The sequence below is a fragment of the Candidatus Amarolinea dominans genome, from assembly GCA_016719785.1.
Lineage (GTDB): Bacteria > Chloroflexota > Anaerolineae > SSC4 > Amarolineaceae > Amarolinea > Amarolinea dominans.
In genome coordinates this window covers 57,672-169,666 of record JADJYJ010000034.1, presented here as the reverse complement: position 1 = coordinate 169,666, position 111,995 = coordinate 57,672, and the positions used below count along the sequence as shown (strand labels likewise).

Genomic DNA, 111,995 nt, shown 5'->3' with positions numbered 1-111,995 from the left:
GACTTGCGCGGTTTGGGATGCCCTGAAAGGAGATCGCGCTCAATCTCCGATGCCATATGTTCGATCAGGCGGATCTTGTCGCGTGGCGACAGCCTTCTCGCCAGGTCGAACACCTCATTCAAAGTTGCTGTGCTTTGCATGGATCACCTTCTTCGCTGGAAAATGGTTCAAGTCTGGGTTCGACTACCTGATTTTACCCTAAGGTTCGTTTTCTGACAACCTCAGTGTTCTTGACGCTATGCTGCAAGCGGGAATAGACTTCATTCTTCCGCCTACGGAAACAGGCGCAATTCGTGACCGCTTGCAGTATAGGATGAGGATTGCCGAGGCCGGATTGCAGAGGTCAACGTGCAGACCGCGCATTGTTATACGTTCGTCATGACAAACTGCTTGACGAGGTCGCTGCCTTCCTGTATACTCTCGCTCGTAAGGTGCTTCGGTACTTTACGAGATCAGGGCAGAGGAGCGGGGGACTTCTGCCCTGGTTTTTTATTTCCAGGGTCCGCCTCTGACGCTTCACTCCACCGGCGACAACAGCCGCTGACTGCCGCTGCTCTCCGCGGCCCAGCCGTCGTACTTCTCATTCTTCACGTGCCACCAGCGCAGTCCGTCCACATCCACCGGCGCCTCGAGCAGGGCGAGCTTGGTTCCGCGCGGCATTTCGCGTAGCAACGTCGTATTCTTGCCGGGAAAGGACCGCAAAGCCACCCCATCGTGCGTGATCACCATGTGTCGCTAGCCTGCCGGCCGGGTCCACGGGAGCGGATCGCCGATCTGCGCGGTTGGCCAGACGGACGTGCTGTCCCTCGCCGCGACCCGCCGGCCTTGCCGCCCGCTGTCCGACACCCCACATTTCAACGGCAGCTTCCGTGTCCACCGGCCCTTCCTGCACCGTCACCTTGACGCCGGCGCCAAAGCGGCCCACGCGTGGGCCGCGCGTCGTCGCGGCATTGCGGATATTGACTCCCTGCGGCGCCACGACCACGCCGGCTGTCCCACGCGGGGTTGCCTCCTGGGTGGGGGTGGCGGCCGGCGTGGCTGTGGCGGTTGGCGCCCGCGTGGGTTGAGGGGTCGCGGTGGCGGTGGGCGGGGCGGGGGTGGGCGTCGGCCGCGGCTCGAAGCGGCCGCAGGCTAACAGCGGCCAGAGCAAAAAAAGAAACCAGGCGAGCAGCCGCCAACGCCGGCTCACAGGTTCGGCAGCATGGCGAAAGCAAGATATGCTGCCAGCGGGAATAGACTTCACCCTTCCGCCTACGGCAACAGGCGCAATTCGTGCCCGTTTGCAGTATAGAGACCGGGTCCCTGCGCGCAACCCGGTCTCCTGGAGCCTGGCATTATCCACCACTGACCTTCACCTTGTACCCCAGCTCGATCAACAGCGCGCCCGCGCGCTCGCGGTGATCGCCCTGAATTTCGATCTCCGGGCCTTTCTCGCCATCCTTGATCGTGCCGCCAGTGCCCAGGTGCCTCTGCAGGTTCTTGAGCAGCTCGCGCAAGGTGTCCGGGTTGTGCTGCAAGCCGCTGATGACGGTCACGGTCTTGCCCTTGCGCCGTTTGCGGTCACGCGCCACCGTGGCCGTCTGCTGCTTGAGCGGCTTTTCCGCCGCCTGCGGCGCGGGCGGCAGCGGCGCTGGCTCGGGATCTGTCGAATAGACGAGTTTACCCATCAGAGTGCAATGGCCTGGACCCAATACGTATGGCTGACGTCCTTGACCAGGTCGTACAGCGCCTCGGGGATCGGCTCATCGGTGCCCAGCACCATGATCGCTTCGCCGCGCGGGGTTTGGCGGCCGACGTGCATGAACGAGATGTTGACATCGGCGTCGCCCAGCATGGTGCCGATGCGGCCGATGATGCCGGGCCGGTCATGGTGACGCGTCAGCAGCAGGTGCCCCTGCGCGGGAAAATCTACCCAAATGTCATCCAGGCCCACAATGTGCGGCTCGTCCTGCACCAGCGCGCCGCTGACCTTGCGCGCGCCGCCGCCGTTCATCACCTGCACGCTAATCAGGTTGTCGTACTGTGACGTGCGCAGCGTCTTCTGTTCGCTGACGGCCAGCCCGCGCTGGCCGGCCAGCCGCATCGCGTTGATGATGTTCACGCGCACATCCACCACTGATTGCAGCATGCCCTTGATGACCGCGGCCGTCACCGAAGAGAGATCATATTCGGCCAGGGCGCCGCTGTAGGTGATCGCGCACGATTTCAGGTTCTTGCCGCCCAACTGCACCGCCACCCGTCCCAGGCGTTCGGCCAGGTTCAGATAGGGCGCCAGGAAGGGCAGATCGCGCGGGGCCATCAACGGCGCGTTGACCGCGTAGCGCGCCGCGCGGCCGGAGAGCACATCAATCACCTGCTCGGCCACATCCACCGCCACCTGATCCTGCGCCTCGACCGTGGAACCGGCGATGTGCGGCGTGATGACGACTTTCGGATGGCGCAGCAGCGGACTGTCTGGCGGCAGCGGCTCCTTTTCGAACACGTCGAGCGCCGCGCCGGCCACGTGACCGCTGTCCAGCGCGGCCAGCAGCGCGGCCTGGTCAATGATGCCGCCGCGCGCACAGTTGATCAGGCGCACGCCCGGCTTCATGCGCGCCAGCGCGTCCGCGTTGATCATCCTGCTGGTTTCCTCGGTCAACGGTAAGTGTACGGTGATGAAGTCGGCGCTGGCGACCAGGGTCTCCAGCGACACCAATGTGACGTTGAGATGGGCCGCCATTTCGGCCGAAATGTACGGGTCGTACGCGATCACGTCCATGGCCAGGCCCTGCGCCCGCCGCGCCACCTCCGCGCCGATGCGGCCCAGACCCAGGCAGCCCAGGGTTTTGCCGCGCACCTCGGTGCCCATGAAGCGGCTGCGTTTCCACTCGCCGGCGCGCAGCGAGGCATCGGCCTGCGCAATGTTGCGCGCCAACGCCAGCAGCAGCCCCACGGTGTGTTCGGCCACTGAGATGGTGTTGCCGCCGGGCGCGTTCGCCACCAGCACACCCAGGTTGGTGGCCGCGTCCAGGTCAATGTTATCCACGCCCACGCCCGCGCGCGCCACCACTTTGAGCTGCTTGCCCGCGCCAAGCACGGCCGCGCTGACTTTGGTCTCGCTGCGCACCAACAGGGCATCGTACGCGGGGATGATTTCGATCAACTCGGCCGGCTTGAGACCGGTGCGTACGTCAACCGTCAACCCGTGTTTCAACAGCAACTCAAGCCCGACCGCCGCCAGCGGATCCGAGACCAGGACCCGACCAGGGCCATTCGTTTTCAGCGTTTGCATGTGCGTTCAACAACCTCGTTGCAATGTTTTACATCGTTTTACATCTGCTCTGGCGCGCTCATGCCCATCAGGTGCAGCGTGCGCGCCAGCATCAGGCGGCAGGCGTCCACCAACTTGAGGCGCGCCTGACCGATCTCCGCATCGGCCGGATCGCTGGACATGACCCGACAATCGCGGTAGAAGATGTGAAAGGCGTTGGCCAGGTCTTGCGCATAGTAAGTCAGGTGATGGGGCGCCAGGTGCTTGGCCGCCAGCGCGATGATCTCCGGCAACTCCAGCATCTTGCGCAGCAGCGCCATTTCCGAGGCATGGTGCAGCAGGGTCACGTCCGCGGTCTCGTCAAGGACCACCTGCGCCTCGTGCGCGCGGCGCAGGATGCTGCAAATACGGGCATGGGCGTACTGCACATAATACACCGGATTCTCGCTGCTCTGCTCCGCGGCCAGCTTGAGATCGAACTCCATCTCACTCTCGGCCGCGCGCGTCAGCAGCAAGAAACGGACCGCATCCGCGCCCACCTCATCCACCACCTCGGTCAGGGTCACGATGTCGCCTGCACGCTTGGAGAGCTTGACCTCTTCGCCGCCGCGCTTCAGCTTGACCAGGGCATAGAGCGGAATCGTCAAGCGCGCCGGGTCCAGGCCCAGCGCCGCCATCACCGCTGCCATGCGCGGCACGTGCCCCTGGTGGTCAATGGCCCAGACATCAATCACCCGCTCGAAGCCACGGCGCACGAACTTGTCATAATGATAGGCAATGTCCGAAGCGAGATAGGTCGGCTCACCGTTGCGACGGATGATCACCTCGTCCTTTTCGTTGCCGGGAAATTGGCTGGCAGCAAACCAGAGCGCGTCATCCTTGTGATAGAGCAGGCCTTTGGCCTCGAGCAGCGCCAGGACGGTCTGGTAGGCGCCGTCACGGAAGAGGGAGCGCTCGGAGAACCAGCGGTCGAAGTGGACATCGAGGCGCGCCATGTCCGTGCGCAGACCGTCCAGGGCCATCTGCAGCGCCAGGTCGGTCAACTCAGTGATGGCCCGCTCTTCGGGCATGTCCAGGAACTGGCGACCGTGCGCCGCGGCCAATTGGGCGCCCCATTCCGCCAGGTAGGCGCCCTGGTAGCCGTCCTCTGGCAGCGGCCGGGCAATGCCCAACGCCTGCGCGTAGCGCGCCAGCAGGGAGGCGCCGAACTTGCGAATCTGATTGCCGGCGTCGTTGATGTAGAACTCGCGCTGCACGTCATAGCCCGCGCCGGTCATCACCCGCGCCAGGGTGTCGCCAAAAACGGCATTGCGCGCGCCGCCAAAGTGGAGCGGGCCGGTGGGGTTGGCGCTGACAAATTCCACCTGGATGCGGCGATTCTGGCCCTCCGTCAGCGTGGCCCAGGCCTCGCCCTGGCCGCGGATGTCATCCACCTGGCCGGTCAGCCAGTCGTGCGCCAGGTGAAAGTTGACGAAGCCGGGCGGCAGCGCACTAACGCTGGACAGGGCCGGATGCGCCATCTGCTGCACCTGCTGCGCGATGACCTGCGCAATCTGCAAGGGCGTCAGTTTGCCTGCGCCCTGCGCCAGGCGCGCCTCATTGACCGGCCGCACGATCTGCAGCGGCAGCGCCGTGGCCCAATCCCCCTGGTCCTTGCGCTTGGGCCGCTCGATCGGAATTTCAGGCAGGGCCAGCGTGGGCAGTTGACCCGCCGCCTGCGCCGCCTGCACCGCCGCGGCCACGACATCGGCGAGTTGTTCAGCGATTAGTTTCATTTAGTATCCTTCAGTGTCCTTCAGTGTCCTTCAGTATCCTTCAGTACGCTTCAGTCTCCAGCCAATTTGGCCCCACTTCGACATCCACCTTGAGCGGGATGCAGAGGGTAAAGGCATTGCTCATCACCTCGCGCACGAGGGCGACGGCGCGGTCAATCTCAGCCTCGGGCGCTTCCAGCACCAACTCATCGTGGACCTGCAAGATCATGCGCGCGCGCAGCCCGGATTCCTGCAGGCGCTGCGCCAGGCGAATCATCGCCAGTTTGATGATGTCGGCCGAGGTGCCCTGGATGGGCGCGTTGATCGCGGCTCGTTCCAACCCCTGGCGCACGTTGAACGGCGTCTTGGCGCTGGGCGCCAGTTCGGGAAAGTAGCGCCGCCGCCCCAGCAGCGTCTCCACATAGCCAACCTGGCTGGCCTGCACGCGCAGGCTGTCCAGATAGGTCTTCACCTGGGCATAGATCGTGAAGTAGCGGCTGATGAACTCCGTCGCCTCACTGGTCGTCATGCCGGTCTGCTGCGCCAGGCCATAGGCGCCCTGCCCGTACACCAGCCCAAAGTTGACCGTCTTGGCTCGCGCGCGCATCGCTTTGGTCACCTCAGCCAACGGCACGCCGTAGACCGCGGCGGCCGTGCTGGCATGAACGTCTTCGCCGCGCTCGAACGCGCCGAGCAGATTGGGGTCGCGGCTGGCGTGGGCCACGATGCGCAGCTCTACCTGCGAATAGTCGGCTGCGATGAGCTGCCAGCCCGTTGGCGCAATGAACGCGCGGCGCACCTGGCGCCCGATCTCGGTGCGAATGGGGATATTCTGCAGATTTGGGTTGGAGCTGGAGAGGCGCCCGGTCTCCGCGCCGGCCTGGTTGAAGCTGGTATGCACGCGGCCCGTGCGCGGGTTGATCAGGTTGGGCAGCGCCAGCACGTAGGTGGACTGCAGCTTGCCCAACTGCCGATATTCCAGGATCTTGTCAATGATCGGATGCTTGCCCGCCATCCCCTCCAACACCCCGGCCGTCAGGCTGATCTTGCCGGTGGGGGTGCGCGCCAGGCTGGTGGCGGGAATCGCCAGCTTGCCAAACAGCACGTCGGCCAACTGCTGCGTCGAGTTGATGTTGAACGCCAGGCCGGCCAGCGCGTGAATTTCCTGGATCAGCAATGTCAGCCGCTGCGCCAGATCGAGCTCCATCCGCTTGAGGAAGGGAACATCCAGCAGCACACCGGCCCGTTCGATGGCGCAGATGACCGGCACCAGCGGCATCTCCACCGTGTCGAACAGTTCGGTCTGGCGTTTCTGCGCCATCTCGGTCTGCAGCAAAGGCACCAGGCGCAGCGTCATGTCCACATCGGCGCTGGCGTAGCGCGCCACCCTGGCCGGCTCTACCTGGTCCATGGTGATCTGCGCCTTGCCCTTGCCGATCAAGGCTTGGATCTCTGTCATCGCGATGCCCAAGCGCGCCAGCGCCTGATCTTTCAGGCCCAGGTTGTGCGAGCTGGGTTCGCATAGCCAGGCGGCCAGCATGGTGTCCCAGGCCAGCCCGTTGACCGGCATCCCCGCTTCGTTCAGCACGGTCATGTCATAGGACGCGTTGTGCGCGGCTTTGGCGACGCTGGGATCAGCCAGCAGCGGCCCCAGCACCCGGCGCAAGGTCCCGATCGGCAGGCCCACGGCTTGGGTTTCGGCCACGCTGGCGCCTGACCGCGTCATCTCCGCGTCTGGCATCACGGCAAACAGCGGCAGATCAGACGTTTCACGTAGGACGGTGCTGGGCGGCGGATTGTCGAGCGCGACCGCGGCATAGGCGCCGTGCCCTTCGGCCCACGAGAGCGCCACGCCCACCAACTGCGCCTGCATCGGATCGGTGCTGGTGCTTTCCACATCGAAGGCCACCAGCGGCGCGGCCCGGCACAGGGCCACGACCTCCGCCAGTTCGCTCTCCGTCGTGAGCAGCCGATACGCCACGCCGGCCTGCGCTTGGTCGTCAGTGACTGCGGCCGGCTCGGCCTCCGCGGGCGCCGTCTCGCTCTGCGGCAGGCGCTCGATCAGGCTCTTGAATTCCAACTCGCGGAACAGGGCCACCACGCGGCTGTGATCGAAATCACGCGTGCGGCACGCGTTCAGGTCCAGTGTGACCGGCAGTTCGGTGATGATCGTGGCAAGCTGCCGCGCCAGCGCGATCTGCTCGAGGTGGCCGGCAATGGCCTCCCGCGCCCGCGGCGGCTTGGCCTCAGCCAGGCGGGCCAGCAGATTGTCCAGCGTGCCAAAGGTTTGCAGCAGGGTGGTGGCCGTCTTCTCGCCGATGCCTGGCACGCCCGGAATGTTGTCGGAGGTGTCGCCGACCAACGCCTTGTAGTCAATCACCTGCGACGGCGTCAGGCCATAGCGTTCCGTGACCGCGGCCACGTCGTAGATCGAGGTTTTTGGTTTCGGCCCGCCGGCCGTGTAGCGCACGCGCACATGCTCGTTGACCAACTGAAACAGGTCGCGGTCGCCGCTGACCAAGATGGAGTCTACGCCCTGCGCGCTGGCCTGGCGCGACAACGCACCGATCAGGTCGTCTGCCTCGTACCCTTCGATCTCGAAGATGGGAATGTTGAGCGCCTCGACCACCTGGCGGATGCGCGGCACCTGTCTGGCCATGTCATCGGGCATCTTCGCCCGCGTGCTCTTGTAGCCCTCGAACTGCTCATGGCGGAAGGTGCGCCCCACGTCGAAGGCTACCGCAATGTAATCGGGCTTTTCATCCGCGATGACGTTGAGCAACATCGAGGTGAAGCCATACACGGCATTCGTCTGCTCGCCGTGGCTGGTTGCAATCTGCAGCGGCACGCCGTAATAGGCGCGAAAAGCCTGCGAGTAGCCGTCAATCAATACTAGCGTGGGCAATTTTTGCTGGGTCATGCTCACTTTATTTTTTCCCACGCCACAGCGCCGCTGCTCAGCAGTTCCTTGACCTGGGCACTTTCCAGGATCGAGGCCGTGAACTTCATGCTGCGGTGGGCGTCGAGGCGAAATTCGCCGGTGTTCAGATGAAGGTGAACGTTGTCGCTGGTCTTGTTGATCAGGCGAATCATGTCGGCCGGTTTCCAGGTCGGGCCGGTGGTTTTTGGTGCCATTCTATCCTCACTTGGTGTCGAACGGTTGTGAGCAGCGCAGGGGAGCGCGGGTTCTGGGGGCCAGAGAATACGCATGACGCACTGGGTCAGCACGGTGCATTGTACCATGTAATGCCGGATGGTCAAACGATGGCCCACACAGTGACGCAGGCCGGCCTTGAAGGAAAAGCACCACCTGTGGTAAACTGTTGATCGTCGCCGCCGCTACCTGGCGGGTTCTTGACGATGATGAGATTTGGATGATAGGGGAGGCAGGAGATTTATGATCGTGGATTCGATCGTTGTCGGCGCGTTGCAGGTTAACTGCTATTTCCTGGGCTGTGAGGAGACACGTGAGGCTGTTGTGATTGATCCGGGCGACCAGGCGAACGATGTGCTGCGTGTGTTGACCAAACATCAGTGGCGCCTGACGCAGATCGTCAACACCCACGCCCATTTCGACCACATCATGGGCGTACGCGACCTGAAGGCCGCGACCGGCATGCCCTTCTACCTGCATCAGGCCGATCTGCCCTACGTGGCCGACATGCGCCAGCGGGTCATGCTTTGGCTTGGCTTCGACCCCGGTGAGCCGCCCACCGTGGATGGCTTCCTGATTCCGGGCACTACCGTGACCTGGGGACGCCAGGCCCTGGAAATGCGTTGGACGCCCGGACATTCGCCGGGCAGCATCACCTTTGTGGACCACGCCGGGCGCCGGGCCTTCGTAGGCGATGCGCTTTTCGCCGGCTCGATTGGGCGCACCGACTTGCCCGGGCGGCAACCACCGCCAGCTCCTGGACGGCATCCGCCAGCAGATCTTCACCTTGCCGGATGATTACGCTGTTCTGCCTGGGCACGGGCCGGCCACCACCGTGGGCCGTGAGAAGCGCACCAACCCCTTCTTCTCCGACCTTGCGGATGACTCCGGGGCCGATTGACGATGTCCAACCACGGTGGTCAACTCATCGTACCCGCGGCGATGCAGGCGGAGATCATCGCCCACGCGCGCGCGGGCTGGCCTGAGGAGGTGTGCGGCATCCTGCGCGGCCGCGACGGGATCGTCACCGGCCTGCTGCCAGCAACCAACGTGGCCGCGGACCGCCGCTTCAACTACACCGTGGATCCAACCATCCTCCTGCGCCAGTTCGATTTCGAGGAGGCGGGCGAGGAGATGATCGCCATCTATCATTCGCACCCGTCGTCGCCGGCCTACCCGTCGGCCACCGATGCGCGCCAGGCCACCTATCCCGACGCGGTCTACCTCATCTGCTCGCTGCAACAGACGCAGGCGCCAGTGCTGCGCGGCTTTCGCCTGCACACGCTCCCCTACGACGGCGCCGCCAGCGACTTTCCGCTGCACCCCGTGCGTGGACGTGACGATTTCTGGGCCTATCAACATCCCGAACCAGATGCTTTCTACCTTCTGCGTCTGAACCTGCCAGAGGCTGGGTTCCGTTGGCTCCAGGTACGCATCGCCGAGGTCACGCTGCGTTCCTCGTAGACTCGTCCGCTACGGCTTTTCCCAACCTAACGTGCGCAGAAAGACCAGGTCCTTCTTGCCCAGAACCGCCCGCGCCAGCAGATCAGGGCGGCGGGCCAGCGTGCGGCGCAGACTTTCGTGGCGACGCCACTGCGCCACGCGGCCATGATGACCCGAAAGCAGGATTTCCGGCACATGGTAGCCCCGAAACGACGGCGGCCGGGTGAAGTGCGGATATTCCAGCAGGCCCGTGGCGTGCGAATCCTGCGCCGGCGCAGCTTCGAAGCCGAGCGCGCCTGGCAGCAGGCGCGTGACCGCATCCACGATGACCATCGCCGCCAACTCGCCGCCCGACAAGACATAATCTCCAATGGAGATTTCATCTGTCGCCAGGTGCAGGCGCACGCGTTCATCCACGCCCTCATAGCGACCACAGATCAGGGCCAGGCGCTCATGGCCCGCCAGCTCGGCCGCCACGCGCTGATCGAACGGCCGGCCCTGCGGCGAAAGCAGGATGATGGGGCAGGGCGCGGGTGTGCTGATGAACAGCGGCTCCTCCTCAGTCGCTTGCGCCGCGTCCCCCCTGGTCCGCGCCCGCCTGCCGCGCGGACATCTCCAGCGCCGCTTCCACCGCGCGAAAGATCGGGTCAGGCTTCATCACCATGCCGCCGCCGCCGCCATACGGATAATCATCGGTAACTTGGTGCTTGCCCTCGGCAAAATCGCGGACATTGTGCGTCTGCACCTGGATGATGCCCGCGCTCAGCGCCCGCGCGATGATACTGTCACTAAACGGCCCCTCGAACATGGCCGGAAACAGGGTAAAAATATCAAAACGCATGGACGCCTTCCTTTATCACTTATGGGTAACTGCTCAGTCAGGCAGCCCGGAGTGCCCCCCTGCCCCCCAATCCTGGGGGGAAAAGCATTCGGCTCCCCCAGGATTGGGGGCAGGGGGGGCCGCCTTGCGCCTGCCCGCGTGGGCGACCGCAAGGGTGCGCCCCTACAAATTGACAAGATACGGAGAAGCCCTCAGGGTCCGAGCAGACCCGCGAACCATTGCTCTTCCAGGCCGGCCAGGGTGCCGTCGGCTTGCAGGTCGTTCAGCGCCTGGTTGACCTCGACCAGCAGCCGCCGCGCCTTGACCGGCAGCGCAATGACATACGGTGCGCTGGTCAGCGCCGGGCCGACGATGCGCGCCGTGGCCTGCTGACCGACGAATTGACGCGCGGTCACGCCATCCACCACAGCCGCGTCCGCGGCGCCATCCACCAGCGCTTGCAGCGCCTCCGCGGGCGTGGCAAAAGTGACGAGGGTCAGCCCGGGGATGCGCTGGCGCAGGCGCCGCGCCTCAGCGTCAGCGTCCGAACCGAGTTCCACCGCCAGTTTGCGGCCGGCCAGGTCCGTGGTGGCTGCGATGGGCGTCGCGGTGATCGTCACCAGGCGCAGCCCGGCCTCGAAGTACGGCTGCGAGTAGGCAATATCCTTGGTGTAGCGCGGTTCCAGCGGCAGCGCGGAGATGATCGCGTCCACACGCCCGGCCCAGATGGCGTCCAGCAGGCCATCGAAGCCGATGGACTCGAACTGCACGCGCACGCCCCAGCGTCGCGCCAGGCCGGCCGCCAGATCCGCATCGAAACCAACGATCTGCCCGCTGGCGTCCAGGCTCTCGAACGGCGGAAAACTCGGATCAACCCCCACCCGCAGCACCCCCAGGTCACGGATGCGCTGCATAGAACGATCCTCGTCCGGCCGCAAAATCAACACCGCCGCAATTCCCACCACCAGGAGAATGATGAATGCTGAATTAGGAATTCTGTCCTTCATGCCTTCATGCCTTCATGCCTTCGTGCCTTCGCGCTTCGTGCCTTCGCGTCACTTCGCGCCTTTGTGCTCCACGCCTTCGTGATACGCCTGCAGCTCCAAATAGATCGGCTTGGGCACAAAGTCGGACGCGACGAAGGTGAAATAGTCCTGGTACGAGCGCGTGGGGGCCGGGTAGCGAAACGCCCACAGGCACAGGGCCTGCAGCCAATCCCACTGGCCGACCAGATCGAACGCCTCGAGGGTGTTCTGAATGCGCTGCGCCGGGCGCACGGCCTTCGTCCACCGCGGGTGATCGTTCCAACCGGCTTCGGTGATGATGATCTTCTTGGCGCCGTCGCCGTTACGCACCATCACCGCGCGCAGCAGCTCCACACGACGGAAGTTGACCACGTCGCTCGCCGGCGGATCATTCGCGTCGAAGACCCAACCGTAGGCATGGGCGGCCAGGATGTCGAAAAAGGGCGCCGCGCCGGCATCGTACATCTGCTGCAGGTAGACCAGGTCATCCAGGCCGTAGGCCGAGCCGGCGGGGGCCAGCGTGGGCGCCAGCGCGCCGCCCAGTACCTGCACATCAGGGTCGGCCGCTTTGGCCTGCGCGTAGCTGACCTTGAGCAGCTCGGTGTACGCGGCCGCATCCACCGGGCGGTAGCCCCATTCCAGCGCCAGGTTCGGCTCATTCCAGATGATGAGATAATGCACGCGGCCCTTGAAATGACGCACGAACTCGTAGACGTAGCGCCCAAAGTCAGCGTAGTGTGCCTCGCCCAGGTACAGAAAAGTCGTATCGAGCGGCCGCGCCCAGGTGGGCACAAAGCCCAGGCGGGCGATAACGGTCAGCCCTTGCGTGACCGCATGATCCACCACCAGGTCCGCGTGCGCCCAGTCGAAGCGTCCCGGCGCCGGCTCATGATAGGCCCAGGGGAAGTATTCGACCACCCAGGGAGCGCCCATCTCGCGCACCATCTGCAGCGTGCGCTTGATCTTCCACGGCTCCACCTCGTCCGTCAGGCGGGTGTGCATGCCCATCTTCGGGGCGACGGTATGCACAGTCTGCGGTGGGCCAAGCACAACCAGCGGCTGTGGCGGCGCGGCCAGGACAAGAATGACCAGACACAAGAGTATGCCGCGCAGGAGTGCGCGCGGCTTGAGTGGGTATCTTCTCACGCCGCGCATTATACCCGGCGCGGCTATCTTTTCAATAATCCGGGGTAGGGGCATGGCCTTGCGCCTGCCCGCGTGGGCGACCGCAAGGGTGCGCCCCTACAAATGCCCGCGTGGGCGACTCTCGACCGCTTCTTTAGGGCAAGCCGCTGACTTGTGCTATACTAGGCGTTACCCTACCCGGAAGGAGGAGATGAACAGCCTTCATGCGAGTGTTGATTACCGGCGGCGCCGGTTTCTTGGGGACAGCGTTGGCGAACCGATTGGTCGAGTTGGGGCACCATGTGCGCGTGTTGGATGACCTCAGCGCCGGAGATCCGGCACGGCTGTCGCCCCGGGTGCTCTTTACACGCGGTGATGTGCGTGATGTGCCCAAGCTGTGGTCGCTGCTGCAGAGCGTGCAGTGCGTTTTTCACCTGGCGGCCCGCGTCTCTGTGCCCGAATCGGTACTTTATGCCCGCGACTACAACGACGTCAACGTCGGCGGCACGGTGGCGGTCATGGAGGCGATGCGCGATGTGGGTGTCGCGCGGGTCGTGCTGGCCTCGTCGGCCACGATTTACGGCGTGCAGGCCAGCCTGCCCCTGCACGAAGCCATGCGTCCGAACCCGCAGGTGCCCTACGCGGTCGCCAAGTTGGCCGCCGAGCACTATGTGTTCACCCTGGGCGCGTTGCACCACATCGAGACAGTAGCCCTGCGTATTTTCAACGCCTATGGCCCCGGTCAACGCATTCCACCGGTGCATGCACCGGTGGTGCCGCAGTTGCTCAAACAGACGCTCGCCGGCGGCTCCCTGGTGGTTTTTGGCAACGGCCAGCAGACGCGTGATTTTGTCTATGTGGATGATGTCGTCTCCGCGCTGGTGGCAGCCAGCCAGGCGCCTGACGTGAACCGTCAGATTATCAATGTCGGATCTGGGCAGGAAACCACGATCAACGAACTGATTCAGGCCATTGCGGCCGCGGCTGGGCGTGCGCCTGAGGTGCTCTACAACGATCACGAGACCGGCGGGGTCGTACACATGGTGGCGGACCTGCACAAGGCCCAACATTTGCTCGGCTATGCCCCCAGTGTGACTCTGCCGCAGGGGCTGGCGCAGCTCCTTGAAAAGGACCCACGCGTGCAACTGTCCCATGCCCCTCACCGCGGTTTGTCATGAGGTCAACCATGCCATCATCGTCAGTGACACCGATCTGGCAGCGCTTTGGCGCCGGCTTGCTGGCCGGTTTTGCCCTGGTTGGCGCCTTCTTGTGCCTGCTGGCCTTTTTGTTCGTGCGCCCCGAGTTGGACGTGCGCCCAGGCCCGGCCTGGACGCCGCCGGCCGTGGCCGCAGCGGCCGCGGCGACACTTCCGCCGCCCGCGATCCAGGGCGCCGAGCAGGGATTGGCGGTGGGCCGCTCCGCGCAGGTCATCGCGGCCGCGGCCGTCAACCTGCGGCGCACGCCGGGCTATCTCAACAAACCGGCCGGTGACATCCTGGGCACCGTGCCGCGTGACGCCACCGTGGACATCATCGGCGGCCCGCAGACGGCTGACAACCTCACCTGGTGGCAGGTGCGGGTTTCAGCCGGACGCGAGGGCTGGATGGCCGAGACCCGCGCCAGCGGCGATCTGTTGTTGCAGCCGGCGCCCTGAGGTTGACGCGTCCTGTGACCCAAGCTCTCCGCTCATGACGACCCGCTACCCAATTCCGGCCAGCGAAACCCGCACGGAGGAGATCATCCTGCGTTCGCGCTTCATCACCACGCTGGCGGCTGTGGGCACGCTGGCAGAAGCGCGCGCGTTCGTGGCCCGCGCGCGCACTGAATTTGCCGATGCCAGCCACAACTGCTGGGCTTACGTGGTGGGCGCCCCCGGCTCCACCGCGCAAATTGGCATGAGCGACGACGGCGAACCGGCCGGCGTCGCCGGCAAACCGATGTTGCAGGTGCTGCTGGGCAGCGGGGTGGGTGACATCGGCGCCGTGGTCACGCGCTACTTCGGCGGCGTCAAGCTCGGCACCGGCGGCCTGGTGCGCGCGTACAGTGGCGGCGTCAAGGCGGCCCTGCTGCAGTTGCCGTTGCTTGAAAAAGTCGAGCGCGTGCTGCTGCACGTGACGCTGCCCTACCGCCTGTACCAGCCCCTGGCACGGCTGCTGCCCGCGTTCGAGGCCGAAGTGATCGAGAGCCAGTTTGCCGCCGAGGTCACCTTGAGCGTGAGCCTGCCTGTCGAGCAGGTCAACGACTGCCGCGCCGCCCTGCTCGAGCTCAGCGCCGGCGCCATTCAGGTTGTGGAGTAGGGGCGCACGCTTGTAGCCGACCAGGCCTGGTATTTGTCCTCGAGAACGCCGAGGGCGCGAAATTTGGGTCGGAATTCACGTTAGATTACCCCAAGAAGGAGGCGTTCGTTATGGTTCTAACATTTTCGACATTCTTTCGACGTATGCTATTCCTGGCGCTCGCTGTCGCCTTGTTGCCCCAAGCTGTCATGGCTGTTGTTACCCCCCCCCCCTGCAAATAACTTATAATAACATTGTCGTCCCTCTGTCAGCCGCGTTAACCTCCGTTTCTTTCCCCGGTTCGTCAGATGCAGCACTTTTCAGGCAATCAGTTTTGCTGGCGCAACCGCCGCGACACGGGATTGTGAACGACATCGTACAGTCGGCGTTGGTTGAACATAAGCCACACAGGCTCACCAGCCCCAATGCCCGAAGGTCAATCTCAATCGCAACTCCATTGCAGGAGCACTTACCAGAAAGTGAGCTACTGCCTAACAGCGGCTTTGAATCTGGGCACCAGTATTGGATCGAGATTCCCGCGCAGGGAGTGATCACGCGGTATGAGGAACTCCCTGAGGGTATCACGCCTCATAATGGGAGTTATGTTGCCTGGTTTGGTGGAGCCAACAACTGGAATGATAAGCTCTACCAGGATGTCACGGTGCCTGCCACTGCCAGTAGCGCTATTTTCAGCCTGTGGTATTGGGTCACCACTGAAGAGAGCGCGGTCGGCTACGACAATCTGAACGTTCAACTGGTCAACCCAACTGATGAGAACCAGGTATACGTAGGGGTGTTCACGCGCGACGCGGTGCCGCGTACCACCGGATGGGTTCTGACCAACCGAACGCTGACATCAGACGAATTGGGTGCCATCAGGGGTAGAAGTGTACGCGTGCGCTTACGGGGCCACACGGACGTATCGAACATATCCAGTTTTTTCATTGACGACTCCACGTTTGATGTCCAGACCGCGACGCCGACGCCGCTTCCTACACGTACTGCGACCTGGACAGCCACTTGGACGCCCACGTTCACGCGCACCCCCACGCATACACCCATCCCACCTACCGCGACCTGGACGCCCACGTTCACGCGCACCCCCACGCGCACGCCGATCCCGACCTATACGCGCACCCCCACGCGCACGCCGACTCCAACCTACACGCGCACCCCCACGCGCACGCCGACTCCAACCTACACGCGCACCCGTACTCCGACGGCAACCTATACCCGTACGCCCACCACCACCCCTACGCGTACGCGCACGCCGACGCGCACCCCAACCCCGCCGATAGCGGCTACTCCCACCCGTACGCCCACTAGAACCCCGACCAGGACGCCCACGGCGACTCCACCCCCGCCCCCGTCAGACCGCAAGATCAAGACCGGTATGCACCTGGGCACACAACCCAGCGCACAGTGGAGCGATCCCATGCTGAGCAGGCTGCAGCCGCCCAACGGCAAATGGCCGGCCGCAGTCCTGGTGATCAGCAGCAACCTGTATGAGATCGAGCGCAACGGCGCCTGGTGCAGCATCACCGGCGCACGGGTTAGGAACTCGACTCTCTTCAACTATTTGCGCGCGGCCGCCAACACGGGCGTGAAGGTGATTATTCGCATCCATCCTTCACCGGGAAACTTCATGGATTACGCCATCGCACCACAACCCCATCGTCTGCTAGTGGACCCCACGGCGACCCCGCCAGGGACCAGCGACCTGTGCCATCCTGACGACTATCGCCCCATCGCTGACTTGGCCAGCGAAATGCACTTCATCCATGATCTCAACCAGCAGGGTGGCTGGAGTGAATTCGGCTTCGAGCCGGCCAATGAGCCAAACACCGAGTGGTATTTGCTGGATGGTACCGCAACGGGATTGATAGATATGCAAAGCCCAATTGCCTGGCAGGACATGAGGGACTATTTCAACCACCTGTATGACTATGTACACTCCACGTTTCCAGGCGTTCGTGTCTTGACGCCTTCAATGGCACAAGGCGCTTACGCAGAACCAAGAGAGTTCACCAAATGCACACCTTTGGCGCTTCGAAACACGAACCAGTCTGGTTACGAAGTAATATCCACTACCTATTCGACTTATAACGACGGGTTTGCCTGGCACAACTACTGGCGCCCTGGCAAAGAACTTTGGGACAACAGCTTTTGCCCAACCAACTCCTCTATACCTGCGGGTGATCATGTCTTCCAGTATTTCCCCTCGGCTATGCGCACGAATATCCAGGGCAGCGGCAAGCCCGCCTTCATCACTGAGGCTGATCTCTACTCGCCGTGTCAAGGATGGTATAACCCATTGATGTCAAACAAAGACAATAATGACGATGGGGTGACAGCCTCTAACTCCCTGCGGGCATTTATCATGGCTGAAGCAGGGGCCGACTACGTGATTGCCTGGCTGCTCACGGACGGTCCCAGCGACGCTGCGCAGTGCATTAGTATGGATGATACGGAAATTGCCTGGCATGAAGCCTACCGCGATAACACGGGAGATCGCCCCTGGTTCACCCGTTGGTGGGCTGGTCCCGAGTGAGACCGAGAAGAATTCCGCAATTGGCGATTGATTTGCTCTGATAAGTTCACAGGAGGTCATCATGAACGAGAATTATCTCAGAAGCTGGCTGGCAGGACTTGTGATTGTGGTTGCCATGACCAGCTTGTCTGGATGCCGAGCGCCCGGTACAGGCGATATCGTTTTGCCATCCGGGGCTGTTCCATCGCTTGAGGCCACGACTATTCCGTCAGGAGATGCCCCGGCAACGGCGGTGTCGCTTGACGATGCTACAGGAGTCGCGACAGCCAGTCCGATGCACGAGGTGCGACTGGGGGAAACGAACGAAATCGCCCCTGCACCTTCGCGGCGCTATCGCGTTCGCATGGAAGACCAAAGTAGTGGGGTACAGCGCGGTGTCATGGCCCATAACCACAGCTTGTACTTGCATGACAATGAGACAGGCCAAGAGTTTCGCTTGGGGAACGATAGTGGTCAGGCCGATTTCGAAGCCATGGACGACCAATATCTAGTTTGGCGTTGGTCGCTTTGTGATCCCTGGCCATGTCAGGATCGTGCGCAAGGACTTTATGCCTATGATCTCGCGACCGGCGAACAAGCCTACATCAGATTGGGAATTGATGTTTGGATGTCGAATCAATGGATCATCTTCACCAGTGACGAAGGCGCTGACAAACGTGTGGGACTGCGTGCCTACAACTTGGAGACCGGCGAGGAGATTGTCATTACCAGGGCACGAGCTGCCTTTCTCGGCATCCGCACGATGACGCTCTATCATATCAACGAAGGAATGATTGCTTGGGTGGATTATGACGAAGAAACCGGACAGATGGCCTTAGCTGTATTCGATCTAAGCACGCGCACCAGCCGCATACTCGATATTCCTGAACTATTCGGAAAACACCCCCCTCCCTCCAAGATTCGCGTTTCTCGAACACAGGTTGTATGGCAAGATGAGACGCAACGCGGGTACGATTTGCGATACGACGTAATCTATGCAATCCCAATCATGCCGCCTGGGCTGGAAGATATCTCGGCTGACTACCTCGATCCCATTTTCGTCAGTGGAAACTACGTAACTTGGGGATTGGAGATCAATGGACAAGCTCGTTATTTCATGGCGCCGGTGATCGTAGATGGTGAGGTTCCGCCGTTGCCGTCGCCTCTGCCCACGGCAACGGTGGTGTACCAATCCATCTTTCATGATCTACTGCCGGAGCCCCTGCCAACAGAAACACCGGCGGAGACGCCCACGCCGGAGCCGCCGACTGACACGCCGATACCGACAGATACGTCCATCCCGTCGGCAACCGACACCCCGACGCCCGAACCGGCCAGGTGAGCCGGGCAACCCTGCGCAGAGCCGAACAAACAGGTCGCCTTCGTTACCTGTTTGTTCTCTTGAATTCCATCAGCCGCCTGGTTTGACGGCCCGCGTGGCGATGAACGTTGCCAGGTACTCAGTGAACACCTCATCCGGGCTACGATCCTCGAAAAACCCGGTCAATACAAAGCCGGCCGCAAGCTGCCCACCGATTTGATCGTCCAACGTGTGGCCGAATTCCAGCGGCAAGCCTTGCGCCTGGTAGCGCTGGCGCTCCTCCTCGGTCAAGTCGGTGAGATCAGAGTAGGGCAGGCGGTGGCGCACCTTGAAGATGCCCTGGTCGGCCAACTCGGCGTCGAATAGATAGCGCAGCGGGTTGTTGAAGCCGGCCAGCAACGCGCCGCCCGGCCGCAGCACACGGTAGCACTCACGCCAGACCGGGCGCACGGCCGGCGCAAAACAGTTGGAGACCGGGTGGAAGATCAGATCGAACGATTCAGCGGCAAACGCAGAGAGATCGGCCATATCGCCCTGCACCGTGCGGATGGCAAGCCCCTCCCGCTCAGCCACCTCGCGATCGCGCGCCAACTGCGCGGGCGAGTTGTCGAAGACCGTCACCTGCGCGCCGGCCGCGGCCAGGATCGGCCCCTGCTGTCCGCCGCCCGACGCCAGGCAGAGGACATCGAGGCCGCTGAGCGGATCCGGAAACCATGACCTGGGCACCGGAATGGTGGGCGTTAGCACGATCGTCCAGCGCCCCTGTCGCGCTTCCGCAATCACCTCCGCGCTGAAGGGCACCGTCCAGGGATTGCCCTGCTCTACCTGTTGATTCCACGCCTGCCGATTGTACGCCACAACGTCCATCGTTGCCTCCTATTGACGGTTCTGGATATCAGCCCTATCTTACTCGATCACCGTGTTACCGTGCAAGCTCTTGCATCATCGCAGGGACGCCACGGCACGAAGACGCCACGGCGCCAAGACACCATAGCCCTTTGCGGCCTTTGCGTCTCCGCGTCTTTGCGTTTCGTTCCTCTGGAGCTCTCTGGAACGTATAGAAAGGTTTGCAGCCGGGGGCGATTTGACAAGCGTTGAGCGGTGGCATACTATGGCCTCGATTGGCATCTACCTGGCCGAACCGGCGCCCAAAGGCATGCACGCATCCCCGCCGTCAGACCATGATCGAGGAGAAAATAAAGCGTGAGTCAAGCCAACCCCAAGCCCACAACGGGCGTGCGCAGTCTGCCCCGCAACGTCTGGGCGGTCAGCATCACCAGTTTCCTGATGGACATCTCCAGCGAGATGGTCATCAACCTGCTGCCGCTCTTCTTATCCAACGTGCTCGGCGTCAAAACCAACATCATTGGCCTGATCGAAGGGGTGGCCGAAGCCACGGCCAGCCTGCTCAAGCTCTTCTCCGGTTGGCTGTCCGATCGCCTGCGCGCGCGCAAGTGGTTGGCGGTGGCCGGCTATGGCATCTCGGCCCTCTCCAAGCCCTTTTTCTATCTCGCGACCGGGTGGGGGGCCGTGGCCGGTGCGCGCTGGGCCGATCGGGTCGGCAAAGGCGTGCGCACCGCGCCGCGCGATGCCCTGGTGGCCGATTCCGTCACCCCCGCGCAACGCGGCCTGGCTTTCGGCTTTCACCGCGCCGCCGACACGGCCGGGGCCGTATTGGGACTCAGCATTGCGCTGCTCGTCGTCTGGCTGGCACAGTCTGGCAGCGTCGGCTTGACCGCCGCGACGTTTCGCACCCTGGTGCTCATCAGCCTGATCCCGGCCGGCCTGGCGGTGATTACCCTGGCCTTTGGGGCCACCGATGTGCCGGTCACAGGCGCGGCGAAGGCGCCTGCGCTGGGCTTCAAGGGCCTGGGTCGGCCCTTTCTGCTCTTCATGCTCGTCGTCGGCATCTTCGACCTGGGCAACTCCTCGGACGCCTTCCTGGTGCTGCGCGCACAAGAGCGTGGCCTCAGCGTGCTCGGCGTGCTCGGCATGCTCATCACCTTCAACCTGATCTACACCCTGATCTCAACCCCGGCTGGCGCTTTGTCTGACCGCATCGGGCGACGGCGCCTGCTCATCGGGGGCTGGCTGGTCTATGCGCTGATCTACCTCGGCTTTGGCCTGGCGCAGGCGGCCTGGCACATCTGGGCGTTGTATGCCGTCTACGGTTTTTATTACGGCATGGCCTATGGCACAGCCAAGGCCCTGGTGGCCGACCTGGCGCCAGCCCATCTGCGCGGCGCCGCCTTTGGCGCCTACAGCGCCGTGCTCGGTATTTTGGATTTACCGGCCTCCCTCATCGCCGGCATCCTCTGGCAAGGGGTCGGCAGTTGGGCGGGTTTCGGCCCGACAGCCCCGTTTCTTTTTGGCGCGGCCATGGCCCTGATCGCGGCCATCGCCATGATCTTCGTCCCCCGCGGGCAGCAGGAGGTGAGTCATGTCTGAGTCATTCTTGATCTATGGCGCCACCGGCTACACCGGCCGCTTGATCGCCGGACTGGCGGTTGCACAAAGCCTGCGCCCGTTGCTGGCCGGACGTTCGGCCGCCGCCCTGGCCACCCTGGCGGGCGAACTTGGGCTTGATTACCGGGTGGCGCCGCTGGCCGATGCGGCCGCGCTGGACGCCGCGCTGGCCGGCGTTGCCGCGGTGTTGCACGCGGCCGGCCCCTTTGCGCACACCGCGCAGCCGATGGTGGACGCCTGCCTGCGCAACCGCGTCCACTACCTGGACATCACCGGCGAAATTGCCGTCTTCGAGGCGCTGGCGCGGCGCTCGGCTGAGGCGCAGGCGGCAGGCATCAGCCTACTGCCCGGCGTCGGCTTCGATGTCGTGCCTACTGACTGCCTGGCCGCGCACCTCCACGCCCGGCTGCCCGGCGCCACCCACCTGGCGCTGGCCTTTCGCAGCGTCGGCAGCACCTGGTCACGCGGCACCCTGCGCACCATGCTCGAGGATATTGACCGCTTGGGCGCCATCCGCGAACAGGGCAAGATTCGTCGCGTGCCCGCGGCCTGGAAGACCCGCGCTGTTGATTTCGGCCGCGGCCCGGTGACGTGCGTCACCATTCCCTGGGGCGACGTAGCCACCGCTTTCTACAGCACCGGCATCCCCAACATCGAGGTCTATGGCGTCTTTCCGCCCGCGGCGCGCCGGCTGCTGCTTGCCAGCCGTTGGGTGGGCGGTCTGTTGGCCGCGGCGCCCATGCAGCGCGTGCTCAAGCTCGCGATCGGCGCGGGCGCGCCGGGGCCAAGCGCCGATCAGCGCAGTCAGGGTTTCAGCCTGGTGTGGGGCGAGGTGCGCGACGATCAGGGCCAGGCGCGGGTGTCGCGGCTGCGCACGCCGGAGGGCTACCAACTCACCGCGCTGACCAGCCTGGCGGCCGTGCAGCGTGTGCTGGCCGGCGGCATCCCCAGCGGTTTTCAGACGCCATCGCTGGCGTTTGGCGCAGACTTCATCATGCAGATGGCGGGCGTCACGCGCACCGACCTGGCGTAACGCGCACCGACCTGGCGTGAAAGTCCACCGCTTTTTCATCGTGCTCGATCCCAGCCCGCGCAAGTGGGCTTCGCAGCCGTTGCAGCGACTTGCAGTCGCCCGGCGAAATGCACCCATCGTCATCATGTTGACAGGTCGCAGACAGACGAGTAAAATCAGTTTCAAGATCGTCCCCGGTTGCACTCGACGAGGAGATGCCATGACACGTGATGATGCCCGTCTGCAGCGGCAGCTTGAGGTGGAGCGCAGGTGCCTGCAGGAAGAAATCGCCCACTACGAAGTTCAGGTGCGCAACCACAATCCGGGCCTGGGCAACCACATGGCCGATGATGCCACGGACGCGTTCGATCAGGCCGCGGCGTTGACGATGAACGGATCGCACAATCGCGCCCTGACAGACGTGGATCGTGCGCTGGCGCGCCTGGAGGCCGGCACCTACGGCTTTTGTGAGCGCTGCGGCGAGCCGATTGACTTTGCCCGCCTCAAGGCCCTGCCCTCCGCCAGCCTGTGCATACGCTGCCAGGTGCGTGCCGAGCAATGATGACTGACATGACGCTCGACGACGAACTCGAACCAACCGTCCTCACCGTTGACAGGAGCGGCGAACGCCTGGACAAGTGGCTCACCGCCGCGTTGCCGGAGCAGTCGCGTTCGGTCATTCAACGCTGGATCGAAGGACGCCGCGTGACCATCGCGGGCAGCATCGTCAAGGCCAGCTACCGCGTGCAGGCCCGCGACGTGGTGCAGATTGACATTCCGCCGGTGGCGCCCGCAACCCTGGAGCCGGAAGACATCCCATTGACCATCGTCTACGAAGATGCCGACGTGATCCTGGTGGACAAGCCGGCCGGCCTGGTGGTGCATCCGGCGCCCGGCCACCCCAGCGGTACACTGGTCAACGCGATTCTCTTTCACGTGCCTGATCTGGCCGGCATCGGTGGCGAAGTGCGCCCCGGCATTGTCCATCGTCTGGACAAAGACACCTCCGGCCTGGTCCTCGTCGCCAAGAACGAGAAGGCCCTGCGCGAGCTGCAGCGCCAATTCAAAGAACGGCTGGTACACAAGGTCTACCTGGCGCTGCTTGATGGCATTCTGACGCCACGCCAGGGCACGATCGAAGCGCCCATTGGCCGTGATCCCCGCAATCGCCAGCGCATGGCCGTCATCACCGGGCAGGAGAGCAAGCACGCGCGGCCAGCCGTGACCCATTACCGGGTACGCGACTACTACAACGGCTTCACCCTGGTGGAGGCCGAGCCGCACACCGGCCGCACGCACCAGATTCGCGTGCATTTTCAGTTCATTGGCTTTCCACTGCTGGCGGATGCCATCTACGGGCACCGCAAGCCACGCCTGGCCTGTCCGCGCCATTTTCTCCACGCCCACATCCTCGGTTTCCAGCGCCCATCCGATGGCGTCTATGTCGAGTGTACCTCCCCGCTGCCGGCCGACCTGCAGGCTGTGCTCGACACGCTGGCCGCATGAATCACGCTGCTGCGCGACCCTCGGTGTCAATGTGGGCATGAACTCCACCTCCATCTCTACCTCCACCGAACCTTTGACCGGGCGCCTGCGTGACGTTTTCCTCGTCTTCCTCAAGCTGGGCTTGACCGCGTTCGGCGGCCCGGCCGCGCATGTCGGCCTGTTTCACGACGAAATCGTGCGCCGCCGGCGCTGGCTGAACGATCAGGAGTTTCTGGATCTCCTCGGCGCCACCAATTTGATCCCAGGGCCAAACTCGACCGAGATGGCCATCCACGTGGGACGGCTGCGCGCCGGCTGGCTGGGGCTGATTGCCGGCGGGGTTGGGTTCATCTTGCCCGCGATGCTGTTGGTGATGGCGCTGGCCGCGGCCTATGTTCGTTTTGGCGCCACGCCTCAAGTCAACTGGCTCCTGCTGGGCATCAAGCCGGTCATCATCGCGATCATCGCGCAGGCGCTGTGGGCCTTGGGCCAAAAGGCGTTGACCGACCGGGTGACGATGGCCGCGGCCGGATTGGCGCTGGCGCTGGCCCTGGTGGGCGTCAACGAATTGGCGCTTCTCTTCGGCATCACCCTGGCCGTCATGCTGATTCGCAACTGGCGTTTTTGGCCTCGTGCGGCCGGCGCGCTGGCCCTGCCCTGGGGCCTGAGCTGGATGGTCGCGGCCGGCGCGGCGCCATTCACGCTGGCGCGCCTCTTCCTGACCTTCCTGAAGATCGGCTCGGTGCTCTATGGCAGCGGCTACGTGCTGTTCGCCTTCGTGCGCGCCGATTTCGTGCTGCGTCTGGGTTGGTTGAGCGACCGCCAGTTGATTGATGCGATTGCCGTGGGCCAGGTGACGCCGGGGCCGCTTTTCACCACGGCCACATTCATCGGCTATCTGCTGGGCGGCGCGGTCGGCGCGGTTCTGGCCACGGTGGGCATCTTCCTGCCGGCCTTCATCTTTGTGGCGATCAGCGGCCCGCTCATCCCGCGGCTGCGGACTTCGCCCTGGGCCGGCGCGCTGTTGGACGGCGCCAACGCCGCCTCGCTGGGCCTGATGGCCGCGGTGACCTGGCAACTGGCGCGCGCCGCGTTCAGCGACTGGTTTACGGTCGGCCTGGGCCTGCTGTCCGCGCTGCTGCTCCTGCGCTTTCGCATTCCCACAACCTGGCTGTTGCTCGGCGGCGCGGCCGCCGGGCTGGGGATGATGCTGGCGAGGTAGTTGGCCTACGCGGCGCGGGCGAGGATCCAGGAGACGGCTGCGCTGAGATCGTCTACGACCGGGCAGATGGCGTGGGTTTGGGTGTCGAGCAGGGCTTCGTGGCCGCGGCCGCGGCCGGTGCGCACGAGCAAGGGTTGCACGCCCGCGGCCAGGGCCGCTTCCAGGTCGGTGATGGCGTCGCCGACGAGAAATGAGCGGCCCAGGTCGAGTTCGAGCGCGGCCGCGGCCTGCAAAAGCATGCCGGGCAGCGGTTTGCGACAGTCGCAGCCCTCGTTGGGCCGATGCGGGCAGACGTAGATGGCATCGAGCTGACCGCCGGCCTTCTCGATGATGGCCTGCAGGCGCTGATGAATGTCGTCCAGGGTGGCCGGGGGCAGCAAGCCACGGTTGACCGCCGACTGATTGGTGACGACCACCACGGCGAAGGGGGTGGCACGCAGGGTTTGCAAAGCCGTCAACGCGCCCGGCAGGAGTTCCACCTCTGCCCACGACTTGACATAGTCATGACGGTTTTGGACGATGACGCCGTCGCGATCGAGGAAGATGGCCGGGCGGCGACCGTTGACGGGTTGGCCGGCCGTCATGCCACGGCGCCGTTGCGAGAAGGCTTGAGCGGCTGCACCCCGATCATCGCCGGCGCCGCGTTGACCGCCAGGTCTGGCTCGGCGGCAATGGCACGGCGCAGCGTCACCGTCAGGGTGTGGCACAGGATCATGTGCGCATCCTCCACCTGTTCCATGCAGCGGCTGGGCACATGCAGGCCCAGGTCAGCCAACGGCTGCAGCTTGCCGCCATCGAAGCCGGTGATGCCCACGGTGATGGCGCCGTGGGCCTGCGCCACCTCCACCGCCCGCAGCACGTTGGGCGAATTGCCGCTGCCGCTGATGGCAACCAGCACCGCGCCCGGCTCCACGAAGTTGACCACCTGTTCGGCCAGTGCGTATTCGTAAGCGGTATCGTTGCTCCAGGCCATCAACAGCGCGGTGTTGTCCACCAACCCCAGCGCGCGGAAACGACGCTTGCCGGCCACGTTGGTTCCTTTGTTCAGATCATTGACGAAGTGCGAGGCAGTGGCCGCGCTGCCGCCGTTGCCGCAAACGAAGACCGGATGCCCGCCCCGCCAGGCGCCCAGCAGGGCCTCAACCACGGCAGGCACGGCGGCCACCGGTAAATCGTTCATCAGGGCCTGAACGTCTGCCACATACTGTGCAGCCTGGCTCTGAACAGTTCGAACACCTTGTAAGTCGTTCATGTTGGATAATCCTCCTCGGACAGGGGAAGCTGTGCTTTGGCGCGTTCGCCGCGCAGGATACGGACGATGGTCTGGATCAGGATTTGCAGATCCATCCAGATGGTCCAATTGCGAATGTAATAGTTGGTCAGGCGCATCTCTTCATCGAAACTGCGCTCGCCGCCCACCGCCCACGGCCCGGTAATGCCGGGTTTGATCGTCAGCAGGTTGGCCAGGGTTGGCTCGACCAGGATGTTCTTGCTGTGCGCAATGGTGCGGGGACCAATCAGGCTCATGTGCCCGCTCAGGATGTTAATCAATTGCGGCAACTTGTCAAGCCCCAGGCGGAGGATGAAAGCGGCGAGGGGGTGGGGGGTGGGGCGGCCAAAGCGGGTGTTGAACTTGTAGGTGATGAAGGAACTGCCGCGTGCGCCCCAGACCTTGTGGCGTTCCAGGATTGGTTCGGAGGTGGACAGGCGAATGGCGACGGCCAGCAGCAGGGCCAGCGGCGCCAGCACGATCGCGGCCAGCAGTCCGAGCCCGAAATCGAGCGCCGCTTTGAACAGGGCATCGAAGCCGGTCAGGCGCATCTTGTTGACGCGCAGCAAGGGCACGAAATCGCGATAACTGACCTCCACGCTGGTGGCCAGGATGTCGTAGTAGCCAGGTGAGAGCAGAATATCAAAGCGGCTGGGTGCGGTCGCCTGCTGCATCAGGTTCTGGAACGTTTCCCAGGCCACGGCCGTGGACACGACGATGACCTCCCTGACATCGTAGCGCCGGGCCACCTCGTGCAGCATGGCCGGCGTGCCCAGCACCTCCAACGCGTTGCCGCGGGCCGCTTCACCCACGCGGGCGCCCAGGGGCAGGAAGTCGTCCAGAAAGCCAACGACCTCAAGGCGCGCGCCGGGCGCGGTGCGGAACTGGTTGGCCAGCGCCTGTCCGTGGGTGTTGGCGCCGATGATGAGGACGCGGGTGATGAAGCGCCCACGCCCGCGCACGAAGACGATGATGCGGCGCACCACGAAGCGGGCCAGACTGACGAAGGCGATGGACAAGACCCAGGCCAGCAGCAGCCAGCCGCGCGCGGGCAAGGCTGAGCCAGGGCTGGTGAACACGGCCGCTAACACCAGCGCCAGCAGTCCATAGGTGCAGGCGGTTGCCACCTTGAAGTACTCCTGCAAGCCTTCCAGGAGCAGGCGGGTATCATAGAGCCGATGCAGGCCCAGGATGAGCAGCCACAGCGGGATGGAGAGCAGACTGGAGCGCACGTACTCATCGAGGGAACTGAAATTGCGCGCCGGCAGCCAGCCGCTCTCGACGCGCACGTAGTAGGCCGCCATCAGCGCGGCCCCAATCATGAGGGCATCCAGCACGATCAGGATGAAAACCAGGAGGGTACGTTCACGACGTGACATGGCTCTATTCTCGGTGCAGACGGGTGCGGTGGCGCACATGTGCGAGGGGTGAATCGAGCTGCAGGCCGCTGTTCATGAGCACCTGGGCGCCGTTGAGATCGAAGCGAAAATCCATGCGCTGTAAGCCCAGCGCGCCCAGGGCCTCGGTCACGCGCCCCTGGTGCGACTCAGGGCAGTAGAGCATGAGAAAGCCGCCGCCACCGGCGCCGGTGATCTTGCCGCCGCTGGCGCCGCAGGCACGTGCTTGCGCGTAGCTTTCGTCAATGCGCTCATTGGAAACGCCCGGTGCAAAGCGCTTCTTCGCTTGCCAGTTTTGATCCAACAGATCGCCGAAGGCGTCTAACTTGCCCTGTTCCAGGCACACTTTGACCTCGGCGGTCAGCGCCTTGACGCTGTGCAGCGCGGCGATCACCTGGGCGTCATCCTGTTTGCTCGACTGGCTCTGCTTGCTCAGTATTTCGGCCGAGTTGCGTGAGCTGCCCGTGAAAAAGAGCATCAAGCTGCGCTGCAGGCGCTGCCAGGTGTCATGGGACAGGGAGAGCGGCGTCACCTGGACGCGATCTGCCTGAAATTCGATATAATTGATGCCGCCAAACGCCGACGCGTACTGATCCTGCTTGCCGATCGGCATCCCCAGTTTGTGCAGTTCGATATGGCACGCCTCTTCGGCAATCTCTTGCTTGCTCATGGTCCAGCCGCAGGCCGCGCTGACCGCTTTGACCAGGGCCACCGTGACTGCGCTCGATGAGCCGAGGCCGGTGCCGGGCGGTATTTCGGAGGCCAGGAACATGGACAGGCCGTGGGTCACACCAAAATGATGCAGCACCGCCCGCGGCAGACTCAGCGAGCCGTCGCTCATCAGTTCCGAGTCACGGTCGTGACGATAGAAGGTCTGGTAGTCGGAAGAGGTGATCTGCAGGGTATCGCTGTCGTTGACGTTGAGTACGACATAGAAATAGCGGTTGATCGCCGTGTTGATGACGGCGCCGCCGTAACGCAGATAGTAGGCTGGCAGATCGGTGCCGCCGCCCGCCAGGCTGATGCGCACCGGTGAACGAGCAATCAACATAGGATGGCCTCAGGCACGGTTCCAACGCCGGCGCAGTCCGACCCACAGCCGCCGGCTGCCCGCACGCCCCATGCGCCCCAGGATCATGCCCAGGCGACTGACGTAGAACCAGGTGGCATAGAGAAGGCCGTGATGGTCACGACGCGTCTGGCCGGGGAAGATGTTGATGGGGGGCGCGAAACGATGTCGAAGGTCGTGCGACATGGCACGAAAACGGTCGAGCAACAGGACCTGCCCCAACCCCAGCCAACTCCATTCGGCGCTGTCTTCCTGGATGATGCGCGTCAGGTTTTGTGCATCCACAAATGGTTTGAGCAGGAAGCGACGCACACGGCTGGGACGCAGCGTATCCAGTACATGCTGCGGCACCGGCGCGGCCATCACGTCATGCGTGAGCTGCAGCGTCATGTACAGCAAGGTGCAGGCGCCGGTCTGCTGCGCCAGGTTGAGCAGGTAGGCCCAGTCCAGCCCGGCGCCAAAGCTGCGCAGCATTTCGTTGACGTCTACTAACCAACGCAGGCCGACGTAACGGTGCTTGCGGATGTGAATAGTCAGGTGAAAGAGGATGTCCTCGGGTGAAAGCGAACGCAGGGCGTGACCGTTGTAGGCAAATGGCTGCGCCCGCGCCCACAGGTTGTCAATATCCAGGTTGAAGAGCTCGGGTTCGGCCAGGCTCCAGTGCAACTCGAGGAGGACGCCCTGGCCACTCGCGGACTGGCGCACGTAGGGGATGTCATAGCTGCGCGCCAACTGGAAATCGAGCTGACGTCCGGGCTGCAGGCTGTAGCCCAAGTCCTGCAAAGCCTGCTGAGCCGCGGCCACCTGGGCCAGGGGCACCATGATGTCCAGGTCGGCCGAAGGGCGCAGGGCCGGGTCGGGATAGAGCATGGCGCCGAGCACGATGCCTTTGAGGAGCAGGAAGTCAACCTCGCGGCGCCGCAACTGGTCGGCGGCCTGAAACAATTCAGATTCGAGCAGCAGGTTGTCGCCCAGGGTGCTGTAGTAGCTGGCTTCGAACTGGCGCCACACCGCGGCCGGTGCATTGGCCGCGACGTTGAGCGCGCGCAGGTTATGAAACACAAGTGGCGCCAGGCCATGTGCGCGCGCTAATTCGTAGAAGAGCGGCCAGGAGATGCCGCGTTCGATGGCCGCGAGGACCTGGCCGCGCTCGTCGTTGGTCAGACTGCGCCGGCTGACCAACAGGAGCAACTGTTGCGCGGATTGGGGTTGTTGCACATCCACGTTCGATGGCGTCATGGGCAAGGGTTCGCGGCGACTGACCGATGTAATCACGCGACAGACCGTACCGTGCCGAGTTTCTTCATAATGCGGGTTGCTTCCTCGTAGTATTTGGCAAACGAGACCTGGGTCTGCGCCCAGGCAATGTAGTCCTGGATCGTCTGCGACAGCGGCACTGTGGGTTGCCAGCCCAATGCCTGCAAGCGGCCAATGTCGGAGACAATGTGACGGGTGTCCCCCAGGCGGAACTCGGCCGGAATGCGGGGTGCAATGTCATAACCGACAGCCGCGGCCACAGCGGCCGCGTAGTCGAGCACGCTCACGGCGTCCCTGCCGCCGACGTTGAACGCGCGGTAGTCGGCGCGGGCGTCCAGCAGCACTAACTCGATGCCGCGCGCCACATCGCTGACATTGACATAGTCGCGTAACTGATTGCCGTCTTCGAAAATCACCGGCGCTTCCTGGTGCAGCAGCGCCATGGTGAACAAGCGCAGGATGCCCGAATAGGCGTTGCGTAACGACTGGCGCGGCCCCTGGGTGATCGAGAAACGCAAGGCCACTGACGGAATCTGATAGCGGTAGCCGAGGTTGAGGGCGATCATCTCTTGCGTATATTTGGAGATGGCGTACTGGTTGTGTGGGTTGACGTGGGCCTCATCGGTGCGCTGCACGTCGAGTGGGCCGCCGCACATCGGGCAAGTCAACTCCCACCGGCCACTCCGCAACTGCGCCTCCGTGCGCGGACCCGGATACTGCACGTGGTCCCGGCTGCAGGCATATTTGCCCTCGCCATAGACCGCCTGCGACGATGCCACCACGACTTTCTGAATCGGGTAGTGATGGCCGACGATCAACTCGTACAACAGCGCCGTGCCCACCGCGTTGACGTGGAAGAATTTGGCGAAATCTGGCAGATAGTCCTGATAGGCCGCCAGGTGAATCACGGCATCCATGCCCTGCAGGGCGCGGTTGAGCACGCTCCGCTCACACACATCGCCCAGCATGAACTCGGCGGCAGCCGGTACATAGTCAGGAATTTGACCATCGTCATGCACAGGTGGGGTCAAGTTATCGAGAATACGCACATGATGACCGCGTGCCAGCAGAAGGTCAACGGTGTGCGAGCCAATGAAGCCGGCTCCGCCGGTTACTAAAATGTTCATCTATCCCCCGGTGGTGGTTGTTGGGGCGCTTTCACGAATTCCAGCACCTGGAGAAAGCTCCAGCTGCGCAGGGCCGGGATCCAACGTTCGAGCCACTGGTCAATTTGCAGGAAAAACTGCACGGCCCAGGGAAAGTTCAGCCAGTGGCGGGCAAGCAGCACAGTCAGGCAGAGCTGGGGAAAATGTACCCGGACTGAACCGCCAAACTGGCGACAGAAGATACGAATTTCCGCATCGTCCAGGGGGGCTTCGGCGGCCGAGCCGTAGCGGCGAATGCCAATGCGCCCCACCAGGTGGCGTCGCGCCCACATGAGCAGCGGGCTGCGTGCAGAATTCTCGATGAAAACGGCGCGGCCTCCCGGCCGCAGCACACGCCCGATTTCAGCGCCAGCCTGCGCACAATCCAGGTGGTGCAGCACCTGGGCGCCAAAGACCAGGTCTACGCTGGCGTCCGCAAGGCCAAGCGCATGGGCATCCATGCTGGCGGCATGCACGTGTGAGGATTGGCCGGCCATCTGCGCCAGGGCCTGTCCGCGCTGCACGCCGGCCACGCTGACATCAACGGCTACGACGATCGCTCCCCGGCGCGCAATCTCAACGGCATGACGCCCGCTGCCACTGCCCACTTCGAGCACCAGACTTTGTTCACCGGCGCCGAGCAGATCGAGCGCATAGACCTCACGCACGCTGAGTGGTTCGGCCAGGTCGGCCGCGATCTGCCCCTGCCGCCGATAGCTCTCTTCGTAAAACAGACGTTCTTGGTGCGTCAGCTCATTCCACGGTGTTTCAGGCACTGCCGCTTTGTCTACCTGTCCCTGGTTGTCGCCGTCTTGCAGGCAAAAGAATGAGAGGGTACGACCCTCTCTTGTCCACAGACGCTGCACCCATTTTAACACAGGAAACCGAAGTGAGCACATTTGCACAGGTGTACGCAACGTGGCGCACGGCCGGCCGGCTCACGAGGCGCCGTGTCCCAACAGGACGGCGGGCACGGTGCGCAGCAGGATCCACAGATCGAGCCAGAACGAGCGCCGGGCGATATAGGCCAGGTCGAGCTTGACCCACTCGTCGAAATCGCTCACCCGATTGCGGCCGCTGATCTGCCAAAGACAGGTGAGGCCCGGTTTGACGCTCAACTTCGCACGCTGCCAATCTTGGAACTGCACGTACTCGCTGCGTAGGGGCGGCCGCGGTCCCACCAGGCTCATGTCGCCGATCAGCACGCTCCACAACTGCGGCAGTTCGTCCAGGCTCAGTTTGCGTAAGATGCGCCCCGCCGGCGTGATGCGCGGGTCGTGCTTCATCTTGAAGACCGGTCCGCTCATTTCGTTGGCAGCCAGCAGTTGGGCCTTGAGCGCATCCGCGTTGACCACCATCGTGCGGAACTTGTAGCCGGTGAACGGCCGCCCGCCCAACCCCACCACCTGCCAACGGTAGAAGACCGGGCCGGTCGAGGTCAGCTTGACGGCCAGCGCCAGCAGCAGCAGGAGCGGCGAGAGCAGGACCAACAGCACGGCGCTGAGTCCAAGATCGAACCAGCGCTTACTGATTTCGTAAAGCGGGCGTGGCGGCGCCAGCGGCGCCGGTGGAAGGTCTATGATGATTCACCTCGTGATGAGCGCAAAGTGCAGGCAATCGCCCTGGTTCAGCGTTCAGAATTTACGTAGCGGGCAACGATGGCGTCTACGATGCGGCGCGCGGCGCGGCCGTCGCCGTACGGGCTGGCGGCCTGGGCCATGGCTTGGTAGGCAGATTCGTCATGCAGCAAACGCTCTGTTGCGCGCACGATGTCGGCTTGCTCGGTGCCAACCAGGCGGGCATTGCCACTCTCGATACCCTCAGGCCGCTCGGTGTCGCGGCGCAATACCAACACCGGTTTACCCAGCACCGGCGCCTCTTCCTGGATGCCGCCAGAATCGGTCAGCACCAGCCAGCAGCGCTTGAGCAGGTAGACCAGCGTTCGGTACTCGACCGGCTCCAGCAGGTGAATACGCTCGTGGCCGGCCAGGATGCGCATGACCGGCTCGCGCACCTGCGGGTTGAGATGCACCGGATAGACCAGGGTCACGTCCGGGTTGCGCTCGACAATCTGACGCAGGGCCAGACAGATCGCCACGAAGGGCGCGCCGAAGTTCTCGCGCCGATGCGCGGTCACCAGGAGCAGGCGGCCTGGCGTCTGCTCCAACCGCGCATGCAGCGCCGGGTCCGGCTCGAACGGCTGGGTCGCAATGGACTGCAAGGCATCTACAACCGTGTTGCCGGTCAGAAAGATGTCCTCGGCCGACACGCCTTCGGCCTGCAGTGCCGCGACCGCGCGGGATGTGGGCGCGAAGTGCAGCGACGCCAGGCTGGCCACCAGGCGCCGATTCATCTCCTCGGGAAAAGGGCTATAGCGCCGGTGGGTGCGTAGCCCGGCCTCGACGTGCCCCATCGGAATCTGTGCGTAGAAACTGGCCAACCCAGCCACCATGACGGTCGTCGTGTCGCCCTGCGCCAGCACCAGGTCAGGCTGCAGGTCTTGCAGCACCTGACTGACGCGGGTCAGGGCCAGGGCGGTCAGGCCGGGCAGGGTCTGGTTGGGCTGCATCAGGTTCAGGTCCACATCGGGGCGGATGGCGAACAGGTCGAAGACCTGGTCGAGCATTTCGCGATGCTGGGCGGTGGCGCAGACCAGCGACCGGATACCGGCCTGCTGCGCCAGCGCCCTGATGACCGGCGCCATTTTGACCGCCTCCGGCCGCGTGCCAACGATGGAAAGCACGGTGAATGGCGTGGTTCGCGCCTGGCCGTCGTCAGCCATCACGGCGCGTCATCCTGATAGAAGCGCAGGACGATGGGGGTGCGCATGGCCGCCCTGACCGTCTCCTGTTCGGCCTTCCAGGCTTGTTTCACCACCTTGTGCTCGACCAGCAAGAGCAGGCAATCGGCGCCTGCCGCGGCGTCTGCCAGGCTGCTGTACTCATGGCCGACGACCAGCGGGTCATAGTGGGCCACCTGATAGCCATCCGCGCGCAGGAGGTGGACGATCTCCGTGGCCGGGCTTTCGCGGGTGTCCTCGGTGTCCGGCTTATAGCTCATGCCGATGGCGACCAGGCGGGGTGTGACCAGGTGGGCCACGGCCTGGCGCACGCGCGCGGCGATCTTGTGCGGCACTTCGTCGTTGACCAGCCGTGCGGTGAAGATCAGGCGCGAGTTGGCAGGATCCACCTCTTTGATGAACCACGGATCGAGCGGGATGCAGTGCCCGCCCACGCCGATGCCGGGGCGCATGATGTTGACGCGGGGATGTTTGTTGGCCAGCCGGATGACCTGCAGCGGGTCAATGCCCAGTCCCTCGGCCACCGCGGCAAACTCATTGGCCAGGGCGATGTTGACATCGCGAAAGGTGTTTTCGCACAGCTTGCACAGCTCGGCCGTCACATCGTCGGTCACGTAGAGATCGCCTTTGACAAAGGACGCGTAGAGCGCGCGGGCCATTTCGCGGCCAACCGGCTCAGCGCAGCCGATGACGCGGTCGTTGTGGACGATCTCGTAGAACACGTCGCCGGGCAGGATGCGTTCCGGGCAGTGGGCCAGGTGAATGTCGGCGCCGACCCGGAGTCCCGTGCGCTCCAGCAGCGGGGTCACGACATGGCGGCAGGTCAACGGCGGAATCGTGGACTCGATGATGATCAGGTTACCCGCGCGCAGGTGGGGCAACAGCGCTTCGATGGCGCTGATGACGTACGACAGGTCGGCCACTTTTTTGCGCGGCTGCACCGGCGTAGGCACGGCGATGATGAAAATATCGGCCGGGCAGGGTGAGTGGCGCGCGCTCAGGTTCTGACGTACCGTTGGATCGTGCAGCAGCGCCTGCAGCTCAGCCTCTTTGAGGTGCAGCACGCCTTCGTTGATCGCCGCCACGATGTTTTCGTTGATGTCAACGCCCACGACGCGCCAGCCCGCGCGCGCCAGCATCAGCGCGGCCGGCAGCCCGACGTAGCCGGTGCCCACCATCACCACCTGGGGATTGCGCGGGCTGGCGTCATCGAGCAGGCGTTCAACGTCGGGCATAGAACACCTTTTGCCATTCGATGGTACGCGCCACGCCTTCGGCCAGCGACACCGTGGCCTGATGCCCCAGGTCGCGCACGGCCTTGAGGGTATCGGCGCGCTTGTCACGCGTGTTGTGCGCCTCGTACTCCAGGTAGGTCACCAGGCGGTCGTCCTTGCCCAGGTGGGCCAGGATCATGTCAGAGAGCGCCTTGATGTCGTGATACTCGTCGCCGGCGATGTTGTAGATCTCACCGGGCTGGAAGCGCTCGCAGATGTTGGCCAGGGTGCGCACGCAGTCATCAATGTAGGTGGAGCTGCGATGGTGATTCAGATAGACCGTGTACGGTAGATCGTGCAAGGCTCGATAGATGAACAGGCAAATGACGCTGCGATAGGGCGAGTAAGGCTCTCCCGGCCCGTAGGTGTTGAACAGCCGCACCCGCACCGACTCGGTGCCGAAGCGGTCCATCGAATTCATGATCTGCTGTTCATTGACCCACTTGCTGATTGCGTAGTCGTTCAACTGGCGCACCGGAGAGTTTGCCATGACCTCCTCGCTCATCACGCCGGCATAATCGCCATAGACCTCGGAACTGCTGAAGGCGATCAGGCGAAAGCGCCGCTCCTCCTGCATGCGCAGGATGTTCTTGGTGCCAATCGCGTTGGTCTGCCAGACTTTCTCATAGTAATCTTCGCCATTGTTGCGTCCAAACTCAGCCGCCAGATGGTAGACAGTGTCGAACTCGTGCTGGTCGAACAACCGCTCGACCTGCCTGAACTCACCGACATCGCAGCGCACGTACTGGGCATCGTAATGATGGGCCAGATCGCATAGCCACACCTCATTGCCACGCCCGCGCAGCTCACGTACCAGAACTGAACCAACCGCTCCCAGGCCGCCGGTTACCAAAATTCGCATGAAAAAAATCTCCTTCGCGGGTCGCACCTTGCCGGCCATGACATCGAACAAACCGCCGACGCCCGCGATGACGGGAATGTGCAGCGCGTCCTTGTGCCTGGCGATCCACATCTCCTTCATCGGCGAGGGCAAGGCCACCAACATGATCTGCGCCCGGCTGTCGTTCATGGCAGCGACAATGCCCGCTTCATCGGCCGGCTTGAAGAAGCCGTTGCGCTGGCCGGCAATCAGCAGCCGCGGCCAACGGCGGTGCGCACGCGCCACCACCTGCTGCACGATCTCTTCCTCGGCGCCAAAGAAGTAGACGCTGTGCTCATGCAGTTCGGCCACGTCCAGCAGGCGATGAACGAACGGCGGCAGCCCCACCTGTTCCGGCACCGGCAAGCGTTCGAGCCACTTGGCGCCCCAGGCCACCGCCTTGCCATCGGCCAGCGCCAGCTCGAAATCTTCCACAACGCGCCGGAAGGCGGCATCCTCATGCGCCAGGATGGTCTGCGCCGCGTTGATGGGCACGATGCACACCTGGCGCCGTCGGGCGATGGCGTCCTGGCAGATGGCAATGGCCTGCGCCTCGGTGACGCAGTCCACCGGCAGCCCCATCAGATGGACGCGGCGCGGCGCAGAGACGCCGGTAGCTAGAGATGGATTAGTCGTCTGTTGCATCGGCACGGTTTCCCCTACAGCACATCTTCCAGGGCATTAGCCAACCGGTTGAGGAAGGCCGTTTCGTTGTAACGTTCCTCGATGATGCTGCGGTTGGCCTGACCCATCCGCAGCCGCAAGGCCCGATCCGCGCACAAACGCACTAACTGCTGCGCCAATCCGGACGGGTCGCCCGGCTTGACAAAGAGACAGTGCGTGCCCTCGGTCAGCATGTCGGGCAGCGCGCCAGCCGCGGTGACAATCACCGGCAACTGCGCGGCCATCGCTTCCATCACCGACAGTCCAATGGCTTCTGTGTAGGAAGGCAGGATAAAAATATCAGAATCTACCAGGGTTTGCAACTTTTGCTCATCCCGAATGACGCCCAGGAACTTCACGGTCTCTTCCAGGCGATGCTCCTGAATCACCTGGCGAATGGCGCCGGCCGCATGATCATGTTCGGGAATGAAGGTGATGTTGCGTTCCTTGTTGATGAATTCGCCGGCGAGCTGCACGCGCAGTCCCACCTGCATCTGCGGCAGCGCCAACGGCAGCGCACGCACCAGGTCCACTGCGCCTTTGGCGAACGAGATGTGCCCCATGAAGATCACCCGAATCTCAGCCAGGTCATCGTCCGGAGGCCGGCTGCGAGGCGGGTAGCGGGTCGCCACGCCATAGGCGGCCACGCGGAACTTCGCGGGGGTCACCAGGTTGTCGAACTGCTGCTTGAGCCGTTCGCCACCGACCAGGAAGGCATCGGTCTGTTGAAACACGCGGCGGATATAGGCCCGGAACCAGGCCGGCTGGCCCGCGTAAAACCGGTCGAAGGAACCGCCATGCACCTGGTACACCACGCGGCGCGCAAACGGACGACACAGCCAGAGCAGAATCGAATCACGAAAGAAACCGGGACGATTCTGACTCAAGGGCAGATAGGCCAGGTCGGGGTGCAACCGGCGACACATCTGCAAGAACTGCCATAGGTGAGCGAGGTTGTAGCGAATGTTGACGAACCCCAGGCGCCCGCGCTGCTCGTTGGTGATCGGTTTTTGCATGTTGCAGAAGGTGAGCGCGAAGCGCTGCTGCATCAAGGGCGAGGTGACCACCGTCTGCGTGAAGGTTTCCACCCCGGCGTAGGGCGGCGGTGTCGGCCCCGCGACCAGAAGGGTGGGTTTCGAGACGCTCGCCCCGGACGCGACCGATCGTCCGGGGGGAAGCGCGGGCGGGTCTCCCCGCGTCGGCGCCGGCACGATCCGTTCGTCGGCTGCCAATGCCCGCGCTGAGGTGCGCCCTGGCTCCAAAATGGCCCGATAGAGGGACGCGTAGCTCCCGGCAAACGCAGCCGGTGCAAACTGCTGCAGGGCGCGCTGCCGGGCAACCTGGCCCCACCGCTGCGCTTGGGCTTCGCCGGACAGCAGGCGGCGCAGGGCTGCCGCCAGGGCGATGGCATCGTTGGCCGGAGCCACCAGGCCGCTGACCTCGTGCTCGATCAACTCTGGCAGCGCGCCGCCGTCAGTGACGGCAATGGGCAAGGCCGCCAGCATCGCTTCGACAGTTGCGATGCCGAAAGCCTCTGCGCTGGCGGAGTTCACATAGCCATCGAGCAGCGGCAGCAGCTGGCGAATGTCGTCGCGCGCCGGCCAGACCCAGACGTCATCCTGCAGTCCCATCCGCCGAACCTGATCTTGCACCTGGGCTTGCAGCGGGCCGTCGCCGATCAGCAGCAGGCGGGCGCGCGGTTCCGCCTGGCGCACATGAGCGAAGGCCTGCAAGAGCATCGCGTGGCAGCGCACCGGCATGAAGGTGCCCACATAGCCCAGCAACAGGTCATCGTCGCTCAAACCAAGAGCCGCACGGGTCAGGGTTGGCTGCTGATTGGCCGGGTGATCGCTGACGCCGGGATAGATGACAGCCAGTTTGGCACGGGGCAGGAGCGGCATGTCTCGCGCCACCTGCCGGCACGTGGCCTGAGAATTGCAGACGATGCGGGCGGCGGTACGCCCATAAAAATTGTCCCACACGCGCACCGGCAGGGTGGTGTTGCGCACAATGCCGTGTTCGGTCATGATCGTGGGCAGCCCCAGGCGCCACGCGGCCAGGCCGCCGTAGATGTGCGCACGCGCCAGGTGGGTCTGCACCAGGTCGGCGCGGCGGCCGGCAAGCCATTGGACGACCGGGCGCACGGCGCGCAGGTCCAGGTTGCTGCGTGTGGGCAGAGAGGTGACGGGAATCGAGAGCGCCTGAAACGCGGCCGCAAAGCTGCGCCCGGGCGCTTCCTCCTCGATCACCAGAATTTCGGGCGCAAACGCGGCCCGATCGAGAGACGACAGCAGTTGATAGAGATACTGTGTCGTGCCGCCATCGAACGGCAGATTTTTGATGATGTGGACGATGCGGTACGGCGCCACGGTTCACACTCCCCGATCGCTGCCGGTGCGATGCGGTGCGGGCCGCCAGCGACGCAGGCGTTCGATCAGGCGTGTGCCCAACTGTGCGGTCAGCGCGGTACGCAGGAAACGGCCATCGGCCAGCAGCCCCGGCGCGAGGCGCAGAGCCTGCTTCAGATAGATGCGCGCCTGGGGCAAATCGGATGCCGCGTAGAAGCACATGCCGGCGCGCAGATAGGCTTCGGCCAGGGCGCGTGCGCGCTGTGATTGCAGGTCGAGCGCCAGCGCCGGATCGTTGACCGCGCGGCTCACCACGCGCAGCGTCTCTTCGCCGGCGCGGCGAACCTGGCGGTTGGTCACGGTCTGGTCATGCACGCGTACCGCGGCCCACATCGAAGCGACATGGGCCATCGCACCTTGCTGCGCCAGTTTGATCCACAGGTCGTGATCCATCACGTTGCGGAGGCTCTCGTCCAGCCAACCGGCCTGCGCGACCGCGGCGCGGCGCATGAAAACCGCCGGCTGCGCCAGGTAATTCCACCCCAGGAGGCGCCCGCGGTCGAAGGGGCCGGTGTGCAGATGTCCCACCCACTGACCCTGCGCATTGATGATGGCGCAATCGCCATACACGGCGGTCACGGCCGGCTGAGCTTGCAGCGCGAACACGGCCGCGGCCACCGCGCCCGGCCGATACAGGTCATCGCTGCCGATCCAGGCGATGATCTCGCCCTGGCTGCGCGCCCAACCGCGGTTGACGGCCTGGGAGATGCCGGTGTCAGGTTTGGCAAACCAGGTCAGGCGATTGTCGCGCGCGGCGAAGTGGCGCAGAATGGCATGGGTGTCATCCGTCGAGCCGCCATCCATCACGATGTATTCCAGGCGGCCGTAGTCTTGCGCCAGGACGCTGACGATCGTGGCGGTAATCCATGCCGCACTGTTGAGACTGGGTGTGACGATGGAGACCAACGGCAGCGTCATGCGCTTACCGCCGGCTGCAGGAGCAGATCAAGTTTGATGAGGATGGCAAACTCGATCGCCACCTGGACTGAGAACGCACCGAAGAAATCGAAGATCGTGTTGTTACCCAGACCGACGAAGAAGTTGGCAATGAAGGCGGCCAGGAAAGTCACGATGGTCGCGCGCAGCAGGCTGTTTTCCATGCGCCAGGCCAAACGACCGGCGCGCCAGGCCACCACGGCGAAGAGGAGCAGGATCAGGATGCCCTGCATGAATCCAATCCGGTAGAAGAGCCAACTGTAGGCGCTGTGGCGGAAGAGGGCCTGCAGTTCGCTATCGCGTGAGTAGGCATAGGCCCCACGGTCCCCGTAGCCTGCGCCGATGAGCGGGTTGGACGTGCCGCGGGCCGAGTTGCCGATGAAACGAGTCGTCTCCAGGCGCGTCTCGCGATTGGCGGCCGAGCTGGAGGTCGAAGCACGGGGGTCCACGATAGAGAGTACACGTTCGCCCACCGCGGCCACCAGCCCCGTGCCGGCGGCGGCATCCGCAGCCACAACCAAGCCACCCAGAACGAGCAGCACCAGGCCGGCGCTGATCAGGCGCTGTGGGTTGCGCAGCCAATGGCTGAAGAGGACCACGGTGACGAGGCCGCCGAGCATGCCCAGGTAGATGCCGCGCACCAGCAGCGCCATCAAGGCGACGGTAGACAGCAGGGTGTAGAGCGCCAACCAGGGACGCCACTGCGGCGGCACATCGCCCGTGAGGAACAATGCCAGTCCCAAGAGCCAGGAGAGCATGATGTACTCCCAACTGGTGACCAGGCCATAGCGCAAGTAGCGACCACTGCTGAGAATCACGGTGGATGCACCCTCGGACGTGGGAATGCCGAGCGCCCAACTGACAAAGTAGTAGGCCAGCGCGGGCAGAATCAGCAGCGCGATGCCGCGCAGGGTCGTAACCAGGTCAGCGCGTGTGCGCACACCGGACACCACCAGCAGCGACAGGGTGATGTAGTAGAACGGCACCCGCATGTCACGCAGAACGGTGACGACGATGTTGCCCTTCAGCATCCCGACGAGCGCCGGAATCAGCAGGATGGCGAGGATAGCCGCCAGCAGGTAGCCGGAGCGGCGGGTCAGCCGCCACGTATGCATCTGCAAGGCCCAACGGATCAGCCAGCCGACCAGGGTCATCGCGACAAAGAGATCGAGCAGGTGGACGTTCGACTGAGAGATCGGAAGTTGCAACGCCTCCAGGGGCTGGAAGTAGACGGCGATGGCGACGAGCGACCACAACTGCCAACGCGAAGGAAAGACCAGGTAGGCGATGACGGCTGTGCCGAGCAGAATCAAGGCCAGGGCCGTGTCGTCACTGGCGCCCAGGGGCAGCGCAAGCGCGCAGCCGAGCAGCAGCACGCCCAGCATGATCCAGATTGCTTCGCCTGTCCTGCGGCTGCGATTGCCAAAGGTACGTGATAGATTCGCCATGCAGAAAACTTCCTCGTGTAATGCGTTTTCGGAGAAAACGCAAAATTGATTGGACACAGGCCAACGACTGGCGTTACGGGGGGGAATGCACACCTGCGTCCTGAATTGATGGGTCACGGCGCTGAGCTTCGGCCCATGCCTCGCGGGCGGCGTCGGTCTCGCCGTTGGCTTGCAGGGCATTGCCCAGCAGCAGGTAGGTGACAGCCGCCTGATCGTCCAGGACCAGGCTGGCGCGCAGACTGGCGATCGCTTCAGGCCAGCGCGCCAGCGCGGCCAACATTTGGCCCTGCACCATGTAGCCGTAGGGGGTTTTGGCGACGGCCAGGGCCTGTTCTGCCGCTTGCAGACCGTGTTCCGGGTCGTTGAGCGCGGCGTAGGCATGAGCCATGACCATGTAGGTGTAGCTCTCATGCGGGGCCAGGACTTGTGCCTGCTGCAACTGCGCCAGGGCCGCGGCCGGCTGTTGATCCCGGTAGAGCAAGATTTCTGCTAAACGCCGGCGTGGCATGGCCTGGCCAGGGTCACGCGCAATTGATGTCCGATAGGCGGCTGCGGCTGCGGCCCACTGCTGTGCCTGCCAGGCCTGGTTGCCCGCCTGAAAATAGACGTTGGACAGCAGCGCCTGTGACGCTGTTACCTCTGCGCAGGCTGGGGCGATCTGCGCCAGGGTCTTGTCCAGCTCTTCCGTCTGTGCCGGCTCTTGCAGCAGGCGGTAGATGATGTCGCGTGCCTGGCGCGCGCAGGCTGTTTGCAACCGCCTCGATTCGAGTGTCGGCGCCAGGCCGGCGCTCAGCAGCACCAGGGTCGCCGCGAAGCCCAGCAGCGCAAGCCAGTTCAGACGCGGCGCGGCATCTACAGCCCCCGACGCGCCGGCCACAAGGACCGGATGAGCCTGCGGTCGCTCTGGCTCACCACGCCTTGCGCCAGCAGCAGCCCGGCATAGACGGCCGCATAGGCTGCGGCCAGCGCGGCCAGGGTCAACAACGTCACCTGGGGCAGCCGGGTTAGCACCAGGGCTAAAGCAGCGCCGCTGCCCAGGGCCAGGCCCACGGCTCGCCAGGGCACCAGGCGGGCGAGTGCGGCGCCGGAGAGCTGCAGCGTTTGCGCGAAGGCCACCAGTACCAGGCTGGAGCCGATGACCAACGCCACGAAGGCGGCCACCGTGATCCCCACGAATCCAAACGGCCCCACCAACAGCAGCGCCAGCACCAGGTTGGTGAGACCCTGCACGACATGGGCGCGCAAACAGAGATGGGCCTGCCCCAGCGCCTGCAAGATCATGTAGGGTGGAAAGGCCACCAGGCTGACGAACCAGCCGCACGTCATCAGCCGCATGACAAAGGCCGCCTGCGCGTAGCCTTGCCCCAGCCAGGCGGTCAGCAGCCAGGGCGCCGTGATGATCAGCAGCAGGTAGGCCGGCCAGCCCAGCAAATAGACATAACGCGAGCTGCGCTGGTAGATCATCTGCACGGCCTGCTGTTCTCGTTCGGCGTGCAGATGCGAGACGCCCGGAAAGAGGGGCAAGAAGGCCACGGCGAACAGCCCGCGCAGTTGGGTGATGATGCGCTGTCCCACTTCGTATTGTGTCACCAGGGCCACGCCCAGGAAGCGGGTGATGACCAGTTTGCTCAAGGGGTCGAAGAGCAGTTCGGTCAGCGCCCCACCCTGGATGTTGAGGCTGTAACTCAACACGGAGCGCAGATAGCCGGCATCGAAGGTGCGCCAGCGCAGGTGCAGGCCGGGCGCCAGCCGCTGTGTCATTACGCCGTTGAAGGCGCCTGAGGCCACGGCCAGCACCAGGCTGAGCACGGCCATGCCGACCAGGCCGCCGCCCAACGCCAGGACGACGACGATGCCCAGGTAGAGGCCAATCCCGTTGGCCAGCGCGGTCAGGTTGGTCAGATCCATGCGCTGCAGGCCCTGCAAGGTCGAGTTGAACGCGCCCAAAGTCAGGTTGACGGCGAAGGTGAGCGCCGCAATACCGATGACCGTGACGATTTCCTGCGTGAGCGCCGGGGAGATTTGCGGCACCAGGCCCGCCAGGAAGTGGCGGCCAAGCAGCACAAGGGTCGCCAGGCTCAATCCCACCACGAGATAGAAAAAGAAGACGGTGTTCAACGCCATGTCCAGGCGTTGCCACTGCTTTTGCGCCGCGAATTCCGCGACGTACTTGGTCAGGGCCAGGCCCATGCCAAAATCGGCCAGTTGCGTGTACGATGTAAAGAGCGCCACGATGGCCCACACGCCAAAGCGCTCATCGCCCAGTTTGCCCAGCATGAACGGAACCACGAGCAGGGGCAATGGGAGCAGGACGAGAAAGCGCAGCACGCTGAAGAGCGAGTTGCGCACCATGCGGGTGACCTGTGGGCTGGTTGCTTCGGACACAGCTAGAAGACGCTCCGACTCTTGCTTACCGACACTGGCGATACCAGGCAATGGTGCGCTGCAATCCTTCGGCAAACGACGTGCCGGCGCGGAAGCCAAACTGCTGTTCGGCGCGTTGCGTGTCCAATTTGCGTCGCGGCTGGCCGTTGGGCTTGGTGGTGTCCCAGACGATGTCGCCGTCGAAGCCAACCAGGTCAGCAATCAGGTGTACCAGGTCACGGATCCTGATTTCCATGGCCGAACCGATGTTGACCGGCGCGCTGGCGTTGTAATTTTCGGCTGCCAGCAAGATGCCGTGCGCCGCATCATCCACGTAAAGAAATTCACGCGTGGGCGACCCATCTCCCCACACGACGATGTGATCGTCGCCCCGTTCCTGCGCTTCGACGCACTTGCGAATCAGGGCCGGGATGACGTGCGAGGTCTGCAGGTCGAAGTTGTCGCCAGGCCCGTACAGGTTGACCGGGAGCAGAAAGACGGAGTTGAAGCCGTACTGATCGCGATACGCCTGCGACTGCACGAGGAGCATTTTTTTTGCCAGGCCGTAGGGGGCATTGGTTTCTTCTGGATAGCCTGACCAGAGGTCATCTTCATGGAAAGGCACCGGGGTGAACTTGGGATACGCGCACACCGTGCCAATGGCCACCAATTTTTCCACGCCGGCCCGCCAGGCCTCGTGCAGCAGTTGGGCGCCCATCATGAGGTTGTCGTAGAAAAATTCGGCCGGATGCTCCAGGTTGGCGCCGATGCCGCCGACGCGCGCGGCCAGGTGAATGACGATGTTAGGGCGACTGTCAGCCAGCGCCCTCTGCACGTTTTCCAGGTGGCGCAAGTCATAGTCTTGACTGCGCGGCACGAACACCGCCGCCGCGTGCAGGGCGTGCAGTTGGCGCACGATGACCGATCCCAGGAATCCAGACCCGCCGGTGACCAGGACGCGGCGGTTGGGCCAGAAGCTCATAGATGATGTTCCTTTCTGTAAGGCGCAGCGCACCTGCCCGGTTGTTAGCGGTCGGAGCTCAGCGGCGCAATCTGGATGCGCTCGATCAACGCGTTGCGGTCGCCGTCGCCGCCCTTGTCAATCACATCCTGCCAATAAACGTCATTATTGAAGATCAGCGTCAGCAGTTGCATGCCGGCGCGATTGCTGACAATCTGCAGGGTACGGGTTTCCCAACTGCCGTCGTCCGCGTTGAAGAAGATCTGGCCGCGCTGGATATTGCTGAGCTGTACGTCCACGATGACCGGGCCAGGCCGATCGTTCTGGCCCAACACCGACAAACGATAGACTCCCGGCTTGGGCAGCAGCACATTGAGGGTGACGATCGGCCCGGTGCCTGCGCGCATGGCGGCCTCATGCCCGCCTTCCTGAATCAACTGGGTGCCCTCCGCCAGGCCCCCTTGATCGGGGGTCCAGGCCAGGTTCGGGTCGGCATAGAGGACGTTGCCGTAGATGCGCAGCGTCTGCACGTAGAGATCACGGCTGCTGGTGTTGCGCAGGCGCAGCATGACCGTCCCCGCCTTGTGCATGATGCCCACAAAATGCGATTCGGTCTGCAGATCGAACGACAGGTCTTCGAGCAGGCTGCCGTCCATTTCCAGGGCGAGATTGTTGCCCAGGCGTGCGCCGCGGCCGCCAACTTCCAGGACGTAATTACCATCACCGAGGAAAACCAACGGGAAAGCAATCTCGTTGCCCGGCCCAAAGACGAAGGCGAAGGTCCCTTCGATACGATCCAGCCGCGGCTGGTCGGCAGCCCCACTGCTGAGCAGGTCATCGAAATTGAGATCAATCAGCACATCGCCGCGATTGATAGCAGCCGGAATTTTGGTCAGGCTAACCGTCTCCACCAGGGCGTTACGGTCGCCATCCTGACCGGCGTCCACTAATTCTTGATCGTAGGCATCGGCGGCGAACTCCAGGGCCAGGCGATGAAAGCCGGGAAGCCCCACCGAGAAGAGGAGCGACTGCTCACTCCAACTGCCGTCGTTGGCCGCGTAGCTCAGCACGCCAATCTGCGCACCGTCGAGCATGACCGCCAGGTCAACCGGGCCAGGCTGGTCGTTCTGCGCCCGCACCGAGAGCTGGTAGCCGCCGGCCGTGTCAAACGCCAGATCCATGCTGACGACCGGGCCGGCCGCGGGTCGCATGATGGCCCGCACCCCGCCCGCCTCTTCGACGGCCGTGCCCGGCGGCATCATCTCGGTGGCCTCGGCCATGACAAAGGTGGTCTGGTTGCCCACAGCGACGACGGGCGCGGCGAGGTTTGACACGGTGAGGAAGTCAATGACCGCATTGCGGTCCCCATCGTCTTTGTTGGCCACCAGGGCCGTGTCGTACAGGTCATTGGCAAAGACAAGGCGCAGGCGATGGTAGCCGACCGCGCCTACCGGCATACGCACCGAACGCAGCGACCAGGTGTAGTCGTTACGGGCATAGTCCAGGGTTCGCTCCAGCGGTTTGCCATCCAATTCGGCCCGGAGTTGCACCGGGCCGGGGCGATCGTGCAGGCCGTCCACGTTGAGGGTGTAGTTGCCGGTGCTGCTGAACCACAGTCCGGCCTCGATGACCGCGCCGGCGCCCGCGCCCATGGCCACGGGGCGATTACTCATGCGCTGCAGCCGTGCATTCTCACCCACCACGAACGGGTTCGCTTCGATGCGCAGATCTGTACTGTCCGGCTGCACGTAGGCCAGCAGCAGGCTGATCTCCTGCAAACACAACTGCCCTGGCTGCACGGTGGCCGGCGGAGTCAGCAGAATCTCGTGCTCGCCCGTGCTCAGCCGGCTCAACAGGTGAGTGGTCTGCGATAGGTGGGCGCCAGGGGCGATTTGACCCAAGAAGCGGTCATCCAGGGTCACCGGCAGTGGCTGCGTGATGTTCGTGCTGGCGGTCACCAGTTCGAGCACGTAGTCGGCCGCATTTTCCACGGTGACGGTAAATGTCACCGGTTGAGAATCGAGCCAGCGGCCGGCCGCGCCGGTCGTCGTCACGCAGGCGGTCAACGCCCCGGTGGCGGTAATGGGCGCTGTCTCGGTCAACTCACTCACGCCCAGGCTGATCTGGGTGCTGCCGCGATACACCCAGTTCTGGCGTTCTTCCAGGGTGACATAATCAAGGTCCGCGTAAGCCCCCTCGATGTAGGCGTCCGCGGTTGCGCCCAGGGTCAGGGTGTGCAGGCCAGGGCTGCTCACATTGACGGGGATGGAAATCGTCTGCCACCCCAGGTTGACCGGCGTCGTCAGAATACCGACTGCCTGACGGTCGAGCACCACCGACCATTTGGGCGTGCCGATGCGTGCGTTCATGCGGCCGTACAGCGTCAGCAGGTAGTCGCCCGGCTGGCTTGCCCACAAGGAGACTTGGGCGATGATGCCGAAGCCCTGGGCGCGTACGAATGAACCGCCGCTGGCCTCAGGTTGTTCGAAGACAAAGCCATTGTCGGTGGGGAAGTCTTCGGCTTCGATCGTCACGCGTTGGCCGTCCTGTCCGGGTATGGCCGCGGCATAGGCCAGCGTCAAGGTGCCGCTTAGCGCCGTGGTGGGCGGCTGCGCGGCAATGATGTCTACAGTGACCACTTCGGTGCGGGTGAAAGGCACCTGCACGTAATTGGGCGCCTGTACGCCGGCCGGGTCGAAACTGCCTTGGTTCTGACCGTTGACGTGTACGCTGAAGCGCTGCGATGTAGATGCGTCGTACGGGGTGACCCCGACGATGAGACTGCGATTGGGTAACGCGGCCCGTTTTGTGGTCAACTGGGCGCGACCGGCGGCCCATTCGAATGGCACCTGGCTGTTGAGCACCGGCGCGGTGTCCAACAGGTAGACCTGGGCGCCGACGACATCGCGGGCTTTCAGCGCGGGGAAGAGCGTGCCGACCTCACGGAAGCCGCCATGACCAGCCTGATCCACAATCCACACGCGCTTGTGGTTGTCAAACACCGATTGCAACTGGGGCGCCGACAGGTCGGCAAAGGACTGCACGAAGCTGCCAAACGCCTGGGGTTTGACCATTTGGCGGAAATAGTAGACAAACGGCCCCCAATCGCGGTCGCGGGCGGTAGCAAAGAGGACCGCATCGTCCGTGCGCAGATCGGCTTGAATGTAGCGGATCACGCCACGCCAGTTCAAGCGATCCTGCTGCCCATAATAGCCCAGGACTGGTCGCGTGTTGACCAGCAGGAGCAGGACGGTCAGCGCGCCCACCAGGATCGCGGCCGGGAGCGGGGTCTGCAGGACGGGGACGCGCAGGACAACGGCTCGCGGCAAGGCCCACAGCCGGCTCACGCCCGCGTAAAGGCCCAGCGCCACCAGAGCCAGATAGGCAGGCTGTACGAAGATGATATATTTGCTGGCAAAGAAATGTTCTGAGCGCACCAGGGAGACCAGTAGGAGGGGCAGCCAGAGCCACAGCAGAACAAAAAACGTTTGGCGCCACTGCCGGCGCAGGAGCAGGTCGGTCAAACCGAACAGGGCGAACGCCAGGTAAAGCCAGGAGGTCCAACTGCGGCCGCTGCCGAACTCGGCAAAAAGATCAATGAACGAGGCGACACTGAGGGAAAAGCCGTGCAAGGTGGCCCCCTCGGTGGTGCGTGCTGAGTCGGCCTGGGAGAAGATGGTCGCCACTTCGCTGCTGCTGGCGCTGCTGCTGGTGGCTGCGCGCACCACCGGCAGGGTGATCTCCAGCGTGAGCAGTGCAAGGACGACGACACTGACGACGAAGACGGCATAGGCCAGCGGAATGCGGCGCAGGGCGCGGGCCGTGACCTGTTGCCAGCCAAGCAAGCGGCTGCGCATGGTTTTGCGCCGGCTGTTGGTGCGGCGGCGCAAGCTGCTTAGCCGCGGCAGGCGCACACTGCGCACCAGGTGTATGCCCAAGATCACCACGGCATAGACCACCATGGGTACGACAAAGAAGACGGCGAAGAGGTGATTCCATACGTTAAAGGCGGAGACGAAGACGAAGGCAATGAGGTCGCCCGCACGCTTCTCATCCAGGCCGCGCAGCATCAGATAGGCGCCCAGCACAGCGAGGAAGGACATCAGACCGTAGTAGCGCGCTTCCTGCGAATACTGAATGTGAAACGCGGAGATGGCCATGAGAAAGGCCAGCAGGAGCCCGACTTCCGGCCGGCGCAATCGCCGTCCCAGGGCAAAGGCGACTGCCACGGCCAGCACGCCGGCCAGGAAGGACGGCAAGCGGATGAGCATATCCTGGTTGCCGATCAATCCGGTCAACGACGCCAGGAGGGGCAGGGGCATCTGAAAGCCCCAGCCGGTCACGAACTGACCGCCGGCGCTGGCTGCGATCTGGCGCACAAACGAGAACGGGGCTGTGGTGCGCAAGACGGACGCCGGTCCCAACAGGGCCAGGTCTCCGGTCAGGGCTTCGTCACCCCAAAAGGGCCGCGTGTTGAGTTCATAGGAGCGCAAGCCTGCGGCCAGCAGGATGATGAGCAGGAAGGCCGCATGGATTGCTAGTTTGCTGAAACGCGTGTTAGGATTTGTACCTGAAACCATCTATCAGTCCACGAATCTTGGCGCGTACAGCCGCACTGCGGCCGCGCGCACTCTCTCGTATGATGAGCCACGGAATACCTGCCGCCAAGGAGATCAAATACAACACCCACTGCCCGGCATGGGCGTAACGGCGCATGAATCGCACGGCATTGACGCCGGATAGATATTTCTCACGGGGATTGTAGAATCCACCCGTGCTGGCGCCGCCCTTGTGCCACATGCGGGCTGAGGGAACGTAACGCACGATCCAACCCGCCTGTCTCGCGCGCATCGCCCAATCGGCATCCTCGTAATAGGCGAAATAGGCCGGGTCGAGCAGGCCAACCGTTTCCAGGAGCTGGCGCCGCGCTAGTATACCACATCCGGGCAGATAGTCCACATCGGCGGCGCTGTCATACTGACCGCGATCGGCCTGCCCAAAGCCGCGCATGGCCGTCACGTTGCCCCAGAAGGTGACCCGCCCGCCGGCCGACCACAGAACGGTGGGCGGTTTGGCCTGGTAGATCTTAGGCCCGGCCAGGCCAATCTGTGGGTCGCGGCCGGCTTCGGCCACTAACTCCTGGGTCATGGCCGGGTCGAACCAGGTATCGTTGTTCAACAGCAGCACGAAGTCGGCGCCTTGCGCCAGCGCCCAGGTCATTCCCGCGTTGTTGCCCGCGCAGAAGCCCAGGTTGGCGCCGGTTTCGATGAGGTGGACGGCCGGGAAGTCGGCGCGGATGGCCGCCGCCGAACCGTCCTGCGAACCATTGTCCACCACCAGCGGAATCAGGGCCGGGTAGGTCTGCTGCTGCAGGCTGCGCAGGCAGGCCAGGGTGTCCGACCGGCCGTTCCAGTTGAGAATCAGCGCGACCACGCGCGGCGGGGCGTGTCCGTTGTTGGTGTTCATCCCGCAGATTTCCAGGCCAGTTGCCGGTAGACCGCCACAGTCTGGTGGGCAATATCTGCCCAGGAAAGATGCTGCTGCGCCCACTGCCGGCCGGCTGCGCCCAGGGCGCGGCGGCGCGGGTCATCGCTCAGCAGCCCGCTGATGGCCGCGGCCAGGGCGGCGGCGTTACGCGGAGGAATGAGCAGCCCGGTGACGCCATCCACCACCGCTTCGGGCAGGCTGCCGACGCGGGTGGCAATCACCGGGCGGGCAAAGGCATAGGCCGCGGCAATGACGCCCGAGGCGCTGCCGTCGGTGTAGGGCAGCACCACCAGGCTGGCGCGGCGGAAGAAGGCGGCCGCTTCCGCATCTTCCACAAAGCGGTTGACCCAAGTCACGGCCGCCGCTTGGGCGCCAGGGAGACGGCGATAGGGCGCCATGTCGCCCTCGCCGCCCACGACCAGGAAGTGAACATCTGGCACGGCCGCCTGCACCAGCGGCATGGCCTCGACCAGGTACTCCAGGCCCTTGTACGCCTTGATGCGGCCAAAAAACAGGACGGTGTGCGGCTCTTCGTCCTGGGCGCCGGCCCACTGGGTCAGAAAATCGTACCAGCCGTGCGCCAACACGCTGATGCGCGCGGCCGGCGCCAACCGCGTGCGCTGTAGTTCCGCGGCCAGCGCCTGTCCATGCACAAACAGGTGGTGCGCATAGCGTGGCCCGGCCCACACGTTCCAACGTTTGCGCCAGCCGCCCTCGCCAGGTTTGATGCTGACCTCGTGCTGCGTGACTACCAGCGGCCAGCGCCGGCGCAGCCAGGGCAGCGTGGCCAGTTCCCAGGGGTGCGTGCTCAAGTTGGCGTGGATGATGTCGGGCGCGGTGGCCTGCACGGTGCGCAGATACGCGGGCACGTGCAGCAGTTGACGCGGCAGGCGCGCCAGGTCTGCCAGGCGGTTGCCGGTGGGAATGTCAACCGGCGCCAGGGTGACAGCGGGCGCAAAGCCGAGCGGCGCGGGCGCCTGTGCCACCACGGCCGTCACGCGCACATCCGGCTCCTGGGCCAGGGCGTTGGCCAGCGCGGCGGTGTAGTGCGCCATGCCGCCGCGCGGCCACAGGTTGATGAGGGTCACGCGCAGCGGCGCGGCGTCGCGGCGGCTAGTGGGCGTCATGGCGACTCCTGCCAGGCTGGCGGTCGAGCACGCGCTGGCAGAGCTGCACATACTGCTGGACGATCGCCGGCCAGGTGAAGCGCTCGGCGATCTGGCGGCCACGGCGGCCGTACTCGGCGCGTAGTGGGTCATCCTGCGCCAGGGTTGCCAGCGCGCCGGCCAGGGCCTCGACGTCGGCCCAGGGCGCGACCAACCCGTTGCCATCCAGCAGTTCTTCCAGGCCGCCGGTTGTGGTGACAATGACGGGAAGGCCGCTCGCCATGGCTTCCAGGAGGGCCATGGACATGCCTTCATTGAAAGAAGGCAGGCAAAAGATATCAGCCTGCGCATAGACCGCGGGCATCGCGCTGCGCTCCACAAAGCCGAGGAATTGGACCTTGTCCTGCAGGCCCAGGGTTTGCGCCTGCTGGCGCAGCAGCGGCTCGGCGTCGCCGGTGCCGGCCAGGATGACACGCAGGGACACGCCCTGGCTCGCCAGGCGGGCCAGCGCGCCCAGCAGGTGTTGCTGCCCCTTGCGCTCGATCAGCCGCGCTGCGCAGAGCACCGTGACCGGCGTGCCTGCAGGCCGCGGCGCCTGAGACACCGGCGTGAACTGCGCCAGGTCAACGCCGTTGACGATGATGTCTATGGGCAGGCCGGGCGCAGTCTGCCAGGCCAGGGTGCGGTGCCGTTGGCTGATGGCAATGACGGCCGCGGCCTCGCGCCAGATCTGGCGAATGAAGGGCGTCAAGGCGGCATAGACATAACGGTAACGGTTTTCGAAACCGGGCACATCCGGGCCTTGCAGAGAAACAATGTACGGCAGGCCCAGCGTGCGTCGCAACGCCCAGGCGATGCCCCCGGCCGGCACCCCGGCAAAGGCAAAGCACAGGTCGTAGGGTGCGCGTGCGGCCAGGCGTCGCGCGTAGCGGTAGCCGCGCCAGGTGTAGCGCAGCAGTTCGATATTGGTTGAGTGATGGATGTTACGGTTGTCCACCGGCACCTTGTGCAGGCGGATTGCTGGCGTCATTTCTTCATATTCGAAGCGGCGCCTGGAGCGGCTGGAAGTGATCAGATCCACGTGAATGGGGGGGACGCGGTGACGTAGTTCGTCCAGCAGGTGGTAGTTGACCACACCGGTGCCACCGCCGAGCGGCGGGAATTCGTTGTCCAACATCAGGATGCGCATGGCGGTTGTGGGCGTCTCCTCAAGCATCCGGGGCCTGACGCTCATCATCGAATCCGCGGCGTTCGCCGATGATGTAGAGCGGGCGCTGCTTGACTTCATCGAAGATGCGACCGACATATTCGCCGATGACGCCGAGGGCGATCAATTGGATGCCGCCCAGGAACATCACGCCCACGACGATGGTGGCAAAGCCGGAGGGGAACTCGGGCAGGGTGAAGCGTTTGTAAACCGTCCACACGGAGAGTAGAAAACCCAGGAACGAGACGAGCAGGCCAAACAGAGAGGCGAGGCGCAGCGGCAGGTAGGAGAAGGAGAAGAAGCCATCGAAAGCCAGGCGCAGGAGTTTGAGCAGGCTGTACTTGGGTTGACCGGCAAAGCGGGCCGCACGATTGTAGGGCACGCCGATCTGACGAAAACCGATCCAACTGCGAATGCCGCGCATGAAGCGGTTGCGCTCTGGCATTTTGCGCAGCACGTCGGCCACGCGGCGATCGAGCACACAAAAATCACCGGCGTCGAGCGGAATCTCGACGTTAGCGACCTGGCGCAGGAGGCGGTAGAAGATGTCGTAGGCGCTGCGTTTGAACAGGTTCTCCTTGCGCTCCCGGCGAACCGCGTAGACCACATCGAAGCCCAGGCGCCATTGGGCCAGCAGCGCGGGCAGAACCTCCGGCGGGTCCTGCAGATCGGCATCCAGTACGATGACGGCATCTCCGCCCGCATGGTCAAGCCCTGCGCTGATAGCGGCCTGGTGACCGAAATTGCGCGACAGGTGCAGCACGCGCACCTGTGCATCATTCTGTTGGATGGCAGCCAGCAGGTCGCCTGAGCCGTCGCGACTGCCATCGTCCACGTAGATGATCTCATACGGCTCGGCCAGCGCGATCATGACACTGCTCAGGCGCCGATGGAGTTCCGCCAGGCTCTCGCGTTCATTGAAGACGGGAAGCACGACAGAAAAGACGGGAAGCACGACAGAAAGGACGGGAGGCTTCGTTTGGGTCAGGTGAGTCGTCATCGCCGCAATTCCTATCGGATGAGGTTGGACAGCCAAGAGATCAAGCGCATGATTCTTGTGGCCTGTGCTCGGCTAATCGTACCACAAGAAGCCGGGTCAGGCCAAAAAATAGATATTGCCAGGACTTTTGCGGAATCGGTTTTGACAGGGCGCCGCCGCGGGGGTACACTGGTACACTAGCAGCGCCGGCCGTCAGCGCCGCCGCGGGGGTACACTGGTACACCAGCAGCGACGGTCGTCAGCGCCGCCGCGTCACGCCAAGTGCGAAGGGAGCCACATTTCGATGACGAGTCTGTTTACGCGTGCAGTTCACGCCGGCGAGCGCCTGCCCGCGCCTGATTATACACCCACCACCACGCCGATTCACCCGGCTGTGACCTACCTGTACGACGCGATGGAGGACCTGGACGCCGTCCTCGGCCGCGCCAGGGATGGTTTTGTCTACCGCCGCTACGGCAACCCGACGACACACGCCTTCGAAGTGGCCCTGGCCGACCTGGAAAACGCCGACGTCGCGCTGACCTACGCGTCGGGCATGGCGGCCATGGTTGCGGCGTTGTTGGCCGCGGGGGTGCAAGCGGGCGCCCGCGTGGTGGCCGCACGCGACTGCTATGGCGCAACCTACACCCTGCTCGACCGCCTGCTCAAAGAGCAGGGGGTGACCACCCACTTTGTGGATGTCACCAACCTGGATGAAGTGGCCGCGGTGCTGCGCGCCACGGCGCCCACGGTGCTGGTGTGCGAAACGATTTCCAATCCGCTGCTCAAGGTGGCGAACGTGCCGGCCCTGGTGAATCTGGCCCATGCGGCCGGAGCGATGGTCATCGTAGACAGCACCTTCACCACGCCCTATTTGCTGCGCCCGCTGGAGCATGGGGCTGACTTTGTGGTCCATTCGGTCACCAAATACATCGGCGGGCATGACGATGTGCTGGGCGGTGCGGTCGTGACCGGGCGGGTGCATGAGGCGCGCCTGACCGACCAACTGAAGATGTTGGGCGCCAATTTTTCGCCCTTCGAGGCCTGGCTGGCCCTGCGCGGGCTGAAGACGCTGCCGCTGCGCATGCGCCAGCACTGCGCGTCTGCGCTGCAGGTAGCCGCCTGGTTGGGGGCGCATCCACGCGTGGCGCAGGTCAACTACCCCGGCCTGCCCGGCCATCCGCAGCACGCGGTGGCCGCACAGTTGTTGCAGGCGCCCGACGGCCAATCAGCCTACGGCGGCATGGTGAGCTTCGTCATACGCGACGCCGGGCAAGCGCAGGTGCGGCGCTTCCTCGAACGCGCGCGCCTGCTGCTGACTGGCACGTCGCTCGGTGATGTCTACAGCCTGCTGCTCTACCCGGTTATGGCGTCGCACCGCGCGTTGACGCCGGCGCAGCGCGCCCAGGTTGGCATTGGCGAGGGCCTGGTGCGCCTCTCCGTGGGCATCGAGGAGCCGGCCGACATCATCGCGGATCTTGCGCAGGCGCTTGAAGCGGATTGACATTTTGGTGCGTAGGATTTATAGTGTAGGCAAGAATCAACGCTCCTGGCAAGTAAGAGGGGACGTTCAAGGAGGGGCTATGAGTGACAGTATCCGCTATGGAATTCCGCTGGGCAACGTAGATACGGCCTGGCTACACATGGAGGACTCCACCAATCTGATGATGGTGTCGGGCCTTTTCATTTTCGACAAACCGGTTGATTTCACGCGTCTGCGCGATACCGTGCAATATCGCTGGGTAGAACGCTTCAGCCGTTTTCGGCACAAGGTGGTGAGGCAAGGCAACAAGGCCTATTGGATCACCGATCGCAATTTTGATCTCAACTCTCACATCCACCGGATTGCTCTGCCGCCTCCGGGGGACAAGACCGCGCTGCAAGATTTTATCAGCGACCTGATGAGTACGCCGCTCGATTTCTCCAAACCGTTGTGGCAGATGCACTACATCGAAAATTACGGCGAAGGCAGCGTCTTGCTCATGCGGCTGCACCACTGCATCGCCGATGGTATCGCGCTGATGCACGTCATGCTCTCCAGTACCGACACCGACCCCGATGCGCCCTACCCGACGCCCCCCGAACGCCAGGAACGCCACTCGCCTGGTTGGCTGGAGAGTACCCTGCGCAGCGCCTTGGGCATGGTTTCCACCGCACGCAAGGTGACTGATACGTTGATTCATGAAGGTTTGGAGACACTGACCAACCCCAGTCACGCCCTGGATTTGGCGTCCCAAGGCGCCAGTGCGGCCGCCGCCCTGGGCAAGATTCTGCTTCTCGGCCCTGATCCGCACACGGTCTACAAGGGTTCCCTGGGCGTGTCCAAGCGTGTCGCCTGGTCCCAAGCGATCCCACTAGCCAACGTTAAGCTCATTGGTAAGGCGCTGGGCGGCACGGTTAACGATGTGCTGCTGACGGCGATGACCGGCGCGCTGCGCCGATACATGGAATTTCGCGACGACCCAACCGACGGCATCAATATCCGCGCCATGGTGCCTGTCAACTTGCGGCCGCTCGAAGAGGCGTACAAGCTGGGCAATCGTTTTGGCCTCATCTACCTCTCCCTGCCCATCTACCTGGTTGACCCGAGGGAGCGCTTGCACGAGCTCAAGCAGCGCATGGACGACATCAAGAACACGCCGGAAGCGCTCGTCGCCTTTCAGATTCTCAATACCCTGGGCCTGATGCCCATTCAAGTAGCCGATCAGATGGTCAACATCTTCGGCATGAAGTCCTCGGCCGTGATGACCAACGTGCCTGGCCCGCGCCAGGCAGTCTACTTCGCCGGTCAGAAGATCGTCACAAACATGTTTTGGGTGCCGCAGTCGGGTCGCATGGGTCTGGGCGTCAGCATCTTCAGCTACAACGACACGGTGGTGCTCGGCATTGCGACCGACACCGGCTTGGTACCCGATCCAGAAAAGATCAACGAGTATTTCGAACAGGAGTTTGTGGATCTGTTAGCCTTCGCCCAGCAGACACAAACCCTGGCGCACCCTGCGCTGGCGGCTCCGACCGAACCGGCTGCGGCCACGCCCGCCCCGGACCAGGCCGCGGACAGCCCCACCGTCACACCCGCCCCGGTCAAACAGCCGCGCCGGCGCAGACAACCGGTCGAGACCATCGCTGTAGATGAGCCGGCTGCGACCGCAGGCGTGGAAGATCTCATGCAGGCTTTGGCGGTGCCAGAGGCTCCGGCCGTGCCGTTGCTCGTGCATGAGACTCTGATTGAGACGGCAGTCGCAGTCGTCGCGGAACCACCGGTGTTGTTCACGCCCACCGTGCCGATCAACGGCACGCACGCGGCGCAGATCGAGATGCCCGTGACCCTGGCAACACCGCAACCCTGTGTGGCCGTGACCAAATCGGGCCGTTCGTGCAAAAATGTCGCCCTGGCCGGTTCGGCTTACTGCCGCGTTCATCAGGTCTGACCGGGCACTCACTACCCGCACCTGCCCCGGCAGGACCATAGCTTGAGGCCGGCTGGCCATCGGTTTTTATTGACACCATTGACATCGGAAGCCACCGCCGGCTTCCGATGTTTTGTTTTTCTGCACAGAAAGGCGCTTGCTCATGAATACGCTTCCCATTGTCAAGATGACTCTCTACAAACATGGCGTCGGTTTTTATCAGCGCCGGGGCACAGTGGACACCGACACTTCATCCACTGCCTCCACTGCCTCCACTGCCTCCACTGCATCCATGGCTTCTTTGCAGTTCCGCAGGGACGAGATGAACGACATCCTCAAGAGCCTGACCGCGTTCACCGTGGGCGGCGGCCAGGTGCTCGGCATGGATTATGCCACGCCGGAGGATAAGGCCGCGCTCCTGGCCCGCTCGTCCATTCAACTCTCGGACGGCGCCAGCCTGCGCGATCTGCTGCGCGATGTGCGCGGCCGCGCGGTCGAAGTGATCACAGCCGGTGAAACCCTGGCCGGTATCGCGGTGGGCGTGGACCTACCCGGCAAGCGTGAGCCGCTGACCGCTACGCTCCTCTCGATTTTTGTTCCCGGTCAGGCCGCGGTGCGCACCCTTCCCGTCAGCGATATCCGCCAACTGAACCTGGTGGACGCACGCGCCGCCGGCGACCTGGCCTATTTTCTCGACACCAGCCTGATGGAGGACGAGAAGCGCTCGGTCACGGTGCGCCTGGCGCCTGGTCCCTCTGACCTGGTCGTCAGTTACATTGCGCCTAGCCCCATCTGGCGGGTCAGCTATCGCCTGGTAGCCGATGAGCAGGACGGCAAGCCGCTGAGTGTTTTGCAGGGGTGGGGGCTGTTCGACAACACCTTCGATGAAGATCTGGAAAATGTGCATCTGACCTTTGTGGCCGGGATGCCGGTCAGCTTTATTTACGATCTCTACACGCCCTTTACCCCGGAGCGGCCGGTGGTCAGGGAAGAGGCGCGCGCGGTGGCGCGGCCGGTGGAATTTGCTGAGGCGTTGTCATCTCCCCCGCCCGCGATGCGCGGTGTGCGTGCCCTGGGCCGCACGATGATGGCCGATGAGCGGCAAGCGCCGGCGCCTGCCGCCAAGATGAGCGCAGCCGATCTTTCTCAATCTACCGTGGTGGCGGCAACAGGCCAGGCGCAAGGCGAATTCTTCAGCTACGTGGTGGCCAACCCGGTGACGGTCAAGCGCGGGCGCTCGGCGATGGTGCCGATTCTGCAGGCGCAGCCGGCCCTACGCAAGGAGCGCATCTACAATGGTCGCAAGCACCCGCTGAACCCCGTCATTACCGCGCGTTTCAAGAATGAGACCGGCTTGACCCTGGAGCGCGGGCCGTTGACGGTGGTGGAGGCCGGCGAGTACGCGGGCGAGGCCATGCTTCCCTTCACCGCGCCCGGCGGCGAAATCTTCCTGGCTTACGCGGTTGACTTGGGCGTCAAGGTGACGGAGGAGACGACCAACGAGCAGTTGCTGGTTTCGGTCAACATCGCCAATGGGCTGCTTTCCTTGCAGGAATATCAGATCCAGCGCGTCACCTACCGCGTCGAGAACCGCAACGACCAGGCGGTCAACGTGACCCTGGAGCACCCGCGCCTGGCCAACTACACCCCGTTCGACACGCCTGACCCGGTCGAAACCACGGCCGATGCCTATCGTTACTTGGTGCAGGTCAAGGCGCACAGCGTGGCCGTGTTTACGGCCGCCCAGCGCCGCTTGGTGGCGCGGCGGGAAGAGGTTCGCAATCAACGCTTCGATACCCTGCAACGCTGGCTGCGCGACCATCTGCTCGATCAAGCCGCCTTCGATCGCATCAAGGCGATCCTGGCGCTGCACGATCGCCTGGCTGAGCACGAAACGAGCGTGCGCAAGAACGAGACGAACCGTCAGGCCATCTTCAATCAGCAGAAGGTGGTGCAGGGTAACCTGGGGGCGCTCAAAGAGCAGGGCGAGGAAGGCCAACTGCGCGGTCGCTACGTGCGTACGCTGAACCAACTGGAGGATCAGTTGGCGCAGCTCAAGACCAGCGACGACGAACTGGCCGCGGCCATCGCGCGCACCAAGGCGGAGATTGACAAAGCGCTGGCGGGATGATTGCCTGCGTTGTGGGTTGCATGGGACGATCTTGATGTGCTATACTCTGAGCGCGGAAGGAGGTGGCTGTGACAGGAGCAACGAAAGAGCTACAGGCCGATTACGATACCCCCTGGAAAGACGTGCTGGAGACCTACTTCGAGCAGTTCACGAACTTCTTCTTTCCTGCGGTCTGGGCAGGCATTGACTGGGATAAGGGGTACGAATTCCTGGACAAGGAACTGCAGAAGGTGGTGCGTGACGCGGTGTTGGGGCGGCGTATCGGCGATAAGCTGGTACGAGTTTGGCAGGCGGACGGGCAGGAAGCGTGGGTATTGATCCACATCGAAGTGCAGGGACAATACGAACCTGCGTTTGCGGAGCGGATTTACGTGTACAACTATCGCCTGTTCGACCGTTACCAACGGCGAGTGGCGAGCCTGGTGGTACTGGCGGACCGCAGCGCAACCTGGCGCCCCAATGAATATGGATACGACCTATGGGGCAGCAGAGTATCGTTTCATTTTCCGGCAGTGAAGTTGCTGGATTACGCCGCCCACTGGGGCGACCTGACCGCAAGCAAGAACCCTTTTGCCACCGTGGTGATGGCGCACTTGAAGGCGCAAGAGACAAGAGACGATGTTCAACAACGCAAGATGTGGAAGCTGGCACTGATTCATCAACTCCATGAGCGAGGGGTCGAACGGCAGGAAATCCTGAACCTGTTTCGCTTTATTGACTGGGTTCTTGCATTACCAGATGCTGTCGAGGCCGATGTGTGGCAGGAGATTGCAGCCTATGAGGAGGAACGACACATGACTTATATCACAAGCGTTGAGCGCATCGGAATGCGTAGGGGATTGGAGCAAGGATTGCACGAGGGATTTGAGCAGGGCATGCAGCAGGGCATGCAGCAGGGCATGCAGCAGGGCATGCAGCAGGGCATCCAGCAGGGCATGCAGCAGGGGGAGGCGACAGGGTTACGCCAAGGGCTGCTGGCCGGTATTGAACTGGGACTGGAACTGAAGTATGGTAGCGAGGGCATCGCTTTGCTGCCGGACATCTACCGAATCGAGGATGTTGGCATCTTGCGCGCGCTGCACGAGGGACTCAAGGTCGCGCCAACGCTCAGCGAATGGCAGCGTGTTTATCGCGCCAGCACATTGGCGCTGCCAGCCCGGGGTAAAAAGCAGACATAGTGCCCTTTCGGCAGGGAATTCACCGGCTGCGCGGACTAGCGGTTGTGGAGGTGGACATCGAGAGTGGCGGTGCAGGAGATCAGTTCGAACGATTGCAGCAGCGGGCAGCGCGTCCGTCAGGAACCCGACCGTGAGCACAACCTGGCGACCCACCTGCGCCATTGGGCACAACAGCAACCACAGAAGCCAGCGGTCATCTTCGTGGCGCGGCGTCAGGTTGATGGTCGCCCTGTCTACGCCACGCGCACCTACGCCGACCTGGAAGCGCTGACCGACGCTTATGCCCACGGGTTGGCCGCGGCTGGCGTGCAACAGGGCGTTCGCACCCTGCTGTTTGTGCGCCCGGGCCTCGATTTGCTCCTGATTGCCCTGGCCTTGCTCAAGATCGGGGCCTTGCCGATTTTCATTGATCCCACGGTTGGTTTTCGCCGCCTGCTCACTTGCGTGGCCGAGGCGCAGCCACAGGCCGTCATCGGCATCCCCCTGGTGCATGCAACGCGCCTGGCCGCGCCGCGGGCGTTCCGCTCTGTCCGCACCTGGATCACCGTCGCGCGCCGCTGGCCTGGGCGCTTTGGTCTGCCGCAGATGAATCGGCCACAACCGCAGCCATTTCCTCTGGCCTCTGTCGCCCCGCACGACCCCGTGGCGGTGACATACACCACCGGCAGCACCGGCCTGCCCAAGGGCGCCATTTACACAACCAGCATGTTCGCCGCTCTGCTGGCACAATTGGGCGATCTGTTCGGCGCGCGGGCCGACGACATTGACCTCGCCGCTTTTCCGCTCTTTGCCCTGTTCGATATCCTGCTCGGCCTCACCGCCGCCCTGCCCGACCTGGATGTCACGCGGCCGGCGCAGGTCAACCCGGCGCGCCTCGTGCAGATGATTCACGACCAGCGGGTCACGCTGGCCTTCGGCTCCCCCGCGCTCTGGGAACCGGTGACGCGCTACTGCCAGGCGCAGCAGATCACCCTGCCCACGCTGCGTCGCGTCCTGATGGCCGGCGCCCCGGTCCGTGCCTCGCTGCTGGCACGTTTCCGCGGCCTGCTGGCGCCGGGCGGCGACACCTGCACTCCCTACGGCGCCACCGAAGCTCTGACGATGACCGCGCCGTTGGGCGCGGAAATTCTGGCGGCCCGCGCCGCTCGCCCTGAGCCGATCCACGGTACCTGTGTGGGGCGACCGGCGCCGGGCATCGAATTGGCGATCATCCGCATCACCGACGCGCCGCTGGCGGCCTGGGATCAGGCGCTGCGGCTGCCGCCCGGACAGGCGGGGGAAATCGTTGTACGCGGTCCCGCCGTCTCTGTGGCCTATTTTCAGCGCCCGCAGGCCGACCGCCTGGCGAAAATTCCAGCTGCTGAGGGCACGTGGCACCGCACCGGCGATGTCGGTTATCTTGATGAGCAGGGGCGGGTGTGGTTTTGTGGCCGCAAGGCCGATCGGCTGGAGTGGCCCGCTGGCTCGCCGCTGTTCAGCGACCCCGTCGAAAACGTGTTCAATCAGCATCCACGGGTTTATCGTTCGGCGCTGGTGCCCGGTCCGTCGGACAGAGACGCTCCCGCAGGCGGACCGCAGCCCGTCATTTTGATCGAGCCGCTGCCAGGGCATTTCCCACGCACGGTCCAGGCCCGTGCTCAGTTTGTCGCGGAACTCCGTACACTTGGGGTCCGGTTTGTTCTGACATCTCGATTGACCAGCTTCGCTTTCCACCCTGGCTTTCCAGTTGACCGCCGCCACAATGCCAAGATTTTCCGCGACCGCCTGGCGCAGTGGGTGGCGCGGCGCCCGTTTGCCATCACTCGTTCATGAGGTGGCCGTAGGAACCAAACCCAAGCGTGGCACGTTTTGTTTGACGATGAGACCACCCCACGTCTGGTTTGGGATTCAGGGATTTTTTGCTGATGACACAACGTTTGCGACTTGCCTTCAAATTGATGATCTTCTTTTTGCTCACGGCGCTGCTGACGGCCGGGGTGATCTACGCCATCTTTCTGGCCGATCTACCTGGGCCAGGAGCGGTGGCGCAGCGCGTGCAGCGGCCATCCACGCTGATCCTGGACCGCCACGGCCGCCTGCTGTACGAGGTGATTGACCCCAACGGCAGCAAGCAGGCGTCGGTGCCCCTGGCTGACATGCCGCTGGCCTGTCGCCAGGCCGCCGTGGCCACTGAGGACAAGCACTTCTACCAGCATCCAGGCGTTGATCTCAGCGCCATCGCCCGTGCGCTGTGGCAAAATACCCAGGCCGGTGAAACGGTCAGCGGCGCCTCGACCATCACGCAGCAGGTGGCCCGCAATTTGCTGATGAGCGCAGAGGAGCGCTACGAGCTTTCCCTGCGTCGCAAGCTGCGTGAAGCCTGGCTGGCCTGGCGTCTGGAGCAAGCCTACAGCAAGGATCAACTGTTGGCGCTCTACCTCAATCAAGTTTACTTTGGCAACTTTGCCGTCGGATTGGAGGCGGCCAGTCAGGCCTACTTGGGCGCGTCGGCCCGTGAGTTGGACACTGCCCAGTGCGCCCTGCTCATCGGCCTGCTGCAGTCACCCGCGCGCTACAATCCGTTGCTGGATGCTGGCGCCGCGCGCAAGCGCCAGGCCACGGTGCTCAGCCTGATGGTGGAACAGGGCTATCTGTCAGCCGCACAGGCTGACTTAGTCCGGCAAGAGCCGCTGCAATTCAACACCAACACGTTTCCCATCCGCGCACCCCATTTTGTGATGTACGTCAGCAGCCTGCTCGAACAGCAACTCGGCGTGGACGCGCTGCGCCAGGGCGGCCTGCGCGTCACCACCACTCTCGATCTTGACTGGCAGCAGGAGGGGCAGGCCATCGTGCAGCGCCGCCTGCGCCAACTCAAGGAGGATCGCCGGGCGCCGCTCAGCCGCCGCGTGGACAACGCCGCATTGGTGGCGCTCGATCCGCAGACTGGCGAGATTTTGGCCCTGGTCGGCAGCCCCGACTACTTCGATGATCGTATCCAGGGCAATGTCAACGCGGCCTTGAGCCTGCGCCAGCCCGGTTCCGCGATCAAGCCGTTGACTTACGCGGCCGCGTTCGACCCGGCTCGTGCGCAGGCGGCCGGCCGCGCGCCGCTCAATCCAGCCACGCTGGTGGCTGACGTGCGCACCGTTTTTCCCACGCGTGAGGGCGAGCCGTATGTTCCATTGAACTACGATCTCGATTTCCACGGCCCGGTGCTGCTGCGCGATGCCCTCGGCAATTCGTTCAACATCCCCGCGGTCAAGGTTCTGCAATTCATCGGCGTGCCGGCGTTGGTGGATCAGGCGCAGCGCCTGGGCATCTCCTCGTTCGTGCAGACGGATGCCCTGGGCCTGGCCCTGACCCTGGGCGGAGGCGAAGTGCGCCTGCTCGAGTTGACCGCCGCGTACGGCGCTTTTGCCAGCGGCGGCCGCCGGGTGTCGCCGGTTGCCATTCTGAAGATCGAGAACCGCGACGGTCAGGCCCTGCCGGGCATGGGGCCAACCGGGCCAGGCGCGCAAGTGCTCAGTCCACAGGTGGCCTACCTGATCACCGACATTCTGAGCGATAACGAGGCGCGCGTACGCACCTTTGGCCGCAACAGCCTGCTGCGCCTTTCGGGCAACCGGCCGGCCGCAGTCAAAACGGGGACCACCACTGATTGGAAGGATAACTGGACGGTGGGATATACTCCAGATTTGGTGGTTGGTGTGTGGGTGGGCAACGCGGACAACGCCTCGATGATCGGCGTCAGCGGGGTCACCGGCGCGGCGCCCATCTGGCACGATTTTATGGAGACGGTGCTGCACAACACCCCGGCTCAAGATTTCGAGCGCCCCCCAGGCCTGGTGGAGATGGAGATTTGCAGCGATTCGGGCCTGCTGCCCACCGACCTGTGCCCCTATCGGCGCCAGGAGATTTTCATCGCCTGTCCCGGCCAGGCGTGCGCGCCCACGCAGGCCGACACCATGCACCAACGCATCAGCCTGGACGGCCGCACTATGCAGCGGGCCACGCCCGAGACACCTCCCGCGTATCGCCTGGACAAGGTCTTCTGGGCGTTGCCACCGGAGTTGCAGGAATGGGCGCGAGCGCACGACATCGCCCAGCCGCCGCCGCTGGCAGAGATCGTCCTACCAGCGCAGACTGCGGCCTTACCTGCGGGAGGTCGCATGGCCCCTGGTCGCGACGCCACCCTGGCAAGCGGCGTGAGCTTGACCCTGACCAGCCCGGACCCCGCACGCGTCTATCGCCTGAGCCGCGCCGCGCCCGCGGACACACAGCAGATCGAGATTGCCGCGCAGAGCGCCCTGCCGCTGCGTGAGCTGACCTTGACCGTGAACGGTCGCCCCCTGTGGCAGCAGCAAGCCACCTACGCCAGCGCCTGGTGGCAATTGCAGGCGGGCGAGTACACGTTCCAAGCCATTGGGATCACAACCGCTGGCGAAACGATTCAGAGTGCGCCGATCACGATCACGGTGATTGGCTGATCTATCGAGAAACCCGGTTTCTGAACGGGTTCTGAGCCGAGGAGAAGGAAGTCATGAGATTCAAGCAAACGCCAAAATCGCAACTCGTCAATCTTGTTTTTCTGGTCTTATTGGTCGTGGGGCCGCTGCTCAGCGCCTGTGCGCAGCCGACGGCGACCCTACCGGCGCCGCGCGACGCGACGCCGCAACCGATCAGCAGCCCCATTCCATTGAAGCTCACGCCGCCGGTCGTCACACCGGAAGCAACGGCTGTGCCCCTGCCGCCCACTGTGGTGGCGGTGCAGCCGGAACGCGGCGAAGAACAGCCACTCGATGCCTCGGTGCGCATCACATTCGACCAGGCTATGGATCCGACGGCCACGCAGACCTCCTTCCAAATCATGCCGGAAGCGCCTGGTTCCACCGAGGTGATGGGTAACACCCTGGTCTGGACGCCGGGCAAATCGTTGGCGCGTGCCACGCGCTACGACATCACCGTGGCGGGCGCCAAGAGCAGCGCCGGCCTGGCCATGAATCAGCCGGTGCAGTTTCGCTTTGTCACCGTGGGCTACCTGGAAGTGACGAGTACCAATCCGGCCAACGGTGCGCAGGACATTGCCACCGACACCGGCATCACGCTGGTCTTCAACCGGCCCGTTGTGTCGCTGACCAGCGTGGATCAGCAGAAGGACCTGCCGCAGCCGTTGACGTTTACACCGGCGATCAAGGGCAGCGGACGCTGGATCAACACCAGCGTCTACAGCTTCAAGTCAGACCTGCCTCTGCTGGCGGCTACGACCTACTCGGTCAGCGTGACCAGCGCGTTGACCGACACCACGGGCGGCGTCCTGGCCGAGCCATTTGCCTGGAGCTTCACCACGACCAACCCGATGGTGCAGCAGGTGACGCCGGAGGCAAACGCCAGCGCCATTCTACCGTCGCAGACCTTCTCCATCACCTTCAGCCAGCCGATGGATCAGGCCAGCACGCAGACGGCCTTCAGCCTGGTGAGCAAGCAGGGCGCGGCGACCGGCAAGTTCACCTGGACCGAAAACAGCCGCGAGTTGAACTTCAAGCCAGACTCCGCGTTGACCTTTGGCGCTGTCTACACCCTGACGGTCACGACCGATGCGCAGGCCTTTGGCGGCATTGGCGCTCTGCGGTCGCCGGTCATCGCGTCGTACCGGGTCATCGCCTTGCCTGCGATCCTGAAGACCGAACCGCAGAATGGCGAGACCAACCTGAACCCGGTGGGCGCGGTGCAAATTTACTTCACCGGCGCCATCAGCGAGGCAACGGTTGCCAACGCGGTGACGATTACGCCCATTCTCACCACCACGCAGGTCGTCACCTACTTCAATTCCTATGAGAATCGTCTGTTTGTCACCTGGCCCTGGGAAGCTCGAACCGCCTACACCGTGACCCTCAAGGGCACCGTGGGCGACAACTACGGCCACACGCTCGGCAGTAACCTGGTGTTGACCTTCACGACCGGCGATTTCAACCCGTTTGTGCAGTTAAACGTGGCCGGGCCGGTCGGCACCTACAACGCCTACACCCGCACCGTCGCCAGCATCCTGCACCGCAACATTAGCAACGTTGACTTCGCCTTGTACAAGCTGAGCGAGACCCAATTCCTGCGCCTGACCGGTGAAAACAGTTGGGAGACGCAACGCACGGCGCGCCAGGACAAAAAGGATCTGCTGCGCCAGTGGCGCGTGCAGCCACCATCCGAGCGCAATCGTTCGCAGGTGTGGTTCGAGCCGCTGGTGTTGGACGGCAACCAGCCCCTGGCGCCAGGCCTCTACTACCTGGTCGTGACCTCGCCGGAGGCGCCGGTCAAGCCACCGGCAGACGGGCAAAGCCCGGAAGCGCCCGGCCAGATCATCGCGGTTTCGCGCTACAACGTTTTCATCAAGTCATCGCCGCGTGACAGCCTGGTCTGGGTCACTGATCTGAAGACGGGACAACCCGTGGGCGAGGCGCCGGTGCGTCTGCTTGATGAGAAGGGTTTGAGCAAATCCGGGGTCACTAATGCCGATGGTGTCTATACGGCTACCCTGGAGACACGCGATGTTTACCGCCCGCTGCTGGCGCTTGTGGGCCAACCGGGTCAGGACAACTTCGGCGTAGCCAATACGCGCTGGACCGACGGCATTGATCTGTGGAACTTTGGCCTGAATGGCCTCTATGGCGAAACCTACGTCGCGCCGTACACCGCCTATCTCTACACCGACCGCCCCATCTATCGTCCGGGGCAGACGGTTTACTTCAAGGGCATCATTCGCCTGGACAACGACGCCCGCTATCGTCTGCCGGACCTCAAGCAGGTTCCGATCGTCATCACCGATCAGAATGGCAACGAGGTCTTTCGCCGCACCCTGGCGCTGAATCCACTGGGCACCTTCGATGGCGAACTGAAGCTGGCCGATGAGGCTGGCCTGGGCTATTACAGCGTGAATGCCCAGCTCAGCCCTGATTTTGGCAGCAGCACGGCGTTCCAGGTGGCGGAGTATCGCAAGCCAGAGTACGAGATGAGCGTCAGCGCCGGCCAGCCGGAGTATCGCCAGGGCGACACCATCACCGTGACAGCCCAGGCCAACTACTTCTTTGGCGGCACGGTCAAGGATGCCAGCGTGCGCTGGACGCTCTTCAGCACCGATGCCTACTTTGATTACAAGGGCGAAGGCAACTACAGTTTCAGCGACATCACCACGTGGGAGCGATTGCAAACCAGCGGGCCTTACGGTGAGCGCATCGCGGAGGGGACCGGCAAGACAGACGCGCAGGGGCGCTTCGTGATCAGCGTGCCGGCGCAAAACCCCAAGGCGAAACAGAGTCAACGCTTCACCTTCGAGATCGCCCTGATGGATTTGAATAACCAGGAGGTCTCCGGTTCCACCAGCGTGGTCGTGCATCTGGCCGACTTCTATATCGGTGTGATGCCTGCGGACTATGTAGGCCTGGCCGGCAAGGCGATGGATGTCAATCTGATCACGGTTGACCCCGACAGTCAGCCGGTGCCCAGCGTGCCATTGACGGTCACCGTGGCCAAGGCGGAGTGGTTCAGCGTACAGGAGCGCGATGACAGCGGACGCTTCTTCTGGACCAGCAAGGTCAAAGAGACACCGGCCTTCACGGCGACGGTCACGACCGGCCCCGACGGCAAGGCGATAGCCTCGTGGAAGCCGGCCCAAGGCGGGCAGTACCTGGTGCGCGCGGCGGCTGTGGATGCCCGTGGCCGGCCGGTGCGCAGCGCGGCGTTCCTGTGGGTCAGCGGCAGTCCCAACGAGTATGTGAGCTGGCGGCGTGAGAATAACGACCGCCTGGAGTTGATCCTGGACAAGCAGAGCTATCAGCCGGGCGATGTCGCACGCGTGCTTGTGCCGTCGCCGTTCGAGGGTGAAGCCCTGGCGCTGCTCACGGTGGAGCGCGGCCGCACCTACACCCATCAACTGCTCACGCTCACCTCCAACAGCACAACGGTCGAAGTGCCGATTGAACCGATCTTCGCGCCCAACGTGTTCATCTCGGTGATGCTGGTCAAGGGGCAGGACGCGTCCGACGCGTCCAATGAACTGGCGCAGTTCCGCCTGGGCTATTCCCCGCTCGTGCCGGTCTCCACGGGCCAGCAGCAGATCAAACTGAGCATCATCCCCAGCGCGACCAACCTCGGTCCGCGCGACACGGTCAGTTTCACCGTGCAGGCGCTCGACTACCTGAGCAAGCCGGTGCAGGCCGAGGTGTCCCTGGCCCTGGTGGACAAGGCGGTGCTGGCTCTGGCCGATCCGATGGCGCCGCCCCTGCTCGAAGCCTTCTATCGCCAGCGCGGGCTGGGTGTGCTGACCGCGGCCACCCTGGTGCTGAACATTGATCGCATCAACCAACAGCAAGCCCGCGGCACCAAGGGCGGCGGTGGCGGCGGCGGCGATGGTGGATTGATGCTTGTGCGCTCGGAATTCCCGGATATCGCGCTCTGGCGCGCGGATGTGATGACCGGCGCGGATGGCACGGCCACCGTCAGTGTGCGCCTGCCAGATAATCTGACGACCTGGCGCATGGTGGCTAAGGCGGTTTCGGCTGACACGGCCGTGGGCGAGGGCCTGGCCGATGTGCGGGTTTCGCGGCCGCTGCTGGTGCGGCCGGTGCTGCCGCGCTTCTTCGTGGCCGGCGACCAGGCCGAGATTGCGGTGATTGTCACCAACAACACCGATGAAGCACAGAAGACCGATGTCAGCCTGTCGGCGCAGGGGCTGGAACTGGGCGCCGCGCCGCAGCAAACGGTGGACGTACCCGCACAGGGCGTGATCAAGTTGCGCTGGCCTGTGACCGTGCAGCCGGGCGATGAGGTTACGATCAAATTCACGGCCCTGGCCGCCACGCTGAACGACGCAGTGCAGATCAAGCTGCCGGTCTACCGCTACACCACGTCGGAGGTGGTCGGGACCTCGGGTCAAGTTGACCAGGGCGTCGGCCGCCTGGAATCCATCATGCTGCCGCCCAACGCGATCAAGGACCAGGGCGAGCTGTTGCTCAAGCTGGAGCCATCGCTGGCGGCTGGCATGCAGAGCGGCCTGAACTTCCTGGAGCACTATCAGTATGAGTGTACCGAGCAGACCCTGAGCCGCTTCCTGCCGAATGTCATGACCTACCGCGCGCTCAAGCAGTTGGGTATTGACCGGCCCGAACTGGCTAAGGCGCTGCCATCGCAGGTGGCGGTTGGCCTGCAACGCCTCTACAACCGTCAGAACGTGGATGGCGGCTGGGGCTGGTGGACGGCCGAGGAGAGCAACCCGTTTGTGAGCGGTTATGTGGTCTTTGGCCTGGTGCAGGCGCGTCAGGCCGGCATCGCCGTGGATAGCACTGTGCTGGAGCGCGGCCTGCGCTTTGTGGAGCGTCAGCTCAAGGCGCCCAAGGACCTGGCCGGCTATGAGACCAATCAGCAGGCCTTCCTGCTCTACGTCTTGGCCGAGGGCGGTCGCGGCTCGGTGGGGCGCACGGTCGCGCTGTTCGAGGCGCGTGAGCGCCTGGCAAACTACGGCAAGGCCTACCTGGCCCTGGCCTTGAGTGCGTTGGATACGGCGCAAAGCGCGGGCACGCCGCCCACGCCGGCCCCGCTTTTCACCACCACCGTCACTGTGACGGTGCCGACGGTGCAGCCGACCCCCGCTGGGCAAAATCCCGATGCGCCCGCGAATACGCCCGCGCCCACGGCGCTGCCGGAGCCGACGGCTGCCGTCACCAGCAGTCTGCGTGCGCTGGCCGCCACCCTGCTGGACGATCTGCGCGGGGCCGCCATCGAGAGCGCCACCGGCGCCCATTGGCAGGAAACGAACGTGGACTACTGGACGATGAACACCGACATCCGCAGTACGGCGATCATCCTGTCAACGTTTGCCCGGCTGCGGCCCGAAGATGCCATTGGCCCCAACGCGGTGCGCTGGCTGATGACGGTGCGCAAGGCTGGCGCCTGGGAAACGACCCAGGAGACCGTCTGGTCCATTCTGGCCCTGACCGATTGGATGGTGGCAAGCGGTGAGTTGAAGGGTAACTACTCGTACCGGGTGGCCTTCAACGGAGAGTCGCTGGCCGAGGGCGCGGTCAGCCCGCAAACGGTAGATCAAGCGGTAACACTGCGCCGGGATGTCACTGAGATGTTCAATGACCGGGCCAACGCGCTGACCTTCGAGCGCTACACCAGTGGGGAGCAGACGGGCGAAGGGCGCTTGTATTACTCGGCGCATCTGCGCTACTTCCTGCCGGTGGAGCAGATTCAGGCGCGCGACCGTGGCATCTCCATCCATCGCGAGTATCGCCTGGAAAACTGCGGGCAGAAGGACGCTGAAACCTGCCCGCTCATCTCCGCCGCCAACGTCGGGGATGTGATCGCCGTCAAGCTGACGCTGGTGGTGCCGAACGATCTGCACTACGTGGTCATCGAGAACCCGCTGCCGGCCGGTGCGGAGGCGGTTGACACCAGCCTGAAGACGACGCGGCCGAGTGCGCAGGGGCCGGAGTTGCAGCCAGAGGAAAGCAGCGACGGCTGGTACTTCTGGTTGCCCAGCCACAGTGAGCTGCGCGATGAGAAAGTGGCGCTCTTTGCCACCTATCTGCCGCGCGGCACCTACACCTATCGTTACCAGATGCGAGCCAGCCTGCCGGGTCGTTTCCTGACGCTGCCGGCCACCGGCTATGAAATGTACTTCCCAGATGTGTGGGGACGCAGCGATGGGAGCGTGTTCGAGGTGAAGCAGCAGTAGGCGGGGCGTGAATGGCTCCCAATCTCACGGCTGGTGGGGTTGGGAGCCTTTTTTTTGCGCATCACGCTTTGGCGCTGGCGGCCTGATAGACGGTACGCAGCGGCACGCCGTGCTGCGCGGCCAGGGCCTGACAATCCTCATACTCAGGCGCGGCCTTGCGTTGACCATTGGGAAGATAAGCGATCTTGACTCGCACCGGTCCCCACGGCGTTTCTACCTGCTCGATTGTGCGCGGCAGACACAATCGCTCGATCTCCTGGCGGCGCAGACCCAGGCTGGTCGTTTCCTGGAGGATCAGCTCGGTGATCCGGTCAGCCTGACCTGCTGCGCACAGCGCGGTCAGCAGCGTGGCCGGGCGTCCCTTCTTCATGTAGATCGGCGTCAGCCAGACATCGAGCGCGCCGGCGGCAAACAGACGCTGGCTGACGTAGCCGAAGATTTCCGGGTTCATGTCGTCAATGTTTGTTTCCAGCAGCAGCAGGCGGTCTGCCTGATAGGCCGCCTCTGTGCTGACCGCGGCGGCTGGCGCTTCATCTGTCTCGCCCAACACCAGGCGCAAGAGGTTGGGATAGGGCATGTCACGCTGTCCGGCGCCAAAACCGGTGGCATGCACAGTCATCGGCGGGTAGGGGCCAAACTCGTCTGCCAACTCGGCCAGCAGCGCGGCGCCCGTGGGTGTGACCAGTTCGCCGGTCACATCGCGATCTCGCACCGGGATGCCGCGGCCGGCCAGGAGTTGCACCACGGCCGGCGCCGGCACCGGCAGCAAACCATGGGCCGCCCGCACAAAACCGTGCCCCAACGGCAGCGGTGAGGCCACGATGCGCTCCACGCCCAGCAGATGCAAGCCCGCCACGGCCCCCACGATATCTACGATGCTGTCCAGTGCGCCCACCTCGTGAAAGTGAACATGCGCGATGTCACTGCCATGCACGGCCGCCTCGGCCGCAGCCAGGCGCCTGAAGACCGCCGTCGCACGTTCGCGCACCACCTCATCCAGATCGCTGGCCGCCAGCAGGGCCAGAATGTCATCCAGATGGCGATGCGGCAGGTCGGCGGTCTCATCTACCAGCACCTTGACCTGTGTCCCGGCAATGCCCTGCTTGGTGACGCGAGCCACGTCCAGACGCCAACCGGGTACCTTGAGGCCGTTGAGCGCCCTCTGCAGATCAGCCACCAGCAGACCGGCGTCGAGCAACGCGCCAAGCGTCATGTCGCCGCTGATGCCGGCAAAACAGTCGAAATAGGCAACTCGCATCATCAATTCCCTGTGATTTTGGAGTGGGGGCGGTTGCGCAGCGCCGCGCGATGGGATCAGATCGCGGCCAGCCACTGGGCCAGCACGGTGCGCGTGCTCTCGAAGGCGAGATCGGCGGGAATGGCGGCCGGCGCAAACCAGGCGGCATCGCTCACATCATCGCCCGGTCTCACCGCGCCATCGCTCACGGGTCGCGCCGCGTAGGTGATGACAATGCCGCCCCCCTGGGGCATCGGGAAAATTTCCAGCAACTCGGTGATCTCGATGCGCACCCCCGTCTCCTCCTCGACCTCGCGACCGGCGGCCGCCTGCGGCATCTCATCGCAGTCCATGAAGCCGGCCGGTAGGGACCAGAAGCCGATTTGCGGCACCACCGCACGCTTGACGAGCAAAACCCGGTCCTGGTCGGTGACCAGTACCGCGACGGCCACCCTGGGATTCTGAAAATGGATGAAGCCACAGGCCGGGCAGTGCGGACGCTCGCGGCCGAAGAGCGGGACCCATGACAGCGGTTGGGAACAGCGTGGACAGAAGCGATAGGAGACATGCATCGCGGCGCTAGTCCTGCATACGGTGCGCGGCCGGGCGGTGGGACGGCATGGTTTCAACCGCCTGGCGCAAGGCACGGAGGTTGGCCGCAGGCGCGGTGACGGGCGCCACGCAGCCGGTGCCCAGGATGAAACGCTGTCCGCCGGTCTGCACGCAGGCATCGAGCGCCTCAGCCCTGATCTGCGCCGGCGCGCCGCGCAACAGGGTGTCCCATTGGCGGATACCGCCGATGACGGCGCCAGGAAAGCGGGTCAGCGCGGTGGTCAGGTCCGGCCAGGTTTCGCGATCGTGCCAGTTGATGGCCTGCACCGGATAGTCCGCCACGTCATCGAAATAGACATCGGCGCCATGCAGGTGCAGCACGTTGAACCAACCCGCGGGGAGGGCTTGTAGAATTTGCAGATCGAAGGGGCGTCCGAAGACCGCATACTCGGCCCTGGACATCTGATGCGCGGAGGCGTGTTGCACGGCGTAGAAGATGCCGCCGACGCCAATCGTGGTCAGCGATTCGATGTGGCGCAGGCTGTTGGCGGTCAGCGTGGCCAGCGCAACCTGCACCGCCTGTGGATGCAGACGCAGAAGGGGCAACAGGCGTCTGCCTGCCAGCTTTTTCAGTTGCGACAGCGGGCTGAAAATCGTTTGCAGCACGGTGGCATCAGGGTCAACCGCGCTGCAGATCTGCTGCAATGCCTGGCGCGCCAGCGCGTAACTTCCGGTCATCACGTCGAGCAGCGCCAGCGCGGTCAACTCCTCGGCCTGCGCCACGGGAAAGCTGACATAATCACGGGTACCTTCCTCATTGCCACACCAGGCCGTCTGCACGCCGTAGTCGTCCACCATGAACGTGCTGGCTGGGGTCACTTTGAGAAAGTCCCAGTCGTGCAACCGCTGAAAATGGATGTGCGCGGCGGCCAGGTCGTCTGCATCCTGGTCATCACCGGGAAAATGACGCCACAGCGCCACGGGCGGCCGATCTACGGGCTGGCCGTTGTACGCCGCGGCCAGGCGCTCGCGTTTGTTCATGGTCTGTCAGTTCACCCTGCCGCGCTATAAGGCCGCGGCGCAGAATCGGATTCGAGGGTCATCGCCAGCCATTCGGCGCATGTGGCGGCCGTTTCGACGCCGGTTTGCAGGCGCAGCAGTTGTTCATCGCTCAGTGCAGCCAGGGTTGCCGGCAGGTCGGCGGGAACTTCCGCGCCAAAACGCAGTCGAGCCAGGGTGGGCAACAGCGCGCGCAGCGCCCGACTTTCACCTTCGGCGATGCCCTGCGCCTTGCCTTCGGCGATGCCCTGCGTCTTGCCTTCGGCGATGCCCTGCGCCTTGCCTTCGGCCACCCATTTGACAGCCACTTCGCCCGCCAGGGTCTTGGCTGAAACCCGTTCCTCGAACAGATCGCCCAGGCGCCGCCGCCAGCCGGGAATCAGAGGTTCACAAGTAAGCATGTCATCCGTGCGCAGATGGGCGGGCCGATCGGGCTGTTCTGCGCGATAGACCCAAACCTCCCGCTTCTTGTCGTCAACGTCCCACACGATGCGGGTCCCGTTGGCGAAATAAAAGGAGCGCTTGAATATCTCCTGAGTGCGCCGATTCGACGGCGACCGCACTTCGACCACCAATTCAGGGCTTCCGATCAGGGTCGGGCGCAGCAGTGGCCCCATGGGTACTGCGGTTGCCATTCGCTTCCAAGAGATGAGCGCCACATCCGGTTTCACCACGCTGCCATTCGATAGCACGCACTCTGTCTGGTCCCCAAGCACCTGACCAAAGCCAGCTTCGCGTGCGGCCAGGTCGAGGGCGCTCCCCAGGTTGCTTACGAAGCGTCGTTCGTAAAGATCGGTCATTTCTTGTCGCACCAGCCAGCCGTTCAACAGCTCAACCGGCTCCTCCTCCAGAATGAATGCCACCTCATCCAGCGTGTAAGGCCCTGGTGGCCGGGCAAAGGCTTCGCCGATGTCGCGCGGCCATCCCCTGCCGCTGTCCAATTGCGGCTTGCGTGTTCTGGCGCGCGGTCGTGTCATGGTCTGAGTCGCTAAGGTCATGGTTCTTTCCTCATGCAGGTAGGACGCACAATGGTGCATCCATGCGGCGCATCATACCCCAAATGACCCTCTGTGTCAACCCGACCTTGCGAGAGCGCCACAGGCTGGGAGCGCGGGTGTCCCGCCTGCAGCGCTGCCAGGCGCTCATGTTCCCAACGTGTGATGCTGACACAGGGCAGCGGGCAATAAAAAAGGGTCTCCAAGACCCGTGCTCCCGGAGACCCCAACATCCCTCACCGCCAAATCTGTGCCCCCCCGGGCGCCATTGCCCGACGATGGAGGTGAAAGATGTGCAGGATGCCTGCTCACGGGTGATTGTACCAGATGGCACAATGTCAGCCTATGACGCAAGTCATATCGGATGGCCTCGATCTGGTGTAAACTAAGCCAGAATCCTGTTTGACATTGATTGGAGGCGACAATGGCGTCGGCGACAATTTTGGTTGTAGATGATGACCCCGATTTTGTCGAGATTATGCGCACGATTTTGGCCAGCCGTGGCTACCGTGTCATTACGGCCGCTAATGGCGCGCAGGCGCTGCGACAGGTGGCTGAAGCCCAGCCGGACCTGATGATCCTGGACATCATGATGTCAACGGCCCTGGATGGCTACAACGTCAGTGAAACGCTGGCCGCCGATCCCCAGTCGCGTTTCTTACCCATCATCATGGTTTCTTCGATTGCCGAAACACCCCACGCCGGTCTGTTTCCCCTGGAAGATCGCCTGCACATGGATGCCTGGCTCAGCAAACCGGTCAACCCAGGTGAGTTGCTGCGCAAAGTGGAAGAGCTGCTGGCCTAGTGCAGTTGGGCGTAAGTGATCCGCTGGTTCGTAGTAGCGACTTCAGTCGCTGCATGGCCGCGAAAACGACTAAAGTCGTCGCTACAAACTGAAAGCAAAGAGATTGCCATGGCGTCTCCACAGATTCTTGTGATTGACGATGACAGCGATTTCCGGGAGTACCTCCGCATCATTCTGGAATCGCATGGCTATCGTGTACGTTGCGCCGGCAACGCGCGCGAAGGCGCGGCCGCCGTGGAGAGTGAGCGCCCTGATCTCATCATCCTGGATGCCATGATGTCCTATGCCTTCCAGGGATTGAGCCTGGTGCAGCAGATCCGGCAAGATGCCCGTCTCGATGCCGTGCCCCTACTGCTTGTTTCAGCGGTGTTGCGCGAACCCGCGCACGCGCTGCTGGCCGATGTCCCGGCTAACGCCATTGATGCCTTCCTGTCGAAACCGATCGAGCCTGCGATTGTGTTGGAAAATGTCGAGCGCTTGCTCCGCCAGCGCCTGCATGCCTTCGGTCGCGGTCAGCCTGTCTCTTGACGGGCCATGACGGAGGCCGGCGCGTACAATCGTGCGCCTGTACACAGGTTGCTGGCCTGTGAAGTATGGTGAAGAGGTGATTCTGATGATGCCTGTCACGCCCAAATCTGCGGCAATGCCCATGGCGACTACCTCTCGAACGGAGATCGCCGGCCACGGCGCCCGCCTGACCGATCCTGTGCGCCAGTCCATGCTCCTGACGGCGCTCTACCTGGCCCAGGAGCGGCACGGTTATCTGACCCCGGAAGCCATCGAGGAGGTTGCCAGCCGCCTTGACCTGCCCCTGGGCCATGTTTTTTCCACGGCCACGTTTTACAGCCTGTTTCGCACGCAGCCCAGCGGTCGCTTTGTCATCCAGGTGTGTGACGGCCTCTCCTGCTACCTGCGTGATGGTGCGGACAAGGTAGCGGATTACATCGGTGGCAAACTCGGCATCCGGCCAGGAGAGACCAGCGCGGATGGGCGGGTCACCCTTGAGCGGGTGCAATGCCTGGCCTCGTGTGGAACCGCGCCTGCGCTGCGCGTCAACGATGCGCTCTATGAAAACCTGACGCCAACCAGCCTCGATGCGCTGTTGGAGCGCTTGGGCGAGAACTGACGCGGCGACGTCCTGGTCGCCGGAAATGGGAGAGACCTGCCATGTGGCAACCGATTTTGACTCGCAACATTCATCTGCCCAACTCGGAGAAGATCACCACCTACTTCGATCATGGTGGTTATCAGTCTGTGCGCAAGGCGCTGACGCTGGCTCCCGATGATGTCATTGATCTGGTCAAGCGTGCGCGCCTGCGCGGGCGCGGCGGCGCCGGTTTTCCCACCGGGCTGAAGTGGAGTTTTGTGCCCAAAGGGGCAGGCGTGACGCGTTACCTGGCCGTCAATACCGACGAGGGCGAGCCTGGCACCTTCAAGGATCGTGCCATTGTTGAACGGGATCCGCATCAGATCATCGAAGGCGTGATCATCGCGGCCTATGCCATCCAGGCGCAGCGGGCCTTTGTCTATATCCGGGGTGAATTTTTCCTGGGCGTCAAACGTTGGATCAAGGCGATTGCTGATGCCTATCAGTACGGCCTGCTGGGCAAGAATATCCTGAACAGCGGCTTCAGCCTGGACATTTCTGTACACCGCGGCGCTGGCGCCTACATCTGCGGTGAAGAGACGGCCATGATCGAGTCGCTGGAAGGCAAGCGGGGCGAACCGCGCCTGAAACCGCCCTACCCGGTGCAGGCTGGCCTGTGGGGTCAGCCCACGGTGGTGCAGAATGTGGAAACGTTGGTGAATGTGCCGCACATCGTTCTGAACGGTCCCGAATGGTACGCGGCCATCGGCACAGAGAAGAGCACCGGCCCCAAGATTTTCTGTGTCAGCGGCCATGTCAATCGCCCCGGCGTGTATGAGCTTCCGTTGGGCACCCCGTTGCGCACGATCATTGATGACTACGCGGGCGGGGTCCGCCACGGACACACGATCAAGGCCGTGATTCCGGGCGGGGTTTCAACCAACCTGGTGCTGCCCGCGCAGCTCGATGTCCCCATGTCGTTCGAGGGCCTGGAAGCCATCGGCACGCAGCTCGGCACCGGCGGTATCGTCGTCATGGATGACACCACCAACATGGTTGAGGTGGCGCGGCGCACCGTCGCCTTCTTTGCCCACGAATCATGCGGCAGTTGCGTGCCCTGCAGGCTCGGCGGTTATCGGCTGTTGGAAACCCTCACCCGTTTCACGCAACATACCGCGACCGCAGATGATCTGCAGAACTTGCAGTGGCTGGTGCGGGGCATCAATGGCATCACGTTTTGCCCGCTGGGCGCCGGCATGGCGAACCCCGTCAACGCCCTGCTTCATCATTTCGATGGCGAGTTTCGCGCCCACATGCAGGTCAACTGACCGCGGCCGGGCGCACATTGACCCCTCTTGGGTTGAGCGAGGAGATTGGTATGGCGAAAATTCTGGTTGTAGATGATGACCCCGATTTTGTGGAGGTGATGCGTACCGTGCTGACGGTGGATGGACACACGGTGGTGAGCGCCAGCTCCAGTGCGGATGGCATGCGTCAGTTGGCACGCGAGCAGCCCGACCTGGTCATCCTGGATGTGATCATGTCTACTGTGCTCGACGGTCTGACGATGAGTCAGCGTATGGCTGATGATCCTGAACTCCGCCATGTGCCAATCATCATGGTGACATCCATTGCCAACACGGACTATGCCGCGCTGTTTCCCTTGTCGGACTATATCCACATTGACGCTTTCTTGTCCAAGCCGGTGAACCCACGGGAACTACGCACGAAGGTGGATGATCTGCTCACCGTCGTGTCGGTACCCGCCTGACAAACGAGGTCCGCATGAATATCAAAACGCGCATCGGTGGCATCCTCAAGAACTCAACCTTAGCCCGTATCAGCGTCATCGGGCTGCCGGATCGGCCGGGTATGGCTGCGATGATTCTGGGCGCGCTTGGAAACGCTCACATCAACGTTGAATTCATTATCCAGTGTATTGATCTCAACCAGCAGGACCACTTTGTTTTGTGCATCGAGCGCGATGATCTATCCGCGGCGCTGCGCGTGGTCGAGGCGGCCACGCGCGAGGTGCGGGCGCGCAGCATCGTGCATGACGGCCGGGCCGCCAGCATCGCCATCTTTGGCCCCGATTTTCGGGAACGTCCGGGCATTGCAGCCACGATGTTTCAGGCGCTGGCGCAGGCCGGTATCAATATCGAGGCCATCAGCACCTCCATTTCGACCGTGACCTGCATCATCTCGGAGGCGCACCTGCCGGACGCGCTGGCAGCCATTCAGCGTCATTTTGACGTGCCGGGCTAACTCCCCGCTACCGCCGGAGGAATTGCCGTGTCTGCATCGCGGGTTACAACCTTGTTTACGTCATTTCGCCAGGAGCTTGGCGACCGCATTGATTGGCTGGTAAGCTTGCGCTGGATCGCCGTCGGCGCGACCTTGCTCATCATCGCCATCAGCCATCTGCGCCTGCCCGGCGTGCTGCCTGTCTGGCGGCTGGCGGCGGCGGCAGGCGTCCTGGCCTTCTACAATTTGCTCATCTGGGGCTACCGGCGCTACTTTCTGCAAACGACGCGCAGCGACGACGAGGTGCGCCGCGCCACCTGGCTGGTCAGGCTGCAAATCGCGCTCGACATGCTGTGCGTCACCTGGCTGCTGCACCTGGCCGGCGGCGCGGAAAATCCCTTCTACCTCTACTACCTGGTCCTGGTGGGGCTGGCCAGCGCGCTGCTGACCCAGACCGATGCCTATGGGTTCGCCGCCCTGAGCAGCCTGCTCTATGCCGGCCTCACCGCCGGCGAATACTTCGGACTGCTGCCCCATTTTCACCTGACCGGGCTGATTGACGAGGGCTTTCATCAGCGCGACACCTTCCTGATCGCCAAGGTCTTTGGCCTGATGTCAACCGCTTTCTTCCAGGCCTTCCTGATTTCCAGCATCGTGCAGCACCTGCGCCAGCGTGACCGCGAGCTGCGCGCCAGCAATCAGCAGTGCATGACCCGTTCCGAGCGCATGAAAGAATTGAATAGCCAACTGCGGCGCGCCAATGCCGAATGCAAGGCACAGCGCGACCAGTTGACACAGCTCAACGACCGCTTGAGTCAGGCCAATCAGACGCTCGAAGCCCATGCGCTTGAACTGACCGAGTTGAACCTGCGTTTGGAACAGGCCGAGGCCGCGCGCACGCAATTCACCTTACTGGTCACCCATGAGTTGCGCGCACCGGTGGCCGCCATTCAGAGCTATCTCAAGCTGATCCTGGAAGGTTATGTGCCGCTGGAGCAGCAGCGCGCGATCCTGGAGCGCGCCGAAGCCCGCGCTCTGGAGCAATTGGCGCTGATTGCCGACCTGTTGGAGTTGGGGCGTGTGCGCGAGCGGGCGCGCAGCCGGGTTGAGTTGGTCAAAACGGAAGAGGTCTTGAACACGGTGCTCGATGCCTTCCGCGGCCAGGCCCAGGATGCACAGGTCAGCCTCGAAGCCACGGTGGCGCCTGATCTGCCGGCGCTGACTGCCAACCCTGGTCAGGTGAAGAGCCTGTGGACCAATCTGATCAGTAACGCCATCAAATACACACCGGCGGGTGGCCATGTGCGCATCAGCCTGCAGGCCACGGATGGGCATCTGCTGGCCGAGGTGGCCGACACCGGCATCGGCATCCCGCCGGAAGCGCAGCCGCACATCTTCGGTGAGTTCTACCGGGCCGACAATGCCAAGTCCCTGACACGGCTGGGCACCGGCCTGGGGCTGGCGATCTGCAAGCAGATCGTCGAACAGGCCGGCGGCGACATCAGCTTTCAGTCAACGCCTGGACAGGGCACTATCTTCACCTTCCGTCTGCCCGTCAGCGATTTGTAGGCACCGCCGGCTTCACCCAGCCGCAATCGGCACGACGACAGGATAGCGCGTCACGATGACATGTGTTATTGAGAATGACTGGCGCGGCGGGCAGTGACAAGATCGCTCTCCAGTTCCTCAGGATATTCGCCAAAAGGGGACAGTCCATACCGGCCCATCATAACAATGAAAGCTGAACGTGGTAGCCCGGCCAATCTGGCGGCCAGGCCCGTGCTTAGTCGGCCAATTTCATAAAGTTTCAGGGCGAGGAAAAAACGTGCATCGGTCTCGAACTCTTGAGGTTCCTGCTGTAAAGCCCACAATACTTCGGGTGGATACTCGATCGTCAGGGTATGAATCACCGATCCCTCCATTCGTCTGCATTGAGTCAGTAATTTCGCCTGACACGATTATAAGCCTGAAAGAATACCAGGGCAAACCAGACTGTTTCCAAGTTGTGCTGGCCTGCATTCACGCGATTCCCGTTTGACGGCAGGGCCAGTTTCGTGTATGCTTCATGCATACGTTGTTCAGTACGTTGTCCCTGCCAGCCTGGAAAGTTACGCGTATGGCCGACACCAAACACTCCTGGCGCCAGGAAATGCCCGGATTCCTGCACTTCCTGGACGAAACGCTCGATTATCGCGTCCGGCTGCACGAGGAAGTGCTCGGTTTTCACCTCTACCTCGTAGATTTTGCCGCGTGGAAGCTGCGCTTCTCTGATCGTTCACCGGTCATTTGGGTGCGCGGCCATGACTTGACCGCACTGCCTGAACGCGAACTGGCGCAAAGCCTTGCTGAACTGATCCGTCTGCGTAACCTGGCCGAACGCAACCCCATCCTGCTTGTGGACGGCGACGGCCAGGGCCTGCGCGCCGCCTTCAAGCGCAACCTGGCGCCCATCTTGCTGCTGGATCGCGCCGATCAGGTTGCCGTGCGTGAATCGCGCCGCCCCACCGGCGAACTGCTCGACCGCCTCAGCCAGCAGATGGCCCTCAGCCTCCTGACGCCCTACGAAACGAGCAAACCGGTCAGCGGTTCGCGCTTTTTTGGCCGCGACCTGGAGCTGCGCCGCATCCTGCAGGGCAGCACCAGCAACTTCGCCATCATGGGCATTCGCCGCATCGGCAAAACCTCGCTCCTGCGCGAGATCGAACGCCGCCTGCGCGCCGACGCGCAGGAGAGCGACGATGAGCGGGCGCAGCAGCGCATCATCGTCATGGACTGCAGCGCGATCGCCTCGCCGCACGATTTCGTCCGCGAAGTCGTGCGCAAGCTGCACCCACCAGAACTGGCGCGCCTGGATAATCGGCAATTCCCGATCTTCTTCCCTGATTTTCTGCAACGCATGTCGCGTCGTTTTGGCGGTCGCTTGACCTTTCTGCTCGACGAATTCGATCCACTCCTGGCCTGGCACTACACCGATGGCGCGCTGCTCCACGCCCTGCGCGCCTCCAGCAACCTGGAGCACTGTCGCTACATCATCGCCGGTTTCCGTGATCTCATGCGTGCGGGCAACAGCCTCGACTCCCCTCTCTACAACTTCGCCAAAGACATCCGGCTCCGGGAAATGAGCCGCGAGCAGGCGGGCGAAATGATCACCGGCCCGCTGGAAAAGCTGCGTGTCCGTTTCGAACAGCGCAGCGAAATTGTCAATCGGGTCTATGACGAGACCGCCGGGCAGCCCAACCTGATTCAGTTCTACTGCCAGGCGCTGGTTGAGCGCCTCGATCAGGAGAACAGCCGGGTGTTGACGCCGGCCTACCTGACCGATGTGTATGCCAACGAAGACTTTCGCACCTTCGTGCTGGGTACCTTCATGGACAACACCACACATCTTGAAAAAGTGATTGCCTTTGCCATCATGGCCGAGTATGGGGGCGAGCGCACCTTCGACCTGGAAGCCATAGATGCCGCGCTGACGCAGTGCCAGGTGAATACGCGGGTGCTCGACATTGAACAGGCCTGCCGCAACCTGGAAATGGCCGGCACTTTTGCCGCCAGCGGCCGTGAGTATCGTTTTGCTACCCCCGTGTTCCCACGTGTGCTGACGGAGAAATATGATCCCCATTTCTTGCTTCGCAAACTCCAGCGCGAGGGGCTGTAACCATGCCCGTTGATCCCCATTTCTCGTTGATACCCTATGACGGCAACGCCTCCTTCAAACGGGTGCGCATCCGCCACAACCATCTGATCCAGTCAATCCTGGCGCGCATACGCAGCCTGGATTACGTGGTCCTGCTTGGCCCGCCGCGGCACGAGAAGACTCGCCTGCTGCACGACGTGCTGCATGAGGTGTCCACCGGCGGTCTGGCCGAGGGCATCTACGTGGACTTGTGGCAGGCGCGCTCGGACGATGAGCTGACGTTCTTCGCCAGCCTGGCTGAACCTGGTGGGATTGTCAACCGGTCCCACATCGCCTTTCAATATCGCCAAGCCGATCCTTGTGCCATCCCTGACCGACGCGCAGAGCCGGGAGCTGGCGACCGCCGCCCTGACCGCGTACGGGGCGCATGCCTCGGATCATGCCCTGGACAAATTACTGGAATGGGCGAGCGGCGACTGCTACCTGCTGCCACAGTTGTGCGCCTGGTGTGCAGAGGCGGTGCGCGGCTATCAACAGCCACAGGTCACTGCCTCCGTGGTTGCCCGTGCGGTCGAACGTGTGTGGCGCACGGACGAGGCCCAGTCCCCCATCCGCGAGGCGATCCAACTGATCGAAGAAGACCCGGACACTTTGCTGGACCTGCTCGACATCATCGAGCGCGGCGATCTGCCGCAGCGACATGCGCGCCAGCCGATCACGCGTACCGGCGCTGACCGTCTGCAGCTCTGCGGTGCGCTGAAGATTCAGCGGGGCGCCTATCGCTTCAAGAACGAGATCTATCAGAAGGGATTGAAGAACCGCTTTCAGCCGGCGCAGGTCGGGCATGTCCTGCGCATGACCGGGCGCTGGCGCGAGGCAATTGAATACCTGGCTTGGCATCTGCGGGCCGATCCGCAGCCTCAGGCACGCGCCGATCTGCTGGAAGCCATCATTCAGTCCATCTATGCGGTGGACGATCTGAAGGAAGCGTATGCGGCGCTCGTGCAGGGTATGGAGTTGGGCTTTGGTCTGTCCAGGGTGCATGTCTACCGCGCGGATCTGGGACAAAACGAACTGCGCCTGATGGGTCACTCGCTCGATGCATCGCTCGTCGCGGACAGGATCAACTTGAGCGATCCGACCGCCAGCTCGGTCGAGGCGCGCACGTTTCATTTTGGCGATTACGCCCTGCGCCGCAGTGCCGACGATCAGGTCCGCCTGGTGGCGGCGCTGGTGCCTGAACTGCATCCAATCGGCGTAGTGAGCATCGAGAACTATCAGGCCAGCCATGATCGGCATGGGCTGCCGCCCGAACTGCCAGACCTGCTGCGCTTCTTGCGCCATGCGGCCGGGGCCATCGAGAGCGTGACGGTGCGCGCGGCCTATCAAGAGATCGGCCAGGCCGTGCTTTCGACCGAGAGCCTGCGTCCCACCTACGAGCGGGTTTTGCGGGCGGTTTGCAGCGCCCTGGGCTGTGATTTTGCCAACCTCTATCTGCTGGACCCCAGCAACACCCTGCTTGTCATGGAGGCGGGCGTGGGGCGCCCCTGGTCCTCGGACTGGCTACCCTTGGCGCGCTTCGACCGCCGTGGTCAGCACCCCGCGGTGCGCTGTTTGCAGGAGCCGCAGCCGATTATCGTTCACCCGGACGATCGGGGGCTGAATCCAACCATCACCGAGCAATTTGGTCTGCACGCCTACCTGCGCGCGTTCATGCGCTTGACCGCCGCGGGCAGCCCATTGGGCGCCCTGGAAATCGGTTTTCATGCCAGACAGAAGGAGTTCATCAGCGCGGAGGATCGGCGCAACCTGGTGGGGTTTGCCGACCAGGTTGCGATTGCGGTTTACAACGGCCAACTTCTGCACCGCACCGACCAGGCGCTGGCGCGCCAGGTGGAAGAGCTGAGGCAGTTGCAAGATGTCAGCCTAGTGGTCAGCTCAACGCTGGACCTGGACAAGGTGCTAAGCCAGGTGATTGTTCAGGTGCAACGCCTGTTCGGCGCGCAGGACGCCACTATCTGGAGGTACTTGCCGCACGAAAAGTCGTTGATCATTCTGCAATCCACCATTCCCGATGTTACCTACCGCAGCCAGCGCCTGGACACGGACAGCGTCACCGGTCAGGCTGTGACCTCCCGCCAGGTGCAGCATGAACCCGACGTGCAAACCGCGCCGCACGCGCGGCCCCATCCGGTGGTGGTGCAGCGCGGGCTGCATGGGCTGCTGAGTATGCCGTTGCTCAGCCGCGACGCCGTCCTGGGTGCGATCAACCTGTACACGACGGCGGTCGCGCGTTTTGATCCAGCGATCGAAGACCACTTGCAGGCCTTTGCCGCGCAGGCCGCGCTCGCCATTGACAACGCGCAGCAGTATCAGGACCTGCAGGCGACCAAGCAGCAGCTCCAGGCCGTGCGCGAGCGCGATTACTACGACCTGATCCATGCTGTGGCGCACCGACTGGGCAATGCCGTGGGGGATATTCCGCACCATATCAGGCAGATTCGCCAGCAGGGAAATCTCCCGGTGTCTGCGGCGGATTCGCTGCAGAATATCGAATACCGGGCACAGACCCTGATTGGGCTCCTGGAGCCATTGAACATGGTTGTCCAGATGGAACACGCCACCAGCGAGTTGCTCGACCTGTGCAAAATCATCGAGGAACTCTGCTGTCAAGTCAAGAGTGCAACCATCGAGCTTGACCTTGATCTCCCGGCGGCAGCTGTCTGGGTCAACGGCAGCCGGCCGCTGCTGTTGGATGCCATGCAATCGGTGATTGACAATGCCTGCGACGCGATGCAGGGCCAGGTGATGGGGGGCCGCGGTCGCCTGCACGTCTACCTGCAGTGGAGCGGCGAGACGGCGGTGGAACTGCGCATTACTGACAACGGCCCCGGCATACCGGATGAAGTGCTTGGTCGCGTGTTCGAGCTGTTCTACACTACCAAGATCGAAATAGGCCAGATTCGCGGCCGCGGCCTGTTTACCTGTCGTCAGTTCATCCAAAAGTGCGGCGGCACCGTGGATCTGGAATCGCGGGCGGGAGCAGGCACGACCTGTATCATCAGATTGCCGGCTTTCCGGTAACGCAAGCCGCCGGCTTGCGCCATGGGCGCCACAGGTTACGCATATTCTTGGAGGTAAATCATCATGGCCGATGCGCATGTCTTGATTCTGGAAGATGACCCGCTCTGGCAGCAGAACGTCATCGAGACTCTGCAGCCGATCGCGGCGGCGATGCACACCGCCGCGACCCTGGCGCAGGCTGAGACCCTACTCCAGACCTGTTACTTCAACGTGGCCGTTGTGGATTGGAGCCTGGTGCTGGGCGATGCCAGGGATGACCAGGGCGCGCAGTTCATGCAAATGCTGCGCAGCCATGACCTCACCGACACTGTGCGCCTGGTTGTGCTCAGCGCGTATCCCAGCACGGAACGCCTGCGCGCCGGCTTTCGAGAGTTCCACGTGGTGGATTTCCTGGAAAAACGCTCATTCGACGCCGACGCGCTGCTGCACGCGGTGCTGGATGCCCTGGCGCAGAATCACCTGGATCACGACGTCGAGATCGAAGTCGAAGGGGATGATGGCGGCCTGAGCTATCTCTGGGAACGCTTGACCTGGGCGCAGCGCGAGCCGGCTGAGGCCCTGGACGCGGAACTGTACGACCTGCTGCGCCGCGCGCTGCCAGACGCCACGCGACTTGCCATCCGAAAATTGCCGGCGGGGCAGAGTGGCGCCGGCGTTTTGCACGTGCAGCCCTTTTTTGACAGTCAGGCCGGGGTGTCGGTGGTGGTCAAGTTCGGTAAGAAGGACAAGATCCGCCGGGAACATGCGAATTTTCAACAGCATATCGAGCACTTTGTGGCGCCCCATGCCGGCGTGCAACTCGTTTGTGCGTTGGGCCGGGCCATGGGCGTCATCCGCTACCAGTTCATCGGCGCCGAGTTGAATCCGGAGAACGACTTTGCCCGCTTCTACAAGCGTCATGCGCTCGAGCAGATTCGGCATGCGCTGGACAACCTGTTCAAGGTGACGTGTAATCGCTGGTATGATAATCGGGGGACGCCGCGCCAGCGGCGCGATCTGGTGGAGACGTACCGGGAAGGGTTGCGCATCGAATGGGATGCGGTCTGGCAGGGCATGCAGGAGTTGGGTATTGATCCGGAGAGTGAGCAACTGACCTTTCCCGCGGTGGCAGGCGCGCTGCCCAACCCCAGGCGCTGGCTCCAAAAGCGCGATAATCGGCTCGATTTCGATGTCGTACGCACCGTCACGCACGGCGACTTGAACGAGCGCAACATCCTGGTCACGGAGGATGGGCGCACCTGGCTGATTGATTTCTACCGTACCGGTCGGAGCCACATCCTGCGTGACGCGGTGGTCCTGGAGACGGCCATCAAGTTCAATCTGGCGAATTGTGTAGACCTGACCGCTTTTCGTGACCTGGAAGACGTGCTGCTCAAGCAGACGCAGCTCGACCACCTCAGAATTCCCACGGGCCATGCCCAGGCCAAAGTATTGCACACGCTGGCGCATTTGCGCCGCCTGGCGGGCAGCCTCAACGGCGTCAGTGACAGCATGGCCGAGTACAACGCCAGCCTGCTCCTGGCGACCCTCAACCTGCTGCGCTTCGATTTCATGCGCGATCACCACCAACAGGCGCTGCTCTCCGCCGCCCGCCTCTGCCAGTGGCTGGACGACCATTAGCCCCGACCCAATCTCCGATCTCCGATCTCCGATCTCCGATCTCCGATCTCCGGTCTCCGGTCTCCGATCTCCGATCCCTCACGCCGCCCGGCGTTGATAGGACTGTCAGGTCGCTGGGACGGAGTTCGTCCGTCGCGGGCGGGGGGGCAGGCGCGGGGCGTGGCGCTGCCGGGGTCGCGTTGACCGGCGGCTGTGCGGCCACATTGGCTGCGTCGCCGGCCATGGGTGTCTGCATGGTGATGCGCGTTTGCCCTCCCTGCGCGTTTGCTGTGCGCTGCTCGATGCGCGTGCTGAGGTTGCCGCTCTCATTTTGCACCACGAAGCGCTGCAGAGTAGGCAGATCGAGCTTCTCGATGGACGTGTACAACTGCGCTAGCACATCATCAGGCAGGTTGGGAAATTGCGGCCGCAGAAAAGACATGACGCGTTCGCGGTCGAAGCCCTTCATGACAGACTCCGGCGGCTTGATGCCGGTAATCAGGATCGGTCGGGTCGGGTTGAGAACAAAGCCGATCGTGCGCATGTCGGCCTGCAGGCGATTGCGCAGGTTTTCCAGCATGCGGTTGCAGACGGGTAAGCCGGGAATGATGGGTAAAATTCTGTCTCCCATGGTCGCCTGCGCCGGCAGTGGATACGTCTGTTCGATGGCGCCAAGTTCCTGCACGAGGATGTTGCGCAGGGCCAGGATGACCTGCGATTGCCGCTCATACTCGCTGAAAACAACCAGGCGCATCTGCCCAGCATGATCGTCGCCCGCCGCTTGTACGGGATCGAAGGCCGACCAGATCGAGAACGTCAGCGCTATCGGCACACCGTAGATGAAAAGATTGTCCACCGTGTACGTTGTGGGCTGCTCGCGCACATTGATAGTGCGCTCCTCAGTGTCAATACGACGCCAGAGAATAACGGGACCTGGCCCGGCGATGCCGTGGTAGTGACCGGCGCGATAGATGACCAGGCGCTTCTCTTGCGGCACGAACTTCAGCCCAGGCTTCAAGTAGAGGATAATCGCGCCCGCTACGAGTACGAATACAATCAGAATGATTTGATAAGTCTCCATACCTCACCTCCTTGTTAGCCTTGTTAGCCTTGTTAGCCTTGTGCCGTTGTCCTGCGCGTCCGCAGATAGTGCGCCATGACTGGGCTGAACCAGGTCGGCGGGCTGCTGCTGCTGACCAGGCCGCGGCGCACCAGGTGCCCCACGACCTGCGGGTCCGCGGCGCGGCCCTGGGCCACCCGCACCGCGGCCTTGCGCTCTGCCGCGTGTAGGCCGGCGAAGATCCGTTCGCACTCATGCTGCACATCGGCCTTGCCGGCGAAATAGACATCGCGCCCGTTGGCCGGACAACCTTCCTGGCTCCAGAGGTTGAACAGGATCTTGAGCAGACCGCTGTGACCGCCGGACAGCCCCCCGATAACGGCCAGGTCCTTATGCACCAGTGGCCGGTTGGCCTTGTCGTTCAGGTAGGTCAGCATCTGCTGGGCATCGCTGGCCGTGTACGGTTCCAGCGCGTAGATGTGCTGGCAGAAGAGATCGTAGAATTTGCAGCCGGTCTCCAGGTTATGCTGACGCCCCAGCACATGGGGCAAGCGCTTGCTGAACACCAGGTAGCTCAGGCGCCCGCGGTTGCCTTCGCTGCGCAGTGAGTTCAGTTGCTCCAACATGGCCAAGGGGCCGGCCTCGAAAATACCATCGAAGTCATCCAGCACAAAGACCGCCTGCTGCTGCTGTTCCTGGCACACCACGCGCAGGCGGTTACGCAGACGCTGCAGGGCGCGCTCTTCTTCGGCAAAGGGAATGGCCGCGCCATCCACGGCCGGGGCCGGCCACTGTGGGGTCAACGCTTCCAGGCTGGCCGCCATCAACGTCCACAGGCTCGACGGCGTTTTCTGCCAGGTTGTGGCATCCACGCTGGCAAAATGCACCCGGCTGGCCGCGGCGCCCAGGTAGGCGGCCATCCGCCCAGCATCGCGCAGGGAGTTGACCAGGTTCGACTTGCCGATGCCGGCAATGCCGACGAAGCCGAGCGATTCCCCGCGCTCGACCAGGCTGCCAATCAGGCGCAGTTCGTCCGCACGGTAGGTCGGGCGATAGCGCAGCGCCGGCGCCGGTGATGAAGGTGAAGATGAAGATGAATTGGACATAGTTGTGACTCCGACTTCAACGCTTGGGACGGGCCTTGCGCTTCCAGGGCAGCTTCAGTAGTTTGCGCAGCCGCGGCCACAGGCTGCGCCCGGCGGACACGGGGCGCGACGGCCGCAGCACGTGACTGCGCGGGTGATGCGCCTGGCGGCAGGCTGAGCAGTGATAGGCTGCGCGCGGCACCGGCACGCCCCGGTTAGCGAACTGCTCATCCAAGATCAGGACGCGGTGCTCCGGGCACAGTGGCTTGCCACAATGATGACAGACGGCGTCCAGGGCCTTGCCGTCTTTGCCATCAGGTGCATTGCACACAGCACATTCGAGTGTCATCGCTGCCTCTGTAGCCTATTCAGGCGGCGGTTCGTCATTGATCGTATCTGGCGCCGCAAGCAGCCTTTGTTGGTCATCGTTTCCGCCTGTCAGAAGCCTGTCATCAGTAAAATGGCTCAGGACCATGGCCATCATCTCTTCCATGCCAGACTGGTCGTCGAGATCCCGCAGGGACGATGTGTCGGGCGATGCACCTGTGATGACCAACGCCCTGGGCTCGCGTGCATTCAGGGTTTCCATCAGCAGCGTGTACAGCCGCTTCCAGGTGCGCTCGACGGCACGTTCGCCGGCCTCGTGGGTGTGTAACCCCCGCGCCATGAGCCGGATCTGGGTCTTGGGTGCCGTCTTACCCGATTCGCCGCTCACCACCAGGTGAAAATCAACCGCGCAGACGCCGTCATGGCTACTGCCCGTCACATCCCACAGTCGCGTCAGCACACCACGGCGGCTGTCGGCCTGCGGTATCGCTTCGACCACCCGCTGCACCTCGTAGCCCGCGTGCAGCAGGGCGTCGGTCAGCGCTGTCACCAGCTCTTGGTCGGCCGGCACCTCGTTCAGTTGCTTGAGATCGTGTTTGTCCAGATCGCGAGGGTGATGCGCTGCATCCGGCACATGACGCACGTCCTGGTAGCGCAAACCGGCCAGGCTCAAGGCGAAATTCGCCTCCACCGTGCTCTGCACTTTGAGTCCGCCGCGGGCGTCGGGACGGCCCAGCGGGAAGAACAGACTCACACCCTCCAGCCGTGAGATTGCACCCTTCCAACTCATGGTCACCTGGCCGCGCAGCACGCCGACCGGATCAACGCCCCGCTGCAACTGCACCTCGAAGAAACGGCGCCGCAGTTTCCGCTGCTGGCTATCAAGGGGCGGCGCGTGCCAGTTGAGCGTGCGCACGGCGCCGGCATCTGCGCCCTCCGTCACATGGGTCAGCGCGCCATCGCTGGCGTGACTGATGGCGCCCCAGGTGGTTGGCGCCTCCAGGCGCAGGTTATCCACCTGCACCTCGCTCAGACCCTCCAGATCGTCCCATTGCAGCTCCAGGGCCAGGGTGCGCTCATTGAACGTCTCCACAAGGTGTGGCAGCAGGCGCACCGGCAGCTCAGTCACGGATGGGATGGTGTAGTCGGCCACGACATCCCAGCGCGTCGCCTCGCGGGTATTGGTGTCGCTGAGAAATGGCTGCGCCTGCACTTGCCCTTCCAGGCGCAGGACATGCCCGTGACGTTCGGCGTTGGTGGCGGGGCCGCTCAGGTCGCCGCTGAAGCGCCCCTTGAGCAGGGCAAAGCCGCCGCGAAAGGTCAGATCATCCGTCGCAGAGATGCGAAACCGACTGCGGTACGCCTTCACGCGCTGGCGCTCAGAGGCAGCCAGGTGACCGGGCAGGGTCAGGCGTCCTGTGCTGGCCGTGACCGTGGTGTGCAGCCGGGCCTGTGCGTCGAAGGTGATCTCGCCACTCAGCTTCTCCGCGACGCGACCGGCGCCAGGGCGCCAGAGAATCGGCAAGAAGGGGCGCCGCCCCCGAAGCAGAAAACCGGCCATCAGCAAGATCAAGCCGAGGCCAGTGACGCCCAGCAGCCAGGAGCGCTGCGTTGTCAAAAACGTGCTCAGCTTGAACAGGCGGGTCAGAATCAGGCCCAGGCCCAGGCCGGATAGCGCAAGCAGAGTCAGACTGCTGCCGATCAGGATCAACCACGCGCCCGCTGTCCACAGCTTGCGCCGGCAATGCGTGCAGGTCAACGGGTCGGGGCCGCAGGGCGTGCCTTCCAGACCCAGGCCCGCAAAACGACGGAAAAGCCATTGCCCCAGCCGTCGTGAGACGGTGTAGCTGTGCTGCTGGCAGACCGGCCGCCGGCAGTCATGGCAGATGCCAATCACCTCCGGGTTACCGCATCGGTAGCAACGGAGCAGGGACGCGCGCGGCGTCAAGGCCATGATTGTCCCTCCTCCATGATCTCCAATAGGGTCTCCCTCAGGGTCTCCCTCATCATTCTTGCCCCATCACCCTTGCCTTATTGCTCCGCGCCCATCTGCTCGAAATGGGCGATCAGCGCGGTTTGCAGGCGATTGAGCGTCAACGCCGTCTCCAGGTGCTCAGCGCTGCTCAGGCAGTGCAACTGGATGTCGAGTTCGCTATGCGTGACCGTCGCCAGGCTGTAGAGATTATTCCCGCGCGTGGCCGTGGAGCGCCGGCCACCAAGCACCACCCACGCCTGCAGCGATTGCGGTCTGGCCCTCGGTTCCACGCCGAATACGGTTTGCCAGTCGTTGCCAGCCACTCTGTTCTCCACGACGCGCGTGATGCGGAAGCTGCTGTCGGCCAGGTGCGTTTCCAGCTCGGGCAGCCGCAAGCCACGCAGCCCCGCGTTGGGCACGTGTGCCTGGCGATAGAGCAAAACCTGCCGCTGCGCAAAGAGGTCCGCCAGGATGAGCTTGAAGTGCAGGAGCAGGCAACTGATCTTCTCTTGCTTGACCTGATCCAGGCGCCGGCCGATGCCGTCGTAGTAAAAGGTTTGCAGCCCGGAGAGCAGCAGGCCAGGCAGTTCGATCTCCACCTCGCCGTCGAGGCTATCCACCTGGTAGAGGTCGGCCGGGCGCTGGCTGATGAGGTGCATGGGTGGGCTGACCAGGGTAATCAGGTCTGGCCGGGCCGGCGTGGGATGCGCAGACAGCACCACGCCGCCCCAGGCAAGGTGTCGTTTGCTGGGGTTATACACCAGGTCAGGAACGGGCGCGGGCGCCTCCGCCTCTGCTGTCTTCCCGCCCAACATCAACCGGGCTACCTGATGGGGCACCGACAACGGCTGAGGCCATTCCAACCACATCTGCTTGATCGTCACGATCTGTCCGGCCGGCAGGCTGGTACGGGGAAGGTGCAGCTCCACCTGAAACGAAAAGCGCACAAGGTCCGACGCCTCAGCCGTCTGCGCGGTCTGGCTGAGGAAGGTCAGCACGTCTTGCTGGCTGGCCGTGGCCGGGGGCCAGGCGGGGGTCGTGCTGTCGCTCATCTCGACGGTCATTTGCAGCGGCCTCACGGCCAGCGTCTGCGGCACATAATCGAACGTGAGTTTGGCGGCGCAGCGGTCGTCCAGCAGTTGATGCAGATTGTCCAGGCCGTCGCCGTGGATCGGCACGCGCAGCGGTAAGGCGCCAAAGCTATTTTCAAGGTCGAAGCCAGCGCCCAGGTTCGTGCGGCCGTAGTTGTCGAGCAACAGATGCCCCATGAAGCGCGTCGGCGGGCGGCGTTGGGACGCTCACCGCGGCAGGCGTCCCAGGCTGGCGGCGCCGCACCAGGTGGATGACGCGGTGATGCGTGGCCGTTACCCGCTGGCTCAGCGGTGAAATGACGCGGCGCAGGCGTGAGGGCGCGGTCGTTGCCAGTGGCCGCGGTTGCAAGCGCCACCACTGATGCCGCACATCGGCCTGCGCCTGCCGCGTGAACGATTGGTAGCCATCATAGCTGACCGCCACGCTGATCTGGCCGGTTGGCGCCTGGGCCGTGGGCACAAGCACCGTGCGCCCCAGCGTCTGCTCATGGCGGTAGGTCTCGTTGATGCGGACTTCCTCTGGCTGCACACGGGCAAAGATGACGTGGGTCATGGCGCCTTCCAGGTGGTTTGCTAGAATTCTGCCCACATCTTACCACAAAACCAACCACACGCAAGCTAAAACGGTTGGGCCGCACCTCACCCCCCTTCCCCCCTCTCCTCTCCACTTGTGGAGAGGGGGCAGGGGGTGAGGTGAGGTGAGGCCTTACTTCGCGGCCGCCAACGGCTTGCCGGCCGTCTGCGGCGTCTGCATCTGCTTCGGCCGCAGATAGACGAACCAATAGACCAGTCCCACCATCAGCGCGCCGCCGACGATGTTGCCCAATGTGACTGGGATCAGGTTGTTGATGAAGAAGTTGCTCCAGGTCAGATTGGCTAACTTGGGCGCTTTATCGCCCAGGGAGGCCAGCCAGGCGCTGTCGGTCTGGATGAACAGGCCCACGGGGATGAAGTACATGTTGGCGATGCTGTGCTCGAACCCGGCCGCGACAAAGGCTGCAATCGGCGGGATGATGCTCATAATTTTGTCGGTGGTGCTGCGTGCGCTGAAGCACAGCCAGACGGCCAGGCAGACCAGCGCGTTGCAGAAGATGCCGAGGACGAAAGCCTGCATGAAGTCGTAGCCTGTCTTCGCGTTGGCGGTGTTCAGCGCGGTAATGCCAATCGCGCCGCCGCCGAAGGTGTACTGCCTGCCCAGGAACATCAGATAGGCCGTGGCAATCGAGCCGACAAAATTGCCGGCGTAGACCACAACCCAGTTGCGCAGCAGCGCGCCGGTGCTGACCTTGCCGCCGGCCCAGGCCATGGCGATCAGGTTGTTGCCGGTGAAGAGCTCCGCCCCGGCCACGACAACCAGGATCAGGCCGAGGGTGAAGGTTAGCCCGGCCACCAGGCGAATGATTCCGTAGGGGGTCACACCGGCCATGCCGGCCACGCTGGTAGTCGAGAAGATGGCGCCCATCGCAATGAAGGCGCCGGCCAGGATTGACAGGGCGAACATCGTCAGCAGGTCCATGCCTGCCTTCTTGATGCCGATCGTCTCGGCTTTCGCGGCCATGTCCGCAGGAACTAATGCATCGAATTCGGTTGCCATAACTTGTCACTCCTCCTTGAGTTGACTTTCACACGTCCTTCTGCCGAATGAATTCGGGGCTAAAGGGCGTTCCGCCGCCATGTCGGCCTACGCCGACCTGCAGCGCGTCCACGTAGGTGGACGCCCGGCGGTACGCCCATCAGCGCGATTTCAATCGCTCAGTGCGTTCCGTTACCGTACCCGTTCGTCACCGGTTTGATCGCCACCGCGCACGCCTTGTATTCGGGAATCTTGGCGATGGGGTCGAGCACCGGGTTGGTCAGGGCGTTGACGGGGGCCTCTGCAAAGTGGAAGGTCATGAAAACGACGCCCGGCGGCACATCTTCGGTGATATGCGCCTTCGTTTTCAGCTCGCCGCGACGGGAGATCACCTGCACCCAATCGCCGTCGTGAATAGCGCTGGGCTGCGCGTCTTCGGGGTTGATGTCCACAAAGCCTTCGGGAGACTGCGCATTCAGGCCCTTGCTGCGCCGCGTCATGCTGCCGGTGTGGTAGTGCCAGAGCTGGCGCCCGGTGGTCAGCGTCAGGGGGAACTCGGCATCGGGCAGTTCGGCCGGCGGCACATGCTCGACCGCGCTGAAGCGCCCCAGCCCGCGCGTGAACTTGCCGATGTGCAGGATCGGAGTGCCCGCGTGGTTGTCGTTGGGGCAGGGCCACTGCAGGCCCGCCTTCTGCAGGCGCCAGTGATGGATGCCGCCATAGCTGGGGGTCAGGCTGGCGATCTCATCCATGATGTCGGCCGGGGAGAGGTACTCCCAACCCGCGTGCGAACCTTCGGGGCGGCCGCTGCCATCGCCGCTGGTACGGAGAGCCAGCAGGCGCTGCGCCAGCGCCATCACCACCTCCCAGTCGGCCAGCGCTTGCCCCGGGGCAGGCAGCGCGCGCCGCACCAACTGCACGCGGCGTTCGGTGTTGGTGAAGGTGCCGTCCTTCTCCACGAAGCTTGCAACCGGCAGTACTACGTCGGCCAGCGCGGCAGTCTCGCTCAGGAAGATGTCCTGCACTACCAGCAGATCGAGCGATGTCAGGCAGCGCCGCACATGGTTGCTGTCGGGGTCGGTTAGCACCGGGTTCTCGCCCATGCAGTAGATCGCGCGTATCTGGCCGTGTTCCGCGGCGTTCATCATCTCCACCACGGTCAAGCCGGGCTTGGGCGGCAGAGGCACGCCCCAGGCGCCTTCGAACTTCTTGCGCACATCGTCCACCGCCACCTGCTGATAGCCGGAGTAGACATTGGGCAGGCCGCCCATATCGCACGCGCCCTGCACATTGTTCTGCCCACGCAGCGGGTTGACGCCGCCGCCGGGCACACCCATGTTGCCCAACAGCATCTGCAGGTTGGCGCAGGACATCACATTGTGGGTGCCGGTGCGGTGCTGCGTAATGCCCATCGCGTAGAGCAGCGCGCCCGGCTTGTTTGCGGCCAGGATGTGCGCCGCCTCGATGATATCCGCCGCGGGCACGCCGGTGATCTCGCTGGCGACTTCCGGCGGGTACTTCATCACTACCGCCTTCATCTCCTCGAGGTTCTCGGTGCGCTGGCTGACGAACTCCTTGTCGTACAACTCCTCGTTGATCAGCACATACATCATCCCGTTGAGCAGGGCAATGTCGGTGCCGGGCCGCTGGCGCAGGTGCAGCGTGGCGAAGTCGGTCAGCGGAATGCTGCGCGGATCAGCCACGATCAGCTTCGCGCCGCGCTGCTTGACCGCCTGGCGCAGGCGCATCCCAATCACGGGGTGCTGCTCGGTCGTGTTGGAGCCAATGACGAAGTAAGCCTTCGCCTGGGTCGCGACGTCCTCGATCGAGTTCGTCATGGCTCCTGACCCGAATGAAGTGGCCAGACCGGCCACAGTGGCGCTGTGTCAGAGGCGGGCGCAGTGGTCAACGTTGTTCGTCCCGATGACCTGCCGCGCCATCTTTTGCAGCAAATAGTTCTCTTCGTTGGTCGCCTTGGCCGAGGCCAGCACCGCAATGCTGTCCGGGCCGCTCTCCTGCCGAATCTGATGCAGGCGGCCGGCGACCAGATCGAGCGCCTCGTCCCAGGTGGCCGGCTCCAACTGCCCGTTGCGCCGGATCAGCGGGGTGGTCAGGCGCTGTGGATGATTGACATAATCATAACCGAACTGGCCCTTGACGCATGTCCAGCCCTTGTTGACCGCGGCATCCCAGGATGGCGTCACCTTGATGACCTTGCCGTTCTTGACGTTGACCTCGAACTGGCAGCCGACGCCGCAGTACGCGCAGGTCGTCACCGTCTTTTCGAACTCCCAGGTGCGCCCCTTGCCGATCGCCTCCTTGGGCATCAGCGCGGCCGTGGGGCAGACCGAGACGCAGCTTCCGCAGAACTCGCACGGGCTGTCCTGCATACCCTGGTCTGCGCCGAAGGCAATGTGGGCATCGAAGCCGCGGTAGACCACGCTGATCGCCTCCACGCCGTTGATGACGTTGCAGGCTCGCACGCAGCGCCGGCAGAGGATGCACTTGTTGCGATCCACCTGGATGAACGGATTGGAGCGGTCAATGGCGTAGTCGTGCTGGCGCCCCTTGAAACTGCTCTCTTTGACGTCATACTGATAGGCCAGGTCTTGCAGCAGACAATCGCCGGCCGCGTCGCAGGTCATGCAGTCGAGCGGGTGATCGGACAAGAGCAGGTTGAGCGCAAAGCGTCGCGACTCGACAACCTGCGGGGTTTCGGTCTGCACCACCATGCCTGGCGCCGCGGGGAAGGTGCAGGCCGGCTGCAGGCCGCGCTGTCCTTCCACCTGCACCATGCACAGGCGGCATGCGCCCTCCGGGGGCAGGGCCGGATGGTGGCACAGCACGGGAATGTCAATCCCCGCACTGTGCGCCGCATCGAGGACAGAGATGCCCTGCGGCACTCGTACCTCGCGGCCATCAATGGTCAGCGTAATGGTTGGCATCGAACCTCCATGTGAAATCAGTGCCGGCTGCCGTTGTCCTGAAGATGGCGGCAGCCTGGCCCCTCAGTCCTTGTGTCTAAGCGAACTCACGTTTCGGCACCGGCAGCTTCATGCGCTGCAGCCACTCCAGATCGCAGCGCAGGCAGCGGGCCGCTTCAGCCTGCGCAGTAGCCAGATCAAAGCCGGTCTCCACTTCCTGGAAGGCGTCGCCCTGCAGGCGGCGGGCGACCGGAATCAACGGGATCAGCGGGCGCTCGGCGTCGGTGTAATCATCCAGGTTGACCGTCTGCGCAAAATCGTGGCGCTTCGCCTGGATGATCGGCCGCACCGCCTGGCCGGTTTGCAGCCAGTGATCCACCACCTGCGCCACCTGGTTGCCCTGCGCCACCGCGCCGACGACCGTGGCCGGGCCGCTGACGGCATCGCCGCAGGCAAACACGCCGGGCCGCGTGGTCTGGAACGCGTCATCAGTCTTGAGCACGCTGTTCCAGTTGGTTTGCACGCTGCTGTCGTCCGCAGGCATCCAGTCGAAGTCGGTGGTCTGCCCGATGGCCGGTACCAGCATGTCCAACGCCAGGTCGAAGTCTGCGCCTTCGATGGCCTTGGGCCGGCGGCGCCCGCCCTCATCGAACTCGGCCAGCCGCTGCGGCCGCAGGCACACCCCGGTGACCTGGCCGTCGCCCAGCACAGAAACCGGGTTGACCAGAAAATGGAACTGCACGCCCTCCGCGTGCGCGGCATGGATCTCTTCCTTGTGCGCGGGCATGTCCTCCTCGGTGCGCCGGTAGATGACATGCACCTCGGCCGCGCCCAGGCGCCAGGCTGAGCGCGCCACGTCAATCGCCACATCGCCGCCGCCGACGATGCCGATGCGCTTACCGGCCACGTCCGGCGCATGACCCAGCGCAATCTCCCGCAGGAATGTCACGCCGTGGTAGACGCCGGTCTTGTCCTCGCCGGGGATTTGCAGCTTGCGGCTCTTGTGGCTGCCCAGGGCCAGGACAACCGCGTCGAAGGGCGGCAGGGTGGTGACGCCGCGGCCGTTGCCGTTGCCGGCGCTGGCGTCCGCCTGGACCTTAACCCCGGTCTTCTGCAGATCGTCCAGGCTGAAATCGCGGCCCAGGGCCATGTTGTTGTAGATTTCCACGCCGGCGCGCTTGATGTTTTCGACTTCGGAGAAGAGCGGCGCACGCGGCAGGCGATAGGCGGGGATGCCATAGGTCATCATACCGCCCGGCTGCGGCAGCGCCTCGAAAACGCTGACGCGGTAGCCCTGCTGGGCCAGGCGCAGGCCGGCTGTCAGACCGCCAGGGCCGGCGCCCACCACTGCAACGCGCTTGCGCTGCGGCGGCCGGTAGATGGGCGGGGTCCAGGGCTGCTCGTATTCCTGGTCGGCCATGAAGCGTTTGACCATGCGGATGGCGATGGGGGTGTCAATCTGGCCGCGGCGGCATTTGTGTTCGCAGAAGGCCGGGCAGACGCGGCCGCAGATCAGCGCGAAGGGGTTGGACTCACGGTGAATCTCCAACCCTTCGGCGTAACGTCCCTGCGCGACCAGCGCCAGGTAGGCCGGCGTGTCCACCTGCGCCGGGCAGGCGTTGACGCAGCCGGCGCGCACCAGCGGCTGGCAGGCGCCGGCCGGGCAGCGCTTCTCCTCGATGTGCGCGATGTACTCATCCAGGAAGTAGCGCATGGTGCTCAGCACCGGCGATGGCGTCAGTTGGCCCAGACCGCACAGCGAACCGGTGCGCATGCCGGTTGCCAGCTCCTTGATCAGCTCCAGGTCGGCCATCGTGCCTTTGCCCTCGGTGATGCGGGTCAGCACTTCCAACATGCGCGTGCCGCCGATGCGGCAGGGGATGCACTTGCCGCAGCTCTCGGCCGCGGAGAAGGTCAGGAAGAACTTGGAGAACTCCACCATGCAGGTGTCTTCGTCCACCACGATCATGCCGCCCGACCCCATCGTCGCGCCGGCCGCGGTCAGGCTGTCATAGTCCACCGGTGTGTTGAGGTGCGTGGCCGGCAGACAGCCGCCCAGCGGGCCGCCGGTTTGCACCGCCTTGAACTTCTTGCCGTTGGGAATGCCGCCGCCCACGTCGTAGACGATCTCGCCCAGGGTGATGCCCATCGGCACCTCGACCAGGCCGGTGTTGTTGACCTTACCGGTGAGGGCAAAGACCTTGGTCCCCTTACTCTTCTCGGTGCCGATGCTGGCAAACCACTTGGCGCCGTTGGAGATGATTTGCGGCACATTGGCCCACGTTTCCACATTGTTGATATTCGTGGGCTTGCCCCACAGGCCGGAGACGGCCGGGAAGGGTGGCCGCGGCCGTGGCTCCCCGCGGCGTCCCTCGATGGAGGCCATCAGCGCGGTCTCCTCGCCGCAGACGAACGCGCCCGCGCCCTCTTTCACGGTCATGTCGAAGGAAAAGTCGCTCTCCAGGATGCGCTCGCCCAACAGGCCCAGCTCATGCGCCTGGGCAATCGCCTGCGTGAGGCGCTTGACCGCCAGCGGGTATTCCGCGCGGCAGTAAATGTAGCCGTGCGTGGCGCCAATCGCGTACGCGCCGATGATCATCCCTTCGATCACGCTGTGCGGGTCGCCCTCCAGGATCGAGCGGTCCATGAACGCGCCGGGGTCGCCCTCGTCCGCGTTGCAGATGACGTATTTGACATTGCCGGGCGCCTTGTAGCAGAACTCCCACTTCAGGCCGGCCAGGAAACCTGCGCCGCCGCGCCCGCGCAAGCCGCTGTCCTTCATCTCGCGCAGCACATCTTCCTGGCTCATGCTGGTCAACGCTTTGCCCAGCGCCTCATAGCCGCCGCGCGCAATGTACTCCTCGATGCTGTCGGGGTCAATCATGCCGCAGTTGCGCAGGGCGATGCGGAGTTGCTTGCCGTAGAATGGAATGTCCTTGTAGAAGGGCAGCGCGGCCTGGTCCTTCGGCTCATGGTAGGTCAGGCGTTCGACCACGCGTCCCTTGAGCAGGGTCTCTTCCACCAGCTCCGGCACATCGGCCGGCTGCACCTGCGTGTAGAAGATGCCTTCGGGGTAGATCATCATCACCGGGCCCATGGCGCAAAAGCCGCGGCAGCCCGTGGGCACCACCTCGATCTCACGCGCCAGGCCCTGGCGGGCGATCTCGGCCTGCAGGTTGTCTACCAACTCGTGCGCCCCGGAGGCGGTGCAGCCGGTGCCCCCGCACACGAGGATGTTAGCTCGAAAATTGTTTGTTGCCATCGGTTTCAGGCGCTCCTGGTCATGGTCAAAAGGCTTTGTAGACAGCCTTTTCATACGTGCTTTCCACGTTGTACTTGTGCTGCATCTCTTCACTGGCGAGCATTTCGAACAGGCCGCGCGCCAGGGGGTCGTCCACCATTTTCGCCATCGCCTGGTAGAACTCGGCCGCGGCCTTCTCACGCTGCATCGCCACCACCATCACATCCTGCGTATCGGCATCAGGCCCCAACTGCCGCGGTGCCAGGGTTTCGGCCAGCTTGAGATCAGGGATGGTCCCGCGTTCTGTGCGGCTGCGCCTGATGGCCCAGCGGATGTTGGTGGTGCGCAGACTCTCCAGCTTCTCGACATGGCCGCGTTCCTCGGCCGCCAGTTCCTCCAGCCGCGCCTTGACATGGCCGTTGCGCGCCACCAGCGCCGCGTTGCTGTAAAGCTGCACCGACTCCTGCTCGAATCGAATCGCCCGCTCAACAATCTCCTGGATTGGTGGTAGGTCTGTCATTTTGTTTTCTCCTCCATGTAGTTTCGAACGCCTCGCTCTCACCGCGAAATTGGATTCTCGCCCGCTCTCTCATGGAATCACCCCAGCTTCTCTCAACGCATTCTCCAGGGCATCGAGGGTGGTGGCGCCCGCGGCGCCTCGCGCCATCCACTGTCGCAGCCCAGCCGCCAGCCGATCGTACTCCGTCGTGTCGCCCACAGTCGCGCCGCCAATGGTCTCCTTGACACGGTTGCTATCGCCGTCGTACACGTAGCTGGCGGTGACGCCGCCGCTTATGCCGGTCAGCCGGTTCTCAGCATCGTAGGTCAGAGTCACGTCCTGGCTGCCGTTGATACGCCGCGTCGCGTTGCCGTTGGCGTCGTACCAATACTTCTGCACCCCGCCGATGTGGGTCACCGCGTGCTTGTGCGCACTGTTCTGGTAGGTCAAGGCCGCGCCCTCGAAGCTCGTGATGTTGCCCGCATTGCTGTAGGCATAGCTGCGTTGAGTGTAGCCGCCGTAGGTGGTCGAGCCGCTGGCCTGGGCTGTGCTCAGCCGATCCAGGGTGTCGTAGCTGAAGCTCTGCGTCTGGCTCCCGCCATAGGCCGCCGCATCGCTGATCTTCAGCACGTTGCCCACGTCGTCGTAGGTGTAGCTGATGTTCTGCAGATTGGTGTAGGGATCGGCGTTGCCAGCCTGCAAGCTCGCCAGGCTCAAGAACGGCTGTGGCTGATTCGTGTCGGTGACCGATGGCCGTGGCCGCGCCAAAGTCCGCTGCGTCGCGTCAGCCGCGCGCGAGCCAGGCTTGCTCAGTGGCATCGCCGCCGCTGTCGTTGAAAACAGCAGACTGCCGATGACCAGCAGATGCATGGCGACCAGCAGTCGCACGCCGCCACGCCTCTGCGCTGAACGCCTGCCAGGCTGACAAACGAACGGGGAAGGTAACGATCTCAAGGCAACGGACTCCTTCTCGACTTTCAACATGATGCCATCGCGCACACCTGAGAGCGACTTGGGCCTCTGGTGACGCCCGAAATAGATCAAAAACGAATGCTAAGGGGCCGTCATGAAATAAGCATTTCATCTGTGCCCCGTGGGCAAGCGTGGGACCTGCAACACCTATTGTATGACGGCCCCTAACCTTGCACGGCCGGCTCGATGCGTCCCACCACCCACTTCGCCGCGTGGCGTTGCCCCTTCGACTGCGCTCAGGGCAGGCGTTGGTGTCGTACTAGTGCCCCAGCAAGGTCAGGGCAGCCACAGCGTTGCTGTTGGTGCCCAGTGCTGCGTCAGTTGTTGCGGCTCGCTACCGTCCGCGTTGGCCAGAAACAAACACGTCCCGTTCGGTTTACACGAACCTGCGTAGATAAACTTGCTCGCATCTGGTGACCAGGCGAACCTGGTAGGTCCATTATCCAGGGGTAGGCGAGTCAAACCAGTACCGTCAGGATTGATGAGGTAACCGCCAAAATCGAAGAACTGGTCACCTTCAAATACAATCTTATCTCCGCGCGGCGACCAACGCGGCCGAGAGTGTTGTCCCTCGTCAGGTTCGCTTGGCAGATGGGTGATTTGCTGTAACTGAAAATCACTCAGGCGCAAGACAAAGATCACTGGCAGCCTTGTATCACCATACGCTGACATAACCAGCCGGGTGCCATCTGGGGACCACGAAACCTGGTGTGGCCCTAAGTCATGCTGTCGCGCTTCGCTCATCAACAATTGTTGCTGAGATCCATCTGGCTTCATCTCGTACAACAAGTGTCTACCATAGCTGTAGGGCCCAAGATCCTGGCGCGTAAAAATGATTTTGTCGCCTTCCAGCGACCAAGCGGGAGAAGAATCCTTGCCTGGGTCTGTGGTGAGACGCACGAAACGTTCCGGTGGGCACCCCCCCTCAATCGCTACGCACTCTGCAATGTCCAGGACGTAGATGTCTCCCGTTTCCAATGTTGTTGTGGTGTCGTATTTCCTGTAAACAAAGGCTATTTTATTACCATCCGGAGAAGCTGTCAGATCCCAAGAGCCAGCAACCTCAAATCCGTCTGGAACGTTTGTTAACCGGACACTCTCGCGTTCACAGGTACCTGCTCGCTGCACACAGCTTGCATTGACAATAGACAGATTACCACCATGTTCAAATACGAAACGACCACTCAATGGCGCTAGAGATGGCGTGGCGATAGAGAGAGCAAGATCGCTCGTCGGTGTGACGGAAGCCGCCTTTGTTGGGGTGGCGGGCGCAATGGTTGGCGCTTGGGTATCCCGGCCAGCGGCAGTCGGCGTCTCTGTGGGTCGACCAGAAGACGATGTTAACGCTGGCGGTGGTGTAGAGGGAACACATGCCCCCATGAGCAAGATCGTAGTAAGAAGCAGTAGCCAGCGGCTGAACTGCCAGTCAGATACGGAAAATCGCATGTTCACATATAGATCCCTTCGTTCACTTGGCCATCACGGCTATGGTACGATATAGGCTTGAGGATGCGCATTCGATCCCCAAATCCAGTCTGGTTGCTCAAAGTCAATCCCCATATAGATGTCTATTTGATTAGCGGACAAACCGTATCCTGTGTCGAGTGGAGTAACGATCAATACATTACCGTCGGTTACCACTTTTTCTTCCTTTCCCCCCCGCCCGCCGGGGCAAGGGGTTGGGCCCCACCCCCCCCCCCACCCGGGGGTGTGGGGCCCCCCCCCCCCCCCCCCCCCCCCGTATCTCCCTCCCCCCCCTTTCCCCCCCTCTCTTTTGGGGGGGGGCGGCCGCCCCGGCCGGGGGGAGCGGGGCGCCTTTTTTTTTTTGCCCCCCCGGGGAAGGGGCGCCCCCCCGGGGCGGGTGTGTTTTTTCTTTTCCGGCCCGCTCCCGGGCCCCCCCGCGCGCCGGGCCGCCGGGGCGCGCCCCCCCCCCCCCCCCCCCCCGGGTTTGGGGGGGGCGCCGGGGGGGCCCCCCCCCCGGGTTTGGCGCGCCGCGGAGCCAGGTGTACCTGGTCTGCCCAGGTGGTGATGGATTGGGTGGACGCGCCGGCCATGTTTTTCGACAATCCGCGTCTTCACATTCTCGGTGGCCTGAGGGATCCACGAAACGTAGAGGATTATTGGCCGCGTAGGCGTACCTGTTGAGATTTTGCGGGTTTTGCGGCTGGGGGACGATCGTATCGGCCTGCAAGAACCGCCCGACGGTCGGATCATACCACCGGGCGTTATAGAACAGCAAGCCGCTCCCGCTGTCCTTGCGCTGACCGGTGAAGTTGAACGTCGTCGGCGTCGTTTGTGCGGTATAGCGTGCGGCGCCGTAAGGCATGTAGCGCAGCTCGGTGTTGGTGTTGAGCCGCGCACCGGCGCTGGTCAGTGTCAACGCCTGCGAACCCAGATGGTCGCCCAGCAGATAGTAGAGCGTGCCGCCGCTGCTCTCGGCCACGCACATTGCCCGCATAGTAATACTTCTTGACCGTCCCGTTGTCTACTTCGTAAGTGTTGCCCACGAAGACCCGCGTGACGCCGCTGATGGTCTCTTTGACCCGGTTGCCGTCCCCATCATAGACATAGCTGGATGTGACGCCGCCGCTCATGCCGGTCAGGCGATTCTCGGCGTCATAGGTCAGCGTCACATCCTGGCTGCCCGCGATGCGCCGCGTGGCGTTCCCGTTCGCGTCGTACCAGTATTTCTGCACGCCGCCGATGTGCGTCACGGCGTGTTTGTGGGCGCCATCCTGATAGGTCAAGGCCGCGCCCTCGAAATTGGCGATGTTCCCCGCATTGTTGTAGGCATAGCTGCGCTGGGTGTAGCCACCGTAGGCGGTCAAGCCGTTGGCCTGGGCTGTGCTCAGGCGATCCAGGGTGTCGTAGGCGAAGGCCTGGGTTTGGCTGCCGCCATACGCCGCTGCATCGGCAATAGCCTGGATGTTGCCATCGTCGTCGTAGGTGTAGCTGATCTTCTGCTGGTTGTCGTAGTTCGGACTCGTGCCCGCCTTCAGGCTGACCAGGCGGAAGTTCTCGGCCGCACTGTAGGCATACTGTTGCTTCACCACCCCCGTCGTGCTGCCCAGCCGGCGTTCCGTCACCTGCCCGCGCACGTTGTAGAACGTGTCGCCCACATAGGTGTTCCAGCCGCTGACGCTCTTCAGCAAGCCCTGCGCCGTGTACGCGTAGCTGACCTGCTCGCCGATCTGCCCGCCGTTGCCGCCCGGGTATTTCTGCCACATCGGCCGATCCGCCGAGTCATACCCCCACTGCGTCACGAACGTGCCGCCGCCCGTGCCGTTGATGACCCGGCTTTCCTGCGTCACCCGCCCGCGGGCGTCATAGGTCCAGGCCACGCGGTTGTTGAGCGCACCGCCCGCATTGTAGACATCAGCCTGCGTCCGCCGCCCCAGCCCATTCGTGCCCCCGTCGTAGAGATATGCGACCAGCAAGCCGTTCGTTCCATAGGTCGCTGGCTTTGTTGCAGGGCAACTCTGATCGTTGCGGTAGTGCTTGCCCACCAGCCGGTTGTGCGAGTCGTAGTAGAAGCAAATCTGTTGCCCCCGCGCATCCGCCTGCCGCTTGAGGTTGCCTGCCCCATCGTACGCATAGCTCCATGCGCCCATGTCCGGGTCGCTCATGCTCGTCTTGCGCCCCAGTAGATCGTACCCGATCGTCGTCACCGCCCCGTCCGGCCCGGTCATCTGCGTCAGCCGGTCGGCCACGTCGTAGCTATAGCTGGCCTGCCCGTAGACCGTCGCACCCCAATTCGGCGCAGCCCCTGCTGCCAATGTCAGATCGTACTGCTTGACGCTCACCAGCCGCCCAAAAGCATCGCTCTCCGAGATCGCCTGATGGTTCGCCGCATCAATCACGGCCGTCTGCCGCTTATGGTAGTAGGTGCGCATCGTCGTGCCGTCCGCCTGCACCACCTGGATCACCCGCCCTAACCCGTCATAGGCGGTTTGCGTGCTGACCAGGCTACCCCAGTTGCTCACCGGCTCGTAGGTCCCCAGCCCAACGGTCAGGGTGTAGGGCACGCTCTGCTGCACCACCAGTCCCAGCGCGTTGTAGCGTGAGCTGACCACGCTCGACGCCTCTCCTTCCGCCTCCACCTGCAGCGCCTGCCCCAGGCCATCGTAGAAGTTGTAATCGTAACGCAGACCGTCGCCCGGACCGTCGTCGCGCAGCCAATGCTCGATCTTGAACGGTTGGTTAGCGCCGGCCATATCGGTGTAGGTGTAACGCTCGCTGGCGCCCTCGCTGAAAGTCACGTTGGGCAGGCGCAGGCTGGCCACACGCCCGAACGCATCATAGGTGTAGCGCGTCATCGCCCCATTGGCATCGGTCTCCTTCTGCAACTGACCCTTCAGCCCCACGCCGCCTGCTTCAGCGTTGATGCCGTAGTAGGCATAGCTGGTGGTCAAAGTCATCCCACCCAGGCTCGCAGTCGGCATCACGGTCACGCTCGTCGCATAGGTGGCGAAGGTGGTATCGTAACTGGTGCTGGCAACCGTGCCGTTGGCTGCGGTTTCGCTGACCAGGTTGCCCGTCGCCGCATCATAGCCGTAGAGCGCCGGCCGCAGCCAATCACTCGCGCTGGCGCTGGCGCACACCTTCGCCTGCCAAACCTCCCTCAGAAGACCCTGCGTAGGCGGCGCCTGGTGTTGGTCGAAGCCAGTGGTATCGTAGATGCGTCGCGTCTGGCCCTGGCACACGTTGCCCGCGTCCCACAGCTTCTCCTGGCCCAACCGGTTCACGATGTACTTGCCGGCGCCGATGTCCACTTTGGGATAATACCAGCGCTCCGTGCTGCGATAGAGCGTCGTGCTGTCGCTGTACTCCTTGATCCGCGTCAAATTGCCGGCTTGCACATTGCCCTGGTGGTCAGGCTCGTAGAGGTACTCGGTCTTGCGCGTCACGGGGTTGGCCCCGTCCTTGTCGTAGGTCGTTTGCAGTTCCTGGCCCAGGTAAACGAACTGCGCGCCGCCATAGACGCCCACCGTGGTTCCGCTCCAGGTGCGCACCCGCTCCGTCTGCTTCTGGTTCCCGCTCGTGCCTATCTGCCGAATCTCCTTGCCGCGGAACCCCTCGCCGGCACTCGCATCCTGATACTGATAACTGGCCCAATGGCCGGTTCCCAGGCTGGAGGGCAGTGTCTCCGTGACATAGCGATAACCCGCGGCGTCAATCTTGCCGACGTAGCTGTAGCTCCAGGTGTTCGCCTGCCCTGTCACGGTGTCGGTGACGGTGCGGGTGGCAATGACGTTGTCTGCTCCATACCCCAGGCGCACGCTGCCCCCGTAGCCGTTGTTCATCTGCTGCACCTGGCTACGTGTGTTGCTGAAAGTCGTCGCCGGCAGGCAATTGCTCAGAGCATCGTCGCTGCAACGCTGCATGCTGCGCAAGGCGTACAGACGCCGGTCGGCCACCCCGTCGTCGAAGAAATCATACCCCAGTTTATAGGCTGCGATCAGGCTGCCCCCCTGCTTCACCTTCACCGCGGTCAGCAAGCGCGTGGTGTAGTGCGCCCAGGCGCCGGTGTCGGCCGGGTCGCTCAGCGCGGCATCGGTGCGTGTGATGGCGTACGTGAAGTCAATCACACTCTGATCGCTCCCATTGTTGGGATTGTAACTGATGCGCACCAGATTCAGCTGCGACAGGTAAGTGACGGTCTCCTCGCCGCCTGCGCCGCCGTTGGCGCATGGCGAGCTGATGCGCACGCCGCGTACGCGATCGCCATAGTTGCCCGCGTGGCTATTGACATCCACCGGGTCTACCGGCAGGGCCGTATCGTATGTGTAGTTGATGCGGTTGCCCACCGGGTCCAGCACATACTGCAGCGCCCACTTGTCGCCGCGCTGCTGCCAGGTTGTGCCGCTGCAAAACCAGTCACTCAGCGCACGCTCGAAGTGATAGCGCGTGCCATCCGGCGCATAGGCATCCGCCCCTGTGCCAGCGTACAGGATGCGCCATGTGGGCGCTTCCTTCAGGTACACCGCGCCGCCGGAGCCTGCCTCGCTAAACGCCGCGCCCGCCACACGCCAGGTGTTCGGCGCACTGCCCATCAACCACGGTGTACCGTAGATGAAGCTGTCCGCGCTCAGCTTCCAGCCCGCACCCACGACCGAACTGTGGCCGCCATCTTCCGACCGGCTGCGACTGTTGAACTGCAGCGCCACGTCCGGCGTCAGCCCACCCCGCCCCGGTGGCAGACTGAGCGGGTAATCGTAGCTGGCTGAGCCGCTGAACAGGTCGTTCTGCCAGCCGCGCAGACTGGGCATGATCTCAGGGGCGAAGTTGTTGCCTTCCGCCGTCTGCGATAGGTGCGGCACAACAGCCACCAAGGCTCCTTCCATGGCATCCCAGGTCGTCGGCAGCATCTCCCACGCGCCCGTGTCCGCCCGCCACAAACAAGCGCCCGCCGACCGGCTCGCCCTCCGGGTAGTACACGGTCAACGTCACCGGCTGGCTGAAGGTGTGGATCTCGTCGCCGCTCCGCCCGCGCACCACGAACTCATGGCTGCGCTGCACATTTCCCGGCGCATTGACCGGTCGTCCCAACGACCGCGCCCACACCATCACCGTTTCCGCCACTGCACCGGGCGCAAAGGTCAGCGTAACCCGCCCCTCCTCCAGTATCACGCGGCCGCCTTCCGGCCCGATGCGGGTGGCTTGCGCGGCTGGAGGCAGCACATGTACCCCGGCCTCGGCGCTGGCGGCTGACCGTCCGTCAGCCAGGCGCAGTTCTGCCCGCACCGTCACCACATCCCCCACCCGCCGACCGCTGAGCCGCACCGGAAGCGTCACTGCATCAACGCCGCCCGCAGGCAGCGGGGCCATGACCCACGTCAGGCGGCGGGTGGCTGCATCGTACACCAGGGGAGGCGGTACTTCGGCCGGCGTCACCAGCAACCCGTCAGGCAGATCCGCCTGAAACGTGATACCCTCCACCACCTGGCGGTCGAGATTCATCACCTCCCAACGCAGCAGCACCCGCTCCCCAGCCGCGGCCGCCTCCGGACTGACCGTGGCCGCCAGGCTCAAGAACGGCTGTAGCTGGTTCATGTCCGTTGCCGATGGCCGTGTGCGCGCCAAAGTCCGCTGCGTCGCGTCAGCCGCGCGCGAGCCAGGCTTGCTCAGTGGCATCGCCGCCGCTGTCGTTGAAAACAGCAGACTGGCGATGACCAGCAGGTGCATGGCGACCAGTAGCCGCACGCCGCCACGCCTCTGCGCTGAACGCCTGCCAGGCTGACAAACGAACGGGGAAGGTAACGATCTCAAGGCAACGGACTCCTTCTCAACTTTCACCATGTGCCATGGCGCACACCTGAGAGCCATTTGGGCCCCTGGTTGCGCGAAAGTTACGCCAGAAAACAATGTATTTTCCCGATGCTTAACCTTGCACAGCCGGTTCGATGCGGCCCACCACCCACTCCTCGATGACCGCGCCCCTGATCAGATGCTCTTCGATCAGCCGGGGCACCATGGCCGGCAGCACATTGCCATACGTAACGCGCGGCTGGTTGGCCTGCTGAATGTCCACCAACGGCTCACGGGCGCACATGCCAATGCAGCCCACCGTGGCGACGTGCGCATCTATGTCGCGACCGGCCAACTCGTCCAGGATGGCGCGCATGGTGTCGCGCGCGCCGGCCGCGATGCCGCAGGTGCCCATGCCCACCGTAATCGTCGTGCCGGTGTCCAGGCGTATCTTCAAGGTCTGCTGCGCCTCCTCACGGATGCGCTTCAGATCCTCCAGTGTCTTCAGCTTTGCCATAGATTGCTCTTTCCCCTTCGGCCAGATAGTCGGCCAGCCACTGTTGCACCGCCGGGTGCGTCAGGGGAACCTCTCCCAGTTCCCCGCGCAGCTCGGCGCTGTCTATGCTAAATCGGTTGGCATCCACGACGTGCGTGTACACCATGTCGAACGCCTCGCTCCCCAACAGGACCGCCAGCAGCGTGGCCGGCATATCTCCCAACGGCGCCCGATCCCAATGACTCAACTGAAAGGTCAGCGTGACGGCCGTTCCCTGCCCCGGCTGCGAAACGATCGCCAGGTCGCCGCCGGCCCGCTGTGCGGCCGCCGCCGCCAGCGGAAGTCCCAGCCCCACGTGACGCGTGCGCCGCGTCGTGAAGAACGGGTCGGTCACTCGCCCGATCGTGGCGGCGTCCATGCCCCGGCCGTTATCCGCGATGCAAATCGTCATGCGGTCGGCCGCGCACCTCTCTTCGATCGTCACGCTGACCCGGCTGGCGCCCGCCTCACGAGCGTTTTGCACCAGGTCCAGGATGTGCAAGGATAGTTCGCGCACGCTGGTTGATCCTTACCTAAACGCTTGACGTTGTCACTGCTAGTCGCTACCATTGGTGGCAAGCCGGCCATTTTGTCATCCTCTTTCATCATACTCGACTCTCAGCTCCCACTGTCCCTTTAGTGACCGGGACTCGGAAGATCGCGAGTTATCCATTTGATTATCTCTATGCCCTCAGACCGTGGCACGCGATTGACTCGGATGCCGTCGTAATCCATCACCAGCAAATCGTGATTATCCTCAGGAAATTGTTGCACTGCCAGCCACTGACCATCAGGCGACCAACTTCTAGGTGTGAAGGACATGCCTTCAGCAACCAACATTGTTCTAATAAATCGTGTTTGCAAGTCAATAGTCTGGAGTTTGACTTGTTCGCTACCTGGCACAGATAGGTTGAATGTGATCTCCCGACTATCAACATACCAAATAGGATTGTAGAGATCGTTCGTGGCTCCGCTGATCAATATTTCGACTTCACCCGGACTTGTGATAGGAACAACAATGACGGCATAACGCACCGGATCTCGTGATTCCAATACCGTGCATAGCAGCCACTCTCCATTGCGAGATAAGAAGTAGCAACGCGGAACTGTCCCATCCCAGACAAGACGCAGGTACTCATTCCTCTCGTAGCCAAGATCCACACGCCACAACTCAGCGCGTGTCGTACCGCGGATATAATAAAAATAACGACCATCTGGAGACCAATCGAGGGGCCAAAGCCAGGTAGATTCATCGGCGCTCACCAATGTGAGTTCTTGCCCCGTCGCTAAACTGAGGGCATTTATGGTTTGAACGAAAGGTGGTTCAGATGCTGTCTGACGACTAAAGGCAATCCACTGATCATCTGGTGACCATAGAGGATAATTGACGAATCGGCCAATGTCTACTTGCGTCGCCAACAATTGATCCTGTGAACCATCCATATTCGCCAATCGCAGATCAGCCGCAAATGGATCGAGAGAGCGATCAGAAGGAAGAACAGTATAAGCGATTCTTGTTTCGTCGTATGATATGCCTGCTCGTATACCGAATCGCTGAGGATCCGAAATTGTGAAAAGCATTTGTCTGAGCTCAGGGTGACTCGCACTCGCTGCCCAAATACTCATCGTGCTATTATCATATTGCTTGTAGATTATTTTTTGCCCCGGTGGTAGAGTCGTGATCACCATGGGTATCGGCGTGGGTGAAGGCGTGTCGGTACCGTCGGGAGTCGCCGTCAATAGTCGAGTTGGCTCTACCGATGGTGTTCTGCCGGGTGTCGGAGTGTCAGTGGCTGGATGCGGAGAAACAGGGATAATGGACGTCGGCGAGGCTGTGCCGGGTATTTTAGTAGGCACGAACGTAGACGGCGTTTCAATAGGCGACTGAAACGCCTGAGGTGACGGCGCCGTATTATCCTGTATCCCTTTGAGGGATAAGATGACAGCAACGGCCAAGACAGCAAGAGCCACCGGTCCTGACAATCTGCCGACAAAAAAAAGTAGACGTTTCATCCTCAGTCTCCGGAGAATGGTTTCTGATTCTCCTGACATTCCACTTGAATATGCGTATGGTCTACCAATAAACCCCTACGCCAATCCCTGCACTTGTTTGACCATCTGCGCAGGGGTCAGGCGGCCCACCACCCGCTCATCCACCACGGCCACCGGCGCCAGGCCGCAGGAGCCGAGGCAATAGACCACCTCGAA

General features: G+C 63.4%; 86 protein-coding genes and 1 pseudogene (1 of these 87 only partly in view). 30 read left to right on the top strand and 57 right to left on the bottom strand.

Translation table 11 applies throughout. The features are described from left to right. A partial coding sequence (locus IPM84_26750) for a hypothetical protein (GenBank protein ID MBK9096291.1) occupies nucleotides 1-140 on the bottom strand: 140 nt, incomplete at its 3' end. Between the two features lie 376 nt (nucleotides 141-516). Next, nucleotides 517-729, bottom strand: coding sequence for an SH3 domain-containing protein (locus IPM84_26745; GenBank protein MBK9096290.1), 213 nt, complete (start codon nucleotides 727-729; stop codon nucleotides 517-519). A gap of 140 nt (nucleotides 730-869) precedes the next feature. Between IPM84_26745 and IPM84_26740 the strand changes: the two genes are divergently transcribed. Then, entirely contained in the window at nucleotides 870-1,067 is a 198-nt protein-coding gene (locus IPM84_26740; protein MBK9096289.1) for a hypothetical protein, read from the top strand. Nucleotides 1,068-1,334: 267 nt separating this feature from the next. On the opposite strand, the gene IPM84_26735 is transcribed toward IPM84_26740, so the two are convergent. The 5 genes from IPM84_26735 to IPM84_26715 are packed head-to-tail and all read right to left on the bottom strand — an operon-like array spanning nucleotide 1,335 to nucleotide 8,139. Continuing rightward, the gene (locus tag IPM84_26735) at nucleotides 1,335-1,667 is read right to left on the bottom strand and encodes a stress response translation initiation inhibitor YciH (protein MBK9096288.1); all 333 of its coding nucleotides are present in this window, start codon (nucleotides 1,665-1,667) and stop codon (nucleotides 1,335-1,337) included. Beyond that, the gene (locus IPM84_26730) at nucleotides 1,667-3,271 is read right to left on the bottom strand and encodes a phosphoglycerate dehydrogenase (protein MBK9096287.1); all 1,605 of its coding nucleotides are present in this window, start codon (nucleotides 3,269-3,271) and stop codon (nucleotides 1,667-1,669) included. The genes IPM84_26735 and IPM84_26730 overlap by 1 nt, the downstream gene beginning before the upstream one ends. A gap of 38 nt (nucleotides 3,272-3,309) precedes the next feature. Continuing rightward, nucleotides 3,310-5,025, bottom strand: coding sequence for an arginine--tRNA ligase (locus tag IPM84_26725; protein ID MBK9096286.1), 1,716 nt, complete (start codon nucleotides 5,023-5,025; stop codon nucleotides 3,310-3,312). A gap of 40 nt (nucleotides 5,026-5,065) precedes the next feature. Beyond that, nucleotides 5,066-7,924, bottom strand: a complete 2,859-nt coding sequence (gene polA / locus IPM84_26720) for a DNA polymerase I (protein ID MBK9096285.1) — start codon at nucleotides 7,922-7,924, stop codon at nucleotides 5,066-5,068. A gap of 2 nt (nucleotides 7,925-7,926) precedes the next feature. After that, on the bottom strand, nucleotides 7,927-8,139 hold the full coding sequence (locus tag IPM84_26715; GenBank protein MBK9096284.1) for a hypothetical protein: 213 nt from the start codon (nucleotides 8,137-8,139) through the stop codon (nucleotides 7,927-7,929). 268 nt (nucleotides 8,140-8,407) lie between these two features. Here IPM84_26715 and IPM84_26710 point away from each other — a divergent pair, with 268 nt between their 5' ends. Both IPM84_26710 and IPM84_26705 read left to right on the top strand, forming a co-directional pair. Then, nucleotides 8,408-8,956, top strand: coding sequence for an MBL fold metallo-hydrolase (locus IPM84_26710; GenBank protein MBK9096283.1), 549 nt, complete (start codon nucleotides 8,408-8,410; stop codon nucleotides 8,954-8,956). A gap of 105 nt (nucleotides 8,957-9,061) precedes the next feature. Further along, nucleotides 9,062-9,622, top strand: coding sequence for a M67 family metallopeptidase (locus tag IPM84_26705; protein ID MBK9096282.1), 561 nt, complete (start codon nucleotides 9,062-9,064; stop codon nucleotides 9,620-9,622). Nucleotides 9,623-9,631: 9 nt separating this feature from the next. On the opposite strand, the pseudogene trmD reads toward IPM84_26705, so the two are convergent. The 3 genes and pseudogenes from trmD to IPM84_26690 all read right to left on the bottom strand — a co-directional run bounded on the left by trmD (nucleotide 9,632) and on the right by IPM84_26690 (nucleotide 12,601). Then, a pseudogene (gene trmD / locus IPM84_26700) lies at nucleotides 9,632-10,442 on the bottom strand (tRNA (guanosine(37)-N1)-methyltransferase TrmD). Between the two features lie 191 nt (nucleotides 10,443-10,633). Then, nucleotides 10,634-11,428, bottom strand: a complete 795-nt coding sequence (locus IPM84_26695) for an amino acid ABC transporter substrate-binding protein (protein MBK9096281.1) — start codon at nucleotides 11,426-11,428, stop codon at nucleotides 10,634-10,636. A 48-nt stretch (nucleotides 11,429-11,476) separates the two neighbouring features. Further along, nucleotides 11,477-12,601, bottom strand: a complete 1,125-nt coding sequence (locus IPM84_26690) for a beta-galactosidase (GenBank protein ID MBK9096280.1) — start codon at nucleotides 12,599-12,601, stop codon at nucleotides 11,477-11,479. Nucleotides 12,602-12,795: 194 nt separating this feature from the next. Between IPM84_26690 and IPM84_26685 the strand changes: the two genes are divergently transcribed. From IPM84_26685 to IPM84_26665, 5 genes are all read left to right on the top strand, one after another. Then, nucleotides 12,796-13,749 (top strand): NAD-dependent epimerase/dehydratase family protein, encoded by a 954-nt coding sequence (locus IPM84_26685; GenBank protein ID MBK9096279.1) that lies wholly within the window; start codon nucleotides 12,796-12,798, stop codon nucleotides 13,747-13,749. 8 nt (nucleotides 13,750-13,757) lie between these two features. Next, nucleotides 13,758-14,225, top strand: a complete 468-nt coding sequence (locus IPM84_26680) for an SH3 domain-containing protein (GenBank protein MBK9096278.1) — start codon at nucleotides 13,758-13,760, stop codon at nucleotides 14,223-14,225. 34 nt (nucleotides 14,226-14,259) lie between these two features. Continuing rightward, complete coding sequence (locus IPM84_26675; protein ID MBK9096277.1) at nucleotides 14,260-14,868, top strand: YigZ family protein; 609 nt, start codon at nucleotides 14,260-14,262, stop codon at nucleotides 14,866-14,868. 640 nt (nucleotides 14,869-15,508) lie between these two features. Further along, nucleotides 15,509-17,398, top strand: a complete 1,890-nt coding sequence (locus IPM84_26670) for a hypothetical protein (protein MBK9096276.1) — start codon at nucleotides 15,509-15,511, stop codon at nucleotides 17,396-17,398. Between the two features lie 61 nt (nucleotides 17,399-17,459). Continuing rightward, nucleotides 17,460-18,719 carry a hypothetical protein gene (locus tag IPM84_26665; GenBank protein ID MBK9096275.1) on the top strand — a complete coding sequence of 420 codons (1,260 nt, stop codon included), beginning with the start codon at nucleotides 17,460-17,462 and terminating at the stop codon, nucleotides 18,717-18,719. A 69-nt stretch (nucleotides 18,720-18,788) separates the two neighbouring features. Here IPM84_26665 and IPM84_26660 read toward each other — a convergent pair whose 3' ends face one another. Continuing rightward, nucleotides 18,789-19,565, bottom strand: a complete 777-nt coding sequence (locus IPM84_26660; protein ID MBK9096274.1) for a class I SAM-dependent methyltransferase — start codon at nucleotides 19,563-19,565, stop codon at nucleotides 18,789-18,791. A gap of 420 nt (nucleotides 19,566-19,985) precedes the next feature. Between IPM84_26660 and IPM84_26655 the strand changes: the two genes are divergently transcribed. From IPM84_26655 to chrA, 5 genes are all read left to right on the top strand, one after another. Further along, nucleotides 19,986-21,146 (top strand): MFS transporter, encoded by a 1,161-nt coding sequence (locus tag IPM84_26655; GenBank protein ID MBK9096273.1) that lies wholly within the window; start codon nucleotides 19,986-19,988, stop codon nucleotides 21,144-21,146. Continuing rightward, nucleotides 21,139-22,197, top strand: coding sequence for a saccharopine dehydrogenase NADP-binding domain-containing protein (locus IPM84_26650; protein ID MBK9096272.1), 1,059 nt, complete (start codon nucleotides 21,139-21,141; stop codon nucleotides 22,195-22,197). The genes IPM84_26655 and IPM84_26650 overlap by 8 nt, the downstream gene beginning before the upstream one ends. A gap of 199 nt (nucleotides 22,198-22,396) precedes the next feature. Continuing rightward, complete coding sequence (locus IPM84_26645; protein ID MBK9096271.1) at nucleotides 22,397-22,738, top strand: TraR/DksA family transcriptional regulator; 342 nt, start codon at nucleotides 22,397-22,399, stop codon at nucleotides 22,736-22,738. Then, a complete protein-coding gene (locus IPM84_26640; GenBank protein ID MBK9096270.1) occupies nucleotides 22,738-23,682 on the top strand; it encodes an RluA family pseudouridine synthase in 945 nt (314 codons plus the stop codon). The genes IPM84_26645 and IPM84_26640 overlap by 1 nt, the downstream gene beginning before the upstream one ends. Nucleotides 23,683-23,719: 37 nt before the next feature. Next, nucleotides 23,720-24,883 (top strand): chromate efflux transporter, encoded by a 1,164-nt coding sequence (gene chrA, locus IPM84_26635; GenBank protein MBK9096269.1) that lies wholly within the window; start codon nucleotides 23,720-23,722, stop codon nucleotides 24,881-24,883. A gap of 5 nt (nucleotides 24,884-24,888) precedes the next feature. On the opposite strand, the gene gmhB is transcribed toward chrA, so the two are convergent. The 22 genes from gmhB to IPM84_26525 form a co-directional block, all read right to left on the bottom strand. Beyond that, nucleotides 24,889-25,467 carry a D-glycero-beta-D-manno-heptose 1,7-bisphosphate 7-phosphatase gene (gene gmhB, locus IPM84_26630; GenBank protein MBK9096268.1) on the bottom strand — a complete coding sequence of 193 codons (579 nt, stop codon included), beginning with the start codon at nucleotides 25,465-25,467 and terminating at the stop codon, nucleotides 24,889-24,891. Beyond that, nucleotides 25,464-26,135, bottom strand: a complete 672-nt coding sequence (locus IPM84_26625; GenBank protein ID MBK9096267.1) for an SIS domain-containing protein — start codon at nucleotides 26,133-26,135, stop codon at nucleotides 25,464-25,466. The genes gmhB and IPM84_26625 overlap by 4 nt, the downstream gene beginning before the upstream one ends. After that, the gene (locus tag IPM84_26620) at nucleotides 26,132-27,532 is read right to left on the bottom strand and encodes a sugar transferase (GenBank protein MBK9096266.1); all 1,401 of its coding nucleotides are present in this window, start codon (nucleotides 27,530-27,532) and stop codon (nucleotides 26,132-26,134) included. The genes IPM84_26625 and IPM84_26620 overlap by 4 nt, the downstream gene beginning before the upstream one ends. A gap of 4 nt (nucleotides 27,533-27,536) precedes the next feature. Continuing rightward, nucleotides 27,537-28,601 (bottom strand): GHMP kinase, encoded by a 1,065-nt coding sequence (locus tag IPM84_26615; GenBank protein ID MBK9096265.1) that lies wholly within the window; start codon nucleotides 28,599-28,601, stop codon nucleotides 27,537-27,539. 9 nt (nucleotides 28,602-28,610) lie between these two features. Then, nucleotides 28,611-29,858 carry a nucleotidyltransferase family protein gene (locus IPM84_26610; GenBank protein MBK9096264.1) on the bottom strand — a complete coding sequence of 416 codons (1,248 nt, stop codon included), beginning with the start codon at nucleotides 29,856-29,858 and terminating at the stop codon, nucleotides 28,611-28,613. 32 nt (nucleotides 29,859-29,890) lie between these two features. Continuing rightward, nucleotides 29,891-31,003 (bottom strand): NAD-dependent epimerase/dehydratase family protein, encoded by a 1,113-nt coding sequence (locus tag IPM84_26605; GenBank protein ID MBK9096263.1) that lies wholly within the window; start codon nucleotides 31,001-31,003, stop codon nucleotides 29,891-29,893. Beyond that, complete coding sequence (locus IPM84_26600; protein ID MBK9096262.1) at nucleotides 31,000-31,797, bottom strand: class I SAM-dependent methyltransferase; 798 nt, start codon at nucleotides 31,795-31,797, stop codon at nucleotides 31,000-31,002. The genes IPM84_26605 and IPM84_26600 overlap by 4 nt, the downstream gene beginning before the upstream one ends. Nucleotides 31,798-31,959: 162 nt before the next feature. Beyond that, the gene (locus tag IPM84_26595; GenBank protein ID MBK9096261.1) at nucleotides 31,960-32,580 is read right to left on the bottom strand and encodes a sugar transferase; all 621 of its coding nucleotides are present in this window, start codon (nucleotides 32,578-32,580) and stop codon (nucleotides 31,960-31,962) included. Nucleotides 32,581-32,648: 68 nt separating this feature from the next. After that, nucleotides 32,649-33,803, bottom strand: coding sequence for a UDP-N-acetylglucosamine 2-epimerase (non-hydrolyzing) (gene wecB / locus IPM84_26590; protein ID MBK9096260.1), 1,155 nt, complete (start codon nucleotides 33,801-33,803; stop codon nucleotides 32,649-32,651). Continuing rightward, complete coding sequence (locus IPM84_26585) at nucleotides 33,803-35,056, bottom strand: nucleotide sugar dehydrogenase (protein ID MBK9096259.1); 1,254 nt, start codon at nucleotides 35,054-35,056, stop codon at nucleotides 33,803-33,805. Before IPM84_26585 ends, wecB begins: the two co-directional genes overlap by 1 nt. After that, nucleotides 35,043-36,620 carry a WecB/TagA/CpsF family glycosyltransferase gene (locus IPM84_26580; GenBank protein MBK9096258.1) on the bottom strand — a complete coding sequence of 526 codons (1,578 nt, stop codon included), beginning with the start codon at nucleotides 36,618-36,620 and terminating at the stop codon, nucleotides 35,043-35,045. The genes IPM84_26585 and IPM84_26580 overlap by 14 nt, the downstream gene beginning before the upstream one ends. Before the next feature lie 14 nt (nucleotides 36,621-36,634). Next, the gene (locus IPM84_26575) at nucleotides 36,635-39,007 is read right to left on the bottom strand and encodes a glycosyltransferase (protein MBK9096257.1); all 2,373 of its coding nucleotides are present in this window, start codon (nucleotides 39,005-39,007) and stop codon (nucleotides 36,635-36,637) included. A 3-nt stretch (nucleotides 39,008-39,010) separates the two neighbouring features. Beyond that, nucleotides 39,011-39,964 (bottom strand): glycosyltransferase, encoded by a 954-nt coding sequence (locus tag IPM84_26570; protein ID MBK9096256.1) that lies wholly within the window; start codon nucleotides 39,962-39,964, stop codon nucleotides 39,011-39,013. Continuing rightward, nucleotides 39,961-41,430, bottom strand: coding sequence for a hypothetical protein (locus IPM84_26565; protein ID MBK9096255.1), 1,470 nt, complete (start codon nucleotides 41,428-41,430; stop codon nucleotides 39,961-39,963). Before IPM84_26565 ends, IPM84_26570 begins: the two co-directional genes overlap by 4 nt. A 73-nt stretch (nucleotides 41,431-41,503) precedes the next feature. Further along, complete coding sequence (locus IPM84_26560; protein ID MBK9096254.1) at nucleotides 41,504-42,307, bottom strand: tetratricopeptide repeat protein; 804 nt, start codon at nucleotides 42,305-42,307, stop codon at nucleotides 41,504-41,506. Next, on the bottom strand, nucleotides 42,283-43,815 hold the full coding sequence (locus IPM84_26555) for an oligosaccharide flippase family protein (protein MBK9096253.1): 1,533 nt from the start codon (nucleotides 43,813-43,815) through the stop codon (nucleotides 42,283-42,285). Before IPM84_26555 ends, IPM84_26560 begins: the two co-directional genes overlap by 25 nt. 25 nt (nucleotides 43,816-43,840) lie before the next feature. Further along, the gene (locus IPM84_26550) at nucleotides 43,841-44,776 is read right to left on the bottom strand and encodes a GDP-L-fucose synthase (GenBank protein MBK9096252.1); all 936 of its coding nucleotides are present in this window, start codon (nucleotides 44,774-44,776) and stop codon (nucleotides 43,841-43,843) included. Between the two features lie 44 nt (nucleotides 44,777-44,820). Further along, nucleotides 44,821-49,335, bottom strand: a complete 4,515-nt coding sequence (locus tag IPM84_26545; GenBank protein MBK9096251.1) for a glycosyltransferase family 39 protein — start codon at nucleotides 49,333-49,335, stop codon at nucleotides 44,821-44,823. Further along, nucleotides 49,313-50,221 carry a glycosyltransferase family 2 protein gene (locus tag IPM84_26540; protein MBK9096250.1) on the bottom strand — a complete coding sequence of 303 codons (909 nt, stop codon included), beginning with the start codon at nucleotides 50,219-50,221 and terminating at the stop codon, nucleotides 49,313-49,315. The genes IPM84_26545 and IPM84_26540 overlap by 23 nt, the downstream gene beginning before the upstream one ends. Further along, nucleotides 50,218-51,369 (bottom strand): glycosyltransferase family 4 protein, encoded by a 1,152-nt coding sequence (locus IPM84_26535; GenBank protein MBK9096249.1) that lies wholly within the window; start codon nucleotides 51,367-51,369, stop codon nucleotides 50,218-50,220. The genes IPM84_26540 and IPM84_26535 overlap by 4 nt, the downstream gene beginning before the upstream one ends. Continuing rightward, on the bottom strand, nucleotides 51,356-52,564 hold the full coding sequence (locus IPM84_26530; GenBank protein ID MBK9096248.1) for a glycosyltransferase family 4 protein: 1,209 nt from the start codon (nucleotides 52,562-52,564) through the stop codon (nucleotides 51,356-51,358). Before IPM84_26530 ends, IPM84_26535 begins: the two co-directional genes overlap by 14 nt. Continuing rightward, entirely contained in the window at nucleotides 52,557-53,555 is a 999-nt protein-coding gene (locus IPM84_26525; protein ID MBK9096247.1) for a glycosyltransferase family 2 protein, read from the bottom strand. Before IPM84_26525 ends, IPM84_26530 begins: the two co-directional genes overlap by 8 nt. Nucleotides 53,556-53,838: 283 nt before the next feature. Here IPM84_26525 and IPM84_26520 point away from each other — a divergent pair, with 283 nt between their 5' ends. The 7 genes from IPM84_26520 to IPM84_26490 all read left to right on the top strand — a co-directional run bounded on the left by IPM84_26520 (nucleotide 53,839) and on the right by IPM84_26490 (nucleotide 70,961). Then, complete coding sequence (locus IPM84_26520) at nucleotides 53,839-55,038, top strand: PLP-dependent transferase (protein MBK9096246.1); 1,200 nt, start codon at nucleotides 53,839-53,841, stop codon at nucleotides 55,036-55,038. A gap of 79 nt (nucleotides 55,039-55,117) precedes the next feature. Continuing rightward, nucleotides 55,118-56,965, top strand: a complete 1,848-nt coding sequence (locus tag IPM84_26515) for a wax ester/triacylglycerol synthase family O-acyltransferase (protein ID MBK9096245.1) — start codon at nucleotides 55,118-55,120, stop codon at nucleotides 56,963-56,965. 142 nt (nucleotides 56,966-57,107) lie between these two features. Next, a complete protein-coding gene (locus IPM84_26510; GenBank protein MBK9096244.1) occupies nucleotides 57,108-59,075 on the top strand; it encodes a hypothetical protein in 1,968 nt (655 codons plus the stop codon). 68 nt (nucleotides 59,076-59,143) lie between these two features. After that, nucleotides 59,144-60,253, top strand: coding sequence for a cytosolic protein (locus tag IPM84_26505; GenBank protein MBK9096243.1), 1,110 nt, complete (start codon nucleotides 59,144-59,146; stop codon nucleotides 60,251-60,253). Between the two features lie 69 nt (nucleotides 60,254-60,322). Beyond that, complete coding sequence (locus IPM84_26500; GenBank protein MBK9096242.1) at nucleotides 60,323-62,065, top strand: AMP-binding protein; 1,743 nt, start codon at nucleotides 60,323-60,325, stop codon at nucleotides 62,063-62,065. 92 nt (nucleotides 62,066-62,157) lie between these two features. Continuing rightward, entirely contained in the window at nucleotides 62,158-64,722 is a 2,565-nt protein-coding gene (locus IPM84_26495; GenBank protein ID MBK9096241.1) for a transglycosylase domain-containing protein, read from the top strand. A 53-nt stretch (nucleotides 64,723-64,775) separates the two neighbouring features. Further along, entirely contained in the window at nucleotides 64,776-70,961 is a 6,186-nt protein-coding gene (locus tag IPM84_26490) for an Ig-like domain-containing protein (GenBank protein MBK9096240.1), read from the top strand. Between the two features lie 61 nt (nucleotides 70,962-71,022). Here the strand turns inward: IPM84_26490 and larC are convergent, their stop codons facing one another. Genes larC through IPM84_26470 form a run of 4 tightly spaced genes read right to left on the bottom strand, consistent with a single transcriptional unit; the run spans nucleotide 71,023 to nucleotide 74,807 of the window. Then, a complete protein-coding gene (gene larC / locus IPM84_26485; GenBank protein MBK9096239.1) occupies nucleotides 71,023-72,219 on the bottom strand; it encodes a nickel pincer cofactor biosynthesis protein LarC in 1,197 nt (398 codons plus the stop codon). A 56-nt stretch (nucleotides 72,220-72,275) separates the two neighbouring features. Further along, nucleotides 72,276-72,770, bottom strand: a complete 495-nt coding sequence (locus tag IPM84_26480) for an NUDIX hydrolase (GenBank protein MBK9096238.1) — start codon at nucleotides 72,768-72,770, stop codon at nucleotides 72,276-72,278. Between the two features lie 7 nt (nucleotides 72,771-72,777). Beyond that, nucleotides 72,778-73,791, bottom strand: coding sequence for a uroporphyrinogen decarboxylase (locus tag IPM84_26475; protein ID MBK9096237.1), 1,014 nt, complete (start codon nucleotides 73,789-73,791; stop codon nucleotides 72,778-72,780). A gap of 11 nt (nucleotides 73,792-73,802) precedes the next feature. After that, entirely contained in the window at nucleotides 73,803-74,807 is a 1,005-nt protein-coding gene (locus IPM84_26470) for a Uma2 family endonuclease (protein ID MBK9096236.1), read from the bottom strand. Between the two features lie 421 nt (nucleotides 74,808-75,228). On the opposite strand from IPM84_26470, the gene IPM84_26465 reads away from it, so the two are divergent. From IPM84_26465 to IPM84_26435, 7 genes are all read left to right on the top strand, one after another. Further along, entirely contained in the window at nucleotides 75,229-75,609 is a 381-nt protein-coding gene (locus IPM84_26465; GenBank protein ID MBK9096235.1) for a response regulator, read from the top strand. A gap of 108 nt (nucleotides 75,610-75,717) precedes the next feature. Next, a complete protein-coding gene (locus IPM84_26460) occupies nucleotides 75,718-76,137 on the top strand; it encodes a response regulator (protein ID MBK9096234.1) in 420 nt (139 codons plus the stop codon). A 115-nt stretch (nucleotides 76,138-76,252) separates the two neighbouring features. Then, nucleotides 76,253-76,735 carry an NAD(P)H-dependent oxidoreductase subunit E gene (locus IPM84_26455; protein MBK9096233.1) on the top strand — a complete coding sequence of 161 codons (483 nt, stop codon included), beginning with the start codon at nucleotides 76,253-76,255 and terminating at the stop codon, nucleotides 76,733-76,735. 41 nt (nucleotides 76,736-76,776) lie between these two features. Beyond that, on the top strand, nucleotides 76,777-78,024 hold the full coding sequence (gene nuoF, locus IPM84_26450) for an NADH-quinone oxidoreductase subunit NuoF (GenBank protein MBK9096232.1): 1,248 nt from the start codon (nucleotides 76,777-76,779) through the stop codon (nucleotides 78,022-78,024). A gap of 50 nt (nucleotides 78,025-78,074) precedes the next feature. Then, on the top strand, nucleotides 78,075-78,467 hold the full coding sequence (locus IPM84_26445) for a response regulator (GenBank protein MBK9096231.1): 393 nt from the start codon (nucleotides 78,075-78,077) through the stop codon (nucleotides 78,465-78,467). Nucleotides 78,468-78,481: 14 nt separating this feature from the next. Then, entirely contained in the window at nucleotides 78,482-78,961 is a 480-nt protein-coding gene (locus tag IPM84_26440; protein ID MBK9096230.1) for an ACT domain-containing protein, read from the top strand. Between the two features lie 27 nt (nucleotides 78,962-78,988). Beyond that, nucleotides 78,989-80,509: a hypothetical protein gene (locus IPM84_26435; protein MBK9096229.1), complete on the top strand. Its 1,521-nt coding sequence runs from the start codon at nucleotides 78,989-78,991 to the stop codon at nucleotides 80,507-80,509. Between the two features lie 65 nt (nucleotides 80,510-80,574). Here the strand turns inward: IPM84_26435 and IPM84_26430 are convergent, their stop codons facing one another. Further along, a complete protein-coding gene (locus tag IPM84_26430) occupies nucleotides 80,575-80,847 on the bottom strand; it encodes a UPF0175 family protein (GenBank protein ID MBK9096228.1) in 273 nt (90 codons plus the stop codon). Between the two features lie 209 nt (nucleotides 80,848-81,056). Between IPM84_26430 and IPM84_26425 the strand changes: the two genes are divergently transcribed. Beyond that, nucleotides 81,057-82,595, top strand: coding sequence for an AAA family ATPase (locus IPM84_26425; GenBank protein ID MBK9096227.1), 1,539 nt, complete (start codon nucleotides 81,057-81,059; stop codon nucleotides 82,593-82,595). A gap of 92 nt (nucleotides 82,596-82,687) precedes the next feature. On the opposite strand, the gene IPM84_26420 is transcribed toward IPM84_26425, so the two are convergent. Next, nucleotides 82,688-82,924, bottom strand: coding sequence for a hypothetical protein (locus IPM84_26420; protein MBK9096226.1), 237 nt, complete (start codon nucleotides 82,922-82,924; stop codon nucleotides 82,688-82,690). 10 nt (nucleotides 82,925-82,934) lie between these two features. Between IPM84_26420 and IPM84_26415 the strand changes: the two genes are divergently transcribed. Then, complete coding sequence (locus IPM84_26415) at nucleotides 82,935-85,658, top strand: GAF domain-containing protein (GenBank protein ID MBK9096225.1); 2,724 nt, start codon at nucleotides 82,935-82,937, stop codon at nucleotides 85,656-85,658. 63 nt (nucleotides 85,659-85,721) lie between these two features. Then, nucleotides 85,722-87,278: a phosphotransferase gene (locus IPM84_26410; protein MBK9096224.1), complete on the top strand. Its 1,557-nt coding sequence runs from the start codon at nucleotides 85,722-85,724 to the stop codon at nucleotides 87,276-87,278. On the opposite strand, the gene IPM84_26405 is transcribed toward IPM84_26410, so the two are convergent. The 18 genes from IPM84_26405 to IPM84_26320 form a co-directional block, all read right to left on the bottom strand. After that, a complete protein-coding gene (locus IPM84_26405) occupies nucleotides 87,208-88,338 on the bottom strand; it encodes a hypothetical protein (GenBank protein MBK9096223.1) in 1,131 nt (376 codons plus the stop codon). The genes IPM84_26410 and IPM84_26405 overlap by 71 nt on opposite strands. 32 nt (nucleotides 88,339-88,370) lie before the next feature. Beyond that, on the bottom strand, nucleotides 88,371-89,423 hold the full coding sequence (locus tag IPM84_26400; protein MBK9096222.1) for an ATP-binding protein: 1,053 nt from the start codon (nucleotides 89,421-89,423) through the stop codon (nucleotides 88,371-88,373). Nucleotides 89,424-89,439: 16 nt separating this feature from the next. Further along, nucleotides 89,440-89,751 carry a hypothetical protein gene (locus tag IPM84_26395; GenBank protein MBK9096221.1) on the bottom strand — a complete coding sequence of 104 codons (312 nt, stop codon included), beginning with the start codon at nucleotides 89,749-89,751 and terminating at the stop codon, nucleotides 89,440-89,442. Nucleotides 89,752-89,766: 15 nt separating this feature from the next. After that, complete coding sequence (locus IPM84_26390; protein MBK9096220.1) at nucleotides 89,767-91,683, bottom strand: hypothetical protein; 1,917 nt, start codon at nucleotides 91,681-91,683, stop codon at nucleotides 89,767-89,769. 77 nt (nucleotides 91,684-91,760) lie between these two features. Beyond that, nucleotides 91,761-92,972, bottom strand: coding sequence for a hypothetical protein (locus IPM84_26385; protein ID MBK9096219.1), 1,212 nt, complete (start codon nucleotides 92,970-92,972; stop codon nucleotides 91,761-91,763). After that, on the bottom strand, nucleotides 92,911-93,348 hold the full coding sequence (locus tag IPM84_26380) for a hypothetical protein (protein MBK9096218.1): 438 nt from the start codon (nucleotides 93,346-93,348) through the stop codon (nucleotides 92,911-92,913). The genes IPM84_26385 and IPM84_26380 overlap by 62 nt, the downstream gene beginning before the upstream one ends. A gap of 153 nt (nucleotides 93,349-93,501) precedes the next feature. After that, entirely contained in the window at nucleotides 93,502-94,389 is an 888-nt protein-coding gene (locus IPM84_26375; GenBank protein ID MBK9096217.1) for a formate/nitrite transporter family protein, read from the bottom strand. Nucleotides 94,390-94,547: 158 nt separating this feature from the next. Further along, complete coding sequence (fdhF, locus tag IPM84_26370; GenBank protein ID MBK9096216.1) at nucleotides 94,548-97,313, bottom strand: formate dehydrogenase subunit alpha; 2,766 nt, start codon at nucleotides 97,311-97,313, stop codon at nucleotides 94,548-94,550. 76 nt (nucleotides 97,314-97,389) lie between these two features. Beyond that, the gene (locus IPM84_26365) at nucleotides 97,390-100,554 is read right to left on the bottom strand and encodes an FAD-dependent oxidoreductase (GenBank protein MBK9096215.1); all 3,165 of its coding nucleotides are present in this window, start codon (nucleotides 100,552-100,554) and stop codon (nucleotides 97,390-97,392) included. A gap of 25 nt (nucleotides 100,555-100,579) precedes the next feature. Further along, the gene (locus tag IPM84_26360) at nucleotides 100,580-101,053 is read right to left on the bottom strand and encodes a ferritin family protein (GenBank protein ID MBK9096214.1); all 474 of its coding nucleotides are present in this window, start codon (nucleotides 101,051-101,053) and stop codon (nucleotides 100,580-100,582) included. Between the two features lie 69 nt (nucleotides 101,054-101,122). Beyond that, entirely contained in the window at nucleotides 101,123-101,920 is a 798-nt protein-coding gene (locus IPM84_26355; GenBank protein ID MBK9096213.1) for a hypothetical protein, read from the bottom strand. A gap of 360 nt (nucleotides 101,921-102,280) precedes the next feature. Continuing rightward, entirely contained in the window at nucleotides 102,281-103,456 is a 1,176-nt protein-coding gene (locus IPM84_26350) for a PD40 domain-containing protein (GenBank protein ID MBK9096212.1), read from the bottom strand. Nucleotides 103,457-104,229: 773 nt separating this feature from the next. Continuing rightward, nucleotides 104,230-108,372, bottom strand: a complete 4,143-nt coding sequence (locus IPM84_26345) for a hypothetical protein (GenBank protein ID MBK9096211.1) — start codon at nucleotides 108,370-108,372, stop codon at nucleotides 104,230-104,232. Then, a complete protein-coding gene (locus IPM84_26340) occupies nucleotides 108,278-109,207 on the bottom strand; it encodes a hypothetical protein (protein MBK9096210.1) in 930 nt (309 codons plus the stop codon). The genes IPM84_26345 and IPM84_26340 overlap by 95 nt, the downstream gene beginning before the upstream one ends. Nucleotides 109,208-109,385: 178 nt before the next feature. Further along, nucleotides 109,386-109,760, bottom strand: a complete 375-nt coding sequence (locus IPM84_26335; GenBank protein MBK9096209.1) for a (2Fe-2S) ferredoxin domain-containing protein — start codon at nucleotides 109,758-109,760, stop codon at nucleotides 109,386-109,388. Then, nucleotides 109,726-110,304, bottom strand: coding sequence for an ATP-binding protein (locus IPM84_26330; GenBank protein ID MBK9096208.1), 579 nt, complete (start codon nucleotides 110,302-110,304; stop codon nucleotides 109,726-109,728). The genes IPM84_26335 and IPM84_26330 overlap by 35 nt, the downstream gene beginning before the upstream one ends. Before the next feature lie 119 nt (nucleotides 110,305-110,423). After that, nucleotides 110,424-111,800 (bottom strand): PD40 domain-containing protein, encoded by a 1,377-nt coding sequence (locus IPM84_26325; GenBank protein MBK9096207.1) that lies wholly within the window; start codon nucleotides 111,798-111,800, stop codon nucleotides 110,424-110,426. Between the two features lie 75 nt (nucleotides 111,801-111,875). Beyond that, on the bottom strand, nucleotides 111,876-111,995 hold the 3' portion of the coding sequence (locus IPM84_26320) for an NAD(P)H-dependent oxidoreductase subunit E (GenBank protein ID MBK9096206.1). It continues 348 nt past the right edge of the window; 120 of the gene's 468 nt are visible here — the last part of the coding sequence; its start codon lies off the right edge, out of view; the stop codon is at nucleotides 111,876-111,878.

Coding starts and splice junctions, on each gene's coding strand:
- IPM84_26395 (MBK9096221.1), bottom strand. CDS start 89,751: ATGACACTCGAATGTGCTGTGTGCAATGCACCTGATGGCAAAGACGGC.
- IPM84_26570 (MBK9096256.1), bottom strand. CDS start 39,964: ATGACGCTGCCGTTGGTCTCCATCGTCACACCCAGTCTCAACAGTGCG.
- IPM84_26610 (MBK9096264.1), bottom strand. CDS start 29,858: ATGACGCCATCGAACGTGGATGTGCAACAACCCCAATCCGCGCAACAG.
- gmhB (MBK9096268.1), bottom strand. CDS start 25,467: ATGACGGCCGGCCAACCCGTCAACGGTCGCCGCCCGGCCATCTTCCTC.
- IPM84_26685 (MBK9096279.1), top strand. CDS start 12,796: ATGCGAGTGTTGATTACCGGCGGCGCCGGTTTCTTGGGGACAGCGTTG.
- IPM84_26735 (MBK9096288.1), bottom strand. CDS start 1,667: ATGGGTAAACTCGTCTATTCGACAGATCCCGAGCCAGCGCCGCTGCCG.
- IPM84_26620 (MBK9096266.1), bottom strand. CDS start 27,532: ATGTCACGTCGTGAACGTACCCTCCTGGTTTTCATCCTGATCGTGCTG.
- IPM84_26380 (MBK9096218.1), bottom strand. CDS start 93,348: ATGACCCACGTCATCTTTGCCCGTGTGCAGCCAGAGGAAGTCCGCATC.
- IPM84_26675 (MBK9096277.1), top strand. CDS start 14,260: ATGACGACCCGCTACCCAATTCCGGCCAGCGAAACCCGCACGGAGGAG.
- IPM84_26545 (MBK9096251.1), bottom strand. CDS start 49,335: ATGGTTTCAGGTACAAATCCTAACACGCGTTTCAGCAAACTAGCAATC.
- IPM84_26400 (MBK9096222.1), bottom strand. CDS start 89,423: ATGTCCAATTCATCTTCATCTTCACCTTCATCACCGGCGCCGGCGCTG.
- IPM84_26650 (MBK9096272.1), top strand. CDS start 21,139: ATGTCTGAGTCATTCTTGATCTATGGCGCCACCGGCTACACCGGCCGC.
- IPM84_26470 (MBK9096236.1), bottom strand. CDS start 74,807: ATGACCTTAGCGACTCAGACCATGACACGACCGCGCGCCAGAACACGC.
- IPM84_26520 (MBK9096246.1), top strand. CDS start 53,839: ATGACGAGTCTGTTTACGCGTGCAGTTCACGCCGGCGAGCGCCTGCCC.
- IPM84_26745 (MBK9096290.1), bottom strand. CDS start 729: ATGGTGATCACGCACGATGGGGTGGCTTTGCGGTCCTTTCCCGGCAAG.
- polA (MBK9096285.1), bottom strand. CDS start 7,924: ATGACCCAGCAAAAATTGCCCACGCTAGTATTGATTGACGGCTACTCG.
- IPM84_26465 (MBK9096235.1), top strand. CDS start 75,229: ATGGCGTCGGCGACAATTTTGGTTGTAGATGATGACCCCGATTTTGTC.
- IPM84_26680 (MBK9096278.1), top strand. CDS start 13,758: ATGCCATCATCGTCAGTGACACCGATCTGGCAGCGCTTTGGCGCCGGC.
- IPM84_26660 (MBK9096274.1), bottom strand. CDS start 19,565: ATGGACGTTGTGGCGTACAATCGGCAGGCGTGGAATCAACAGGTAGAG.
- IPM84_26365 (MBK9096215.1), bottom strand. CDS start 100,554: ATGGCAACAAACAATTTTCGAGCTAACATCCTCGTGTGCGGGGGCACC.
- IPM84_26425 (MBK9096227.1), top strand. CDS start 81,057: ATGGCCGACACCAAACACTCCTGGCGCCAGGAAATGCCCGGATTCCTG.
- IPM84_26665 (MBK9096275.1), top strand. CDS start 17,460: ATGAACGAGAATTATCTCAGAAGCTGGCTGGCAGGACTTGTGATTGTG.
- IPM84_26385 (MBK9096219.1), bottom strand. CDS start 92,972: ATGGGGCATCTGTTGCTCGACAACTACGGCCGCACGAACCTGGGCGCT.
- IPM84_26615 (MBK9096265.1), bottom strand. CDS start 28,601: ATGTTGATTGCTCGTTCACCGGTGCGCATCAGCCTGGCGGGCGGCGGC.
- IPM84_26645 (MBK9096271.1), top strand. CDS start 22,397: ATGACACGTGATGATGCCCGTCTGCAGCGGCAGCTTGAGGTGGAGCGC.
- IPM84_26475 (MBK9096237.1), bottom strand. CDS start 73,791: ATGAACAAACGCGAGCGCCTGGCCGCGGCGTACAACGGCCAGCCCGTA.
- IPM84_26625 (MBK9096267.1), bottom strand. CDS start 26,135: ATGAACGACTTACAAGGTGTTCGAACTGTTCAGAGCCAGGCTGCACAG.
- IPM84_26690 (MBK9096280.1), bottom strand. CDS start 12,601: ATGCGCGGCGTGAGAAGATACCCACTCAAGCCGCGCGCACTCCTGCGC.
- IPM84_26390 (MBK9096220.1), bottom strand. CDS start 91,683: ATGGCCTTGACGCCGCGCGCGTCCCTGCTCCGTTGCTACCGATGCGGT.
- IPM84_26515 (MBK9096245.1), top strand. CDS start 55,118: ATGAGTGACAGTATCCGCTATGGAATTCCGCTGGGCAACGTAGATACG.
- IPM84_26550 (MBK9096252.1), bottom strand. CDS start 44,776: ATGAGCTTCTGGCCCAACCGCCGCGTCCTGGTCACCGGCGGGTCTGGA.
- IPM84_26530 (MBK9096248.1), bottom strand. CDS start 52,564: ATGCTTGAGGAGACGCCCACAACCGCCATGCGCATCCTGATGTTGGAC.
- IPM84_26345 (MBK9096211.1), bottom strand. CDS start 108,372: ATGCTGCCGACGACCTGGGATGCCATGGAAGGAGCCTTGGTGGCTGTT.
- IPM84_26375 (MBK9096217.1), bottom strand. CDS start 94,389: ATGGCAACCGAATTCGATGCATTAGTTCCTGCGGACATGGCCGCGAAA.
- IPM84_26580 (MBK9096258.1), bottom strand. CDS start 36,620: ATGCAACAGACGACTAATCCATCTCTAGCTACCGGCGTCTCTGCGCCG.
- IPM84_26725 (MBK9096286.1), bottom strand. CDS start 5,025: ATGAAACTAATCGCTGAACAACTCGCCGATGTCGTGGCCGCGGCGGTG.
- larC (MBK9096239.1), bottom strand. CDS start 72,219: ATGCGAGTTGCCTATTTCGACTGTTTTGCCGGCATCAGCGGCGACATG.
- IPM84_26585 (MBK9096259.1), bottom strand. CDS start 35,056: ATGCCCGACGTTGAACGCCTGCTCGATGACGCCAGCCCGCGCAATCCC.
- IPM84_26460 (MBK9096234.1), top strand. CDS start 75,718: ATGGCGTCTCCACAGATTCTTGTGATTGACGATGACAGCGATTTCCGG.
- IPM84_26440 (MBK9096230.1), top strand. CDS start 78,482: ATGAATATCAAAACGCGCATCGGTGGCATCCTCAAGAACTCAACCTTA.
- IPM84_26565 (MBK9096255.1), bottom strand. CDS start 41,430: ATGGCGAATCTATCACGTACCTTTGGCAATCGCAGCCGCAGGACAGGC.
- IPM84_26455 (MBK9096233.1), top strand. CDS start 76,253: ATGCCCATGGCGACTACCTCTCGAACGGAGATCGCCGGCCACGGCGCC.
- IPM84_26410 (MBK9096224.1), top strand. CDS start 85,722: ATGGCCGATGCGCATGTCTTGATTCTGGAAGATGACCCGCTCTGGCAG.
- IPM84_26405 (MBK9096223.1), bottom strand. CDS start 88,338: ATGGAGACTTATCAAATCATTCTGATTGTATTCGTACTCGTAGCGGGC.
- IPM84_26655 (MBK9096273.1), top strand. CDS start 19,986: ATGGACATCTCCAGCGAGATGGTCATCAACCTGCTGCCGCTCTTCTTA.
- IPM84_26535 (MBK9096249.1), bottom strand. CDS start 51,369: ATGACGCCCACTAGCCGCCGCGACGCCGCGCCGCTGCGCGTGACCCTC.
- wecB (MBK9096260.1), bottom strand. CDS start 33,803: ATGGCTGACGACGGCCAGGCGCGAACCACGCCATTCACCGTGCTTTCC.
- IPM84_26490 (MBK9096240.1), top strand. CDS start 64,776: ATGAGATTCAAGCAAACGCCAAAATCGCAACTCGTCAATCTTGTTTTT.
- IPM84_26695 (MBK9096281.1), bottom strand. CDS start 11,428: ATGAAGGACAGAATTCCTAATTCAGCATTCATCATTCTCCTGGTGGTG.
- IPM84_26715 (MBK9096284.1), bottom strand. CDS start 8,139: ATGGCACCAAAAACCACCGGCCCGACCTGGAAACCGGCCGACATGATT.
- IPM84_26640 (MBK9096270.1), top strand. CDS start 22,738: ATGACTGACATGACGCTCGACGACGAACTCGAACCAACCGTCCTCACC.
- IPM84_26510 (MBK9096244.1), top strand. CDS start 57,108: ATGAATACGCTTCCCATTGTCAAGATGACTCTCTACAAACATGGCGTC.
- IPM84_26495 (MBK9096241.1), top strand. CDS start 62,158: ATGACACAACGTTTGCGACTTGCCTTCAAATTGATGATCTTCTTTTTG.
- IPM84_26730 (MBK9096287.1), bottom strand. CDS start 3,271: ATGCAAACGCTGAAAACGAATGGCCCTGGTCGGGTCCTGGTCTCGGAT.
- chrA (MBK9096269.1), top strand. CDS start 23,720: ATGAACTCCACCTCCATCTCTACCTCCACCGAACCTTTGACCGGGCGC.
- nuoF (MBK9096232.1), top strand. CDS start 76,777: ATGTGGCAACCGATTTTGACTCGCAACATTCATCTGCCCAACTCGGAG.
- IPM84_26525 (MBK9096247.1), bottom strand. CDS start 53,555: ATGACGACTCACCTGACCCAAACGAAGCCTCCCGTCCTTTCTGTCGTG.
- IPM84_26360 (MBK9096214.1), bottom strand. CDS start 101,053: ATGACAGACCTACCACCAATCCAGGAGATTGTTGAGCGGGCGATTCGA.
- IPM84_26605 (MBK9096263.1), bottom strand. CDS start 31,003: ATGAACATTTTAGTAACCGGCGGAGCCGGCTTCATTGGCTCGCACACC.
- IPM84_26325 (MBK9096207.1), bottom strand. CDS start 111,800: ATGAAACGTCTACTTTTTTTTGTCGGCAGATTGTCAGGACCGGTGGCT.
- IPM84_26445 (MBK9096231.1), top strand. CDS start 78,075: ATGGCGAAAATTCTGGTTGTAGATGATGACCCCGATTTTGTGGAGGTG.
- IPM84_26705 (MBK9096282.1), top strand. CDS start 9,062: ATGTCCAACCACGGTGGTCAACTCATCGTACCCGCGGCGATGCAGGCG.
- IPM84_26540 (MBK9096250.1), bottom strand. CDS start 50,221: ATGAACACCAACAACGGACACGCCCCGCCGCGCGTGGTCGCGCTGATT.
- IPM84_26480 (MBK9096238.1), bottom strand. CDS start 72,770: ATGCATGTCTCCTATCGCTTCTGTCCACGCTGTTCCCAACCGCTGTCA.